Below are 115,343 nucleotides of genomic sequence, written 5' to 3' on the forward strand. Positions count from 1 at the left end.
GAGCGTAGGAGTGAGAAGGAAACAAAAACACATTTTTCGCAGCTTGTTGGGTAATGGTGCTCGCGCCTCTCGACGGACCATTATCACCGGCCTCGGAAATCACGTCGAATAGCGATTCGAAGTCCAATCCATAGTGATGAGGGAATTTTTGGTCTTCGGTCGCAATCACCGCTAACTGCATATTTTTTGAAATACGCGACAAGGGTACCCATTCGTGTTGGCTGCTGTTTGGATAGTTCTTTGGTGGCACAACAATGCGGCTTAACTTCCATCCCCATATTGGCGGATCGACATATTTCACCACACCAACCAAAACGACTGGGGCGATCAGCAATATCAACACCATTTTAAATAGAAATGACTTAAGCCTTTTCAACATGTCTGGTTCCCCAATGCATTAGCGATTGATGATAAACAAACCAGCGAGCTTGCCTGATTCAATCAGGAACAACAAGTTTTTGAGGTAAAAAATAGGTCAAAAAAAACCCGATTTACATTGTAAAACGGGCTTAGGATTTGATTAGACTGAATTATTTATTCAGCTTGTAGAAAACAGTTGAAAGTGGTGGTAAACGAAGCTCAAGTGATTGAGGCAGTGATTCACTTTCGACTTTTTCCGTTTTCACACTGGTCAGCACTTTAAAATCGCTACCGCAGTATTTGCTGTCGTCCGTGTTCAGCAGTAGTTCGTATTGACCTCCATTTGGAACACCCAAACGGAAACGCTCGTGTGGTACGGGCGTAAAGTTGGTGATGATTAGAATACGCTCACCTTCTTTACTGATACGCTCATGCGCTAGAATACTCGCATCCGCTTCGTCTTGTAGACGCCACTCAAAACCAGCAGGAACACAATCTTGATCGTGCATCGCCGCTTCATTTCGGTACAAGTGGTTCAAATCTCGCATCAGCTTTTGAACGCCTTGATGACGCTCATATTCCAGCAAGAACCATTGCAACTGATCATCGTGGTTCCACTCCGCCGTTTGGCCGATTTCCGCGCCCATGAAGTTCAGCTTTTTGCCCGGTTGACCATACATGTAACCGTAGTATGCACGTAGGTTTGCGGTTTGCTGCCATTCATCACCTGGCATCTTGTTATGGATAGAACCTTTGCCGTACACCACCTCGTCGTGAGAAAGAGACAAGACGTAGTTTTCGCTGTGCGCATAAACCAGCGGGAAGGTGATGGTATTGTGGTGGTATTTGCGGTGAACAGGATCTTCTTTGATGTATGAAAGACTGTCGTGCATCCACCCCATATTCCACTTGAAACCAAAACCTAAACCACCCATAAAGGTTGGCGCAGACACTCCCGGGAACGCCGTTGACTCTTCCGCAATCGTCATCGCATTCGGGAAGTGCTTGTACACTTCTTCGTTCATCCATTTTAAGGTTGCGATTGCGTCGTAGTTTTCGTTGCCACCGTCGACGTTCGGTACCCACTGATCGTGGCTACGTGAATAATCGAGATAGAGCATCGACGCGACTGCGTCCACGCGAATGCCATCAATATGGAATTGTTCAAACCAGTACAGCGCATTCGATACAAGGAAGCGACGCACATGTTCACGGCCTAAATCGTAGATGTATGAGTTCCAATCTTGGTGCCAACCGCGACGTGGGTCCGGGTCGTGGAACAGCGGTGTACCGTCAAAGTTTGCTAAACCGTGGTCATCCGATGGGAAATGCGCAGGAACCCAATCCAACACCACACCGATACCAGCTTGGTGACACGCATCCACGAAGAATTTGAAATCATCAGGTGAGCCAAAACGGCTGGTTGGCGCAAACAAGCCAACGGGTTGATAGCCCCATGAACCGTAGAATGGATGCTCAGACACAGGCATCAGCTCAACGTGAGTGTAGCCCATATCCACAAGGTATGGCACCAACTGCTCCGCGAGTTCGCGGTAGTTGAGGAAATCGCCTTTCTCGTTGCGCTTCCATGATCCAGCATGTAGCTCATAAAATGATAACGCTTCATCACGCTTTTGCGTCACTGCACGGTTTTGCCATTTCGCATCTTGCCATTGGTAACGCTTGTGATCATAAGTAATGGACGCGAACGATGGGTACTGCTCAGAGTAAAAACCCCAAGGGTCTTGTTTATGTGGCAGCCCTTCCCCATTTGGCCCTTTGAGCTCAAATTTGTACTGAACGCCTTCTTCTAAGCCAGGAATGAACAAACCCCAAATGCCATAATCTAAACGTTGCATTGGGTGACGACGACCGTCCCATTGGTTGAAGCACCCCACAAGGCTAACAGCCGATGCATGCGGTGCGTAGACAAGGAAGCGAACACCGGAGATGTTTTCACCGCCACGTTCTAGCGTGACAAAGTGTGCGCCCATATAGTGATACATGTCTTTGGGCGTATGCAGATGCTCGTACTCTTGGTAAATATTGTGGTACTGGTACGGGTCATCAATAATTTGTTCAACACCATTCCAATCGACCGCCAAACGGTAGTGGGTCAGGTGTAAATCGCGTTGCTCTTTTAAGATGAAACCGCTGTCACCATCACGCTCAAGCGCCACGCGAGGTTCGCCATTAACAAGCAGTTCAACCTTGTTTGCGCCCGGCATCCACACTCGCAGCGATCCTTCGCCATCATCAATGAATGGCCCCAACGCCGAAAATGGGTCTGAGTAAGCCGCCTCAGCAAGCAGTTCATATGCGCGTTCGTGTTGTTTCTTTATTTTCTTGGTTTTGGTGGTTTTCAAATCTTTCTCCCTAGAGCCAATATCCTTTTCAAGACCAGAAATCTGAATCAAACATCGGTTTCTCCACAGCCAACGTTGTGAACTCACAAAAGACTTCGCTTAAAACATGTATGCATCAAGCGATGTCAAAAACAAAAAATGCCCGCTATTGTCGCGGGCATAATAACGGTACTTCATCCTAACGGATTGTGTTTTCGGAATGAGTGACCTAGACGGAACTTTCGTACCTCTGAGCTAACAAAATTGGTAATCCGCTCATTCATCTACGTCACTCTACGCATCTTATTTGCTCGCCTGTGCGCGAACTTCAGTGAGGCGTTTAGAAATGCGATTCACATCTTCACGGCTGAAGATTTCATCTAGGTTCATCGACAGCTTACGACGCCAGTTTGGATACTCATCCACCGTGCCAGGAATGTTGACCGGTTGATCCATTTCTAGCCAGTCTTCAAGCTGAACGCTAAGCAGTGCAGAGTCACCCGCTGCTACGTGCAGTTGCAGCGCTTCGCTTAGGTACGAGTCCATCGGTACGTACTGAGCATCATGACCAATGCCTTCTGGTAAATAGCCGTGCCAGCGAACGCTGTCTAAGATACCTTGCTTGCACTTCAAGCGATCAGCAAATAAGCCTTCCAACTGTTTTTCATCTGGGTAAAGGCCAATCTCACGACCCATTTTCAAATCATCGCAGTGCCAGAAACCACGCAGGGTTGGCATGTCATGCGTACACAGTGCCGCCATCGATTGCTCTGCGTAGTGCTTCGGAGAAATGAACCCACCGTCTTCTTTCGATGTTTCGAAGAAGAACACTTTGTATGAGTGCACACCTGCATCGCGTAGGATATCGACGATTTCATCTGGCACAGTACCTAAGTCTTCACCAATCACAGAGCACTGATGACGGTGAGATTCCAACGCTAGGATTGCTAGCATGTCTTCCACTGGGTAGTACAAGTACGCGCCTTCTGTCGCCTTCTCGCCTTTTGGAATCCACCAAAGGCGAAGCAGGCCAAGCACGTGGTCGATACGCAATGCACCACAATGCTTCACGTTGGCACGTAACAACTTGATGTACGCGTCGTAGCCAGTCGCTTCTAAAACTTGAGGGTTAAGCGGAGGCAGACCCCAGTTTTGACCCAGAGGACCAAGTACATCCGGCGGCGCACCGATGCTGGCGTCTAGCACTAAGTTACCGTCGTCGGCCCATGTTTCGCTACCTGAGTCGGCGACACCGACAGCAAGGTCGCGGTACAAGCCCACAGCCATGCCTTTTTCTTCTGCCAGTGACTGCGCTTCTTTGATTTGATCGTCTGCGATCCACTGTAAGTACATGTACAAGTGAACGCGGTCTTGATTGTCTTTGATGTATTTCTGAGTGCCGGCTGCGTCGAATGTGCGGTATTTCTCAGGGAATACAGGCCAACCCCACATGTTTGAATCTTCTGCGTGTAAATCCGCATGAAGCGCATCGAATGCAGCTTGGTGTAACAAGCTGTCGCCGCCTTTTTCGACAAAATCCAAGAATGCACGAGCGCGGTCGGTGTTTTTGTCTAAATGGCGAGCTTTAAACTCACTAAACAGCAGCGGAAGAACGCTCATTTTCAGTTGCGAAACTTCTGTGTAGTTCACCCAATGAGAGTCACGTGCTTTTTGTAGACGCTGTTGAAACTCTGCACTGCCAACACGTTGCTGAGCTTCAGCACTCAGTGCGAATTCAGGTACAGAACTTACGTCGATGTACATGATATTCAACCAACGACGAGAAGACGGGCTGTATGGGCTCGCGCCTTCTGGGTTCGCTGGGAACAGTGAGTGAATCGGGTTCAAACCAATGAAGTCACCGCCACGAGAAGCGATATCGCTCACCAACTGTTTTAGGTCACCAAAATCACCGATACCCCAGTTGTGCTGAGTACGCAGTGTGTAAAGCTGGATACTAGGACCCCATAGCTTTTTATGTTGGTTTAGATCGTCTTGTTTGAAACACGCTTTCGGCGTGATGATCAATGACATCTCGTAAGGCGTTTTACGACGCTTACGGCTGACAATCAATTTGTGATAACCCCAAGCCAAGTTCTTTGGCAATGCAAACACTAGAGGGCCACCCTCAGCACGCTCATCACGAACAATTTGGGACTGAAGATAGCCTTCAAGTACCTCTCCTTGTTCTGTTTCTAAACGCCAGCTGAATTCACTCTCACGAGCACTCGTACCTAGGTTTAGTTCCACTTCGACTGGTTCGCCGTCGCGTAAAACAAGAACAGGGGCTAGTACGTCTTTTTTATGTTTCTTTTCAGCAGAAGCCAATAGTTTTTCATCGCTGCTAGTATCGTAGCCAAGCGAAGCGAGCAAGCGGCGTAGCGTCTCCTCAGACACTTTTGCCTCATCTCCCCAAGCACTGACATAGCTATCAGCCAATCTCGCCATTTCCGCGACTTTCTTTAATGCTGTTTGTTCTTTCATCGCTTTCTCCGAAGGTAATACCAACACCTTCCATGTAGGGTTTTATTGTTATCAATAACTTCTTTTGGAAAATGACCAAAGGTAGCGCTTGGCTACCTTGGTCTTAACTCTGTTCTATTAACGGTGAACCGCTTTTAGTTTCCAGATGTTGTTCACATAGTCGCGAATTGAGCGATCTGAGGTGAACTTGCCGACAAGGGCGGTATTAAGAATGGCTTTCTTCGCCCAGCCAGCTTGATCTTTGTATTGTTCGCTCATGTCTTCGTGCGCTTTCACGTAAGATGCGAAGTCCGCAAGACATAAGTACGGGTCACCACCATCTAGTAGGCTGTCGTACGTTGCACGCAGTAAGCCTGGTTGACCTGGAGTGAATTCTTCACCCAGTAGTAGGTCCATAGACGCTTTGAGTAGGTGATCCGCATTGTAGTAATCAAATGGGTTGTAACCTTGAGCTTTCAGCGCTTTCACACCTTCAACGTCTAGACCGAAGATGTAGATGTTCTCATCGCCTACTTCTTCACGAATCTCAACGTTAGCACCATCCATCGTACCGATCGTTAGAGCACCGTTAAGCGCCATCTTCATGTTACCAGTACCTGATGCTTCTTTACCCGCAAGTGAAATTTGTTGTGATACGTCCGCCGCAGGAATAATAATTTCAGCCATGCTCACACGGTAATCAGGAATGAAGACCACTTTCAGCTTGTTGCCGATGCGAGGGTCGTTGTTCACTTTCTCAGCAATCTTGTTAATAGCGAAAATGATTTCTTTCGCTAGGTGGTAACCCGGTGCCGCTTTCGCTGCGAAGAACACAACGCGAGGCACACATTCGAAGCCTGGTTCGTTAATAATGCGATGGTACAGAGACAGTACGTGTAGAAGGTCTAAGTGCTGGCGCTTGTACTCGTGCAGACGCTTGATTTGAACATCGAAGATCGCATTAGTATCGAGTTCGATACCCATGTTCTCTTTCACCCAGTTAGCTAGGCGTTCTTTGTTCTCTTTCTTCACTGCCATGAATTCTTTCTGGAATTTCTCGTCAGTGGCGTACTTAGCGATGCCTTCTAGTTGCTCTAGTTTCGCAGGCCATTCTGGACCGACTTTCTCTGTGATTAGCTTAGAAAGACCTGGGTTACAGAACTTCAACCAACGACGTGGCGTAATACCGTTCGTTACGTTGTGTAGACGTGTTGGGTACATTTCGTGGAACTCTGGGAACAGATCTTTCTTAACCAATTCAGAGTGAAGTGCCGCTACACCGTTTACTGCGTAAGAGCCAATTACACATAGGTTTGCCATGCGAACCATGCGGTGGAAACCTTCTTCGATGATAGAAAGCTTCTGTTGTTTCGCGACATCACCCGGCCACATTGCACGTACGTCTTGTAGGAAGCGGTGGTTGATCTCGTAAATGATCTCCATGTGACGTGGTAGTAGGTGCTGAATTAGCGACTCTGGCCATGTCTCTAGTGCTTCTGGAAGTAGCGTGTGGTTTGTGTACGCGAATGTTTGAGAGCTGATTTCCCAAGCCGCTTCCCAAGTTAGACCTTTTTCGTCCATCAGGATGCGCATTAGCTCAGGAATCGCAATCGTTGGGTGCGTATCGTTAAGCTGAATAGTCTCTTGCTTCGGTAGATCCGCTAGCGAGTAGCCAGCTGCTTCGTGGCGACGTAGGATGTCACGTACAGACGCAGCAGAGTGGAAGTACTGTTGCATTAGACGCAGTGTTTTACCTTTCTCGTGGTTGTCATTCGGGTAAAGCACTTTAGTGATGTTGCCTGCGTCGATCAGTGCGTGCTGCGCTTCGAAGTAGTCACCGTTGTTAAAACTTGCTAGCGAGAATGGTGCAATTGCCTGACATTCCCAAAGACGTAGCGGGTAAACCGTGTCTGATTCGTAACCCACAATTGGTAGATCCCAAGGCATTGCTCTTACAGACATGCCAGGAACCCATTTGCGAACTTCTTTACCGTTCTCGTTAACCACTTCAACGTGACCGTAGAAACCGATCTCTTGTGCAAGTTCTGGACGAGCAATTTCCCAAGGGTAGCCTTCTACACCACGCCATGCGTCAGGTGCTTCTTGCTGGCGACCATCTTTGAAAGACTGTTTGAACAAACCGTATTCGTAGTGCAAGCCGTAACCGACGGTTGGGAATTCTTGTGCCGCACATGAATCCATGAAACATGCCGCTAGACGACCAAGACCACCGTTACCCAATGATGGGTCACGTTCTTCTTCTAGCAGGTCAGTTAGGTTGTAACCCAGTTCAGCCATTGCTTCTGTTACTTGTTCGTACAGACCCATGCTGATTAGGTTGTTGCCCGTCAAACGACCGATAAGGAATTCTAGCGAAAGGTAGTTAACGCTCTTCGCACTTTTAATGCGTGGATCTTCTTCAGTAGCAAGCAAATCTAAAGTAGTGAACTCAGCCAGTGCATGACCCATTGCTAGGTACCAAGCTCGGCTGTCTGCGTTTTCAATCGTGTGAGCGTAAGTTACAGATAGGTGTTTCTTTACGCTTTCTTGGAACGACTTCTTGTCAAATTGTTTTTGTTGAGTAGGTTTCATTACGAAATTCTCACGTCTTTTGGTAATTCATCTGCCATACATCGTGCATTTACCTCTGTGAATAAACATCCTCCTAATTCTCCTCCTTTGAAGGAGGAGGGCTGAGGGCGTAGAGGGGGTACCATTGCTAGGTTAGTGATCCAAATCTCAACAAAGTGAGCTTTGCTCCAGTTCTTAGTGACTTTGATCACAATGGAATATGAGAAAGGTTAAAACCCGTTCATGACGCTTTTTATAGCCCACTCATCTGATGATGTGAAAATTGTAATATTGGTCACATTAACTTGGTTAACATGGAAAGATTTTTCACAATCGATGTGCAACGAGATCTTAATACACTCGACACAAAAGATATTTAAGTGACAAGAATCACAAATAAAGGGCGTAGTTGATGGTAAATCCATCAACCCTTGAGAATTAGGAAGTGGATCAAAGTAACGGACATTTCTGATGTCGTAACATCCCACACGGCTCACAGGATTGTACGCTTTTTATACAAACTAGAATTAGGCGGTGTGAGTTATTTCTAGTTTTCGCTAGCTTTTATATCTAAGTGACCGTATGGAATGGTTTTTCAGACGGATGCAAGCCCCAACAAGAGGCGACATTAACCGGCATTCAAGCAGTTTTTGATGCTGATGACATCATTCAGTAAGACGAAGCTTTCGAGGGGGCCTTACTGAAATGATCACGTCGCAATCACTTGGGTATACATAAATAAGGACATAATTACTAATGTGGATTCCATCTAAGCTTACTCGACCAGGACGCCTGCACAATGCCATCGTGCGCCCACGAGTGTTGGACTTACTACAGCAAGCGCCTTACTACAAATTGGTTTTATTCCGCTCCCCAGCAGGTTACGGAAAAACCACCATGGCAGCGCAGTGGTTATCCGATAAACCAAACGTCGGTTGGTACAGCATTGATGACAGCGATAACGACGGCTTTCGTTTTGTGAACTACCTACTTCAAGCATTAAACAAAGCCACCAACTTCAGTTGCTCTAACGCACAAAAACTGGCGGAAAAACGCCAAATCTCTTCTCTACGTTCTTTATTCAGCGAAGTGTTCGCGGAAATGGCTGATTTTCATCAAGAGTGCTACGTGGTGCTGGATGACTATCACTTGATCACCAACGATGAAATCCATGAATCCATGCGTTTCTTCTTAAAACACATGCCAGACAACCTCACCGTTGTGGTAACAAGTCGTGCAGCGCCGCCTCTGGGTACTGCAAACTTACGTGTTCGTGATTTAATGATCGAAATCGGTAACGAGATGTTGGCGTTCGATACCGAAGAAACAACTCGCTTCTTTAATCAACGTATTGCCGATGGCATCGACGAAGACATGGCAAACAGCCTCAGAACCTATGTGGAAGGTTGGCCATCGGCGATGCAGTTGATCGCGTTGCAAGCGCAACATCAAAACCGTACATTGGCACAAACCGTAGAGTCGGTATCTCAGTTCAATCACGCGCATTTGTGGGATTACCTGGTCGAAGAAGTATTTGACCTACTCGATCACGAAACTCGTCATTTCTTGATGCAAGTTTCCGTGCTTGACCACTTCAATGATGAGTTGGTGTTTGCCCTCACCCAACGCGAAGATGCGCTTGGTTTGATCGAATCATTAAACCGCTACGGCTTATTCATTTACCCGCTCGAAGGGGAGCAAAACTGGTTCCGATTCCATAACTTATTTGGTGAGTTTTTGTCTCATGAGCGCCAAGCGCGTATTCCTCAGCAAGAAAAAGATCTCCACCGCAATGCAGCTGTTGCCTGGTTACAACAAAAAGCACCGCACCAAGCGATTCACCATGCACAAAAGTCGAACGATAAAGACTTGGTGGTAGAAATTCTAAACGAATTCGGCTGGAAGATGTTTAACCAAGGCGAGCTCAGCACACTGGAAAGCTCAATTAATAAGTTGGATGCTGAGCTTCTGTTCAGCCACCCAAAACTTACGATGCTCCGAGCTTGGTTGGCTCAAAGTCAGCATCGTTATAACCAAGTAGGCCACCTGCTTGAAGAAGCGGAAGAGGAGCATAAAAAGCGTAACATTGAGTTAGATATTCATTATCAAGGTCAAGCAAACGCGCTACTTGCTCAAGTGGCTATCAACAGCAACCAGCCAGAGAAAGCACTCGAATTAGCGGAGCTAGCACTTAGCCAACTTGATAACACGATTTACCGTAGCCGCATTGTGGCGACTTCGGTTGTTGGCGAAGTTAACCACGTGCTAGGTAAACTCGACCGCGCGTTACCGATGATGCAACAAACCGAAAAATTGGCGCGTCAGTACCAAGTTTACCACCAAGCGTTATGGGCAATTTTACAACAAAGCGAGATTTTGATTGCGCAAGGTTACGTACAAGCCGCCTTTGAGCTGCAAGATTCCGCATTCCGCCTGATTGAAGATCAGCAACTTCAACATGTTCCTCTGCACGAGTTTTTGCTGCGTATTCGAGCGCAAGTGCTTTGGTGCTGGAACCGACTTGATGAAGCAGAAGAATGTGCCTACCGAGGTCTACAAATTCTCGAAAACCATTCGCCAAGTAAGCACTTACACAGCTACTCGATGCTGGCGCGTATTGCGGTTGGCCGTGGCGAGCTAGACAAAGCCGGTAAATTCATTGAGCACATTCAACATTTGATGAAGCAGTCGACTTACCACGTAGATTGGACAGCAAACGCCTCACTATCGTTGATCCTGTTTTGGCAAGCGCGCGGGAATACCGATGCAATGCAAGAATGGCTCAACACTGCAGTTCGTCCTGAATCGGCATGCAACCACTTTTCACAATTGCAATGGCGCAACATTGCACGAGCGCACATCAACTTAGGTCAATATACCGAAGCGCGCGCAGCATTGGATTTCCTCCAAAGTGAAGCTCGTCGAACCAACCTGATCACAGATACTAATCGCAACTTAGTGGTCGAAGCGGTGTTTGCTGCTCGTCAAAAAGACGAAGAGCAAGCAAAAGCTTTGCTAAAAGAAGCGTTAGTGATGACAAACCAGACGGGGATGGTAGGTAATTTCCTCATTGATGGCGCCACCATTGGCGGGCTACTGGAGAAGTTAAGCCTCCGCCATGAGTTAGGCGATCTAGAACGTCACCGCGCTCAACAATTGATGAAGGATATTTCCTCCAATCAGCGCAGCCGCTCTATTCACTTTGATGAAGACTTCATTGAGAAGTTGGTAAACCACCCTAACGTACCGGAACTGGTTCGCACAAGCCCACTGACTCAACGTGAGTGGCAGGTGCTTGGTTTGATTTATTCTGGTTTCAGTAATGAGCAAATCGCGCAAGAGCTTGATGTGGCAGGCACCACGATTAAAACCCACATTCGCAACTTGTACCAAAAGCTCAATATCGCCAATCGTAAAGAGGCCATTGTGACAGCTGAAAATTTACTCCAGTTGATGGGGTACTGATCAGCTCAAGAAAACAGATTAAAACCTAAAGTGAAATACAAGGGGTTGGCGTGATGCGTCAGCCCTTTTTTATGAGTCTAGAACGAGGGAAGTGCAATTTGCAAAGCACGTAAGTAACGTTGTTCATATAAAAAAATAGCCAACCGCAATAATCGCGATTGGCTTATATTTAGTGTGAACAAATTGTATTCACTAACAACGTCAGTTGGCTAGGTGACCCTCGGCTTAAGAAGGGTCGAGCAGTATTATGCATTAATCATGCCAAGATGCAAAGACTTATTTTTGGGCACAGGATCTCATATAAAGTGAATTTGTCTATATAAAATATAGCAAAACGCAAATTCAATTATCAAATTGCATTTGCATAATGCAACAGGCGTGGCCATTGATAGTACAGTTAATCATCTCAATAATGTAAACCAAATATTAAGATATCGTTGTATTTGAATCACCTCATAACCTGTAACAAAAATAAGCAATTGCTTGGATATAAAACCCAGTAGCTACAGCACTATTTCATACTTTTTTCGTCGCAATGTTTGTATACTCTGTGCCATCGAAACGACTTAGCATTAGAGCAATGAACTACTTAATTACTTTCTTCAAAGGAATCGCCATGGGCGCAGCAGATGTTGTTCCTGGCGTATCAGGCGGCACCATCGCGTTTATCACCGGCATTTACGATACGCTGCTTGAGAGCATTCGACGCATTAACCCATCACTTTTCTCTATTTGGCGAAAAAAAGGGGTTAAAGCCGCCTTTAATCACATCAACGGTTTCTTCCTTATCGCTCTGTTTGCCGGTATTTTCACCAGCATTGCTACGCTAGCAAAGTTGATCACTTGGCTTCTTGACACACACCCCATCCCACTTTGGTCATTTTTCTTTGGTCTGATTTTGGTATCGGTCTATCACATTATTCGTCAGGTTGAACAACGTGATCTTATCCGCTTTGTGACTCTACTTGTTGGTGTCGGGTTTGCTTACAGCATCACCGTGCTTAAACCTCTGCACATGGAACCAACGGCCATTAACACATTGTTCGCTGGTGCTATCGCGATTTGCGCGATGATCTTACCGGGCATCTCTGGCAGTTTTATCTTGTTATTGATTGGGATGTATGCGCCAGTATTAGCCGCCGTGAAAGGCTTCCAAGTCGATACATTAGCGCTGTTTTTGTCAGGTTGTGTGATTGGTTTGCTGTCCTTTTCGCATCTATTGTCGTGGTTACTACGCAAGTTCCGCGATTTCACTCTGATGTTTTTGACAGGCTTAATGATTGGTACGTTACCAAAGATTTGGCCTTGGAAAGAAACCATCACTTGGCGCACCAATTCAAAGGGTGAGCAAGTGCCCTTGCTACAGCACAACCTATCACCATTTGAATTTGAACACGTAACATCACAACCTTCTCAGTTAGTGCTTGCCGTTGTGATGATGCTTGCTGCCATTGCGCTGGTTTTGAGTCTCGAAAAATTTGCAGATTCAGACAAGTAACTGCGGTATCAAATCAATACGGAATCAACAAACAAGAACGGAGCCAATTGGCTTCGTTCTTGTTTGTTGGCAAAGAGAAAATCATCGCAATTGAAAATCTTTATGGGCTTGATTCAACAGCCCCTAAGCCGCGCGGTTATTTTGCTCTCTGTCATCGAGGCACAACGCACAATTTATCTAGGCCACGAGTTGGCTAATGACGCTTCTGTGCTACGATGCAGGTAATGTTAAGTGATAAATGCTGAACCTTAATGAAAGTGTTACAAATCGCCGCTGTTTCAGCCGCACTGGTTGCGGGATTTTATGCCCCGACTTTACTAAAAAGCTTTTCTTCATCCACTCCGATCAAACCGATAGATGAATATTGCTTTCTCTCTACTGCCTCGTGCGTTCAAGAGAATGTTACGATGACGCTCAACGCAGATACTGCTCAACCCTTGGTACCCACTACTCTGAATGTTGAGTGGCACACAAGCGATGCTGAGCAACTCGTCCTAAGCCTTTCAGGAAGAGAAATGGAGATGGGAGAACCCAAGTTTTTACTGAAGCAAGTCGCTTCCGGTCGATATCAAGGTGACATCATTCTGCCGGTTTGCACTCAAGACGCCATGACCTGGGTTGGTGAACTCAGTGATGGAGAGAATACCGTTTACCCTGCTATAAAAATGCAAAGATAAGGAATCGTTATGAGCCGCAATTGGTCCCTATTTCTCGTAGTTGCTTTCGCCCTCGGGTTTGGCGTAAAAAGCTATTTAGATAATCAGAAAACGAAGCCAGATCAAGTGGATAGTTCCACCTCTCAACAAACGGTATTGTTTGGGGAAAATAACCAAGCCGTCAATATCTTCGATGTGAATGACCCTCGCATTCGAGTCGTCTATTTTGGCTTTACTCGCTGCCCAGATGTTTGCCCAACTTCGCTTGCTATGCTAGCAGGAGCCCTAAATCAGATCGATGAAGCGCAAAAAGCGCAACTGCGCCCAATGTTCATTTCTTTAGATCCAGAGCGTGATGAGGCCGATGCCTCGGCGAAATATGCCCATTACTTCCATCCAATGATTGAAGGCCTATCGGCACCTCTTGATGTAACCACACCTTTGGCACACAACTATGGTGTTATTTTCCGAAAAACCGAATTGGAAGGCTCGGAGCTCAAATACACGCTGGATCACAGCTCTTACTTTTACTTCTTGAAGCCGGATGGCACGTTAATCACCAAGGTACCTCATACACTCTCGCCGGCACCGATTGTTGAAGCCATTTCAAAACTGACGACTGAAGGCTCCTCAAATGACAGTTAAGTCAGTGCTGAAACAGTTTTTCAGTTTCCTAACTCAAACCAACCCCAATGTCGAACAAGACGTCGATACGATCATTGACGCCATTGGGGGGATAGAAAACCTGCTAGAAACTGGGGCATGCGCGACTCGGCTGCGTCTTACCCTTAGAACGACGTCCATCATCGATAAAAATGCACTCAAAAATCATGGCGCGCATGGCGTCGTGATACTGGATGAGCGTCATGTCCAAATCATATACGGCTTAAAAGCCAACACGTATTCGCAGATAATGGAAGAGCGCATCAACAAACAAAGCTAATATTTTCGCAGTATAGCTACCCTCTAAGAAAAAGGGCGGCTATACTCTCTTGGCTTAATTAATTCACTTATTTATTAACCAACGAAGAGGACACATGATGATTGTATTGAATAACACTAACTGGGCATCGCAAGGGTAACCCTAACCGCACCAATTGCGTGGCATAGCCACAACTCCCCTTCTCTGCCCGGTCTTCACCGGGGTCAACTCTATCCGAATTAGACCCTAATGCGATTTGTATTAAGGCGCTTTTTTGCGTCTGGGATAATTCAACAATGAATCAAACACATACTTTTTGTGACACATTAATTTCAACTTCAAACCCACTAAAACGATTGGGTTGGAAACCATTTTTTCAGCAACAACTGACACTAGACGATTACGACGACACTATCTTTGCACGTGTGATTGCACATCACCGAAGTGGTTACCTATTGGCGACAGAAACGGGGCAAGTCCACCTCAATGCCCACCACTCTCTACCCAATATGACCGTCGGAGACTGGGTTATCTTAAATGACGATCAGCAATTTGTTCGCTTACTGGATCGCTTGAGCCTCTTTAGCCGCAAAGCAGCAGGTAGCAAAGTGGCAGAGCAACTCATCGCCGCAAATGTGGATACCGTTTTTATCGTCTGTTCCCTTAACGACGACTTCAATTTAAGTCGTATTGAACGCTATCTCGCCTTGGCTCATGAAGCCGAAGTCGAACCCGTCATCGTGCTTTCCAAAGCCGATTTGTGTGGCAACATTGATGAACTAAAAAGCCAAGTACAGAAACTCGATCCTCTATTAGTCATAGAGACAGTCAACGGCTTAGAAGCAGAGAGTGCTTCCAAACTCATGAGCTGGTGCGAAGAAGGACAAACCGTCGCTTTTATCGGTTCTTCAGGCGTTGGCAAATCAACTCTTGTGAATGCATTACTCGGGCAGCAAGAACAGGCGACCGGGCATATTCGTGAAGACGATAGCAAAGGGCGACATACAACCACATCGCGCTCTATCCATCTATTACCTGATGGCGGCATCTTGATTGATACTCCGGGAATGCGCGAGCTTCAACTAGCAGACTGCGAAGTGGGCGTCAGTGAGGCATTTTCTGACATTGAGGCTCTCGCTCAGCGTTGTCGCTTTGGTGATTGCCAGCATCAAACTGAGCCGGGTTGCGCAGTTCAAGCTGCGATTGAAAATGGCAAACTGGAGGTTCGTCGTTTCAATAACTATCAAAAACTATTGCGAGAACAAGCCTTTAACGGCGCGACTTTGGCAGAACAACGAGCTCAAAGTCGACAGTTCGGGAAACTCACTCGAAATGCCATGAGTGATAAGCGCAGGCGCCAACAAAGTTATTGATTTGTTACGTTTGAGTTGTCAATAAAATCAAAGGAGACGAAAGTCTCCTTTTTAACAACTTTATTAAAAACCATTACTCATAACTAATGATAATTTTCAACATAAAAATCTTATTTAAATAACATTGAGCAAACATTTAATCCAAAAACAAACTAAAACTAGACACAAAATATTACCAAGCTAAGATATGTGATATTCAGCAAGAAAATGGCTGAATTTATAAAAACAGGATAATTGATAATCATGTGTCTTAGTGACCAGAAGCAATGCTCACCCCTTGCAATACAAGGGCATTATCGCCGTGTAATGATGGACTATTGCCCTGCTCGCTCTGGCATAAAATTGCAGGAATGATGTATGCAACACAACAGCCTCGTTGCCCGATTTGCTCGTGGTAACCTCGTCGTCCAGATCCTTGTCGGTATTGTCTTTGGTATTTTGCTCGCCACAATTTCCCCAAGCCATGCCGAAAGTGCAGGATTAATTGGTAGCCTTTTTGTTGGTGCTCTTAAAGCGATCGCGCCAATCCTTGTGTTTATTTTGGTTGCCGCTTCAATTGCGAACCAAAAGAAAAACCAGCACACGTACATGCGTCCAATCGTTGTACTGTACCTGATGGGTACGTTCTTCGCGGCTCTATCAGCAGTGGTTCTAAGCTTCCTTTTCCCGACCAATTTAACGCTTGTCACCGGCGCTGAAGGTGCAACGCCGCCTCAAGGTATTGCTGAAATTCTACGCACACTGTTGTTTAAACTGGTCGACAACCCAGTAAATGCACTAGTAGAAGCAAACTACATTGGCATTCTTGCTTGGGGTGTGGGTCTGGGTCTTGCGCTACACCACGCATCTGCAACAACGAAAGCCGTGTTTGAAGATCTCAGCCACAGCGTGTCTCACATTGTTCGCTTTATCATTCGTCTTGCACCATTTGGTATCTTTGGTCTGGTTGCTTCAACGTTCGCAACAACAGGCTTTAGCGCACTAGCAAGCTACGCACACCTTCTGGCGGTTCTTCTTGGCGCTATGATGATCATCGCACTCGTTGTAAACCCGGCGATCGTGTTCGTTAAAACTAAGCAAAACCCTTACCCACTTGTATTCCGTTGCCTACGTGAAAGTGGTGTAACCGCGTTCTTCACTCGTTCAAGTGCGGCGAATATCCCAGTAAACATGGCACTATGTGAGAAGCTAAAACTGGACGAAGATACATACTCAGTATCTATCCCACTAGGTGCGACCATTAACATGGCTGGTGCTGCAATCACTATCACAACGCTAACGCTTGCAGCTGTGCACACTATGGGTATTGAAGTTGATCTACTGACTGCGCTACTGCTAAGTATTGTGGCTGCGGTTTCTGCATGTGGCGCATCAGGTGTTGCAGGTGGCTCGCTACTACTTATCCCACTTGCGTGTGGTCTGTTTGGTATCTCAAACGACGTAGCAATGCAGGTTGTAGCGGTTGGCTTCATCATCGGCGTGATTCAAGATTCTGCTGAAACTGCACTAAACAGTTCAACAGACGTTGTCTTCACAGCAGCAGTTTGTAAATCAGAACAGCAAAAAGCTCAGTAAGACTGACAGAACAAATAGAAAGGGGAGCCGATGATGGCTCCCCTTTTTTATATACTAATTATTTGCGCTCAATTACGCGGTGGCCAGAACCACCTCTTCAATTGAGAAATGCTTACTTGGCTCAACAAATTCTTGCTGTGCCGCGATAGTTTGCAGCTCCCACTCCCCTGCATGGTAAGTGGCGCTTAATACCCCGTAACACGCGTCATGGCAGTGTTGGAAAGCTTGTTTAGGAGACCAGCCCTTCAATAATCCAGCGGTGAAGATAGCCGAAATAAGATCGCCTACCCCCACAGGTTGTTTGGCAAACTCAAACTGAGGGCGCTTCGCTAAGTAAATGCCTTCTTGCGTTGCCAGTAACATGTTGAAGCTGCCATTCTCTAGGCAGTAAAGGTGCTTCACTAGCACTATTTTTGGACCTTTCGCTAGTGCACGTTGGCATGCCGTGATCGCATCGTCTAACGAGTGGATTTCCATCTCTGCAAATTGGCTTAGCTCGAACTGGTTAGGCACGATCACATCTGCCATTGGCATCAGACGGTTTAACAAGTTTTCTGCAATACCCGGCGCCACAATACAGCCTTTGTCTGGCGCGCCCATCACAGGGTCGCAAACATAAAGTGCGTTCGGGTTCGCTTGCTTCACCTTCGTCACGGTTTCTTCAACAGCAAGGCACTGCTCTGCGCTGCCTTGGTAGCCCGTCAACACCGCTTGGCACTTTTCCAATGCACCGATGTTACTAAGACCACGCACTAACTCGCTAATGTCTTCAGCCGCAAACGCTCGCCCAGTCCAACCTTCTTGATACTGCGTGTGGTTAGAAAATTGAACGGTATGAATCGGCCATACTTCGAAGCCCATGCGTTGCATTGGGAAAACGGCACTGCTGTTACCAGCATGACCAAAAGAAACATGAGATTGTATAGAGAGGATACCTTGCATAGTACCTTACCTCTTATTGTTGTTATCGATAGTTCAAAGACAGCGGCAAGCGCCAGTTTTGCGAAACCAGTAGTGTATCCGACAAACCAAGATTCTCTAACTCAATTCTCGTTAACTTCTTCAGAGTAAGTTGGAGCGCTGGTTTTCAACACCATCTTCTTGATTTCCATTTTGTCTTTATTCAGTGCGATTTCTAGGGTATCTCCTTCCCTTATCCCGAGTTGAGTCAGGATTACGCTTGGAATGACTACGGCGGTATCGTCACCGATTTTAACAGGTTGACTTATCATCTTTCGTCCTCCAAATGTCGAAAATGAGTTTTCACATCATTGGATATTTATTCCCAAGAGCCTTGTTCTGACTTGGGCTTGGCATAAGCGCCTAAAAACAAAGAGCCTTCCACACCGTGTTTGGGAAGGCTCTTTCATTATTATTTTTTAATTTGCTAAAGGCTCATGCTTGGCAGCAATCAGACCGTAAGCACTCCAGCCTAGGAAGGTGACGATTGAGCCCCACATCATCGCTTCGTAGCCAGAACCATATAGCGCGTAGAAGCTGTATAGGGAACCAATCAGAGCGATAATGTTGGTGGTTTTCATCTCGCGCTCTGGCACGTGCGCCACTTGCTGCATGATGAAAATTGCGCCCATACATAGGATGTAAGGAATAACGTTCGTTACTACCGCTAGGTTAACCAGCGCTTCGAACTGCTCGTTCAGCGTTGGAGAAATAGTCATTAAAGACAGCACCGATTGGATAACCGTGATGGCCACCATACCTTTGATTGGCGTACCACGTTTGTCCACTTGAGAGAACAATTTAGGGAAGAAGCCCGCATCAGAAGATGATTTGAACACTGACGCGATAGTGAACTGCCAACCTAATAGAGAACCCGCACAAGCCAATACCGCCATACCAGCAACCGCTTTACCTGCTGCTGAGCCAAGCATCACAGACCATACGGTTGAGAATGGTGCGGTAGAAGCGGCAAGCTCAGAGTTTGCAACGATACCAGAACAGATGTTTGTCGATACAATGTAAACCACCGCAGCAATCAACGTACCGCCCAATACTGCGATTGGTACATTCTTCTCTGGGTTTTCTACCGCTTCTGAGTTCGCACATGCCGATTCAAGACCAAGAAACGCCCATAGTGTCATGGCAATAGAAGCACTCACAGCTTCACCAAATGGTAGGTGGTGTGGGTTCCAAGCTTCTATGTACATGGTTGGGTTAAACCAGAACCAACCAACAATACCTAGCGAACATACCGGTAGGATCACACCCCATACCGTGAAGGTACCGATTTGACCTGTGATTTTCGCACCACCGAAGTTAGCGAAAGTACAAATCCAAAGAATGGCGATGGTATACAAACAGGTTTCGACCGGAGATAGGGTCACTTCAAAAAATGCGGAGCCGTAACCCACACAGGTAATCGCGATCGCAATATTCGCAATAAGGAGCGACAAACCGTAAGTCCAGCCCGCCATAAACGCACCCGATTTACCGAATGCGTAAGACGCGTAACCGTTCATACCGCCGTCACGTTTACTAAAGCGACCACATTTTGCAAACACATAAGCCAACGCCAAAGAGCCCGCTGCCGTGATCAGCCAAGACAACACAGAAATGGTGCCCACTTGCGCCAGTTTACTTGGCAGCATGATAATACCGGAGCCAGCCATATTGATGAACGTCAGAATGGTTAACTGCACCACCGACATTTTTTTAGTTTCAGTACTCATAAATTATTCTCCACGAATAAGCGGTTCGCACCGACGCCGGAGCGTGGTGCGAACGGGTAGATTAATCTTTTAGGACATAGCAATGTGCGGTAGTGCGACCGTCGACATCTTCAAGGTACACACCTTGAATTTCTGGCGCGAAGCCTGGGAATCGGTTGATGCCTTCTTCTAGAGATAAGAAGTAATCCACCACCTGTTGAGTCCAGATTTCACCAGTGATCACACAGATAATGCCTGGAGGGTAAGGTAGTGCACCTTCGGCGGCTACGCGGCCGACGGCCTCTTTAAGTGGTAGGTAATCGCATTCACCGCGGAAGTATTTACGTGTTGCCACGTCGGGTTTGTGAACCATTTGTGGGAAGTATTCACTGCGGAACATCGCTTTTTGTAGCTGTTTCACGTTCAGCTCTTTGTACATGTCATGCATTTCCTGACATAGCTGACGGATGGTGTAACCACGGTAGCGCTCTTTGTTCGCTTCGTAGACGCCTGGTAGCACGATACTGAGAGGTGCATCATCACGAATGAATTTTTCAAATCGGTTGATTTGCGCGACAAGGTGACGGATCTTACCCATATCTTCCGCTGGAGTGAGTAGGAACAAGATGGAGTTCAAGTCACACTTCTCAGGGATGATGCCGTTTTCGCGAAGGAAGTTCGCCAATAGCGTTGCCGGAATACCGAAATCTGCGTAGCTGCCGTCTTCGGCAATGCCTGCCGTGGTTAGCAACAATTTACATGGGTCAACAAAGTATTGACCTTCGCCATAACCTTCAAACTTGTGCCAGTTTGCATCTGGCTCGAACATAAAGAACTTCTTGTTGGTCGCGATCACATCAGTGTCGTAACTGCCCCAAGGTTGACCTTCAATTTCATTTGGAATGAACGGACGAATTAACTCACAACTTTTGAGAATTTCTTTACGCGCTTCGATACCTGTCTTAACTGCGTCGCTCCATAAACGTAAGCCTGCTTCACCATCGTGGATCTTCGCGTTCACATCCAATGCAGCAAACAACGCATAGAAAGGAGATGTCGATGCGTGCATCATAAACGCGTTGTTAAAGCGTTTGTGATTGCAGTAACGAGCTTGGCCTTTGATATGGCGGTCTTTTTTGTGGATTTGCGACGTTTGAGAGAAACCAGCTTGTTGTTTGTGAACAGACTGAGTCACGATCACACCCGCATCTTCTGGTTTCAGATCCAGTAGCAGTGGCGAACAGTCTTTCATCATAGGGATGAACTGTTCATAGCCTACCCATGCCGAGTCAAACAAGATGTAGTCACAAAGGTGGCCAATCTTATCCATGACGTAACGAGCGTTATAAATTGTACCGTCGTAAGTACCCAACTGGATGATGGCCAGGCGGAACGGACGTTCATCTCGTGCACGCTCTGGAGATACTTTCGCGATTTGAGCACGAATATACTCTTCATCGAAACAGTGCTCATCCATACCACCAATGAAGCCCCAAGGGTTACGCGCTGTTTCTAGATAAACTGGCATACCACCCGCTTGGATTAACGCGCCGTGGTGATTCGACTTGTGGTTATTGCGGTCGAACAATACCAAATCGCCTTCAGTTACTAGCGCGTTACACACCACTTTGTTTGAAGCAGAAGTACCGTTGAGTACGAAGTAAGTTTTGTCAGCGTTAAATACTTTTGCAGCGTGTGCTTGCGCTTGGTGTGCAGAACCTTCGTGGATCAGTAAGTCACCTAAGTCCACGTCCGCGTTACACAAGTCGCTACGGAATAGGTTTTCGCCAAAGAAATCGTAGAATTGTTTACCAGCAGGGTGTTTTTTGAAGAACTGACCACCTTGGTGCCCTGGACAGTCAAACGCCGAGTTACCCATCTCAACGTAGTGCGTTAATTGCTTGAAGAAAGGAGGGAGCAGACGACACTCATATTTAGTCACAGCTTCATTAATTTGACGGCAGTAGTAATCGATAGATTGTCTTTCTAAATCAATAACCCCCGTTAACCAAACGTAATCTTCTGCCGAAACTGGAGTTTCATCGGTCACTAAGAAAACAGGAATTCCGTACCCTGTTTCCGAAATCATTCTGTGCAGACCCGCTTTAATGTCTGCTGACGTAATAATAGCCGCACCAACGTCGGTTAATTCAACTTGTTCTAAAGGCAGTAAGTGACGATTAAATTGTTCATCTAAAGATTCAGCTAATAAGCTAAAGTCTTCAGGCATGTAATTACTAACACCTATAATTAAACGTTTCATTTGAAATATCTCTTTTTGTTCTTTAAAAATGACAAGGACAGATATTACAAACGAAATATTTATTTAAAATTCAAATTACAAATTTCGTGATTAAATTTTCATATTTAAAAGACTTATTTTATCGAATTAAAATTTAGAGACTTTCATCACTTTCCAGCTTCTATCTCAATGATATTGAAACGCACCTAAAAGGAAAGAACCTTCAATAATTATGTGACAACGCCCATTATTAAAAAGAAGGTTATTATAAGAAAATAAAGTTTTGAGATTTCCATCACTATATAATAAGTTAAATTATATTATTGCAGTTTAAAACACTCCACTTTTAACCAAATTTAAACACATAATAAAAGAGCCATCAACACATGTATTGATGGCTCTTTACTTTGGATATAAAGAAAAAACAACTTAATTGAATAAATGACTATCTAGCTTGACTCCACCATTCGACCATTGCTGATAACGCTTTACAGACATGCCTGACGAGTACATGGTATGTTTACAATCCATACACTCAACAAAATACAACCCACTCATTCCTGCCATAACGTGCAGCCTTCGGCTATCGCAGCGCTTGCAGGACAGGCGCTTTACTTTGGTGTTGACGTCAATACGCCGAGCAAAGTTTAACGTTTCGTGAGAGCATAAAGCGTCAACAGCACTATCTTTAAAAGGATGCTCACTAAGTAAATAATTAATGGCGTAATCGTACACCGGGGGGATTGAAGATTTTCCACTTTCAATATTACTTATCTTAGCAACGGAAACGCCTAATAAAGAAGCGAACTCAGCCTTACTGTACTCTAAGATAAATCTTGAAGAGATGAATTTATCTGCACTAATGATTCTCAACATACACAAATCTCTAATAGAAATAAAAACAGAGCAAACTAATTCGCTCCATTCCTGCTGAAACATGTAATGAAAAAGTTACTTCCTAGTGTAATTCTGCATATTATCTATGCTATTTTATTTGTACGTCATCTTGCGCCTAATTAATTATAAAATCAATAATCCATGCCTAAATATAAAAACACAATTTAAGATTTATAATAAAATTTTTAATTTACATTATTAGATAAAGTAATAAATACTATTCACCTATTACTCTGGGCATCAAGTATTGCTCTTCAATCATTATTACTATCAATTGAAGAGACTTGATTTGAGCCCAACAGGAGAAGTAGATAAAGAGGGAAATCCCTCTATTTGAAGATAAACATATCCCACCTTAGCGAAGTGCTAAAAATGTGTTGAAAAATCGAATAAATAGTATGCAATCCAGTAAATAAATCGCTTAGATAAGTTTACAGTCTGTAATTGTGATCGACAGAGATACTGAGACAGAAAGGCAAAAGAAAAGCCTCAATTATGAGGCTTATGGATAAGATAAATTATGGTTGAAGGAAATTCTGCGTGAAATCGAGCGCCTCTTTAGAGAGCTTTTTTTCGGTAGACGATGTGGTTGTCTGCCCTTCCGTCGTTGCTGTGGTCATGTCTGGCTGGAAGTTCGGCGCCGATGCTTCATCCCATGCGTTAGCATCGTCTTTATTTTCGTCACTCAGCACCGCGTTAAGCTCCTCCTCTGCAGGAAAATACGCTTCGCGTTTGTACACCTTGTTCAGCGCCCGAATAATGGAATGCTTTCTTACCATCCCTGACGCCAGCTTTCTTTGCAACGGTTTCGCTATAGATTGCAATCCAACGACGACGTCAACACCAATATTGGTCGCCACTTCGTCACGCAACGTGCGCGCTGGCTGATACCCCATATTGGCAGCAAGAAACAGCCAAACATAAGCAATCGCATTGCCTGTTTTACCTTTGTCCTTCCACGCTTCGCCAGCATGATACATCGCCTCGGCGCTGCCACCTTCTGCGGCCCTTTCAAGCCAATAGCAGCCTTTGACCATGCTTTTTTCTGTACCAACACCATTTAGGTAACATAAGCCAACTTGGATCTTTCCGTCCGCACTGTCTTTTTCAGCCGCTTTCATAAACCAATAAAGCGCATCTGCACTGCGTCCTGCACTATTGTCTGGTGAAAGTTGCCATTCACCCATGTAAAGCATGGCATCAATACAGCCTTCTTCGGCTGCAGTTTCAATCAGTTGGTTACCTTTGGGAATATTTTTTTCCGTTCCGCGACCAAAAACCAACGCTTTGCCTGTCGCAAATTTCGCTTCGGTATCACCTTCCATTCCGGCAATGGCGGTACGCCAAAAGTTTGCCTGCTCTTTTAAAATCACATCTTCACGCATGCGCTCACTCAAGCGAACAATACCGTACATTCCCGTCACGTTGTCCAACTTAGCGGCTTTATCATACCAATACAGCGCTTGACGAATGTTGTCCTTCTCGGCTTCTTTCGCTAGAAATAAAATGGTGGGGATATGCCCGGTTTCTGCTTTGAACTCACGCTCTTTACGCTCTTGCTCTCGCGCTTTTTGCATCGCCTTTCGATAAGCGGCTTCGCGAGCTTTCCTCTCTGCCTCGAGTCTCTGTTTCCGCATCGACAACGAGATCATCCACACAAATATCAGGACGAGTGAAAGGCCAGTTGCCGCAATGGCAATGCCCATACTACTCATAAATAGCCTCTTTTGGTTTCAGGGCCCAATTCATCTCCCTCTCAGGGAAATATTAAGATTACGCGCCGACATAACGCCGACTACCTTCATTATATAACGACCACTTAGCGAAAATCTGAAGCTTGCCAAGACTTAATGGCGGTATTTTATTCAATATCACTGCAACTTATTTTTAATTAAAAAATATCACTGCGATTTTTATAGAACTTAATCACGGTTTTGGGGCTGAGATATTCTCCTCCCCTATCATCCCCCCTTGCTCCTCCTATAAAAATTTACATTTTAATGATGTGCAGAAGCTCTCACTATGCGTCTGTTTTATTATTTAATTTGTGAGCAAAATCGACTGTGACAGAAAATTTTCACTTGTAAAAAACTTAACTGCCTGCTCTCACATTTTGCTGATGATTCAGTGTATTAGCATCTAGTTGAACATTTCCTTTTTCGGCATCTGCCTTTCTAGCGTGTGCGAAACCTTCTTGATGACTGAGTCAGCGAAGGCAGCGCGCAGCTCAATATCAATTCAATAACAATGGATTTGTAAACGTGGACAATAAGACATTTAAATTATCAACAATTGCCAAAACCGTACTGCCTTTGATTTCCGTCGCAGTCATCAGCGGTTGTGGTAGTGATAGCACGAACGAAGATACGACGAACCCAGGCTCAGGCTTGTACCCTGCGGGAGAGAACGAGGTCGTCATTTATTACAAACGCGACACGGCGTCTGCTTCAACGGCCAGCGACTACGAAGGTTGGGGCTTGCACCTGTGGAACGGTGAAGGCTGTACCAGCACAGATTTAGACGCAATGGGCATTCCTGGCACAGGAACGGATTGGTCGGCACCGCATCCATTCGATGGCATCAACGACACCTACGGTGCTTATTACGTACTGAAAGTGAACCCAGATGCCTCTGACCCACACGAATGCATGAACTTCATTCTGCACAAAGGTAATGAGAAAGCATTCGGCAGTGCAAACTCAAAAGTAGAGCTGACGAAAATCGGCGAATCTAAAGGGTTGTTTGGCTTCCACGGCAGCAGTGAGCTTTACTACGAGCCAATCGAAGAACGCCCTGTTGATATTGATGGTCAAAAAGCGCATTGGCTAGATGCCAACACCATCGCGTGGGAAGCGGCGGCCAATGCGGATTCCATGAAGCTGTTCTACAGCCTCAGCAACGACATTAAAATGGATGAAGACAAGCAAATATCCGGTGGCACGGCGGTTGAGTTGACGAAAGCAGGTGATTTATCTGATGGTCTGAAATCACGCTTCCGTCACCTTGCTAGCCTCCAAGCTGCAGGCATTGATGTCGATGACGCGACTCTACGCACGATCCTGAAATCACAAATCGTTATGGTAGCTTACAACGCAAATGGTGACGTCATTTCTGCAACTGAAGTGCAAAAGCCGGGCGTTCTCGATGCAGTATTTGCCGATTCCAAGGCAGGTAACGCGATTGGTCAAGAACTCGGCGCAATTGTTGAAGGCGGTGCCGCAACCTTCAAACTATGGGCACCAACTGCCCAAGATGTTGATCTGATAATCTACGATGAAAACTTAGCAGAAGAAGCGACCGTTGCCATGACGGAAGACCCAGCAACAGGTATCTGGGTTTCTGAGGCACAAAGCAACGTTGTCAACAAATACTATCGCTACCAAGTTAAGGTATACCACCCAACAACTGGCGTCGTTGAAACGCGTTTGGTAACAGACCCATATTCAATGAGCTTGTCTAAAAACTCGCGATACTCGCAAGTGGTTGATTTAGATGATCCAAGCTTAATGCCTCAAGATTGGAAAAACTACGCACGCCCAACGGTTAAAAAAGACGAAGACCACGTCCTTTACGAGTCACACATTCGTGATTTCAGCTTTAACGACAGCAAAGGCACACCAAGTCTTGATGGCAAATATCTGGCGCTTACAGAACCTGAGCGTGAGTCTGTATCTCACTTACAAGCTTTAAAAGATGCTGGCCTAACAACGCTACATATCCTACCAGCATTTGATATTGCAACCGTGGATGAAGACGCTGACCAGCGAGTCGATATCACCGACACCGTGGGTAAGCTTTGTGGCATCAAGCCAGAAGCCTCCATTTGTGAGACTGAAGATGACGGCAAAGTAATTGAAGAGGTATTAAATAGCTACGACCCAACAACGGGCAAAGCACAAGCGTTGATGAACGATCTTCGCATGCTAGACAGCTTCAACTGGGGTTACGACCCATACCACTACACCGTGCCAGAAGGCAGTTATGCGACCGATCCTAACGGGTCTAAGCGTATTCTTGAGTTCCGCGAAATGGTTCAAGCGACGCATAAAATGGATCTGAAACTGGTCATGGACGTGGTGTACAACCACACAAATGCATCTGGTGTGAACGAAAAATCAGTACTGGATAAGATTGTCCCTGGGTACTACCACCGCCTAAACGTCAACACTGGCGGCGTAGAAAACTCAACCTGTTGTGATAACACCGCCACCGAGAACTTGATGATGGGTAAACTAATGGTTGACTCATTGATGGTATGGGCGGATGACTATAAAGTCGATGGTTTCCGTTTTGACCTTATGGGCCACCAGCCGAAAGATGTCATGGTCTACGCACTTGAAAAAGTCCGTGAAATTGATCCGAATACTTTGTTCTACGGCGAAGGCTGGGACTTCGGTGAAGTTGCGCAAAACGCTCGCTTCGATCAAGCAACACAAGTCAACATGGCGGGGACAGAAATCGGTACTTTCTCTGATCGTCTGCGTGACGCAGTTCGTGGCGGAAGCCCGTTTGATGGCGGTGTAGATTCTGAAGGTAAGCACCCACTTCGATTCAACCAAGGCTTTGGTAACGCTGCTTACCCGAACGAAGAAACCAAAACTGACGCAGAATCTGTGAATGGCCGTCTACACAACCAAGATCTGGTTCGTCTAGGTATGGCTGGTAACTTAGCTGACTACGTCCTTCTGGATTACAAAGGCGAAACCAAACTTGGTAAGAATGTTGATTACAATGGTGCTCCAGCAGGCTACACAAAAGTGCCATCAGAGAACATTTCCTACGTGTCTAAGCACGATAACCAAACGCTGTGGGACAACAACGCTTACAAGATTGCGACAGGTACTTCATCTGCTGAGCGAGCACGAATGCAGTCTGTATCACTATCAACGGTGATGCTAGGTCAAGGTATTCCGTTCATTCACATGGGTTCTGAGCTATTGCGCTCTAAGTCAATGCAGCGTGACTCGTACGATTCTGGTGACTGGTTCAACCGTGTATTCTTCGATGGAAGCGACAATAACTGGAACGTTGGTCTACCACGTGAAGACAAAGACGGTGCAAACTGGGAGTTGATCAAAACCATCGTCGGTGACAGCACGGCGAAACCAGACTCAACGGACATCGAGCTGACGAAGCAACAATTCCTAGAGCTACTAAAAATCCGCAGTACAAGCGAACTGTTCCGCTTAGACACCGCGCAAGAAGTGATGAATCGCGTTGATTTCCGCAACGTGGGCCAAGACCAAGTAGAAGGCTTGATTGTGATGTCTATCGACGATGGCACATCAGCAGGTGCCGATTTGGATTCGAACTACGATGCGATCGTGGCCGTTGTGAACTCAACATCAACTGAGAAATCTTTCAAAGTTGCTGGCGCAACTGGTTTCGAGCTGCATGAAGTTCAACAAAACTCTGCAGATGACATCGTGAAAGGTGCAAGCTTCGCCAATGAAACGTTCACAGTACCAGCACTGACAACAGCGGTATTCGTACAGCCACAAGACGGCGCGCAAGGTGCAGGCCTACCAGTAAACACGGACAATAAAGACGTATCGAGCATTCCTCCTTATGGCGAAACTGTGGTTTACGTCAAAGGCACCATGAACGAGTGGTCAGATAGCAGTGACTGGGCGATGACCTTTATTGGCAACGGCATGTACTCTGTAACTGGCGTTCTTGAAGCAGGTGAACACGAGTTCAAATTTGCGGACGCAGGATGGGCAAATCCAAACATCGGTTGTGATGCTGCGGATTTGGCTTCTGGCTCACTAGACTTAGGCTCTGCGGGGAACTGTACGTTGTCTGTTGCTGAAACTGGTAAGTACAACTTCACTCTGAACGCGTTACATGTTCAAGATGAAAGCGTAGAAAAACCGGTCGTTTCAGTGACGAAGTCAGCAGATGCACCAACGTTCGGTGAAACAGCACTTTACCTACGTGGCACTATCACCACATGGGATACTCCAGCGCAAGACTCAACTGCGAAGTTCAGCTATGTAGCAAATGACGTTTACTCGCTAGACATTGACCTAGCGGCGGGCAACTACGAGATGAAAGTGGCGAGCGCAGACTGGGCAGCAGACACCAACTTCGGTGGCGAAGGCAGTGTTGAGCTTGGTAAAGCGCTAACGATGGAAGTCGGTGGCGGTAGTGCAAACCTGAAAATTGCGATTGCAGAAGCAGGAAATTACAACTTCCACTTCAACGCGGCTGACAAGTCGGCGCCAATCGTGACGGTAACGAAAAACTAGTTTCATTTAAAAACATCCGTAATGAAAAAGGGGAAGCATCACGCTTCCCCTTTGTTTTGTTGGCATCACTAAATGGTGGATACCAAAATCAAGAAGGTGTTAGTTTCCCCAAATCTGTTCAACAAACTCTGGGTGATCAATGAATGGATTACGATTGCCCTGAAAATCAAACACTTGTTGATTGCGGTTTTGTTCTTTTTCACTAACAGGATCATTTTTGTGCCAACGTTTCAGCATGTTTAACATCCAAGGTTCAAAAACCGTTGAACTTGAACCATCAAGGACAGCATCCGCATTGCTTGAATTGCCTTCCCAGTTACCTACAAAATTTTCATAGCGGGTTGCCATGTAGAAATAGGCACGAGCAAAATCGCCTTTAAACTCATCGTTCGGCTCAAACACCGTACCGGAATAACCTAGGCTTGTGCTTGCTTGACCAAGTTTAGAACCATTACTAGACACGTACGTCGCGGTGCCCACTTCACCAAATGGCCAGTTACTGCGCTTCGCATTCACATAGCCATCGGTCGCAAACAAATGGTGACCATCTGAGTTCATCGGCTCAACTTTGCCGCCAAACCAGCTTTTCGGGAACGAGTGTTCACGGTTGTAGCAATCCCCTTCTTGGCTGTATTGACCACATTGGTCTGTCACTTTCGTGAAGCTGATAGCATCAGTGCCCGCAGGTTTCTCTGAATACATATCGAGAATAGAGCCATCATTTTCGTAATAACGATCAATATCGGCATCTTTTACCAAGGTCCACACCGCAGAATAACCTCGGCTAGTGTGGTTGTTGATGATGTTAAACAGCGCCGTTTTTAGAGCGTAGCCCGTCTTGCCAGACGCCGCTTGGTAGTAACCATCAACCACTGGTGGGGTCGTGGTTGAGTCACCTAACGTAAAGTCGGTGGTTTCGCTTTTCGCAAATTCATCGCCAGAGGCAAGCGTATTATCACCCACCTTCAACGCGTAAGACCCCGACCCATTGCCACAGCAAATGCCGTCGCCATAGCTGTCTTGAATCGTAAATTGGTAGTTACCATCGGCTAAACACATGGTCTTTTCAACAGTGGTTGACGACTCATACCCCTGACCAGAGAAAAGCACTTGCGCTTGGCTATTTTTCAACTCCCAGCTAGTTTCTGAGCCATAGTTGTCCGTCGTGAGTGTAAGAAGCACTTCATGATCACTACAACTTTCTACAGGAGGTTGTGTACTTGTCTCGGTCGGTTGAAAATTATCGATGTAGAGAACTTCTGAGCCGTCAAAACCGGCCTCATCATAAAAACGCAACCCGACATTGATGGTCTTGTTCGAACTCGCAGTATAGTTATGCGCCAGCTCTTGCCACTGGTTTACCTGCTGCGGATCTGAGTAATTGTGATAACCATCAACCACCAGACGTGCTTTTACATTTCCTTCGGTGTGATAAACCGAGACAGAAAACGGATAGGTTTTCCCTTGCTCCACATTAATGGTTTGCAAAAGGTCAGTGTTGCTTTGGGTACCTGTATTCACGACGACTTGAGCAGCCAGGCCGCCCGATTTGATTTGTTCGCTGCTTGGCGACACCGCGATGCCAGCGTCAATCACTGACCACTGCGTAGGCGCAGTGCCATTCCACTGTTCAAAGTCACCATTGAGAATTTGGCTATATGCAAGCGGAGAGCTAATAACAGCAAGAAGACAGAGGGGTTTCGTTATGGATTTCATTATACTTTTCCATTAGTTATGTAAATCCCAAACACGATAAACATATTAGTAAGGCATAAGTAATCCTTCGGTCACACTTTTACGTTGCACAAGTGTTAATTTACTTTTTAATGTGCAGCTTATCTCACAAATATCTACCGACTGAAAACAAACGCCAATGCAAAAAGCGAAGCGACCTGTTGACCACATCGTTGGAAAACCATTAAGGGAAAAGTAAAACGGACGGAAAAAAGCCAAGTGTGTGCCTATGGGGGTCAGCAACAACACTTGGCTTGTGTATGAGAAAGCTTGTGGTCAGCTCAACCGATGAGCGGTGATTCTGAATAATTCCTTAAGGTGTTACCGCAAAGAATCGTCCTTGTAGTGGCGACATCAGAATCTGATATTGACCATTGCTCGGCGTAATTTTTTCATTCGTGAGCAAATCCACCAACTCACCAGTTCCAACACTCTCCTGAGTAAGAGTGACGCTTCTAGCGCTCTCTAAGGTATTTAGCGCAAACAAGACTTTGTCCGAACCAGCTTGTTTCAAGTCCACATAACTGCCGTTACTCGCAACTAAATTCGTGCGTGACCCCTGATAAAGTGCAGGATGCGCACTGCGCATCGTCATCAGCGATTTCACGTAAGCTTTGAGATCGGCTTGGTTTGCGTCAAGTGTCGCCGTCACACCTTCAATTTTTGCACTGCTGCGCGCAACGTGATCATCGCACAAACCTTGAATGGCGCAGGTGTTGTTGTCTTCTTTTACGGCAAAACCATCCACTTGATCCCCGATTTCATCACCGTAGAACAACGTGATTGGCCCGGTGTACGCCGCTTGGAAAGCAAACGCGGCTTTATGGCGTAACCAATATTCTGCATCATTCACATCCGCCAAGTTTCCGCGCTGTAACAAGTCACCAAAGCGCACTAAATCATGGTTGCCGATCATCAAATTCGGCTGCGCATGTGTTGGATATTGGTTGTGTGTGCTGTAACCGTTGTCTAGCCAATCCACACCGCGACCACCCACGCCACTCTCATTCACGGCCAAAGTTTCAACGATGCGATAGCGCATCGGGAAGTCAAATGCAGAGCACAATGCTGGATCGCTGTTCGATCCATACGCCTCATTCGCGATCTCAGACTCCCCTTTCCAAATCTCTGCCACCATGTAACCCAACGGATTCACTTGTTCACCTTTGCTATTGGTGTACGTGACACCTTGCGAGGCTTCATCGACAGCTTTACGAAGTTGTGTCCAAGCGTCTGTCGGAACTTGATAGGCTTGATCTAAACGCCAACCGTCAATTTTGAGTTCTTTGATCCAATACGTCGCCACCTCTTTGTAGAAATCGAGACTGGCCGGATAATCAACGGGGTTACTCGATCCCGTTGGCAACAAGCCGGAGGTAGATGGTTTGCTCAAACCATCTTTGTGATGACCAAATACGCCATCAAAAAACACGTATAAACCGCGCTTGTGTGCTTCTTCGACTAGAGTTTTCGCGGTCGCTAAATCACCAAATTTTGGGTCGATCTTAAAGTAATCTGTCGCAAAATAGCCCGTGGCGTCCAAACGATCGGCCCAGTGATCTTGTCCTGCTATCGCTTCAGACTCAAAAATCGGCGTCAACCAAATCGCGTTCATCCCTAAATCTTGGATGTAATCAAGTGAATCAATCACCCCTTGCAAATCGCCATTATGGTGACTGGTGCCATAGCCCGTACCGTGACCAATGCTTGCATCACCATCCACAAAACTCTCGACCATGATTTGATAAGTACGAAGTTGGTTACTTTGCGCCATGACATTGGCTTGGCAAGCATAACTGGTATCCGGTAGCGGAGTGCTGCTATTAGTATCGCCACCACCAGAAGAATTACACGCAGATAAAGCACCAATCACACTTAACGCAAGCAGCGATCGATACAGGCGATGGTTACGTCGGACGTTACGCATTTTACTCTCCCTAACTTACTCAAATTAAGTAAAAACATTTGAGTAATAAAATTAACCCCAACATGCTTCCCATGTAGGGGTTAATAAATAAAAACAGATTTTAAATAACTGAATGGAATATTATTGACACTTATTTACCATAACATGAAGCGGTTTGCCTTTTCCTTCAAACTGAAGGCTCCAGACATATTTCCCGTCTTCTTTAATATCAACTGAAGTATCTGTACCGTAACCACCAAATGTTAGTGTTGTTAATTCACCAACGTTCATTCGATTCCCTTTAGCGGTAAATTGTGGGAACCACAACTCGGTCGCATACTGCATTTTGTAGGAGCCTACTTTTTCTTGAACCACAGCTTGGTAGAAGTTATTCCCTTTGTAGGTGTATTGACGTTGAGGCACGTGTTTCCAGTCGGAATCCGCAAACGTACCCACCACAAACAGTGGTTTAGAAATTGGTCCTTTCGCCGTGCTATCTGGGTTGTCACACGCTTTCATGAAAGCAACCACTTCGTCTTGAGACATATTCACAACAGGCTCTGCGGCCGCTTCTGGTTCTGCAGTCGATTGACAACCCACTAAGGCAACAAGTAGGGCAGCGGCAAGAGAGGTCTTCATCATGTTCATTTCACGTAATTCCTTTTTAGTATATCCAAAGCAAAATAAACTCAACGTTTAAAAGAAATATTAATCGTTATTAAAATGGAAATATCAAATACTAAATAAATATCGCCGGCTTGCGAATTTAAATTACTTCGAGAAGTTTATCTATTTCCTAAGTACAAAAATAAGTTAGGAACTGTCAATAATTATTGATCTAACCAATATAAAAAACAAAACAATAAAAATAATAATGTGAATAAGATAACTCTATGTAGGGGTATTTTTATTGGTTTATTTTCTATGAAAAAAGGCCAGCATTTTGCTGGCCTTTTATATTCGATTATTTTTTATTTACGGCTTTCACAAACACTTGTTGCGCACCTTCAATACCCAGCTCTTTTGCTTCATCGAGCAAGGTGAGTGCTTTCGGAATATCGTTCGCTGCCACTGCCGCTTCAATTGAGCTGTGGTAGTAGCTAGTGAGATCCGTACCTTGCGGAATGTTGTCGTTTTTCGCAACAATCTTGGTATTCACGATATCATTTGCGGATACCGACAAACGGAACTGACCCAGTGGGCTGTGTTTCGCTAAAGGGTCTGCAATATCTGGCGGCTGAGTGTGGCGCGCCATGGCGAAGGCTTTTGCAGGATGCAGAACTTGCGTACTGCCTTTTAGATCAGCGGAAGTCGTGTACACCAATACATGCAGATCGTTACCTGTCATGTCTGGAATCACATTGAGATCAAGTACGAATTTATCGTTGTCCAACAGTTTTGCTGGTTCGTACTTAAACTTTGAGAAATCTGCTTGGTAAATGGTTTCTCCTGCCGAGTTCATCACTGCGACATTAGGAGCATAAAATTGAAGTTCTTTACTTACGAATGTCTCTAATTTGATATCGAGACTGCCACGGTTGCCCGGAAGAGCAAACGCTGCAATAGCGCCAGCACTGTTACCATCCAACAGCATTTGGCTTTTATCAGTCAAAGCGAATTCAGTAACCACAGGTACATCAACCGTTACCCATTGAATATCACCTGATTGAGTGATCACTTGTTGCTGACCTTTTGGACTCATCTCTACTTGTTCTACGGACGCACAACCAGTAGCCAACATGCCCAGCAGTACGGGAGCAAGCCATTTTTTCATTACTGTCTACCTCGACTCTTTATTGTTTTTTAAATAAATACAGCCAGATAAGTTCTGGCTGTATCATTCTAGGACAATTTAGGACTTAGTGGTTAGATGATTACCACCAAGCTTCAGCTTGTACACCGAATTGGAACGTATCGTCTGAACGACCGTTGTCAAATGTGTTAGAGTTGTCTTCTTTGTCAGCCGTTAGGTAAGAAGCGTAAACACGGATTTCAGGACGAGCCCAGAAGCTAGAACCAGCAGACCATGCTTGAGCAACAGTTAGCTTACCGTATTTGTTTTCGTCGCCGTCGTTATCATCGATAGCGTAACCAGCTTCGAAGATAGTTTTGTGGTTGTCATCCCATTTGTACATTGGACGAACTACAACAGACATTGTTTCCCACTTGTCTTGGCCAGCCCACATGTCTTCACCAACACCGTAAACTAACTGGTGACCCATTTCCCAGCTGTCACCCATGCCGATTACACCCCAGTTGATTAGGCGGTAACCAGATGCACCGTTATCAGCTTCTGCGCCGTACCAGCTACCGTCGCCGTAGAATGCCATTGTTTTTGAGTAGCCTTCAGTACCGTACTGAAGCACTGTTTTGTTGAAACCAGCGTCTAGACCTTGAGTCAATTCTGCTGTGAACATTACGCCATTTTTCGCATCTTTAGTGCCGTTTGGCGCAGCGTCAGTTTCGTTAAGGATTGCGTAGTTCAAGCCCATTTCTAGAGAACCGTTGTCCCATAGAGGAAGACCTGCATAACGTACGTCTAGAGTGTTAACGTTTGTATCGCCGCCATCGTTACCTGGATCTGCGATATCGCCACGGTCGTTACGAACCCAAGCGAAAGAAACTTTACCTGGACCAGCTTCGATACCTTCAACACCAGCGCCCGCGCCAGAGATGTTCCAGTAGTAGAAGTCAGAGATATGAATGTCGTGACGTTGGTAGTAGCGCTTACCAGCCCAAAGTGTTGCTTCTGGAGCAAAGTTTAGTAGGCCTTTAGCTTGAACGTTGAATTGACGTAGTGCGAATTGTGCATCGTCAACACATTTCACTTCGCCGTTATCCAAACCACAGTTAGCAGAAGTGCTTTCCCAGTCGTTTGAACCATTAGAAGTCATTGCAACCATAGAGTCTACGTAGAACGTTTTGCCGTTGTTGTTGTAAACTTCTTTACCTAGTTGAATCTCGCCGTAGATATCGCTTTCATTACCTAGACGACCGATCTTGTTCTTTTCGAATGTTAATTGTTGACCACCGTCAGCGTTCACGCCAACGCCAGCACGCATGTAACCGTGGAAATCCACTGCGAACGCAGAACCAGCAGCTAAAGTTGCAGCCACAGCAGCAGCAATTGCACTTACTTTTTTCATTATTAACTCCATTAAGGGTATTTATAATTCTGTCTTCCCTGCTCACTCTTTTAGGTGAATATAGGCAGTAAAAACACACCTAAAGAAAGAGAGGTAAGATGGGAACGAATCCCCGTTTGTTTCAACAGTTATGAGATTACCCGAGGCGTACAAGGATGACTTCCTCCGCCCCAAACTAATTTAGGGGGGATGAGAAGGGAGTAGAAAATTTACCGAATGGTGTTTTTTCGAGTCAGATCACCAATCTAGGGAGGAATTAGTAAGTTTATTCGGTTTTGAGCCGCTACAAAGTGATAGCCATTTCATATTTTTGACTCTAAGCCGTCACATAAAGTAATTAAATTACATGAATATTTTTATATTTAGGGTGGTTGACCTTAGTAAGACAAAGTTTTTAACTTATAGTTTCCTAAAGGTAGCAATAAATATTAAATAAAGTATCTCCGATGACACGACTTCTCTCTCGCCCATACCCCTTGGGTGCAACTGTAAATAAAGAAGGTTGTAACTTCTCTATTCACGCACCAGGGAATAAAGACATAAAACTCGCCCTGTTTGCAGACGACGGCAGTTACGCGCTTCATGATTTACCGAATGAATACGCTGGCATACGTCATACTTTTATTCCGGATATTAAGCCGGGGCAAAAATACGGTTACCTTGTCTCCCACAAGGAAGAGCCACTATTAATTTCTGACCCTTACGCAAAGTCAATTGATAAAGCCCTCCACTACCACCCTCCCTACTCTCCAGCCAAAAGTTTCGATATGCCGAAGTGCATCGTTATCGAAGATAATTTTGACTGGCAAGATACGGATCATCCGCGTATACCAAGAGAAGAGATGGTGTTGTTTGAGACACACGTCAAAGGGCTTACCCAACTTCACCCAGAAGTTGAGGACAAGCTGAAGGGGCGCTATTTAGGTCTTGCATCACCTGAAATGCTGGCCTTTTATGAACAGCAAAACATCAACACGCTGCAATTGCTACCTGTCGCAGCGTGTATGCATGAGCCTCACCTACTAGAGATGGAAAAGGTCAATTATTGGGGATACAACCCTTATCTCTTTATGGTGCCTGATCCGCGCTACGCAGAAAAAGACGCCGTCACAGAGCTCAAAACAACGATTCGAGAACTGCACAAAAACGGCATCGAAGTGATTCTCGACGTAGTTTACAACCACACCGCAGAGGGTGGTGAAGGGCCTACAATTTTCAACCTGAAAGCGCTCGATTCCTGTTTTTACATCAAACATGGCAACCACTTCGCAAATTATACTGGTTGTGGCAACACGGTCGATCTCACCTATCAACCCGCTTTAAACCTTGTAATGGATACATTGCGCTACTGGGTTAGCGAATTTAAAGTCGATGGCTTCCGTTTTGACTTGGCTGCAACGTTAGGTCGACAGGGCGATGATTACAACCCAGAAGCAGCGTTCTTTAAAGCCGTAGCGCAAGACCCTATTTTGCGTGAAACCAAATTGATTGCCGAACCTTGGGATATTGGTCCAAATGGCTACCAAGTGGGTAACTTTCCATTTGGTTGGAACGAGTGTAATGACAAACTGCGTGATATTTCCCGCAGTTTTTGGCGCGGTGATCAAGGCTATTTAAAAGAGTTTGCCACTCGATTAATGGGCTCTCGTGATATTTATAGTGCAGCGAATTGGCCATACAAACTCACGGTGAATTACATCACGTATCACGATGGCTTCACACTGCAAGATTTAGTGTCTTACAAGCACAAACACAATGAAGCTAATGGCGAAGAAAATCGCGACGGCCACGGTGACAATCGCTCAGAAAACTACGGTGTCGAAGGCGAGACGGAAAACCTGATGATCATCGCCACGCGTGAGAAGCAAAAACGCAACCTTATTGCCAGCTTGCTGTTTGCTTTTGGAATCCCACACATCCTCACTGCTGACGTGCTGTCTCACACCCAAGGCGGTAACAATAATGCCTATTGCCAAGATAACGAAACCAGTTGGCTTAACTGGGGAGAAACGGAGCGTAAGCAACATTTCAAAACGTGGATGTCACAAATGGTCGCCAACCGAAATCAATACATGGTGCCATTTATCCGAGCTTTCAGTGGCGAAAACCGCAATAACAACCGCATTTTCTGGCGCCGAACAGACGGTCGCTTAATGGAGCATGATGATTGGAACCGTTTAAGCTCTGTCGCACTTCACCTTGGCATCGGTAAAGAAGGACAAGAGCTGGTCTATCTCATCAACCAAACTAACGCTACAGCGCGCTTTAAGCTCCCCAATGAGCGAAAGCAAGAATGGGTAACGATCTGCGACACAAACGTACGTAACCTTAACCCAGGGCATGCTGAAGGCGAGGTTTTGCTATCACCTACTTCGATGGTGATTTTGCATTACCAACCAAACCAAAGCACACAAAAAGGTGAGCAAACGCATAGCTAAATTATAAACGCTCCAAAAAAGCAAAGCCGATGCATCTCTGTGCTTCGGCTTTTTTATTGGTTAGATTTACTTAACTCATTATTCGCAAGGTGGCGCTAGGTGAATCAGAGCCAATCCACCCAGTGACGTTTCGCGGTATTTCTTGTTCATGTCTTTGCCCGTTTGGTACATGGTTTCAATCACCTTATCCAACGAGATCAAACATTTACTATTACGCTTTAATGCCATGCGAGAAGCATTGATCGCTTTCATTGCACCCATTGCATTACGCTCAATACACGGTACTTGCACTAAGCCACCAATTGGGTCACAAGTCATGCCTAGTGAGTGCTCCATGGCAATCTCGGCCGCAATACAAATTTGCTCATTGCTGCCACCACGTAGCGCGGTTAAGCCAGCTGCCGCCATCGAAGAAGACACGCCGACTTCGCCCTGACAACCCACTTCTGCCCCCGAGATAGACGCATTAGTTTTGTACAAGATGCCAATCGCACCGGACACAGCAAGAAAGTCTTTAAGCTGTTTAGTATCGAGCTCTTTGATGAAGCGATGGTAGTACATCAATACCGCTGGAATCACACCCGCCGCACCATTGGTTGGTGATGTCACCACTTGTCCACCAGCCGCGTTTTCTTCACTCACAGCAAAAGCAAACAGGTTAATCCAATCCATGATTTCCATTGGATCGTTTTCGATTGCTGCATTTGCTTCAAGCTTTTTCAGCAAGTTAGGCGCACGGCGGGTCACGTTCAAGCCACCATCCAAGATACCTTCTGTCTCGAAACCGCGCTCCATGCAACGCGTCATCACACGCCAGATCTGTTCTGCGCGTTGATTGATGGCTTCCATATCCTGAAACGCTTGTTCGTTTTTCAGAATCATACCGCCGAGGCTCATGCCATTCTTCTCTGCCTGTGCCAACATTTCGTCTGCACTGGAGAATGGAAACTCAACTTCTACGGGTGCAGTCGCACTGCCATTTTGCAGTTCATCCGCCGTTGCGATGAAACCACCACCGATAGAATAGTAAGTTTCAAAACCAACCTGATTGCCGTGCGCATCTAACGCAGTAATCGTCATGCCATTCTCATGCAGAGGAAGATTCTCTTCATGGAACAACATATCCGTTTTGTAGTTGAATTCGATTTTATGACGGCCATCGACAGACATCATGCCCTCTTCAATCGCCTTGCGCATCGCTTTGTTCGCAGAAGCGATTTTGATGGTATCTGGTTTGTTACCCAACAGACCCAAAATCGTTGCACGGTCAGTATGGTGACCAATCCCCGTTAACGAGAGTGAACCGTATAAATCGACTTGAATACGAACCACTTTTGCCAAGTTCGATTCAATCAAACGAGTGAAATGGTAACCCGCGATCATTGGACCATTGGTGTGAGAGCTAGAAGGGCCCACACCAATCTTGTAAATATCAAAGATGGACAGCATAAACTTACCTATTACGACAATGTAGCATAAAGCCAATCAGGGAGAACCATACAAGCAGAAATGGTCGCCACAGCGAACACCAACAGCCCGTAATGGCTTGCGGTTGGCTTTGCAAAAAGATGTTTTTGATTATTGATAAAGATTTGTTGCTCGGCAGTCACAGCGCCCCAACGACGGCTCACTAACACACCAAACAAAAGGAAGACGAACGTACCAATTGGCGCGAACCACGGCCAAGCCACGTCGAGATACATCGCAGTAAACACCGCAATCACACTCATGATACTGCCAACGATCACGCCTTTCTCATTGGCTTTTGCCCAGAATAAACCAAGCACGAATGAACCTAAACGGATACCAACGAAGATAGAAGTCAGACTAGCGATGGTTTTGAGTACCGATTCATTCGATACCGCCAGAAGAGCTGGCACCACCACCATGGCCGCAGCAAGTAAACTCATCTTTCTTGCGACTTTTTCGTAGTGCTCATCATCGGCACTTTTGCGAACGAAACGCTTGTAGATATCGAACGTTGCGACGGTCGCCATTGAGTTGTAGGTCGAATCCAAGGTCGACATTGCGGCCGCCGCCAATGCGGAAATGATCAAACCAACGACGATTGGGTTAGTGTGGTTGAAAACGAAATCCAAAATCACTTCGTTGCTGTTTTCAAACGATTGATCTTGATAGAAAACACTTAGAAGCACACCGAGTACCGCGAAGAATAAGTACACGAAAAACGCACCGTAACCACACAACAACATTGACTTCTGCGCCGTTTTTTCACATCTCGTCGCTAACGTGCGTTGGATGATCAATTGGTTGGTACCGTACACACTCAAATGTAAAAAGCTCACGGCAACCACGCCAGCCCAGAGTGTGGTATCCACGCCCAAATCAAAATCTAAGTTGATGATATTCAAGTGATCACGAGAAAGATAATCTGCCGCATTAATCTCTGTCATTAGAATGGCAAAGATAGCGATACTGCCCGCAACCAATACTGCAGATTGCAACATATCGGTCCAGATAACCGTGGAAATCCCGCCCGCATAGGTATAGCAAGCGGTGAAAATACTTATGTAGATAATGGCTTCAGAAATACTGATAGGCAGAACTTGCACTAAGATCAGCGCAACGGCATACAAAATCACCCCCGCAGAGATACATTGAACCACGATGAACACAATCGAGTTGATGGTTCTTGCATACACCCCAAAGCGGTGCTCAAGGTATTCATAAATCGAAGTCAGACCCAGCTTATAGAAGACAGGCACAAAGAAAATGACAGTAAAAAAGATAACGATGGGATAGTTAAGGTGAATACTCATCGCTTCCATGCCAGAGCTATAAACCCAACCAGGCATCCCTACAAACGTCATCGCACTAATGTAAGTCGCAAGTATCGAAACACCCGCCGTAAACCAGCCAAATTGCTTTCCACCCGTGGAAAAGTCGCCACCATTGCTGTAGCGCTTATTCACTAAATAGCTGATTAGTATGGTGATTAACACGTATAACGCAATCACCACAAAACTTGAGTACGTAACCATTTCAGGGTTTCCATAATTCTGGGTGCTAATTATTTGTGCTTGGATATTACTTTAAAAAAGCATATCTAAACGATAATCCCGCCATAACTGTGACTATAATCACCAATATAGACGGTTATATATTCAAAAATGCCAAAAAGACCGATTTAATGAGACTCCCATCACTAAAAACCACTAATTGGGTACGCATTCATTTTAAAATTGATATTGATCACGGATCTAATGACCTTAAAAAAACTATGATTCACCACGACACGAAATCGAAGATGATCCCAATAAGATCGTGTTCTTTAAGTTTGAATAGCAACAAATCCTAAGTGAAATAGAGGTTTATCGGTCATGAATGCCAAAAGACACATGAGCGAAGTTCCTATGATTCAAAGGGTAGCTGCCTATCTAGCGTTACTGGTTGGTTACTTTTTCTATTGTTATAACTTTGTAATTATTGACTACGTACGCCCATACATCGTTGAAGCGTATGATGGTATTAGCCTGTCAGACACTGCCCAGTTCTATACATGGCAGTCGGTTGGTGCACTCATCGGTGCATTGAGCTGTGCTTGGTTCGCAACAAAATTTGGTAAGAAATCCACTCTTATTACCATCACAGCCCTAAACGGTGGTGCAACGATCATCAATATGATGTTCACCGACTACACAACATGGGCAGCAATGCGTTTCATCATTGGTTTGTCACTGGGTGGTTACTTCACCGTAGCAGTAAGCCTGATGATCGGCCTATTTACGCCAACGGTACGTGGTAAGTTGACGGCATTCGCGTCTTCTATGTTCTCTGTAGCACTGATGGTAATGGGTGCGTATGCAGCGTTTATTGCAAGCATCGATGCACCATGGGAAAGCCTAATGCTTGTTGGTGGTATCCCACCATTGGCAGCCGCTGTGGTCATGATCTTCGTACTACCTAGCGACAGCAAAGTGATCGCTTACGGTGAAGAAGAGCAAGCAAAAGCGGAAGAATCAGATGCACCAGCGAAAAAAGGCTCTTGGGGAGAAATGCTAAGCAAGCCTTACCGTAAGATCACACTAACGTGTCTATTACTGGCTGGCCTTAACTTCTACGGTTTCCAATTCTTTGGTGGCTTCGTAACCACTTACCTACGTGATGTACGTATGTTCGACGGTGCAACCATCGGTCTCATCTTCTCTATCTCAGCATTTGGCTCACTGTTTGGTGCGTGGTTCTGGGGTTGGGTAGCTGACAAATTCGGTCGTAAGGTGAACGCATTTGGCTTCATCCTAGCGGGCATCATGGTTTCAATCTTCTTTGTTGCACCTGGCGACATGGCGATTGGCGGCCTAAACATGCTGGCTCTACTTGGTCTGATTTACAACTTCGGTCTGTCTTCTTCAGCGGTATGGGGTGGTTACTTCTCAGAACTGTTCCCAGCACACCTACGTAGCTACGGCGCGGCGCTATTCCACGGTGGTCGTATCCTCGGTATGTGGGCACCAATGGTACTTATCTTCATCCAAGAACGTACCGACCTACAAACCGCAATGTGGGGTTCACCAATCGTATGGATCCTTGCTGGTCTTCTATGGCTATCACTGCCAGAGACACTAAAAGGCGGCGTGCTCGATAAGAGCAAAAAAGCCGAAGCAGCAAAAGCGTAACTGAATTTCAAAAACTCCGGCTGGCTCCCCGGCCGGATGAAAAAACTTAATTTCGAGTCCTGTTCCCAAAGCCGACTCGACAGCAAATAAGAGAGTTTATTATGTCTAAATATCAAGAAGCGAAACGCGTTGTACGTGAATACTTCAGCGCAATGGAAAACGCAACTCACGAAAACGTGGCAGAAGTACTAAAAGCACACACTTCAGAAGATTACCTATGGCGTGGTGTTTACCCATTCCGTGAGCAACAAGGCGCTCAAGCAGCGGCTGACGTTTTCTGGGCTCCTTTGATGAAATCAATGACTCGCATGCAGCGTCGTCAAGACATCTTCATCGGTGGTGAGAACGAAGTAACATCAGGTGAAATCTGGGTAATGAGCATGGGTCACTTCATGGGTCTATTCGACGCTGAATACCTAGGCATGCGCCCAACTGGCAAAATCATGAACATCCGTTACGCAGAATTTAACTGTGTTGAAAACGGCAAGATCACTAAGACTGGCCTATTCCTAGACCTTCTAGGCGCGATGGACCAAGCGGGTTGTTACCCACTACCACCATCAACAGGTAAGCACTTCGTATACCCTGGCCCTCGTAACCACGACGGTCTACTGTTCGAAGACGCAGCACCAGAAGAAGGCGTAGCAACACTAGCACTAGTGAACAAGATGGTTGATGACCTATCTGCACTAAACGACAGCGGCGCTATGGGTTGCCCACCAGAAGTTCTTGAGAAGAGCTGGTCTAAAGACATGATCTGGTACGGTCCATGTGGTATCGGTGCGTCTTACACAATCCCTCGTTACCAACAGCAGCACCAATTGCCGTTCCGTAACAACCTGAAAGACAAGAAGTTTAACGGCCACATATGTCGTTTCGCAGAAGGTAACTTCTCTTGTTTCTTCGGCTGGCCAAACCTATCTAACACGCCTATCGGTGGTTTCCTAGGTATGACAGGTGGTGAAGTACGTGCAGACATGCAAGTGGTTGACGTTTACTACCGTGACGGCGACAAGCTATCTGAGAACTGGGTACTGATCGACCTTCCTTACTGGCTAAAACAGCAAGGTCTAGACGTGTTCGAGCGTACTCAGCAGATCCTAAACCCTTCTCTATAAGAAGTCCTAGGGGCGGATTGTCAACCCGCCTTTATGTTGCCTGAATCCCCTCTCGGTTCAGGTGACATGCTCCCAACTCGTGCCTCAAGGATGGGGCACAACCTCAAGATAGAACCCTTATTCAAAACGGGCATGAACGCACGGTGGCTTTCTGCGCCCTGAATAACGAGATTGATGATGAAAAAGTCGACCCTTTCTGCAGTGATTTTAGCAGCGCTTACTTCTAGCTCAGCCTTTGCTGCACACACTTTTGTTAATGACGCTGGCGACAGCCTAACCATCGATGGCCGTTTCGATCTTCGCTACCAAGACCGTGGCGGTGATGACAACGGCGAATGGAACAGCGGCAGCTCACGTTTCGGTTTGAAAGGCCAAATGGGCCTAGATAACGGCTGGACTGGTTTCGGTCACGCGGAATGGGGCTACAACTCTGGCGCGAACGGCGACAACATTTACGACCGCTTGCTATACGCAGGTGTTGATCACGAAAAATACGGCAAGATTGCTGCGGGTACTAAGCAGTGGTCTACCTTCTACGACGTAGCATGGTACACCGATTTAGGTCGTGTATTCGGTACTCGTGGCTCAGGTGTTTACAACCTAGCTGACTGGGGTATCGCATCCGGCGCGGGTCGTGCAGAAAACTCAATTACGTACCGTAATTCAATCAATGAAAAAGTGAGCTACGGCTTTACTTACCAAACCACGCGTGAAGATGTTGCTCTAGCAAGCAATGCGACAGCCTCATTGAAAAACGGCATGGGTGCGTCGATCACTTACAAACCGGTTGACGGCGTAACACTTGGTGCAGCTTACCATCAAAATGAAGTTGCGGATCTAGACGCAAGCGTGGTTGGCGTAGAAAACAGCGACAACATGCGCATCATGCTATTGGGCGCAAACTACAGCAACGGTGGCTTCTACGCAGGTGCGACTTTCCACGTTGGCGAAAACTGGGAAGCAGTTAGCCAAGGTGGTACGGACGTGATGTTCGATACCCTAGGTGGCGAAATCTACACTTACTACCACTTCGACAACGGCCTACGCCCAACGTTGAACTACAACTACATGGAAGATCGCAGTGACGAGACACAAGGTTACGAGCGTAACTTGCTGATTCCTGGTCTTGAATACCACTTCCAGAAGAACAAATTCCTAGTTTGGACTGAATACCAGTTCGACCTAGGTAAAGATCAGTACGATGGTAACAAATTCGAAAACCGTGATGATCAATTCGCGGCAGGTATTCGCTACTACTTCTGATAACCACGAGATAAGTTATTCCGGTTACGTAACTTATTCGATTTAGTGGAAATGGGAAATAAGAACAAGCCTTACCTTTTTTGGGTAAGGCTTTTTTCGTATGCAAAACATGAAATGTGACTTGGGTACTACCCAAATTGCGCCACCAAAGACAATCTAACCCTTTATTTACTTAAATCTTGCTTATTTCTCTTTATGAGTACGTACCTATTTGTGTTAACCTAGTCACAGTTAAACTGACTTATGAATCAACTCACATGAATCCTGCAAAACAAACCGTAACATCGAAGGACGTTGCCAAACTGGCTGGCGTTTCTCAATCTACTGTATCGCGTGTGTTTGTTCCGGGCAGCTCAGTGTCAGAGAAGACCAAGCAAAAGGTCTTTGAAGCTGCGAAAGCCCTAAACTACCGTCCAAATGCTTTTGCACGTAGCTTGACCACCAACGAATCTAAGTTGATCGGTTTGGTATTCCCCGATGCGGATTACCCTATCCACATGAAAACACTTCAATTGATTTCAAGTGAATTGCAGAAGCAAGGCTACTCAGCGGTGTTGATTCCATGGCAAGTGGATGATGAAGACAACCACTCAATCCCGAACATCTTCCAATACCGTGTAGATGGTGTCATTGCCGCTTCCGCTACTTTCAACAAATCACTGTATGAAGAGTGTGAAGAGTTCAATATCCCTATCGTTCAGTACGCGCGCGTCGTAGAAGGCACTAAGAGCAGTTACGTTATCAGTGACAACTACGAAGCTGGCCAACAAGCCGCGCAACTTCTGCACGAAAGTGGCGTGAAGAACGCGGTTTACCTGACAGGTGAAGTGCCAACCTTTACCAACGACGAGCGCCAAAGCGGCTTCTGCTCTGAATTTGAAGACCTAACTAGTAATACGCCACGCATCGTTGAAGCCACTTATGATTACGCTAGCTCACTCGACAAAATCCGCGAAATACTCGCTGATAAAAACCGACCAGAAGCCGTGTTCTGTGCGACCGACAACCTTGCAATGGCTGTTATGGATATTGCGCGTATCGAATGCGGATTGAGTATCCCGCAAGACTTACAAGTCATTGGTTTCGATAATATTCCGCAGACAGAGTGGTTGAGTTATCAGTTAACCACATTCCGCCAAGATTTTCGTCGTCTCGCTCGCGAATGCGTGAAGATCATTGTTGATCAAATCAATACGAAAAACGGTAGCTTGGTCAAAATGATGGTACCAGTGAAACTAATCGAGCGGCAGACAACGAAAGCTTGAATGACTAAAGCCAACTATTCAGTTGGCTTTTTTATTTGCTTTTGCTCAACCTCAATGGTTCATTTAGTGTTGTAAGCATTAATGAACCTCTGTATATTTATGAGCCATTACAGTATATGAACCAAACTTAAAAGGCGTATAGTCCATATGGCTACTTATCTTTACACACGTTACTCGCCAAAGAATCGAGCTTATCAAGAGCACCTCGGTGTCCTAAAAGCGTTCGTGCCTGACGCCCAACATTTTGAGGATAAGGTTCGCGGTTGCATGCCTCCAGCAGAACGAGAAGCTTTCCAACAGCTACTCAATATCGTCAAAGCAGGTGATACGATTGTGCTCTGGTGGCTAACGGCATTTGGTCGAGATTTTAGTCAGGCGTTAAATACAATCAATGTATTACTAGCAAAAGGGGTCACACTGAAAACCGTTTGTGAACCACTCACATTTGAACCGGATTCTGTTCAAACTCAAACGCTACTCACCGTGTTATCTGGATATGGAAAAGTGCAGACTGAACATCGCCTGTTTGCCGCAGAGCAAGGACGGCAAGCCATTAAAGATCAACCAGATTTGTGGAAACAGAAATTTCGCGGGCGCCCAGCAGACAAAACTAAACACCAACAGATCGCAACGCTGCTGTTAGAAGGCTATACGTTGAAGAGTGTTTCGGAGCAGTGTGATGTCAGCCTATCTACCGTAAAACGCGTCAAATCTAAGTTAAATGAAGTGGATGATGAAGGCTGCCTCAGAACACGAAAGCAAAGAGGTTATTCTGATGGTGATCCATCATGAGTCGCCCAATCAACTTTCGCACTATCTTACTCGCCTGTCTTATTATCAGTGTTGGCCAATTGAGCATGGGGCTTGTTATGCCCTCTTTGCCATGGATCGCAAAAGACTTTTCTATCTCCCTTGATCAAGCCCAACTGCTCGTGAGTATTTACTTACTCGGTTTTGGTCCCTCTCAGTTCATTTACGGTCCGGTATCGGATGCTTTGGGTCGAAAAACAGTACTACTGACGGGTTTGCTCATCGCGATGTCTGGTCTATTAATGATCATTTTCCTCAGTGACACCTTCACAGGCATGGTGATGGGGCGTTTTCTACAAGGCTTAGGAACTGGGTGCTGCGCGGTACTCGCAAGAGCATCGACTCGAGATAGATTTAGCGGTGATGAGCTCCCTGTCGCCATGTCTTATATCGCTATGGCAGCTTCGATCACGCCACTCATTGCGCCTGTGATTGGCGGCTTTATCAACTTCCACTTTGGTTGGAGTATGGTGTTCATTTCACTGCTAGGTTATGTCTCACTCGCTTGGGTAGTCATCGCCTTTAAGTTTACAGAAACCATTGCAAAACGATCTGTTATTCCGTCACCACGCAACATGCTTTTCCAGTATCGAGACTTGGTGACGTCACGTTACTTTATGAGTTTTGCCAGCATCAGTTGGTTAAACTTCAGCCTGATGATAACGACCGTTTCCGTGATGCCATTTATCATGCAAGACCAAATTGGCATGACATCCGATCAATACGCAATGTGGGCACTCATTCCCGCTTTAGGTATGTTAGGCGGTACCACGATTTGTAACCGAGTAAGGCCAATTATCGGCAACAAAAGAATGCTACTTTGTAGTCCATTCTTGCATCTCAGTGCTGCAATATGGTTGTTCTTCTGCCCGGTAGAACCGCTATATTTAATGTTGGGGCAACTATTAATGATCTTAGGTAACGGCATTGCCCTACCTTGCGCGCAAGCCATGGTAATGCAACCCTACAAAAAGCAGGCTGGTGCTGCAGCAGCCATGTCTGGAGGTGGACAAATGATCGTATCCTCATTGGTCAGCTTAACATTGGTACAGCTTGGTTTAAGCCAAGCCTGGCATCTATCAATCGTTATTGTGGTGTTTGCAGCAATAACGCTCACCAATATTCAACGAGGTTTTGGAGCAGAGCAACCTTCAGAACAGTAACGAAAAGACTGACTATTGTTCTTACAATTAAGAACACATCGTATAAGCTTTAACTATGGATAAGTTGGCGGGTACTAACATGATGTTGCATTTACGAATTGGCGCACTACTAGTCGCCACTTTTATATCCGCTGGCACCACCGCGAAAGCCAACGAGTACTGGCAATTTGATAGTGACGATAACGGAATCACTATCTACTCTCGAGAGCATACCGACGGTTTAGTTGAGATTCGTGCTCGGATGTTCACACCCACCAGCTATGGCGCATTTTTAACGCTATTGGAAGATAGTGACAATATCCCGAACTGGATTGACAATGCCAGTCATAGCCGGGTTTTAAATCAAATATCAGCCACCGAAAACATCGTTTATACCCAATTTACGGCGCCATGGCCTGCAAAAAATCGTGATATGCTCACCTACTCTAAATATTGGGTCGATGAGCTTGGGTTCACGATAAAAATCAAAAGCGCACCAGACTCATATCTTGCTGAACAAAAGGGCTATGTTCGCATTCGTTCGGTTGATGCAACTTGGGAATTACAAAAGCTCACTAATGGCACGACACTCATTGACTACAAAGCGTTTGCTGACCCCGGAGGCCTTTTGCCAATCTGGCTAATCAACAAACTATCAAAACAAAGTGCACGAGCAACATTTAGTAATCTAAGGAAAGAATTACCAAAATATCAGCAATACTCCCATCCTCAGATAAAGGAGTAAACTTCACGTTTGCTCTTTAATTACGATTACGGTGTTTGAAAAAAGTGCCCACAAAAGAGGCGAAGGCTAACCCCAAAAAGAGCCAAAACAAAGGGATAAACCCAAATGACTCTACTAATAAGCCATTTTCATCTACGTAAGAGCCCTGAGCGTGGTACGCAATTAAACATGCCACACCACTCAAAAACAAAACTATGCTCAGTTTATATTTACGAATAAACCCCATCTAAACCTCAAGCAATCAATTGATATATCTTCGACATATTGCCACCGTATATAGTGCACTCAAAAAACATATTGTCTCTATGTTTGCTCCAATCTTTATTAGAGGTCTTTTAGCCAGAGATAAGATAAAAACCCAAACAAAAAGAATAAAAAGTCAAATTGAACTCAAAATATTATATGCATTCTCAGAACTATCTTGACCTTTTTTCTCACATATACAGTGTAATTGTTATCATTTTGTTTGCTCAATGCTGCCAAAAATCGTTCACACCTCTCCCAAAATAATTAGTGTTCTAAATATTTTTATCACTCTACGCAAAAACAAACCAAACAACAAAAAACCTTTAAAATCAAAAGTTAATGATTAAAAGCCAATTGTAAAACAATAATAGAAACGAGTTAACCTCTTCATCTCTTTCGCTTTTTTAATTGAACGTCTAATCAAGTTAACGCACAATGCCATCGACAACTCACATAATAAATCATGAAAAAAAGGAAGTGTCTTCATGCATAATTTTTCAAAAAGTGCAGTGGCAACTTTAATCTCTGGCCTTTTGCTTGGAACTTCAGCGCATGCGGGAGTGAGTATCACACAAGGAAAGACCACGATCCCCGATGGCGAAGCAACACACGCTCAAGACATTACCGTTCAAAACGAACATGTCGCCTTCGCTCTCGCTGTTGAATCAGCACCACCATGGGGCGTACCGCGAGGAACATTGGTCGATTTGGCAGCAGTAAAGAATGGCAAAGTAGACCTTGACCGTGTTGCCTTTGCTGACTTCATTCCTAACAGCTGGTCCGCATGGCCGAATGATCGCAAGTCCATTGAAATTATCGAAGACAACGACAATAAAGCGGTCATTAAAGTGAGCCGCAACTTCGATAACGTTGATATCACAACGTGGTATACACTCGCTTCTGGATCTGACTCAATTGCGCTTAAAACGGTCATGACCAACCAAGGTAAAAAAGATCTCGCGTTAGAATCAGGGCACACCATTTGGCCAGACACTGGCTACCAATTTGCCTTGCCGGGGTTGGAAGGGAAAGAAGAATCCATGGCCGACAATGCCCTCGCCGATCGCATGGTCGCTTATGATCGAGACTGGGCCTTTGCACTTCATGCTCCTTATTTTGATCGCGTCAAATACAATGGTCGTGACATGTACCTAGGGCATACCTTGAAAGCAGGTGAAAGCCGCACTTTCCAATCCCGATTACAAGTGGTTCCAAATGGAGACATGGCCCCCATTGTCAAGGCAGAAGCTGACCGATTAGGACAAGCCACAGGCACCATCAACGGCCAATTACGCGCAGATAATGGTCGTGTTCCTGAAGATGCTATCGTGATGATCGAAAAAGAAGGACAACCCTATGCCTGGACATTGGCCAAAGATGGCCAGTACAGCATGGCGCTGCCTGAGGGTGAGTACCAAATCTACGGCACAGCGACTGGTCACGCAAACAGCAAGCTGCAATCGATTCAAGTGGCGAGAAATAGCGAGCAAACACTCGATTTTACGTCGCTAAAACGCCCTGCAACTCTCTCACTTCAAGTTGAAGAGGCAACATCAGGTCTGGCCAAAGATGCGAGAATCACCATTCTTGAAGGTCAAGCGCCACCGGTTGAATTTTTAGGTAAACGCACCTTCTTTACCGATCTGCTGCCTGCAGGTCATGCGGAGCTAAAACTGGCACCCGGTCAATACAAATTAGGTATCAACTCTGGTGGAGGCTTTACAGCTAAAACCCAAACATTAGACGTAACCCTAACGTCCGGTAAAACGACGAAGCAACGAGTAGAAGTGCCTCAAGTGACGTTTCCTAACCGTCAGCATTGGTATGGCGCAGATTTACACCATCATGGCAACGTGTTGGAAGGCGTTACTCCGCCAGAAATTGTTGTGCGTGCTCAATTGGCAACGGATCTTGATCTGACTTTCATTAGCGATCATGACTCAACCATTAACCACCAGAAGTTTGCAGAACTATCTGCGAAACGTGGCGTGCCTTTCATCCCGTCGATCGAAGTTTCGCCATCATGGGGACATATGAACCCATTTCCTATCGATAATGGCGCCGAGCTAACGGTCGATCCTGGCACTGCTGACGTTCACACGTTACTTAACGCCGTACATGAGATGGGGGCTGAAGTCGTACCGATGAACCATCCATACAACGATTATGGCTACTTTACGAATATCGCTAAAAATGCAGTCCTTGGTGGTAAAACGGATCGCTTCGACCTTATGGAGCTTAATGCGCGCGTAGACAATGAACCAACATTGAAGAAAGCGCATAAACTCTGGGACCTGGGTGAAGCAATGTACTTTACGGCGGGAACCGACACCCACGATGCGTGGAACCAACTCACGGGGCAGATTCGAATGATGGCAAGAGTCGATGGAGAGCTAACGCCGTCGAAGTTTGCGCAAGCACTTAAAGCCGGCCATGGCTACGCAACACAAGGCCCTATTCTTTATCCGCAAAACATTATGTTTGGTGAAACAGCAACAGCTGGCGATACGTGGGACATCCACGTCGTTGCAGCCGATGGTCTAAAAGAAATTCGATTGATCGGTAAAGGCGGCAACGTGCTGAATACCCTGACGATTAACCCGAAAGTTGATACTCAACGCATAGAGTTGTCGCTACCTATACCTAGCGGCGCAGAGGGATGGATAAGTTTAGAAGTCGAAGATAAAGACGGCAGCACAGCCTGGAGTAACCCTGTTTGGTTGCAGTCATAATCTTGATGAATGTCCGACTCGATGGTAAACAAATCTGAGTTCGACGATGAAATAAAGGCGGCACTAGCCGCCTTTTTCTACTCGATGTTTTACTGCTGTGCAACCGTCACGGGTTTGGTCGCACCACGGTAATCAAACTCAAAACCAATACCTTGGTCTGTCACGTCCATCGTCATACCACCAACAAGCTCGCCTTGTAAGCTTTTCATAACATCATCAGGTAGCGGTTCACCAGTCACGGCTGACGCACTTTCCAACACTTCCAAAATGCGTTCTGAATCGAAGTCAAAACTGAACAAGCCATTTGGAGAAAGTGGTTGTGCCATCACTTCTTTGCTCGCGTCTTCGGCATTCTCACCACTGTAGAGCGTAAAATGGTTTTCGTTTAAGCGAGCAAACACATCCATCTTCAAGCCTGTGTGCATTTCGAGCAGGTCACTGACATTAACAGGCTGGTTATCCGGCTGAATTTGTAATTGAGCAAGTTCAGGGACAAACATTTGCGCGGTTTGAATCAGCATCATTGGATCATTGGCAGATAGAGACAACATACCATCTAGCTGGCTAAATACTTCACCGTGCTGAGCATTAGTGTCAACGTGGATATCAAACATCTGCAGGCTTAATCCTTTCAGGCCGTTAACCATGCCGGAGCCCATGCTCACAGCTGCGGCTGGGTTTTGGCCACCCATCTCTTGCTGCATTTGAGTCAATAAAGAGCATTGGTACTGAGGCTGAGTCAAGTCGCTCCAAATCTGACCAATCGATGGCGCTAGCGTATTAATGTCTAAACCAAGCGCCATGCTAAAGAAGCTCTTATCATTGTTCGATTCTGCCAAAACGCCACGAATCGACTTAAGCGCATCTAGAATCACTTTATTTTTCGATTCAACAACAAAAGCACCTTTAATGAATGCCTGCTCGCCTTTCAACTTGTATTCCGCAAATGCGACGGATTGAGGCCAGTTTTCTGCAACTTGAGTAAGTTCAGTATGACAGGCTGGTGAACGCATCTCCTGAATAGTCGGCTCAGGATCAATGGCATCCAGCATGCTGACTTGACGCGCAAAGATATTGCCATCTTTCGTCGTCAAACCTTTAACCAATTCACGGTGCTCAAAGTAACCGAAAGAGTTATTGTTTTCGCCGTATTTAGCCTGCAACGCCGCTAGGCGTCCACTCTCCGCAATGTTTTGACTTGGTGACTCAAGTCCCAATGCCATTTTAAGCGGGTTTTGAACACCCAGTTGCGGAATATCAACCGTTAACGTAAGTACGTTGTCAACCACGGCAACAACCAAGCCAATGCCATCTTGCGGGTCAACCGAATCTGTCATCTCGTAACGACGAAACTCCACTTCACCAAGTTTAACCAGCTCGTGCTTAGCACCGCTCATCTGCTCTTCGTGATCCAATGTTTTCCATAACGCGGCAGGGTCTTCAATCTTCAATTTGTACACTGGTACCATACCGATTGTGTACAACACAGGGTTAATATTTTCTCCGGTACCTAAGTAGGCTTTTAACGTTTCTGGCGATGCTGCGCTCTCCAGATATCCATCAAACAAGTTAACGGCAAACTGTTGCTGTGGAGAAAGTGGTTCATCGGCAAAAAGTTCAGCAATCGAGCCTTGGTTAGCCGTGCCAAATGCATTCATGTATTTATAATGATTAAAAGGTTCCGTCTGATACGTCACCATGAGCGAATCCGCAGGAACTTGCGAAAGTAGTGATACTGAATCACTCGGGGTAGTATTGTTTTGGTACAGGTAGCCAGCGCCCCCTGCAGCTGCGACCACTGCTGTAGCCAATAGTAGTTTTTTCACGACCAACTCCGTTGTCATAGTTATGTGTTCCTAAGCGAAATATCACGCTTAGGTTTAAAGCCTTTGAATAGCACTTTTATATCGACCGCTATCATAAACAAGTTATCGATATAATGAATGTCGGTTTGATAAATTATCCAACATTTATAAGGTAAACCGTGAAGTAAGTTGAATTGCGTGAGGATGCTATTGGCAATATTCACAATCTAATTTCTCGGATAACCACCTTACAAATCAAAATCTTCAGTTCAATAAAGCGATTTGGAGTAACTACGACCAAAAGCGCTAGGATATTAAATCTTTATTGAGTCTTTTATCTAATATCTGAAAACGCCTCACGACCTGACACTTCTTTCCAATTTGCCTCTAGCGGTCCCCGTTCGTTTTCCTTACATTCCCATTAACTCAGTGACGAGACGTATACCAGATACGAGCAGTAGAAGACGATGAAAGACCAGTTGACGATCTCTATATCAACCATCAATGGCTCCAGACATTGGTACTTCAGTAAAAGGATGCAACGCAATCTAAAAACGTTTTTATGCTTTTTTGTCATTGCTCTGGCCGCAACCGCGATCTTAATTCATCACTTGTACACTCGCGTCGATAATGCCGCGTTAAAACAAGCTGAATTGACAGAACATTCGCGCACTATGGGTGAAGAGCTCAGCACACTGAAAGCATTAAAATCCGAGCTGGAAAGTGATCTCTCAGAGCGAGAAGAGCGAGTACAACTTGTTTCGGAGCGTTTGGGAGAGTTAGAGAAAGTCCTTGGAGTTGGAGAACATACTACCACGGATAATTTGGATGCCCGACTTGATGCGGCGGCGATTACGTCGAACGTTCGCATGGTGTTGTTAAACCAAATACCAAGCGGGTCTCCGGTCGGTAAAGCGCGGCTCTCTTCTCGCTTCGGTAAGCGCATTCATCCGGTGACAAAAGTCGCTAAGATGCATCGCGGGCTCGATTTTGCCGTGAATACCGGTACTAAGGTTTATGCCCCAGCAGATGGGGTTGTGGAAGTCACCCGCCGCAGCAATAAAGGCTCTGGTAACTTCCTCAGGCTGCAACATTCTTTCGGTTTTTCGAGTTCTTATTCGCACTTGAAAAAGTTCAAAGTAAAAAGCGGTCAGTTCGTCAAAAAAGGGCAACTGATTGCAATTTCCGGCAACAGTGGGCTCTCTTCTGGCCCTCACCTTCACTACGAGGTGCGTTTTGTTGGGCGAGCACTGAATCCGAAGCCATTTGTCGATTGGAGCCTCAATGATTTCGAAGACATTTTTACTAAGGAGCGAAGAATACGATGGGAATCTTTAATCAAAACCGTGGAACAACGAGTAGCTCAGCAGCTTCAACTCTCATCGCCAAAGGCTGTGCTGTTAGCGGAGAACTCAAAGTAGAAAACGATGTCCAGATTGATGGCATCGTCGATGGTCAAATTAATGTAGAAGGCACTCTCGTCGTTGCAGAAAGCGGCCGAGTAAACGGTGAGATCTACGCTAAGCAACTGATCATCAATGGCATGATGGATGGTAACTGTCACGCAGAACACATTCAAGTACTTGCCAAGGGACGTGTAAGTGGGAGGATCTGGAGTAATAACCTCAGCATCGAACCTGGTGGTAAATTCTTTGGTGAGGCGGCCGAATTACCTGAAAAAGAAGTGGTGACACTGAAAGGGAAGGCTCAAGAAAACGCCAGCACGAAAGAAAACAATACCAACAATGAAAAGCGACCTGCGCGTAAATCAGCGTAAACTCTTTGGTTAAAGTGCATAAAAAAGACGGCTTTCACGCCGTCTTTTTTATTACTAGAGACACGAGCGTCGTCAGAAGCTACAGTGATTATTCGGCCGGGTTTAAAATCATCACCGAGCGCTTTGCTTGTGGACCAAAAGCCGCTTTCGCATGCGCTTTCACTTCTTCTAATGTCACACTCTTAGCCGCTTTCTCAACGTCAAGTAACACATCGACGCCGTAATCATGCACTAAGTAGCGAGTATACGACCATGCGCGCTGAGCAGGGTTATCATCTAATCCTTGCATCGCTACCGCCAATTGCTTCGCTGCCGTATCCACCTCTTTTTGCGTGATGTTCGAAGCCAAGTCATCAAACATTTTGCCTAACTTGCTATCTAAAACTGCCACGTCTTCGGGCTCAACTTGAGATTCCAAGAGCCAATCAGAGATTGGTTCGCGATCTTGCGTCACGGTGTAAATATTTGGGCTGTAATCGAGACTAGACTCTTCTCGCACAATATCCAAGACACGCGCATTACTGATACGTTGCAAAATATCTTCGATAACCGTATCCCTTGCCGTACGTTGGTAATCGTTCGTGTTAGTCAAACGCATTACATACAAGGATGAAGGTTCATGACCATCCGCAACGACTGTTCGCGCCGGCACGTCGGTGTTGAACGCAACATGGTAATCAATCGAACGACCCGGTTTCATCTCGATGGAGGCCACATACTTACGCAAGAGTGGCGTAATTTCTTCCGGCTCGACATTTGCCACAATGACCATCTTAAAACCATCATTGGTTTTGAAAAGTTGCTCATGCACCGCCAGTATTTGCTCGGAAGTCACTTGTTCAACATCATCACTGGACACTATACGATGACGACTACCCGGCAAATAAGAATTACCGTTTGCTTTCTGAATCAGTTTTCCCATCGGCGATTCAAAAAAAGCGCCACTCTGCTGTTTAAACTCTTGCTTTGCTGCCGCCATCTGGCGCTCGTCGACTTTAATCTCCGTCGCTAGGTTGTATAGTCCATTCAACGCGTAAGTTAAATGCGTTGTTGGCGCGGTAATTTGTGAACCGTGACTGGTCGCATCAAGAATCGCGCTAAGCGCAATGTTATTTTTGCGTAAGTAACTGTCTAACTCTGAACCAGAAAATGCCCCTAACCCACTGCGTATCGCCGTCGTTGCGGCGATTTCATACGCAGCATATAACGCTGGATCAACGGCGGCTTTACCGCCTTGGCTCGCATAGTAAATATAAGCTCGACCACCCGCTTTGGCATCTTTTTGGAACCACACTTCGACACCGTTTGATAGCGTATAAACTTGAAAGCCACCCGCTTCCTGACGCATGCTGGTGATGGTACCTTCTTGAGTAGGCTGTAAGAATCCATCCACTTTGTCATACATCTCTAACGGTTTTTCGCCCGTTTGGAGGTAGGCACTGTATAGATCGGTAAATACATCATTGAACTGAGCTGACGTTTCACTTTTCCCTAACCCAATCACAAAGATTGGTTGCTCAGACAACAAGGCATTCAATTGCGTGTTAATGCTCTCTAGGTTCTCGTTGTTGATGAATTCAGACAAACTCTGGGCGTAACTCTCTTTTGATTGACTCACACTGCCTTGGTCAATTTGGAAAACACGCGCTTCTGCGTAACTGTTTGGCTTACGCTGACTCCAATCTGAATCAATATTTGCAAGTTCACCTTGCCAATTTGACATGATGCTCTCTAACTCAGATTGAGTCGCACCATAATCTCTCAGTGACGCCAACGTGCTGATGAAAGTTTGATGCATTTGTTCACGACGCTCAGGCGCAAACGAAATACCTGCCGACATCATGCGCTGGTAGTTGGAGTAGTAAGGCTGGGCATAAGCATACTGAAAAGGTTCAGCGGCATCATTAAGTACACGAATCAGACGTTGTTGAATTAGCTGTGTTGCGACTTCATCACGCCACACTTGATGCTGTTGTTCAATCGTAGTGCTGCCACTTAGACCACGCTCAATCACTAAATGAAGGCTTGGTGATTCCATCGTGTTACTTGGCAAGATTCGGTTTTGGTTGTTCACTCGAATATCGCGGCGCTTCTCTATTACGGTATCCGAGGTGCTTTCCCAGTTCGAGAATTTGTTTTCGATAATATTGGACAGTGAATCCACGTCGATATTACCGGTCACAACCAACTCGGCATTTTGTGGTTGGTACCACTTGTCGTAAAACGCTTTTAGCTTGCTTGATGAGGCATTTTGAATCGCTTCGCGAGTACCAATTGGGTCGTGTTCACCATACATAGTGCCTTCAATCGACGCTTGATAAGCATGCATAGAAAAGGACTTATCATCCGGGTTAGCACGTCGCCATTCACCAAGGATCACCCCTTTTTCTTTCTCTACTTGTTCAGGAGCAAACTGAAGTCCGTTTCCGATATCTCTCATCCACTTCAGGGCATCTTCCAGCTTTGTATTATTGGCAAGATCAAGTTGGTAAGAAGTTTGCTGATAAGTGGTAAAGGCGTTGATATCGGCACCAAAGCTACCACCAGATTGCTCGAAAAGTTTAACAACGTCGTTGCCGGTAAAATGCGTGCTGCCATTAAACGCCATATGCTCAACAAAGTGAGCGTAACCTTTTTGATTGGCTTCTTCTTGGAATGAGCCGACATTCAGAACCAAACGGACCGATACTTCTTGGTCTTTTGTTGGATAAAGATGGTATTTCATACCGTTCGATAACTGGTCGACATGCCAATTGGCGTCAGGCTGAATCGGCGTGGATTGTTGTGTCAGAGCACACCCTGACACTAATAACGCGGGGACTAACAATATACTGCGCATAACTATTGCCCATAACAATGATTAAGCCGATCAATATAATCCTCGTTCGATGACCTTCACATTTTTAATGGATTATTTACCACTCAAACGTGATGTAAATCACCTTTTAATGAAATCAATTATCATTTACAAAAATAGACAAATCCTTACTTTACAAATAGATAAATAATAAAGCTTAAAAGCCTTTTTCTTATTTGATGTAAAACTCAAATTCGCGACATGGAGTCAGTATTTATTTTGAGCAATAAAATATAATTATTGAACAGATTCGAATCTGACTTTCTGCTGCATATTCAACGGCTCGGTGAGTCCTGATGAGAATAAAAACACAACAACTATTATTCAAAGATCTATTATTCGCTTTATGTTCAAAAATCTATCATTAAAAAACAAACTGGCGATCTCTGCCAGTGCTGCCATCATTCTCGGGGGAGTGCTGGTAGAAGGGCTGTCTTTTCGAGATTCATTAAACAGACTGGATGTCGAAGTCGCGCAACGACTAGAAAGCACCAGCGCATCTTACAATCAATACGTAAAGGACTGGTTACTCTCAAAAGAGCGTGCACTGACGTCACTCTCTTCCGATTCAGAAAAGCGTTCTCTGGTTACGCACTTGAAACAAGTCCGAGACTCTGGCGCGTTTGATAACGTCTTTCTCGCTTACCCAGACGGCTCACAAGACAACGCCAATGGGGTGGTTTTGCCACCAGGTAATAACGACCCACGCAAATGGGGTTGGTACACCAACGCCATTGCCAATCCATCGAAAGTCTTTATGGATAACCCAACCGTCGCAGCGGCCACGGGGGCCAACGTCGTGTCGCTTGGTAAAGCCCTGCAACTACATGGTCAAACCGTCGTTCTGGGTGCTGACGTCGAGATCGGTGATATTCTGAACAGCCTCAACCAAGTGATCCTACCGGGTGAAGGCTATATGTTTATTGCCAATGAACAGGGCAATATTTTCACCCATAACGACGGTAAACTGCTGAATCAACCTGTTAGCAAGCTGGGCCTAAACAACAGCGATATTACCTCTGCCGCACGTTCCGGTACAGAGCGTCGCGTCTCGATTAACAACACCGAATATGTGGTTTACGCGCGCCAAATTGAGGGCACCAAACTCACAACGGTCACAGTGTTAGATCAAAACTCGTTAGTTGCCCCTCTCTACGAAGCCGTTTGGGATCAAATCATCGCAACCACTATCGTCGTCGTCATCTGTGTGGCTTTGTTTAACCTGCTATGTAACATCTTGTTCCGTCCGCTCTACAATGTTTCGAATGCGCTCGCGCAAATCGCCAACGGTAGCGGCGACCTGACTCAACGCATCAAAGTAGAAAACCGTGACGAAGTTGGTGAACTGGCTGAAAACTTCAACCAGTTCGTTGAAAGTTTGCAGCAACTTATTGGTCACATTCGTCACCAAGCGGAAGAACTGGGCCAACAATCGGAGCTGAGCACGACTCGCGCGAATCAATCGGTTTCTGATCTGAACCATCAGCAACAAGAAATCACTATGGTGGCGACCGCTGTGACCGAAATGGCATCGGCAACGCAAGAGATTGCAGCACATGCAGAGCAGACGGCTAAAGCCGCTCAAGACTCTTCAGCGAGCACACAAAATGGTCATGAATTGGTGATCAACTCCAAGTCGTCCATCAACAATTTGTCTTCTGAAGTCAACCAAGCGAGCGTTGTCATCGGCGAGCTCAACCAGCACGCGCAAGACATCTCAACCGTACTATCAACGATTCGAGACATCGCAGAACAAACCAACTTACTGGCTCTGAATGCGGCGATTGAAGCGGCGCGTGCAGGTGAACAAGGTCGCGGTTTTGCCGTTGTTGCAGACGAGGTTCGCGTACTATCACAACGCACACACACCTCAACCGAAGAGATTCGCTCGACGATCGAGACTTTGCAGCAAACCACACAACGCGCTGTGACCATCATGGATACAAGCTCTCAACTTGCCCAAGGATCAGTGGAAGATGCCGATCGCGCAGCACTGGCTCTGGATGAAATCAACGCGGCCGTTGCGTTGATCAGCGATATGGCAACGCAAATCGCGACCGCAGCCGAAGAGCAAACGCACGTAACCAATGAAATCACACAAAACGTCACGTCAATTAAAGATGTGACTGATCACTTGGTGGTTGGTGCCGAAGAATCGATGAATCAATCTGCTGAGCTGAAATCACAAGCCGAGGATCTCAACTCGAAAGTAGCGACGTTTAAACTGGCTTAAACGCCACGTTAGGAACGCACTTAAAAACAACAAACCCCGCTAGCAAATGTATAACTAGCGGGGTTTATTTTTATGGCTCGACGTTTTTATTGCAGATAGCTTTCGAAAGACGTAAACCTACACCGCCACACACATCGGCGTACCTGAGATTGGGTCGTTAAATACTCTCGCTTGTAAATCAAACACCGATGCCAACATGCCCTCTGTTAGTACCTCTTGCGGCGTTCCCTGAGTGACTAACTGACCTTTTTCCAACACCACCAAATGATCACAGTAACGGCAAGCTTGGTTTAGATCGTGCAGCACTACCACTACAGTTTTGCCTTTGTCGTTCATCTGCCTCATGAGTTTCATCAGCTCAACTTGGTGAGAGAGATCCAAGTAAGTGGTTGGTTCATCAAGCATCACTACGTCAGTATCTTGCGCCATTACCATCGCAATCCACGCCCTTTGTCTTTGACCACCAGACAACGATTCAACTGGCTTGTCAGCAAACTCTATCACGCCAGTATCTTGCATTGCTTGCTCGACTAAGGCTTTGTCTTGTTGACTTAACCTGCCCCAATGAGAGAGGTAAGGCGAGCGGCCATATTCGACCAGTTTTCTGACGGTAATACCTTCAGGGCTGACAAGAATTTGCGGCAGCAAAGACAACGAACGCGCCAAGCGTTTATCGCCATAGTTGCTTAGTGGTTTTTCGTCATACAACACTTGGCCGGAAGCTGGCTTGTTAATGCGTACCAAGGTTTTTAATAATGTCGATTTACCGCAACCATTTGGGCCAACTAGTGCGGTAATTTTACCTTGAGGAATCGACAAAGAGAGATCTGGAATGATGGTCTGTTTGCCGTACGCGACGGATAAGTTCTGCGTTCGTAACATGCTTACCAACCTCTATAACGATACAAAAGAAAAATGAAATATGGTGCGCCAATAACAGATGTCAGCACTCCCGCTGGTAGCTCAATTGGCGGCTGTAAGCCTCTCGCTAAACCATCTGCGCAAATCACCAACAAAGCGCCAAGGGTTGCAGCGGCTGGAATCAACAACTTGTGGTTGTGGCCAAACAGCAAACGCGCAAGATGCGGCGCAAGAAGACCAACAAAGCTTATTGTACCTGCCACAGACACGCTGATGCTCGCCAGCAGTACCGCAGCAATCAGCGCAAGAATTTGGATCTGTCTTGGTTTCGTGCCAAGCGTAGTGGCGCTTTCTTCTCCCAGCCCCATCACATCTAGCCGCCAAGCCAGCCAAAACGCCAATGGCAGTAGCAGCATTAGAGCACTCCAAATAAACGGCACTTGTTGCCAGTTTCGTCCCCACAAACTGCCCGTTAGCCAGACCATCGCCGTGTTGATTTCAATAGGGTGCACAATCAGAAGAAAGTCGATACCGCTGGCTAAAAATGCGCTGACAGCAACACCAATCAGCGCCAAACGTGCTGGTGTTGGTTTCGACCAGTAAGCCAGCACAGCAATAAAGCCAGCAGCAAGCAAGCCTCCCGCCATGGCGACCATCGGCAACATTGCCACTGGCGCATTTGGATACAGCACCAAACAAGCGGTAGCCGCCAGTCCTGCTCCGGCGCTTATCCCCATTAAATCTGGTGAGGCAAGTGGATTACGGATGACGCCTTGCACTAAAACGCCTGACAGCCCCAACCCAGCGCCCACGCCAATGGCGAGCAACATTCTCGGCAATCGATATTGGTGAATCACAAAGTCCGAATCAGAGAAAGAAAACAGCAATGCAAAAACCTGTTGAGCCGACAGATTCGCCGCACCAACAAACAGCGTGAGAGACGACGCAATCAGCAAAAGCCCAAGCAGTGCCATCAGTTTGGTTTGATTCATCATGATGATTTCCTCATTGCAATCGCGATAAAGCAAGGTGTGCCCAACATTGCGGTAATCACACCCACCGGCGTTTCGGCCGGAAAGGCAATCGCGCGTGACAAAGTATCTGACCACGTAACCAATGCCGCGCCACACAAAGCGGAAACCGGAATGAGGATGTGATAATTGTGACCAACAATCGGGCGTACCAAGTGCGGCACTAACAACCCGACAAAGCCAATTGGCCCTGCAATAGCTACGCTAGTACCTGCCAACAGCACAACCGCTAAACCACTGATTAATCGCGTAAGACGAATGTTACCACCCAACCCGACAGCAACTTCGTCCCCTAGCGCGAGTAAATTTAAGTTCCGCGCTAATCCCATAGCGAGCACCAAACCTAAAGTCGCAAAAGGCCACAGTTGCTGCCACTGCTGAGAATCTACCGCAGAGAGTGAACCCGTTAACCAATGCAACACGCTGTAAGCCATGTCATCTGCCAAAATTACCGACGCACGAGTTAACCCTATCAGTAGCGCACTGATGGCAATGCCCGCCAACACCAAACGCAACGGGTGAGAACGCGCAGAGAAAAAACCGCCCAACAACATGACCACACCACCACTTAGTAGCGCACCGCATACTGCGTTGATGATGGGGTTCAATTGACTAAAGAATGGTACGCCGATGGAAGCCAAGGCCATAAAACACGCCGCACCAGCATTAATGCCGAGAATGGATGGCGACGCCAAAGGGTTGCGAGTTAATCCTTGCATCAGCACTCCGGATACCGCAAGCGAAGCGCCAATTAATAACCCAGCATAGGCACGAGGCGCACGCAGCGTCGCGAGGATTTGATGCAGCATATTGCCCTCATCAAACGCAAACCAATAGCTTGTCAGATCATTAACGCTCAAAGAAAAGTTGGACCAGCCAATCATTGAGGCTGCATAGCCTGAGAGCGTACACAACGCCATAGCACAGACAAACAAGCTCGCTTTCCAATGCGATTTGCTAACCGAAGACGCGCTTTCTGAGCTTATCGCCGCACTCATGAGCGCTCCAATAACGCTTCAAGGTTGCGAGCAATTTCTTCCGCAGCCAACATGCCGCGATTTAATGACCACAGTTCCGGAGAGACTTCTACCAGTTGCTGCTTTTTCGCCGCAGTTAACAGCTTAAATAATGGATTTTTGCGCCATTCATCCACGATATTTGGTTGAGAGTAAAGTCCAACTAGTAACCAATCAGGGTTGGTTTTTAGTAAAAGTTCGAAGCTGGTTGGGATATACGCATTGCGCTCAGATGGAGCCAGCGGGCTTTGGATGCCTAGAGTGCTCAAAACGCCACCAGCGTAAGAAACCGGGCTATGCAGCCACATCCCTTTGTCGGAAACCACACCAAACTGAATGGTTTCTTGTGTCGAAAAATGCTGTTTGAACTCTACCATGGTCTGTTTGTGCTGCTCAATGCGTTGCGTCATTTGCGCTTGTTTGCCAATTGCCACGCCGATTTTGTGTGCGGATTCGAGGTTTTCTTTATACGTCTCTCCACGGCTTTTTAACAGCAAGGTTGGCGCAATTCGCTGCAAATCTTGATAAATCGCGCGATGACGTTCGGCATCGGCAATGATCAAATCAGGCTTGAGCACCGCAATCGCCTCTAAACTCGGTTGTGAACGCATGCCGACCGATTGCCAAGGTTCAATCTTGGCGCGAACAGCAGGGATGACTCGTGTGGCATCGTTGTCATCGGCAACGCCTACCGGTGAAACATCGACTGCCGCTAATGCATCGACAAACGAAAATTCTAAAACCACAATACGTTGAGGTATCGCTTCTAGCTCAAAAGTACCTTGCTCATCTTGCACGCTACGCACCTGAGACAATGCGCTAAATGACATCAAAGCTGAGCTCAGTAGCATCAGCAAAACGGTTGAAAAGTGTTTGATCGTAAATTGTTTTTTATTTTTCATCTTGCTTTTTCCAGTGCTAAGATCGGCAAAGTCGCCAAGGTAAATTGGCGACTTTTCTTTTCAGACTCGGTGAACGAAACGCTTAAAACTGATAGTTCAGATCCAGCGTGTAAGAGCGTCCCGGAGCTGGGTATCGACCAACTGGGCTGGTATCAATCCCACGGAAGTAATACTCCTCGTCAAACAAGTTGTTTACAGCAACATTCATGCGCAACTTGCCTTTGTCGTCTTTGTATAAATCCGTGCCTAAGTTGAAGTTCCACACCATGTAAGACGGCACTTTGCCCGTTGCACCTGTTGCGTCTTCGGCACTGGTGTTGGCGTTATCGGTATACGAATCACTGAAGTAGAAGCCCGATAGCGTGGTGTCCATGCCGTAAAATGCGTAGGTTGCATCCCAACCAAGCTGATGCTTAGAGGTGTAAGGCAGTTGATTACCTTTATTCTCACCTTCTTCTTCAAGCGTAGCGTCTAGATAGTTATAGCTTGCGCCTAAACTCAGTGCAGGTAGTGCTTCAGGCACGTAACGAGCAGAAAGCTCTAAACCTTGGTGAAGGGTTCTACCTATATTTTCAGACGTATTTGTCGCACTCCGCCACTGCAACTGATCCTTAAAGTCAATGCGATACAAAGCTGCATTGAAGCTTGTTGAATCTTGAACATACCGAACGCCAAGTTCGTAGTTCCAAGCCAACTCACTGCTTTCCTCACCGACCCCTCGAACATTAACAAGCTGAGGAACGCGAAGAGATTTCTGCGCATTGGCATAGCTCAGCCATTGTTCATTCCAGTTATATGCGATCGTCACACCAGGCAATAATTCAGTCACCTTGTTTCCAGATTCTTGCCCGCTGCCCAAATCTTTATAGGACATATCAACAAATTCATAACGAAGTCCGGGCGTGACTTTTAACGCACCATTAAACAACCCGACTTCGTTGCTCACATATCCTGCGTACGCATCGGTATCAAGGTGCCAGTTTCGCGGTACATTTGTGGCTCCGCCTGACACTGGTGTTTGTGTCACTTTATATTGAATGTCTTCATTAATGTAACGAGTCCCTATAATCCAGTTTTGCGTAATGGCACCTCCATCAACAAAAACAGCAAGCTTAGGTTCGATACCATAAACACGGAACTCTCGTGGTGAAGTGCTTACTTTCGTAGAAGGCAAAGCCGGATCCGCCCAATGGCCACCCGCGCTGTTAAAGCCCCACTTGAAAAGACGCTCTGACTTATGACCAAACGTTAGCACTTCTAGCTCGGCACTGTCGGCAAATGGCAAATCGTGGATGTACTTAACGCTCCATCGCGTCGACTTACCTTCATAATCATCGTAAGGACGTTTCGATTGATGACGATCTTGCTCGTAATCTTGTGGCGAAAGTGCGCCCGGCATTTGCGTTTCAGCATCGTAACGTTGCAGGAATGCTTGAATCTCTTGAGTATCACTCAGTAGCCATTGTACTTTAGCTTGAAAGTTCTTCACGTCCGTATCGGAATGTTCACGGAAGCTTTCGCCTTTTAGAAAGTTACCTTCCAACTGCAGCGCGAATGTGTCGCTTAACCAGCCACCCGTGCGTAGGTAAAAATCATTCAGCGGCGCATCACCACCGTCAAACACGGTAAGGCGGTTGCTAATTTCAGTTTGCCAAGTGTGTGGAATCGGTTTGGTCACTAGGTTGATCACACCACCGACGTTGTTTGGACCGTACTGCACTGCGGCACCACCGCGTACAATGTCAATACGATCAAGCATCGACAGCGTTGCTGGGAAGATAGACTGACCAGTATGGCCGTATGGCGCGAGCGTTAGCGGCACACCATCCATCAAGAACTGCGCATGACCACTGCGGCTTGCTTTCAAACCGCGTACGGAAATGTTAGGCAATACGCCCGTTCCGCTTTCATCCTGAACTTTAATACCCGGAACACGCTGTAGCGCATTATCGATCGAACCAGCTGCGGTTTTCTCAATTTGATCACGGGTAATGACGGTACGAGCACCAGGGTACTCTTTGACGTCTTCAATGTCAGAGTTGCCAATCACGCTGCCAGTGACAACAACCGTTTCCATCACGGTGGTTTCGTTTTTTGCGGCAGGAGCGGCAACTGCGCTCATGGAGGTGGCAGAAGCGATAGCAATCGCGAGCACACTGTAAGTGGTAGACAAACCAGCACGTACACGCACTTTACCATCCAAATTCTGGTAAGACATTAAGGTCTCCTTTGCGAGAAATTGAGCCTCGGGTAAAACATTTCCGTAGACTCTCGGGGCTAAACATCCTCAATAAGAGGCAAAAATCGGCTAACAGGCGCTAACTACGCACAAAAAGCCTAGAACTGATATCCGTAGCTGAGCATGAACTCAGCTGGTGCGCCGTAGCCAATCTGGTTTAAGCCAGACGTGCCGTTTGTTGCGCCAAGAATGTATTTCTCATCCAAAATGTTGTAAGCGTTCGCTTGGATCTTGTGACGACCAGTGGTGTACGCCGCCATCAAATCCACCGTGGTGTAATCGCCAAGTGCGACGGCTTCGTCGTTACCTGCATAACGGTCGCCCACGTATTTCACACCACCGCCTAAACGCCAGTTGTCATCCAATTGGTAAGTGCTCCAAAGGGAGAACAAGTGATCTGACACATCGTTCGGCTTTTTGCCTGTGGCTTTGTCTTCTGCGTCCAAGTAGCTGTAACCAACAGAGATGTCCCACTGTTTGGTGATTTGGCCGCGAGCCTCTAATTCAATGCCTTGGTGACGCACTTCAATTTTGTCGATCACATCGCCGTCCACGTTAGTTTGTGGTTGCTCTTGATCAATCTGGAACAGTGCCGCATTCAACATTAATGCGTTATCCAAAAGGTACGCTTTCGCCCCCACCTCTTTTAAGTCGGTATGGAAGAATTCCGCCAACTTTGGATTGATGTAGATGCCTGCGTACGGTAACTGCCAAGAACGCGCTAAACTGGCGTAAACGGATGTGTCGTAATTGATGCGGTATACCAAACCAGCACGGTAGCTGACTTTGTCATCATCCAACTTTTCTTTATCTGAACCCGCTTTTTGTTGTTCGAGTTCCATCGAGTCGTAACGCACGTTACCGATCAAAGAAAGGTCGCCCCACGTATAGACGTCTTGCACATACAAACCTGTCGTGGTGGTGGTATTGTCACGAAATGGCTTAAAGCCCGGATCGGGCGTTGGGCCAATGACTGGGTTGTAGATATTTTGCGGAGGAAGCGTTTTGTCACTTGCCAACGTTAGGTCGATATCGATCTGGTTGAAATCTGCACCCACCATCAATTGATTGTCACTGGTTTCCCAAACCAACTCAGATTGCAAAGTGGTCGTAGTACGAGGGTCGTAGCCAAAGTTATTCACGGTTTGAGACACTTCATTGCCCGTCACTTTGCCCTGACGCGTGCCTTTTTGCTCAAGTTCGATATGGTTGAACGCCGCTCGGTTGTTCCATACCCATTGTTCATTCAGACGCCATTCGTAATCCACCGCAATACGGAGACTGTCTGACTCTTGATAGTCGTTTGTGCCGCCAAAGTAAGTGCTTACTGGCAAATCAACTGGCTTGCCATTTTTTGATGGCACACCACGATATGGCACTAGTTCTTGATGGGCGTATTCCACGTCAATATCAATGGTGTGACCATCCGCAGGTAACACACGAATGGTCGGTGCAATGAAGAAATCGTTTGAATCAACATGATCAACGTACGAGTCGGCTTGACGGTATTCCAAGTTAATACGCCCGTTGACCTTATCTGTAAACGCCATTGAACTGTCGACCTGACCAACATACTGGTTGTTGCTGCCTACACTGCCGTTTACGTGAGTAAAATTCTCACCGTTAGCGCGTTTCGTCACCAAGTTGATGATGCCCCCAGCCGAGCCACGGCCATACAATGCGCCCGCAGGGCCTTTCACAATTTCAACGCGTTCAACGTTCGCTAAGCTGCGGTAAGACTGCAACGTACCGTCATCTCGCAAGCCATCACGGTACATATCGTTGAGTGAATCAAAACCACGGATCATAAACTGATCGCGGCTGCCTTCGCCCAAGGTGTTATTGACCCCGGCTACCCCATCTAGCGCATCCACTAAGCGCACCACGCCTCGGTCTTGCATTTCTGTTTTCGTTACTACGGATACCGCTTGTGGCACATCAAGCCATTCCACATCGGTTTTGGTGCCTGATTGAGGCATGTATTCAGCATAACCTTCGTACTGATGCCCGAAGACTTGAATCGTTTCAGTTGCTGATGAGGTTGAGTTCGTCTCTTCTGAAGCCACTGCGCTTGGTGCTACTAGTGAAGAACCAATCGCGACCGCCAAGGGGGTCAGGGTCAATAATTTATTCATTCCATAATTCCGTTTAGTTGTTATAAAGCCAACGGATGGAAATAAGAACAAATATTATTTCTATTTGCAATATTAATTTTATGCTCTATATTTATTTACCCTAAAAACACAACTAACAACAAAAAACCAAATATAATAACAATAAACACTAAAACTTCTGCCCTCCGTCTCGAGAGAGGCACATTGGAAGACGACCGTGAGCGACTTTATCAACGTTAGAAGAAAATGTTAGAAAATTAGGAAAGCTCATGAAATCTACGATGATTATCGTAAGTCATGTCGTTAACGATGCAGTCACTCACGGCTTCGTGCCTGCAGCTAAAGCGATGGACCTTCACGTCGTTCTTATCACCGACCATAAGCTCAGCCATTTAGAGTTGGCGAGTCGTGATAGTCACTTTAATCCGGATACCATTCTAGAATGTGATATCTTCAACCCATTAGAACTCATCGAAACCATCACGGAGCATGAATTAAAGCCAGACGCTATTTTCAGCAATAGTGATCACTTACAAACTTCCACCGCCATCTGCGCGCAATTTTTTGGCCTCCCATCCAAAGATTGGTCTGTCACGTTAAAGGCCAAAAACAAACACTTAACTCGACAAGTGTTAAATGAAAAAGCCCTACCCAACATACAAAGCTGTTTGCTGCACCGCCATTCGAATGTGGCATTAGGCATGGCCTTCCCTGTCGTAGCAAAACCCAAAGAAGGCGTGGCGAGTTTGGATGTGCAGCGCTGTGACTCCCAAAGCGAGCTGGACGCATACTGCGATGCGTTTTGGCAAAAACACCCAAACGCCGCCATTCTGGTGGAGCAATTCCTTCAAGGGCCTTTGGTTACGCTCGAAACTCTGGGAGATGGTGAACGCCTTATCGCCGTGGGCGGTTTTGATGTGTCGCTCTCTGAGCCGCCTTACTTTATCGAAACCGCCGCAGACTGGAACGGACCAAACGGCATTGTTCACCGAGAAGCTTGCTTGGCTCAACTGAAAGCGTTCGGCGTTGGATTTGGAGTTTGCCACAGCGAATTTATCATTACGGAAAATGGCCCGGTTCTGGTGGAAATTAACTACCGCAGTATTGGAGATGGCCGCGAATTCTTGCTCAACAATCTCGCTCACTTCGGCTGGTTTAGCACGATTTTGGGTCTGCATCTGGGTCGAAGATTGGACGGCGATTACCAAATTCACGGGTCAGCGCACGTGCACTACGTAGTTGCGGAACACAGTGGTGTGATTGACGGAGGTTCGACGTCGTTCATCCAACACGATGACGATATCATCACCCAGCAACAGGTACTAAAAACCGCTGGAGAACACTTCCAACAGAGTTATTCCAATAAGGATTATCTCGCCCGAATTTCGATTGTCTCACCATCAGGACGAAACCTCGACCAAGCGCTGCAGAACGCGCTTGGCAATTTCGATCTAGCTCCAACTCGTGAGGTGGCAGCATGAATGACAACGCTTTGTATCTAACGCAACGATTGATCGACACTTGCTTGCGCGAAGACATGTTTGGCATTTTGTCGAAAGCCAAGTTCAGTAGCGACGCGCCAAAAGGGGGAATTGTTCCTCAAGGCGAGCAAGTCTGGCTGATATTTGCCAACTCTGATTTCACGTTGTATTTACCCGTTGCGCCAACGTATTACATGCAGCACTGGCGCTACGGTCACGCCAATGACGAAACACCACAAGGTTGGTGGGTGGAGAAAAATGGCCAAGTCGAGCATCAACAACATTACAAAGAGTGGATTGCGCTACTAACGACATTGGCGCATGAGAGCTCTCACGAATTGTTGGCGGGGTACCTTCAAGAACTGGAATGCGCAGAGAAACACAAAGCACTGTGTGACCAAGCGTTTCGTCACCACGCCGACCACATTTCTCAACCAATATCCGAGCTTGGTTCTTGGCATCAAAAACTGCTGCTTGCCGACCAGATCGCTTCTTACCTTGACCACCCGTACTACCCAACTGCGCGGGCGAAGTTTGGTCTGAGCGATGAAGACCTTGCTAAGTACGCGCCCGAGTTTGCACCAAGCTTTGCTCTGCATTGGATTGCGATTGAAAAATCACTGGTGACATTAACCAGCGAACAACCTGATTGCTGGCCGACCATGGAGCAAGTTGGGCTTCCTGCTGATTTTGCACTGAGCCACGTTCTGTTCCCTGCACATCCGCTCACCCTGCGATCTTTAGAAGCCTTACCCGAAGGTGTGATAGAAGCGCCTTTAACGTATCTAGACGTGACGCCAACGCTTTCCGTTCGTACTGTGGTCGTCAACGAGGCACCGCACATTCACATCAAGGTTCCGCTGATCATGCGATCGCTAGGCACGAAAAATATTCGCTTAATCAAGCCTTCAACACTGTATGACGGCCACTGGTTTGAACGCCTACTCAGCCACCTTGAACAAACGGACGCCGATTTAAACAGTCGCTTGTTCCATTGCAACGAAAAACACGGTGGACACGTCGGCGATGATAAAACCTTCGCGTACATCGTACGTGAGTACCCACTTACTCATTGCGAAGACAAGGCGTTAGTTCCGGTTGCAGCACTAGCAAGCCCAATGCCTGACGACCGCTTGTTCTTAGAACATTTGGCAGAACATTACTATCAACAAGATACGCTGGCGTGGTTCCAAGATTACGTCGATCTATTATGCCAAGTGCACCTCACCTTGTGGCTTCGTTATGGCATCGCATTGGAGTCCAACCAGCAAAACGCCATCGTTGCATTTGATCAACAGGGCAAAATGACGCTCGCGATGAAAGACAACGACGCGGCGCGAATTTGGCCAGAGCGCTTCCACTTTGCAACAGAGCATGCTGCTCAAAACCACGGCGCAGAAACACTTCCAGTGGATTGCGATGAACTGCTCGACCAACGCATCAAAGTCGACAATGAATTGGCGCTCGGTCAGATGTTTACCACCATCACATTACAATTGGATATCGCAGCGATTGTAGAAGCTATGGCAGCGAAGGGCATTGCCTCTTCAGCATCGCTTTACGCCATCGTGGCCAAAAGCATTGCTGAGCAACTCAACCGATTGGAAGGCGAAGGGTTAGAAACAAAACTGGCACGCGAGTTACTGCAAGATGCGCCTGATTTGTACGCCAAGTACTTGTTGAGCTCTGGCAGTTTGCTCTCGAAAGAAGCCTCCGGCGCGAGTGACATCAATAAATTCTATGGTTTGTCGGCTCCGAACTTCTTACTGCTTTCTAGCGAAGAAGCGCAGCGCGCCTACTTAGAAGCCATCAAAAAAAGCGTACGTTAAACGATTATGACCAAACTCATCTACAGTGTGTTGTTGTGCCACTTTATCGCTGCGTTTGCCGCGTTAGGTATGCCGCTATTTCTACCCGTCGTATTGCCAACGTTAGGCGCAAGCATTGATGCGGACTGGGCAGGGGTATTGTTTATCCTACCTACGTTTTGTACTGCGTTGGCGGCGCGATTTTGGGGCAACTTTGCCGATCGCTACGGTCGCCGCCGCTCACTCTTGCGTGCGCAACTTGGCCTTGCAGCAGGGTTTGCGCTGTGCGGCTTGGCAGACAACCTCGCCATGTTTGTGTTTGGTCTTATTGTTCAAGGAACCTTTGGTGGCACCATGGCCGCCTCGAACAGCTACTTATCTAGTCAAATTAAAGAAGCCAAAACACTCGGCAAGTCACTCAATAAAACCCAACTATCTGCTCGCTTGGCGCTGATCGTTGCGCCCATAGGGCTCGGCTGGAGCTTGTCAGAGACCAACCCGCTCAACGCGTACCTTTGGTTATGCGTTTTGCCTTTAATTGCTATGGGCATCACGCTAACACTGCCTGCGGATAAACCCGCCGAACAAAACCTCGAAAAACCAAACTCAGAATCTCAGCAAGAACAACCTGTTGCGCAGAAAAACGCAATGCATGCCATTCGTTGGATCTTCTTTGCTCAGTTCGGGTTTGCGTTTTCTATGGTGGTGACCTTTCCTTATTTCTCGCCGTTTGTGCAGCAATATGGCATCACTAACCACGCATGGATCGGTTTTTTGTACGCACTGCCGCATGGCGTCTATCTGTTGCTGGCAGGCAAAATCCACGTGTTGTCAGATGGGCTGAATCGCCATCAACCGCTGCGCACGTTGTGGCTCGGGTTTGCATTGCTTGCCGTGAGCTCTGCCTTGCATTTGATTGCGTCCGAAACCGCACTCATTGCTGCGAGAATTGTCTTCGGCATCGCGATGGTGTGTTGTTATCACGGATTGCATCAGCATCTTGCGAGCAATCTGGATCGCAAACTCAGTGGCAAAGTATTTTCTCGCTTTGATGCCATGTCCAAATGGGGTGGCGTGGCGGCGGGATTTTGCGCTTCTTTCATTTCTAGCTTGGGGCTACTTGAGGTTCCTTTCCTACTTTCTGCGATAGTCAGCGTAATCACCTTGATCGCGCTGGTTCTCCATTCAAAATTTGGAAATCAACATGTTACAAACTCAATCCTCTCAGACTAGCGAGTTGCGCGCGCATGATGTGCAGCTCAATCGGGAGAAGGCCCAACTCAACACGATAATGGGTGTTCTTAATTGTTACTTACGTGAATTTGCGCTACCGAATCAACAAGTGGAATGGCACTACCAATCGACATCGCTACCCCAAACGTTAAAACGCAACTATTCCGCCAAGCAGCGGGTAGCCGTTCATCTTTCTCAACAAAATGGCGTGCTGGTTTTGCCGATTCACTACGCGAGCAAACTGGGCAAAATCAAATTGGCAGAACTGCCTTGGGCGAAAATGCCGGGATCTGGTTGGGCAAAATTGGATGCCACGCAAACTCTTACGCTTTTGCTTAACTATCTCAAGCAGGTATTGGCGATCCCGTTTAACCATGAGCTGATCGAACAACTGGAAAATAGCGTGCTGGTTACCGAGCAGTTTCTCAACGTCGCGCCCAAATCGCATCACAACGAATTTATCGCTTCGGAACAGTCTCTGATTTGGGGTCATACTTTCCATCCGACCCCAAAAAGTCGTTCGGGCGTCACCATGGATGATCTCTTGGCGTTTTCTCCAGAAGTCGGCGCGCAAGTCCCGCTGTACTGGTTTGAAGTGGATACGTCCTTACTTGATGTGCTGAGTTCCGACGGAGAAGCTAACCCTGCGCAGCGCATGCTACAACAGCTCGCGCCACAACACACCACCAGCAATGGGAAGACACTCTACCCTTGCCATCCTTGGGAAAGCTACACCATTTTGAGCAACCCAAGCGTGAAGCGTGCCATTGAACACGGCAAGATCACGCCACTGGGTTTAGGTGGTGAAAAGATGCAGCCGACCTCTTCAGTTCGTACCCTCTACCACCCAGATATGGATTGGTTTGCGAAATTCTCCATCAACGTACGATTAACCAATTGCGTGCGAAAAAACGCGTGGTACGAACTCGACAGCGCCGTGCAGCTCACGTCGATTCTTAAACCAATTAGAGAAAACGAACAGCTGCACAACCCCGTATTTAAAGTGATGACAGAGCCTTACGCCACCACGTTGAATCTAGAAAGCGTCGCTGAGCGTAATTGGGACGACAACACCAAAGCGCGCGAATCGTTTGGGATTTTGTATCGCGAAAATTTCTCGCTGAGCGAAGTCGATATCTTAAAACCAACCCTCGCCGGCGCTCTATTTGCTTACGACAAAAACGGCAACAGTTGCATTGCTCAACGCCTTAAAAACAAAGCGCGTACAACGCAAGGCCGCTATTCCGACATCGCGACACTGTGGTTTGAACGCTATTTGCATTGCCTGATCCCGGGCGTGTTTAATTACTACTTCAAACACGGGGTCGCGTTTGAGCCGCATTTGCAAAACACCTTGATTGGCTTTGAGCAAGAGATGCCGTGTTGTGTTTGGATTCGTGATTTGGAAGGCACCAAGTTACTGCCGGAGTTTTGGCCAGCAGAAACATTAACTGACTTGTCTGAACGCGCGCGACAATCGGTTTACTACAGTCGCGAACAAGGCTGGAATCGCATCGGATACTGCACCTTTATCAACAACATCAGCGAAGCGATTTTCTTCATCGCAGAAGGTGATGAGCCACTAGAGCAAACGCTGTGGAATGCGGTGCAAAGTGCCATTGTGCGTTGGCAATCCGTGAATGGAAAACAGCCGGAACTAGAAGCGTTGCTGAATGGCGGTCACTTCCCAAGCAAAAATAATTTCACCACACGTTTGATGCAAAAAGCCGATAAAGAGTCGGGCTATACCCAAGTCGCCACACCTTGGCAGCAATACGAAAAAGGAGCGCAACATGTCTAATTCACTCTCCCTACCGACACGCGTTAGCCAACAAGTTCACACGCTCGCACAGCAGCAAAATCAACCCTTGTGCGCGTACTTGTATGACCTAAAAGCCTTAGAAGAACACATCAAACAACTGCGTCACGTTTTGCCGAAAAATGTCGAGCTATTTTACGCAGCCAAAGCCAATCCATCTGGCCCAATTCTCAAAACGCTCGCGCCGTATGTCGATGGTTTTGAAGCGGCATCTGGCGGGGAGTTGGCACACCTCCACCAGCAACAACTCGATAAGCCATTGATCTTCGGCGGCCCAGGAAAAATGCCAAATGAATTGCAACAAGCGATTGAACTTGATGTCGATGCGATTCACGTCGAAAGCCTCACTGAGCTACAACGCATTGGAGCACTAACCGAGCGCCTCAACCGCCCGACTTCGATCTTTTTGCGTATGAACATTGATATCGGCGACATCACGCTCAGCAAGTTGGCGATGGGCGGCAAGCCGACTCCTTTTGGTTTGGACGAGTCCGAACTGAGTAATGCTTTGATGTTGCTGCGCGATTTCCCGCAAGTGTCACTCAAAGGCTTCCATTTTCACTTGATGTCGCATCAGCTCGATGTTGAACGTCACTTAGCGTTGATGCAGCGCTATTTCCAAGTCGTGAAAGCGTGGCAACAAGAGTTTGAACTCGGTGAGCTGATGATCAACTTGGGCGGCGGCATGGGCATCAACTACCAAAACCCTGAGCAACACTTTCCGTGGATGGAGTTTTGCGACAAGTTGGAATTCCTGATCGCCAAAGAGCAAGTGCAAGATTGGACACTGCGTTTTGAATGCGGACGGTTCATCACGGCGGCATGTGGTTATTACGTGATGGAAGTGCTGGATATTAAGCAAAATCTTGGCGAAAACTTTGTCATCGCGCGAGGAGGAACCCACCATTTCCGCACGCCAGCAGCACAGAGCCATGATCATCCATTTGTCATCCTGAAAAGCGAGCAACACCATGAGATTTCTCATCCAATTCAGCATGCACAAGCGACCTTTGTCGGCCAACTTTGTACGCCCAAAGATGTGCTGGCACGCAATCAACACGTCGCCCACGCCGATATTGGTGATTATGTTGTGTTTACCTTAGCAGGCGCCTATGCGTGGAACATCTCCCATCAAAACTTCTTGATGCATGAACCGCCGATCTTCCACTATTTCTAAACGGCATACTTCGCTTCACTCAAGCCCCAATCATTGGGGCTTTTTTATTCCACTCGGCACAAATTAATTGCCATTAACCGCTTTGCGAAATAGCAATAATGCGTTTTATCAGCTCGTCGGGTTCCATCTTAGGATTGCGGTAAAAACGGAATATTTCCGAGTTTATCGCTTGCTGAGCAACCGGATTGACCGCCATCGAATCAATCATACTCGGCACGGCGAGGTTGTGTTTTACGCCGTAGTGAAAGTCTTGATATGACTGGACCTGACACGGATTAAAATCGCTGATGTCGATATCGGTGCGTACCGGAATCGAGCCTTTTACCTTATTGAACTTAGCTTGAAACTCGACGTCTGCCAGCGCGCTTGCGGTTTGCTGAGCCGCCTCCGCAGAAAACGACTTGCTCGACATAAACACCAAACTGTCCATGTTGTAGAGGAATACACCATCGCTGTCAGGCGTTGGGTAACAGCCGACCTCTTGCGGAACTGAGACTTGATTGGCGAGCAGCTCACCCAAAATCCAATCACCGCCGATTTGAAACAGCGCCTGACCGTCGGCTAGCGCTTGGGTCGCCGTATCCCACTTACTGTCGGGTAATTGGTTGTCAATCAACAAACTCAGGCGGCGAAATTGCGTCAGCGCTTGGCGCAGTGTATCGCTGTCGATGCTGTTTCGTTCAAGTTTAACCATCGCATTGGTGTAGAACTCAACACCGCCAGTGGAGATCACTAAGTTCTCGAAAAGTTGGGCGACTTGCCACGGCTGCTCACCGACCGCGATGGGTACGATACCATTTTGCTTGGCAAGCTCCATTGCGTCGAACATCTCTTGCCAATTTTTCGGCGCGGAAAGATTCAGTTGTTTAAGCAGCTTGTGGTTGACCCACAGCCAGTTCAAACGGTGCAGCGTAAGTGGCAGGGCGATATAGCCGCTTTGTGTTTTATTGATTTCGATAGATAGCGGGTAGAGCACCTCGTCCCAGCGCTGCTCATCCGCTACTGCGTTGACGTTGTGCAAAATACCGATGGCATCCCACGCTTTAATACTTGGCCCTTCGATTTGCGCGAAGCTCGGTGGATTGCCCGCCAGCGCGCGAGCTTGCAGTACCGTCATCGCGCTGTCACCACCACCGCCTAACACCGGGCTTTGCAGCAGCTCAATATCGTGCCGTTGTAGCTGAGCTTTAAGTGTTTGCAGCGCTTGCTGTTCGCCGTCAGAAGTCCACCAATGTAAAAACTCTACCCCTTGTGGCGACTCAGCGTGAGCGACGCAAGGGGCGAGCAACAGTGGGAACAAGAATGCCAGTTTGTTCATAGTCAGTCTCTCGGGAAAGTCAGCGTGGCGCAGAGGCCGCCAAACTGAGAATGGCTCAGCGACAAACTGCCGCCGTGAGCCTTTGCAATGCTCTGTGAAATGGTTAACCCCAGACCACTGCCTTCTTTATCGTTGCTAGCGCGGAAGTATGGCTGGCAGAGCTTTTCAAGTAATAAATCGTCAACACCGTCACCGTGATCTTCAATTTTAATTTGGATCGACTCTGGGCTTTCACTCAGTGTAATGTCCGCTTGATGGCCGTATTTGAGCGCGTTATCGACCAGATTCTGAATGCAGCGCTTAATTGCTAACGGTTTACCAGCAAAGTGGGTGCGGATTTCGCCGTGGATGCGAATTGTGTCCGGCGCATCGGCGATATTGGCGGAAATGTGCTGAATCAGTTGGGTGAAATTGATCGGCTCGATTTCCTCGTGGATATCGGTCTCTTTAATGCATTGCAATGCGCCTTTGACCATCAAATCTAGGTCGTTACTCAGGCGGATAAAGCGTTCTCGGTCGGCGTCGTCATCCAGCATTTCCGCTCGTAGTTTTAGGCAGGCTATTGGCGTTTTCAGATCGTGGGAGATGGCGCTGAACAGCATTTCGCGGTCTTTAATGTGGCTATCGATGCGTCGATTCATCTTGTTAAACGCACGTACCGCCGCTTTCAGTTCGTTACTGCCGCGCTCAGAGACTTCGGGCACGTCTAATCGGCTCGACATCAGGGTTGCGGCTTTTGCCAGCTCTCGAATGGGTTGAATTTCTTTGCGAACGATAAACCAGGTACACAGCAACAGCATTAGCGCGGACAACAATAACGTCAGCCATTGGCGCAGCTCAAAATAGTTAGTCTCTAGGTTGATGTAAGGCGCGGGTAGCACCGCCGCGAGGTAAAACCATTCGTTCTGCGCGACTTCGACCTGCATCACCAGAATGGGTGGATTGAGGTCACCAAACGAAAGCGAATAATGCGCCCACAATAGTGGCAGTTCATCGATAGGTAGCTCGTTGTTGAACACTTTGAGTTTGTCGCGCTGGGTGAACTCCACCTCGATATTAGGAATGCCGCTCAGCTCGCTTTCTAATACCTCGCGAACTTGGTTGATGACCAACGTTTTGCGCTCGCTCTCTGGCAGTGGGTCGACGTCAATCTGGTGATTGTTGAGTGAGACGAAAAAGCGCGTACCACCCATGTTGCGTAGTTGATTGAGCACCAAGTGGCGATATTCCGAAGGGAGGGTTTGAAAGAAGGCGATGGTAGAAGAAGCACTCAGTGCTAAGCTTTTGACTGTGGTGGTCAGGCCTTCTTTATCGCGTTCGCTGGCGTGTTGATACCAGATAATTCCGGATAATACCTGCGCCAAAATGATCACCAGCAACAGGAACACACTGGTGCGAACGACCAGTGATCCCGTCCAGCGTTTAATTCTCATAATGCACGTCCGTGGTTAGCATGTAGCCTTTGTTGCGCACCGTTAGGATCAGCGAGCGGTCTTTATCTTCAAGGTGATGACGCAAGCGGCTGATCTGCACGTCAATGCCGCGTTCAAACGGGTCGGCATCGCGTCCCCAGATCTCGCGCGCAATATCATCGCGCGACAAGATCGATTGTGCGTGGTTGACGAATAAACCAAGTAGCGACAAATCCGCGCCACTCAGTTGTTTGACCTCGCGGCTAGCAACGTGGGTCAGTTGCCGGGTTACGGTATCTAACAACCAGTCGTCAAAACGCACTTTACGCGTCAGTTTGCTATTGGCGGTCGTTTGGCTGCGTCTCAGAATCGTTTTGATGCGCGCGAGCAGTTCACGCGGGCTGAATGATTTGGTGATGTAGTCGTCAGCGCCCATTTCTAGCCCTGCGACTCGGTCGGCTTCCTCGGTGACGGCGGTCAGCATGATGATCGGAACATCGGAGTTTTTGCGCAGTTTCTGGCACAGGGTAAAACCGTCTTCACCGGGCATCATAATATCGAGGATGATCAAATCAGGATGGTGATCGTTGAGCAGTTGCCACATCACGCCGCCGTTTTCTGCGCAAAGCACTTCAAACCCTGCGCGACCAAGGTAATCTGACAATGCTTCGCGAAGGTCGAGGTTGTCATCGACGACCAGTATCTGCTTGTTTTCCATCCTACTTTCCCTGTGTCCGTCCCTGTGCCTGCCCCTGAGTTTGGCGCTGGCCAATATGATGCATTCTTAAACGCCCATGCACAATCGAGCCGATTGCAATTTTCACTTCTCGGTGTAAGAGATTTGTAAGCGGCCACTTACAAACTGATTGCCTTTTGTAACCTTAGGCGCCGCCTTGCTCGCTATGATCATCCTGACCTTACGTGAAACAACATGACCTGAAGGAATCAGGTCCTACAACACTGGCATTCGTCAGGAGGAAACCATGTTTGCAAGTATATTTGGACAACTACAAAAAATAGGGCGGTCGTTGATGCTGCCTGTGGCGGTGTTACCGGTGGCTGGCTTGATGCTGGGTATTGGTAACGCGGGGTTTGCGTTTATTCCAGACGCGGTCAACAAAGTGATGCTCGCCGCCGGTGAAGGCGTGTTCGGCAACATGCAGTTGATGTTTGCGGTCGGTGTGGCGCTCGGGTTATCAAAAGGTAATGACGGTGCAGCTGCGCTCGCAGGCTTAGTTGGCCTAATTATTATGAACGCATCGCTCGGTATTGTGACTGGCCTGCGCGGCTTAGAAACTGACGCCACCATCATGGGCGTTGAGACGCTGCAAACCGGGGTGTTTGGCGGCATCTTTATCGGTGCGGTCGCGGCAATCATGTACAACCGCTTCTACAACATCAAACTGCCGGAATATTTGGGCTTCTTCGCGGGTAAGCGATTTGTGCCCATTGTCACCGGTTTATCGGCGATCGTCGTTGGTGCGATTCTCGCGTTTGCATGGCCACCTGTCGGACAACTTCTTGATGCATTCTCTCATTGGGCAGCGTACCAAAACCCTGTACTCGCGTGGGCGGTTTACGGCGCGGGCGAACGTTCATTACTCCCGGTTGGTTTGCACCACATCTGGAATGCGCCGTTCTTCTTCGAAGTCGGCAGCTATGTAGACCCAGAAACCGGCAAAGAGTTTACCGGTGAGCTCACTCGCTTCTTCGCAGGCGATAAAACCGCAGGTTATCTGTCTGGTGGCTTTATGTACTCAATGTGGGCGCTACCAGCAGCGGCACTGGCGATTTACCACTGCGCGTCTCCAGAGCGTAAGAAAATCGTCGGCGGTTTGATGATGTCTGCGGCGTTGACCTCTTGGTTAACCGGTATCACAGAGCCAATCGAATTTACCTTCTTATTCGTCGCGCCGGTGCTGTACGTAATCCATATTTTCCTAACTGGTATTGCGTTTGCGATCACCGCATTTTTGGAAATCAAACACAGTACTGACTTTGCGCACGGCGCGATCCAGTTCTTCCTTTACTACCCAATGTCGAGCAACGCGTGGATGTTCATCATCATCGGTCCAATCTGGGCGATGCTGTACTATGGCTTGTTCCGCTTCCTAATTGTGAAGTTGGATCTGAAAACGCCGGGTCGTGAAACCGACATTGCAGAAGTGAAGATTGCCGGACAGCCTGATGAAATTGCGGTGGATGTAGTCGCTGCATTGGGCGGCAAAGCCAATATCAAGTCAGTCGATGCGTGTATTACTCGTCTGCGTGTCTCGGTGAAAGACATTGCCAACGTTGATGTTGCTAAGCTAAAAGCGCTCGGCGCGCGAGATGTGTTAGTGATTGGCGACAGTTTACAAGCGATTTTCGGCACGCAGTCTGACTCAATTAAGTCAGAAGTGCACAGCGTACTCGCCACCTCCTGATCTTACCTCCCCCAATATAGGTAAGATTTGCCAACCTCCTTGTGAGGTTGGCTTTTTCGTTTTCGGAGTTAAAAAAGCGAAGCCAATAACCAGCCCTACTTCGCCGCCGCGTTGGTTAAATTGCCCAGCACGCCGCTGATTTTGTTCAATACCTCGTCGCAGCCTTCAATATGATGGCGCTGTTTTAAATACATCGGATCGTTGTAAGCTAACCACGTTTTGCCTTCAGCATCTTCATACACCAACACTTTTTGGGGTAAATCGAGCGCCACTTCCTGCGCACAGATCATCAGTGGCGTGCCCACTTTAGGGTTCCCAAACACGATAACTTCGGTTGGTCGCAACGTCATATCGACTTTCGTGGCGTTCTCTTGATGGTTAATGCGCGCAAAGACGTTCAACCCTTTTTCTTGCGCGATAGCGACAAATTTATCCGCCGTATCTTTTGCTGAATGCGTGCTCGCAACGGTTACCACACCCTCCCCAGCCAACGCACTCAATGACGTCAACGCCACGACCAACCCGATGATTACTTTTTTCATTTGTCGTCCCTTCCTCTCTCTGAGTCGAAAACTGTAAATATAGAAAAACCAAGTGTAGGAAAACTATAGAAGTCAGATTCCGCTATCGCGAATTGCACTCTACCTACTCAAGAGTCGACCGTGTAACACGGATTAATTGATTCAGATTAATAAAGCGTTAACTAGCTGAGCATCAAAAGCGTGAAATACGTAACATTTGCCGCCTATTTTAGTAAGAAAGAGAAAAGTAGTGACACGCGATCAATTTGAGTTATTAGCACCCGGTGGTGATTTAGATTCCATCAAAGCCGCCATTGCCGCTGGCGCCGATGCAATTTACTGTGGGCTCGACCGCTTTAATGCTCGTAACCGAGCGACCAACCTCACCTTGGATAACTTAAATGGCGTGTTAACGTTAGCCCACCAGCACAGCTGTAAGATTTTCCTAACGTTGAATGTGCTGATTTTAGAAAGTGAAATTCCGGCGATTGTTCGCTTACTCAGCCAACTGAACACCACCAAAATCGATGGCGTGATCGTGCAAGATCTCGGTCTGGCCTACATTCTCAAACATCACTTTCCCGATTTGGATGTGCACGCTTCAACGCAATTAAACACGCATAACGAAGGCCAGATCCTCTTTCTCAACCAGCTCACCGCAAGCCGAGTAAACTTATCTCGCGAACTTAACATCGATGAAATAAAACATCTGGCGCAATTTGGTCGCGAGCACAACGTAATGATGGAAGTGTTTGTCCACGGCTCATACTGCATCGGATTCTCCGGAATTTGCTACATCAGTTCCGCTCGCAATGGCGCATCAGGTAACCGTGGACGCTGTAGCCAACCTTGTCGCGAACAGTACGAAACGACCAAAACAGGCAACAACTACCCACTCAATATGAAAGACAACTCCGCCTTTGGGGACTTGAAAGCGCTTGCCGATGCTGGCGTGTATTCATTAAAAGTGGAAGGACGAATCAAGAAATCGCACTACGTCTATACCGTGGTCGACAATTGGCGTCAGCAAATCGATCGCTTGTGCGAAGGTTTGGAGCTCTCTGAAGACACTACCGAGTTATACACGGTGTTCAACCGTGATTTCTCCAACGCATTTTTGCAAGGTGATTTCGGCAAGGCGATGTACATCGACAACCCGCGCGACTACGCTGTAAAGCATTTTTCGAAGGTTTATCAATGCCAATCTGCTGATGATGTGCAAGCGGTGAAAAAGAAACTCTACGACGACAAAACCGCGATCATTGAGAAAGTGGCAGAGCAAACCAAGTCGTTCGATGTCGCTTCGACACAAGTATCCGGCTGCAGCTTGAAAGGGTCGATTGATGTACCAACTCTGCCAGCGTTACCTCAACCAGAACCTCGCCAAGGTGCGCCAAAATTATCGGTTCTGATCTCGTCAGCACAAGAAGCCATGCTGTGCGAATACCAAGACATTGATGTTTACTATCAATTGCCAATGGGATTGTCTGGTGAACTGAGCGCGATGATGGAGTTGTTCCAAGCCAACCCAATGCTCAAACCTTGGTTTCCTGCCATTTTGATTGACGAAGACTACCACGCCGCGCGCGTATTTTTGGAAACCATCCAACCTGAGTTGTTGCTCACCAACAACTCAGGCGTCGGCATGATCGCCAAAGAGCTCGGCTTAGGCTGGGTGGCAGGCCCACAAATAAACACGGTGAACTCATACGCGTTTAAATGCCTTCAAGACGAGTTCGCGGCAAGTGGCGCGTTTGTTTCTAACGAGCTGAATATGAAGCAGATACGCCATATCAAGCGTCCGAAAAACATGCTCAGCTTCTACAGCATTTATCATCCAAATACCCTACTCACGAGCCGCCAATGTTTGTTCCAACAAACCGAAGGATGCCGTAAGGTGAAGGTCAACAAAGGTTGTTTGAAACGCTGTGATAAACGTACGTCTATCATCAACTTAAAAGACAATCCTTACGTGGTGCAAAAACAAAAAGGCAGCCACAATTCAATCTACAACGAGCACAACGTCTTAAACCTGCAAGTACTGCACGATCTGCCGCAATTGTTTACCGATGTGTTGATCGATCTGCGTGATATCCAGACCGAAACGACAGTCTCAGCAAGCAAACCTGAGTTGATTGACGCGTTCTTAGCTCTACTTGAAGAACACAGCGAACAAACCGTCCAAACGCTGAATGCCATGATTCAACCAACAGCCAACGCGCAGTATTTAAAGGGGTTGTAGAATTTTTCTAACGAGGCAAACAAAACAATAAATTATCCTACACTCTACTAGAGGGAAGCGTAACGCTTTGTAAGTCAGATGGTTGGCTGAAGAACATAGTTCATCAATAGAAGAACTTCCTGGCCATTTGAGATAATTTATTTGAGTACGCCATGAAAATATCTAAAGGTATCGAAGAGCAGGGGATCCCTGTCGGAAACTATTACGACAAATACAATACTCAGAACCCCATCGCCAGAAAAATGATGAGCAATTTCGATCATCATTTATCGCAACTGGTCGATATGGTCACACCAAAGTCGATACACGAGATCGGCTGCGGAGAAGGAGTCTGGGCACTTAAATGGCATCAACAAGGGATCCGTGTGAAAGGGAGTGACTTCTCCCAACAAGTGATTCAACTCGCAAGAGACAATGCCCAAGCACACAACTTGGAAGACATTTTGTTTGAACAAAAAAGTGTGTATGACGTTGCTAGAAAGACTGATTCTGCTGACCTTGTTGTTTGTTGTGAGGTCTTGGAACACCTAGAGCATCCCGAGCAAGCACTAGCAACATTGCAAGAGCTCGATACTGACTATTACATTTTTAGTGTGCCAAGAGAGCCGTTGTGGTGTGCGTTAAACATGGCAAGAGGTAAATATTTAAACAGTTGGGGCAATACTCCCGGACATATCCAACACTGGTCCAAGAATGCCTTTCTGACTTTGCTCAAGCAGCACTTTGAGATTCTCGAAGTACGCTCTCCCATTCCTTGGACCATGGTTTTATGCCAGCGTGTGAATCATGAAACATAATAAGAGTAAATTCATATTACGCTGGGTTGGGCGAATCATTACTATTTTTTCCATCGCCTTTGTATTAATCAAGCTCTCTACATACTCGCAGCAACTGAATATTAAGGATATTCCCTCTTACTCCTATCTGGTATTTATTTTTTGCATAGGCCTCTACGCCTTTGGCAATTATGTTCTTTCTATGGCGTGGCGACTTTTAGTCGCGAACAGTGAATATACTCTGTCTGCATCAACTGCCATTTGGGTGTTTGGCGGATCTCAAATTGCTAAGTATCTGCCTGGAAACATTTTCCAATTCGCTAGCCGACAAGTAATTGGCGTACAACACGGAATTAAAAATAATGTATTACTGAAATCGACCTTATGGGAAATAGGGTTGATGGGTATTGCGGCTGGTTCGTTTGGCGTCTTTCTGCTAAATGAGTACTTCCCTAATTTAATGGGGTACGAGATGACTTTATTCGCTGGACTTATCGTGAGCACCGGATCAATATTAAGCTTGATAGCCAGTCGCAATTACCTAAAAGCTTGTGGGCTTTATCTCTGCTTTTTTTTGGTATCGGGCGGCATTTTCTCACTCATATTTTTTACGCTAAACGACAATCTAACTCCAACTTTAGAGACATTTTTACAAACATCTTGTTACTTCATCATCGCATGGTTAATAGGGTTTGCCACCCCAGGTTCTCCTGCAGGGTTGGGTGTCCGAGAGGCTGTTTTAATCACACTTCTAGATTCGCCGAGTATTGAAGATACACTCTTAGTTGCCGTCCTTGTTTCCAGAATCGTCACGGTTCTAGGGGATATGTTGTTCTTCGCTATCTCGAGTTTATTTAGGCCTAAGCAAGCCGTATCAAATAACTCACTTCTTTAAAGTATCGAGGTAACTCGCTATTACTCTCCAGATCGTTTTCGCTTGGTTTCAAACTGATAAGTGGGCAACTTTTCCTGATGCTCCAGCTTTTCTTCCAATACCTCAATTCGGTGCAATACTTTTTCGGTCAGCTTTCGATTGAACCCTATTAGATCGGCCACCAACCCCATCAATAAAGTGATGAAACCCAAGATAAGTAGCGTTGACCCCAAGACCAATGACTGAATATGGCCATCTCCCGCTCCATTTAAAAAGAAATACAGGAATCGCATAATGGGAATCACACCACAAATCATCGCCACCGAGCCAATAAACAAAAACACTTGCAGAGGTCGATACATGGTATAAACCCTGACCAAGGTAGAGAGCGACATTTTTAGAAACTGCGGAATGCTCTTAAACAGACGGGACTCTCGCGTTTTTTCATTAGTTCGGATTGGCACCGAAACCACACCAATCCTTTTTGCACTTGCTTGAATCAACATTTCTATTGTGTAGCTAAAATCCGATACGATATTAAGTTGTTGTGCCGCACTTCTCGATATTGCGCGAAAACCACTCACAGCATCTTTAACATCCAATCCCGTCGCTTTGGCAATAATAAAGCTCCCCGACACTTGTAAACATCGTTTAAATACAGAGAAATGTGTATTGCTATACCCTCCTCGGTCACCAACAACAATTTCTGCTTTGTGCTCGATAATAGGCTTAACCAAGTGCGGAATATCGGCCCCATTATATTGATTATCGCCATCGGTGTTCACAATGATATCAGCATGAAGACGAAGGCACTCCTCAATCCCTCTTCGAAATGAGTAAGCAAGCCCCTTATTGCCCTGGTTAGTAATAATGTGCTCAACACCACACTTGCGTGCGACTTCTGAAGTACCATCCGTAGAACCATCATCGATGATTAGAATCTCTATCTTAGCGATACCATCAACGCGCTTTGGTATTGAGCGAATAACATCAGCAATATTGTCCGCTTCGTTAAAGCACGGAATTTGAACAATTAACTTCATGCTTGCTCCTCATGTTCTGAATCAACATTACTGTGCGTATTAGAAGCCGGTAAATAACCTCTGCTTCTCTTCAAGATTGCGAGGTCGGTACAGGTTATCTCCCCAACGCAGAACGACTTTACCTGGCTCTTTCGACGCTAATTCATAGACACCCCGCGCCAAGTATCGAGCTTGACCAGCCAACCAAACCTTGCCATTAATCAGAAGACTATTGCTAGCTTCAAGCGTATATACGCCCTCGATGTTGACCATAAACTCCCGATTAAGAGAGTTGGGCGTCAATTCAAACGTCTTTCCTGCAACATACAGGTGCGACCAATGATGAATGTAGTTCTGCCTTAACGCTTGAATATCTTGCCTTAATAGCCCTTTATCGATTTTGTCAGGGCCAAACACATCTAAATAGTGCGAATTAACCAGTACAAAAGCCGGATTGTCTTGCTCTATAGCATTGCGAATAACGGGGATGTTTCTCGCAATATAATCTTCGTAGCCCCACGTACTCATGAAAAAACCTTGTTTTGAAAAAGTCGGAACCATGGAGCATCGATCAATATAAGCAACAGGCTGAGGAAAGATTTTATGTATTTCATCAAGAAACTGACGCTGGTAGGCCAAGTTGCTTTTTATCGGTAAAACAAAACCATTCACCACAATGGATACCACAAACAAGCAGGGAACAATAAAATTAAAAAATTGTGCAACTCTTGCGTTAGTGAAATTCTGGATACCAACCCAAGCCACAGCAAACAAAGCACTCACTGGAGCAAGCATAAAAGCGTAATAGTATGGGAAAGCGTTGCGATAAAAGAGCAAAGTGAAGAGTAATAAACTTAGGCACAAAAACTTAATCGATGACTCACGGCTTAATAGCTTTTGCGAAAAACACGCATAAACAGCAGTACCAATACCAATGAAAAGAGCTAACCAATACCATGAGTTCGTCGAAACTGAATGAACAAAGTAAAACAATCGAGGAAAAAGCTCGCGCTGGTTTAGTGTCTTATCCGCAGCACCGAACATCGTTCCTGCATCACCAACCGAACTCGCTCCATGTATAGAGAAGTAATGCCAACTGTATAGCATCGCAAAGGCAACCAGTATTGCGACTCCATACATGAGAACTTGCCTAAAATAACGCTTACGATTTCGCGACCAATAAAGCGAGGTTAAAACTATGCCTATAAAAGTCGGGATATACAGAGCGGTCTTTAAAGTGACGAGCAAGGCGACAGCCGTAAGGACACCAGCAAGAATGGATACACGCCAAGAAAATGTTGTACTAAACACATAATACAGCGCCGCCATGATCATACATGTCGCGATAGGATCAGTACGAAAACTGGCCCCCATACGAACATTATAAACAAAAGAAAAATAGGCAAGCACCGCAAAAAGTGCCGCCGATTTGCTGCAGTACAATCGACATAACTTGTATAGATAAAATCCCGTGAGTAATTGAAAGAAGACCATAACGACTCTCGCCACAATGATCTGGTCAACATCGTTATCTGATACACCACTCAGCCAAGTAAAGAAGTGAATGTGAAAGGTTTGGAAACTATTAATCACCTCGCCGTTAATAAACCGATGCACAAAAGATAGGTAATAAAACTCGTCCCAATTTACTTCGTAATTAAACGCAACAAAAAACCGAGCGATTACAGCCACTACGATTAGAATACAAAGAAAAATAGAAGTGCTAGAGGTAGTATCTCTATCTGATAAATGACGTTTGTTAACCTGTTCAACAGTCTCCATTCACCCTTCCTTGTTAATCGTTTCTCGACTAGTGGCATGCTCTGAGACATTAAGTTGTATGAATAAGGTTAGAACTGCCAGTAATGAGTATAGTCATGATTCAAAACCAAATAAGGGGTGGCAGGAGAAGTTTCGAGAGCAAAACACCTTTGAGCAACGAGACCGTGTTTTTATTCCACACTTTGAAAGCGGGAAACTTTGCATTATTTCAAAAGGCTTTAGTATTAAGTCTCTCAACATATCTTGAACACTCACTGTGCACTGACTACAATGGCGCACTTTTTACGGAATTTAGGTCACAAACATGACAGATACAGCTAAACCAGCTCTACCAGATCGCCTAGCGGGTAACCCACGTAGCCCATTCTTCATCAAAGAATGCTTCGAGCACCAAATCGGTATTCGTATCAACGGCCAAGAGCGTACTGACGTAGAAGAATACTGCATCAGCGAAGGTTGGGTAAAAATTGCTTCTCCTAAAGCAAAAGACCGTTTCGGTAACCCAATGCTAATCAAACTTAAAGGCGAAGTTGAAGCGTACTACGTGTAAGCTGACCACGCTGAATGTATTTGAAAGCTCGAGTTTGACTCGGGCTTTTTTAATGCCTGTCATATCCCTTCCTCGTTTAATCTCTTCCCTTTTCTTTTCAGTACAAGTTATTAAGAAATCGATGTAAATCGCTGTTTTTATCTGATTGTTGTCTAAAGTTTCTAAAGAACGAACTGCAATAGCGATTACCAAAAGAAACGACACCTTTTTAATATAGGGAGAGGAAATGGAAAGCCCACTTGTCACACTCAAACACGCCAGCAAAAGCTTTGTTGATGGCAAAGAGACACATCGCGTGTTGGAAGGCGTCGACTTTACGTTGAACACAGGAGCGAGTGTTGCGCTGACGGGCGCAAGTGGCAGCGGCAAAAGTACCTTACTCAATATCATCGCTGGCTTTGAGCCGCTTTCCGAAGGTGAGTTGTGGTTAGATGGCGATAACACATCGGCTTGGAAAGACCCACAATGGAGCCGATTTCGCCATCAAAAACTCGGGGTTATTTTTCAGCAATTCAACCTCTTAACACCGCTCAACGTGCAGCAGAACATCGCCTTCCCTCTGCATTTGAATCAACAAAAATGGAACGACTGGTGCGATTATTTGGTCGAGACTCTAGGCATCAGCCAACTTCTCGACAGGCATGTTTCTGCCCTTTCCGGCGGCCAACAACAACGCGTCGCGATTGCCCGTGCACTTGCCCACAAACCCAAACTTCTGCTTGCCGATGAACCCACAGGCAACCTTGACCAAAAAGCCGGCTTGGAAGTGATGAAACTACTGAGTGAAATCACCACCCAAGGCAATACGGCGGTGCTGTTAGTCACCCACAGCCCTGAGTGTGCCGAGTTCATGCAAACCCAATTACGTTTAAAAGATGGTCGTTTGCAAAGCGGACTGACGCAAAATCAGCGCGATGTAAATGAGCAACATCATGAAGCAAGCTAAGCAACCAAACACCAGATTCACTCATACGCGACTCGCCCTGAATCTGTTTGCGGCACATTATCGACAATCGCCGCTGCAAGCCGCTGCGATTCTGATCGGTATCGTACTGGCTGTGACCTTGTTTGTTGCGGTGCAAGCCATCAACCTCAATGCCAAGCGCAGTTATGCGGAGTCTACCGAGCAGCTTAGCGCACAAGCTCAGAACTTAATTATTCCACCAGCAGGGCAAAACTATCTGCCCGAATCGCTCTACTTCACCCTTAGACAAAACGGACTCAGTGCAGCGCTACCTATAATCGAAGGGCGAGTGAGAGACGAACAAGGGCGTCGCTGGTCAGTACAAGGTAGCGAGTTGATTGCTGCCATCTCTTCGCGTTCTCGGTATTCTGCAAACGGAAAGTCATCAGAAAACCAACAAAACGTGTCTTTGTTCGACAGTGCTTTACCTTTACCTGAGCTTTTAGCTGGCGAGCCAATCGTGATGATGAGCCAATCTCAACATCAAAACTTAGGAGAGGTAGAAACCCTAACTCTGGACGACATTCCAACCCAAGTGGTGGTGCTACCTGACGAATGGCAGTTAGGTAGCCGAATGTTGATGGACATTGGCTTTGCCCAGCAACTGCTCAATAAACAAGGGCAGCTCAGTTACATTGCGGTTTTCCATTCGGGTGATAAAGAGAATAAAGACCCGCAAGCAAATTGGCAAAGCATCATTGGCGAGCAAGGACAATGGATTTCCAATAACCAAAGCACAGACCTTGGCTCACTGACCGACAGCTTTCATCTCAATCTCACCGCAATGAGCTTACTCGCCTTTTTAGTCGGGCTGTTCATTGCCTACAACGGCGTAAAATACAGCTTGCTGAAACGCAATCGGCTGTTGGTGCAGATTCAACAGGCGGGTGTTGCGCCGAGCATTGTGTTCTCTGCGCTGTTAGTTGAACTCACTCTTCTCGTTACCATCGGCGCTTCCCTCGGTTTTGTATTGGGCATGCAGCTCAGCCATTGGTTGCATCCGACCGTGGCACTGACTTTAGAACAACTTTATGGCGCGACACTGCTGCCCGGCAATTGGCAGTGGCAATGGTGGGCGCAAGCCCTGCTGCTCACGTTAGCCGCCACCCTATTGGCATGTTGGCAGCACTTTAAACAGCGAGTGCGCCAGCCGCTCTCCTCTCATGGCGGTTATTATCAAGCACCTGAAGCCTCTAACGAAAACCAATTGTTTGTGATAGGTGCTGCGTTGACGGCTTTCGCACTTGCAGGGTTATGGCTGAGTGAGCACCACCGATTTACCATGGCGTGGCTTGGCGTGCTTGTGGTATCGATTCCTTTGTATCTACCCAAAACACTCAGCGTCTTAGCCAATTGGTGTGAAAAGCGCACCACTTCCGGTTTGATGCAGTATCTGTTTGCTGAGCTGCGCGAGCTGATTTCTCCGCTTTCTCTCGCCATGATGGCACTGCTACTCGCCGTTACTGCCAATATGGGCATGAACACGCTAGTTGGCAGCTTTGAGTCCACCCTAAAGCAGTGGTTAGAACAAAGGTTACACGCTGATATTTACGTCAGCCCTGCCCAAGGGGAAATCGCTGATGTGGAGCGCGAGTTAGGGCAGTTCGATAACGTTGAGACCGTCTACAAGCAATACTACGTCGATGATAACCTGCAAGGTTTACCGATTTTGCTTGGCACTAAAGACAAAGACACCTTAGAGCAAACCATGGTGTTCAAATCGCATTTGGAGAACTTCTGGCCGCGCTTTTACCAAGGTGAGTTAGTCGCTATTAGTGAGCCAACCGCGGTCAAACTGGGTTTATCACTGGGTAGCGAACCCACACTTGATGCCATTCCAAATAAGAACCTGCTTGTGGGCGCGATATTCCACGATTACGGCTCACCCAATGGTGAAGTGTTATTAGCACCAAAGTTATGGAAAGAGAGCGGATTTACCGACCTGCCGACAAGCCTTGGCATTAAAGTCTCGGGGGACCCACAAATCGTCTACGAGCAACTGCGCGAGCAATTGAATCTGCATCCAAGTCAGCTCTACGATCAGGCGCAAATCAAATCCATCGCGTTGGATATATTTTCGCAGACCTTCGCCATTACGCGCGCGCTCAACGGCGTGACCTTGATGGTCGCCGTGATTGGTTTGTTCAGTGCTTGTTTTATGTTGCTCGACGCGCGCAAAGCCGCCATTGCAAGGCTGTATGCACTTGGCGTCAGCCGTCGTAAATTAATGACCATGGTAGTCGGACAGATCGTCGCTTTGGTCAGTTTTACTCTGGTTATCGCTCTGCCCCTCGGAGCCATGGTGGGTTATGTGCTAACCGACATCGTTACCTTACGCGCTTTTGGTTGGAGCTTAAATTATCTGTGGAATTGGAGTGACGCCCTCAGCATTGCGGCAATCACCATCTTGGTGGCAGTGATCGCAACCTTGATTCCGCTGTGGCGATTGGTCAGCAAGCCTGTCGTCTCCAGTTTGCAAAGCGAGGTGTTGTGATGGTTCGGTTGGCAAGCAAACTTACTCTACTCATAAGCAGTCTGTTCCTATTTGGATGTGAAGATCCCCAACAAAAAAATATGGGCACACAAAATATGGGAGCATTGTTGGGCAATGGAGATACGCAAAGCGAGAGCAACCTATTCACTCCCGTAGAAAAAGGGATTGAACTCACCTTTCCTGCCGATCATCAAGCGCACCCAAACTTTCGTCATGAATGGTGGTACTTAACCGCTAACTTAATTGATGAAGACGGCAACCCACTTGGCGTTCAATGGACACAATTTCGCTTTGCTGCTGCGCCACCAAAAGGCGAAGATGACGTGAAGAAAACCGAGTGGCAAACTCAGCAAATCTACATGGCGCACAGCGCGGTCACAACAACGGACAAACACTACGCCGATGAAAAATGGTCGCGCGATCAAGCGTCCTTAGCCGGTGTTGATACCTCACCATTTCGAGTTTATCTCGATGATTGGCAGTGGACCTCTTCAACCAACGACCTCTTCCCTGCCACATTGAAGGCGAACTCCGAACAGTTTGGCTATTCGCTGACGCTTACCAGCAGCGCACCTTATCAAAAGCAAGGCGAGCAAGGGTACAGCACCAAAAGCGCCGATGGTCAGGTGGCTTCGTATTACTACAGCCAACCGTTTATTGATGTGTCCGGTGAGGTCACGATCGACGGCGAAACCCATCAAGTATCCGGCAAAGGTTGGATAGACCGAGAGTGGAGCTCGCAATTCCTACTCGACTCACAACAAGGCTGGGACTGGTTTGCCCTAAGGTTGAGTGACGACACCAGCTTGGTGGTGTTCCAATTGCGGGATTCCAAAACCGGAGCAGCCAGTTACTCAAACGCAAGGCTGATGCAGCAAGATGGTTCTGGCATCACTATCCCACAAAAAGACATTCAGTTAGAGGCAACCAATCAAACAGAAATCCAAGGGCGAAAGTATCCAACCCAGTGGCAAGTGTCGATTCCTAACCAGCAAATCGAGCTTACCGTTTCTGCACTCAACCCGAACGCGAAAATGCCGCTTTCGGTGCCTTATTGGGAAGGTCCAGTGCGTATTGATGGCTCTCATTCTGGGACTGGTTATATGGAGCTGACGGGATATTAAGCGCTCTGAACGGATTTCAATTACCGTTGAGAAGCCATCTTAAGAACCATCTCCTACCCGCAACAGAATGCATCACAATCAGAAATAAATGACTACGACGCATTTATTCGATACTAGCCTTGAATCCTTGCTTCATTGCGGTACGCTTTGAGCAAATCAAACAAGGGTGGCCCCTCTCATGCGTGTCGATTATCACCAACGACTCGTTCCTGTTATTCGCTATCTGGAACAGCACTTTAACGCTCCTCTCAATTTGCTCGAAGTGGCAGCGCTAGCCAACCTCTCTCCCTATCACTTTCACCGTACCTTCAAGGCGGTACAAGGCGAAACATTAGCCGACTTCATTCGACGTTTACGGCTAGAGGCGGCAGCAGACGATCTTTTCAAATCAAAGCAACCAGTGCTGAACATCGCGTTAGAGTACGGTTTTTCTAGTTCGCAAAGCCTAGCTAAAGCGTTTAAGCAGCATTATGGCGTAACACCAACCGCCTTTCGCGACTGTAAAAACTACCAGCAATTTTCTGAACTCGCGCGAAACAGCAAGATTGGACACGCACTGCGCAAGAATGGAAACGAACGAACCCTAAGCGATTCATATACTGACTCTGAACTCACAACATGGAGCAACAATATGGAAACGCAAAACTTTGATAAAGCAAAATTGGCTTACATTCGCGTTAACGGCCCTTATGGCCAAGGTTATGAAGAACCATCAGGTCGCTTGTATCAATGGGCAGGAATGAAAGGTTTGGCGGGCAATACCTGTATCTTCATTTATCACGATAACCCAGAAATCACGCCAGACGAGAAGTGTCGTACTGACATCTGTCTAATGGTGCCAGAAGATACCGAAGTACCAAAAGGCATTGAGCTGCAAGACTTCCCCGGCGGTCAATATGCGGTGATGCGCCAGCAAATTACCGAATTCAGCCAATACCCTAAAGCATGGGATGATTTGATGAGCAAAGTGGTTGAATCTGGTATTGAGAACGACTGTCGACCTTGCTTCGAACTTTATCATAGCTACGATCCACAAACGCACCATGCAGACGTCAGCTTCTGCACTGCCATCAAATAATCGAAAAAAGCCTGCACGTTCGCAGGCTTTCCTTCTATTAGAAATAATGTCTAAATCGATTAGATCGCTTCGCCGTTTACTGTAACAGCAACATCAATATTGCCACGAACGGCGTTTGAGTATGGGCAAACTTGGTGTGCAATGCGCGTTAGCTCTAATGCTTGTTCTTGTGGTAGATCTAACTCTGCCGCGAGGCTAACGGTCAACGCAAAGCCACCGTTTTCATTCGGACCAATGCCCACTTCCGCTGTTACGGGTGCACTTTTCAGGTTTACTTTACCTTCACGTGCTACGTGCAGAATAGCGTTAGAAAAACATGCTGAATAGCCCGCTGCGAAAAGCTGCTCAGGGTTAGTTGCTGCACCTGTGCCGCCCATTTCCTTCGGGTATGACAGCTCTAGATCGAGAAGACCGTCATCTGTTTTTACTTGACCATTACGACCAGCCAAAGCAGTAGCTTGAGTTTTGTATAGAGTAGTCATGCGATTGTCCTTCTTAATTTAAGTTGTGCACAATTTAATTGCTTGCAATCTTATATCGAAGTAAAGATCGTTTGCAACTATATTGTGCACAATTTATTTTGTTACTCTCTTTCTCTGTGAGCAGGTAGGCAACGCCAATGAGCCAGTGTTACACCGACAACACCATGACCAACGACGATAAACTCTTACTCGAAAACCAAGTTTGCTTCCCGCTCTATAGTGCAGCAAATGCGGTGATCCGAGCTTACCGCCCTTTGCTGGACGAACTTGATCTGACTTATTCGCAATACTTAGTGATGATGGTGTTGTGGGAGAAAGACGGTGCCAGTGTTAAAGAACTGGGCTCGCAACTGCATTTGGATTCAGGCACGCTCACGCCGCTGCTTAAACGATTAGAAACAAAAGGCTATGTAGAACGTGGTCGCAGTGACACCGATGAGCGCGTACGCGTACTCAACCTTACAGAGCAAGGTCGTGATCTCAAAGAGCAAGCCAAGTCAGTGCCAAACGCCATGATGTGTAAAATCACGTTGGAGCTGGATGAAATGATCATGCTGAAGAAGTTGTGCGGCAAAGTGCTCGACAATCTGAACTAAAAAATAAAAGCATCCGCTTCCTCACTTCCTATTAGAAAGAGCCTGCCGAGATGCAGGTTCTTTCGATCTTAGCCGGACGATCTCTTAAAGGTCATCATCGGTATTCTCTATTACCACTCGGCCTTCATCTTCAATAAAACCTATCAAAGCAAACTCACTTACATCGGGCTTCCCTATTAATAAAGATAGGAAATGACTATCAATAGGATAGTTACAAGCGATTTTCCTTAAACACAATCCAATGCGAATATACTTTCCGAAAGCAAGAACTGCTCACCCTAAAACATTCTGAGGAAAGTAAAAATGATTAATACAAAGATCAAACCATTTGCAGCTACAGCATACAAAAACGGCGAATTCGTTGAAGTAACAGAACAAGACGTTCTAGGCAAATGGGCTGTATTCTTCTTCTACCCAGCAGACTTCACATTCGTATGTCCGACAGAACTAGGTGACCTAGCAGACCACTACGAAGAGCTACAAAAACGCGGCGTTGAAGTGTACTCAGTATCAACAGACACACACTTCACTCACAAAGCTTGGCACGATAGCTCAGAAACAATCGGCAAGATCCAGTACTACATGCTTGGCGACCAAACAGGCAACATCACAAACAACTTCGGTGTGATGCGTGAAGGCCAAGGTCTTGCAGACCGTGCAACGTTCCTAATCGACCCAGAAGGTACTATCCAAGCAATGGAAATCACTGCTGAAGGTATCGGTCGTGACGCAGAAGACCTACTACGCAAAGTGAAAGCAGCTCAGTACGTAGCAGCACACCCAGGTGAAGTTTGCCCAGCGAAATGGAAAGAAGGCGAAGAGACGCTAGCTCCTTCTCTAGACCTAGTAGGCAAAATCTAAGCCACTGAATTTAAGCTCAATTTGACATGCTAATTGACGCTTAACTTAGAGAGCATTCCAGGTTAGATACCTTGACGACCTTCTACCTGGTTTGCTCTCTCCCTACTGATTTTGTCCAGAGTAACCACTCTTTTGTTTATTTAAGGTAACAACAACTATGTTAGACCAAGCGATCCAACAACAACTCAAACAATATCTGGCTAATGTAAAAGAAGACGTTCGTCTAGTGGTTAGTCTAGATGAAAGCAAAGCATCGAATGACATTCTGTCTCTGGCGAACCAAATCGCAGAGATGAGCGACTTTATCACCGTTGAACGTGACGACAACGCAAGCGCACGTAAACCAGTGATGACGGTGACGAACCCAGTAAAAGGCACAGCACTTCGCTTTGCTGGCCTACCAATGGGTCACGAATTTACCTCTCTGGTATTGGCATTGCTGCACTCTGGTGGTCACCCAATCAAACTAGAGGCGGAAGTGATTGAACAAATCGCAGCGCTAGATAAAGAATTGGATGTTGAAGTGTTCATTTCACTGTCGTGCCAAAACTGTCCAGACGTTGTTCAAGCGTTCAACATGATGGCGGCAATCAACCCGAAAGTGAAAGCAACCATGATCGACGGTGCACTCTTCCAAGATGAAGTGAAACAACGCGACATCATGGCCGTACCAAGCGTATTCGTGAACGGTGAGCTATTCGGTCAAGGCCGTATGTCTCTAACTGAAATCCTAAACAAAGTGGATGACGAAGCGAGCGAGAAAGCCGCAAAAGCACTGAGCGAAAAAGACCCATACGACGTGCTAGTTGTCGGCGGTGGCCCTGGTGGTAGTGCAGCAGCACTATACGCAGCGCGTAAAGGTATTCGCACTGGCGTTGTCGCTAAACGCTTCGGTGGTCAGGTGATGGACACTATGGCAATCGAGAACTTTATCTCGGTAAAACGTACTGAAGGTCCAAAACTGGCGACTGACCTAGCCGAGCACCTAAAAGAATACGACGTAGACGTTGTGACTGAGCAACAAGCGCAAAAACTGATGGGCGCAGCGCACACTGATGATGGCTTGATTTATATCCAACTTGAAAGCGGCGCAACGCTGAAAAGTAAGAGTGTCATCCTAAGCCCTGGTGCACGCTGGCGTGAAATGAACGTTCCGGGCGAGCAAGAGTACCGCAACAAAGGCGTCGCGTACTGCCCACACTGTGACGGCCCGCTATTCAAAGGCAAGAAAACCGCGGTTATCGGTGGTGGTAACTCAGGCATCGAAGCGGCTATCGACCTAGCAGGTATTGTTGAGCACGTAACCGTTCTTGAATTTGCAGACGTACTTCGCGCAGACCAAGTGCTTATCGACAAAGCGAACTCACTACCAAACGTAGACATCATCACGATGGCGCAAACTACTGAAGTTGTGGGTGACGGTACTCGCGTAACAAGCTTGAAGTACAAAGACCGCAACACAGATGAAATCAAAGAGATTGAACTGTCAGGTATCTTTGTTCAAATCGGTCTAGTACCAAACACAGAATGGCTGAAAGATTCAGAAGTAGCGCTTTCTGAGCGCGGCGAAATTGAAGTTGGTAGCCGTGGTGAAACCAGCCTAGAAGGTGTCTTCGCAGCGGGTGACGCTACGACGGTTCCTTACAAACAGATCATCATTGCGATGGGTGAAGGTGCAAAAGCAAGCTTAGGCGCGTTTGACTACCTAATCCGTAAGCAAGGCTAATCTCCAATTTCTTGAGCACAAAGCGCACCGTGCTGTGTTTTCTTCCCCTGAAAACCAATCGGGGCACCGTGACAGCGATGAGTAACAAGAAATAAAAGCAAAAAACCTAGAAGCCCAAAGACTTTGCCAGCAGGTATTAACTGCTGGCTTTTTTGGTTTTTGGGGAGGGGTGTAAGTACATCCCCCAGCACTCCGTGCTTAAGGTGGCAAGTTCTACAGTCACGGATAATTCAGTTCACTCCACTAGCATCACAACGCGCTGCAAATAGATTCTGAATACTCGCTTAGGCTCCTTCAGAATGACGCTGTTCGTTTAGCGCTCTCTTCACCTCATTCCCGCGAACCTAGGTGAGACTGGGAATCTACTCACCACAAGCTTGAACGAAAGAAATTCACACACATACACGTGAAGCATCAACGGTTAGAGAGTTCATGAACATGATCCTCCTCCCAACCTCAAACCACCAACCCCACCTAACCTTCGCTTGTATCAAACTCTAAAGATCTCAACACTCCGGACTCAAAGGGGAGGGACTGGTTCTGCAATCGTGGACAGTTAACTTCACACCGCTAGTAGCATCACAACACGCTGCAAATAGATTCTGAATACTCGCTTAGGCTCCTTCAGAATGACGCTGTTCGTTTAGCGCTCTCTTCACGTCATTCCCGCGAACCTAGGTGAGACTGGGAATCTACCCACCGCAAGCTTGAACGAAAGAAATTCATACACATACACGTGACGCATCAACGGTTAGAGGGTTCTGAACATGATCCTCCTCTCAACGTCAAACCACCAACCCCACCTAACCTGCGCTTGTATCAAACTCTAAAGATCTCAGCACTCCGAGCTCAAGGTGGCAAGTTCTACAATCGCGGATAATTCAATTCACACCGCCAGCATCACAAAGCGCTGAGAATAGATTCTGAATACTCGCTTAGGCTCATTCAGAATGACGCTGTTCGTTAAGCGCTCTCTTCGCGTCATTCCCGCGAACCTAGGTGAGACAGGGAATCTACTCACCACAAACTCGCTCGAAAATGATTAGCACGAACAAACAAAAGATGAATGAGGGTTGCAAGCACATAACCCAACTCGCAGATTCAAAGTACCACCCCACCGAATCTCTCCATGTATCAAGCTCCAAAGACACCAACTCTAAAAAAATTTAAAAAAGCCCTTTACCTCGACTTAACTTGAGGTTTTAGCATGTTCATCGTTGGCTAGGAAATGACAAAAAGGAGCACATCATGATCCAACTAGAACATATTAATTTAGTCGTGAAAAACATCCCTGAAATGCTGAAGTTTTATCAAACTGCATTTCCACATTGGTACGTGCGTGATGAGGGGAAAGGCGAATGGAGTGGTAAGCCAAGAAACTGGCTACATTTTGGCGACGAGTATCAATACATTGCTATGAGTGACCACGGTGAAGGTGAGAACCGCGAGTTGGGCGGCCACCAAGTAGGGCTAGCGCATTTTGCTTATGTGACCAACAACGTCGATGCAATCATCAAAAGACTAACCGATGCAGGTTATCCGATTGCCCAACCTGGCGCTGATGAACCATACCGCAAGAATGTGTATTTTGTTGACCCTGCAGGTTTTGAGATCGAATTCGTTGAATACCTGACGGATGACCCAAAACTTCGTAACCTGACAAGCTAAAAGAGACGTAAATAATAAAACGCCAGCAGATGGTGACTACTGGCGTTTTGGTTTATCTATCAGGTTTCTTTATCGCATTAGCGCTGTTTGGCAAAAACCTGAGTCCAGTAATACCCGTAGCTTGCCGAGTGATTTTCGACAAGCGACGCGCCCATCTGATCAAAATCCGCACTCATGATATTGAGGCAGTGACCTTCGCTCGATAACCAAGCATTAACGACGGCGTTAATGGAACTTTGCCCTACGGCGACATTCTCACCAATAGCGCTCCAAGCATAGCCCGTTGCGTTGACTCGATCTGACATATTGCTGCCATCGGAGCCTGTGTGACTCATGAAATCGCTGTTCGCCATGTCGCTTGAGTGTCGATAAGCGGCGCTTTCCAAAGCGTAGCTCCAAGTCAGGGCCCCAACAGGTGGCATGGTGGTTGCGCCACACTGTTGTGTAGTAGAGCGAGCGCTGTTGACCGCTTCGAGCATCTGCTCGGCAAATGTGCCTTGTGACGATGTGGAACCTGTGTTTTGAGAGCCGTTTTCTACAGGTGCTGACGACTCCCCATCGCCGCCACATGCGCTGAGAAGTAGGGCCAAAGCAGGCACTAAGATCTTAGTTGGCATTGTCTTTCCTTTATGAGTGACGAAGAGCAAACTGCGCTTGTCGATAATAACGCCCAATAACCTAACAAAAACCCATAAAAGCACCATATGGCTTGGAGTGTTTTAACCAAAGACTCACATGAAGTTTTCAATCTCCTTGGTTCGGTTGGTAAATCGGCAACGTTTCAGCCCACGTATGGAATGGCGTTTCATCCATATCCTGTATTGCTTGAGTGATAAAATCGATGAACACCCTCACTCGAGCAGGCACATATTCCCGGTTGGCATAGAGAAGATACACGCCATTTCCTGCTTGACGCATGCTCGGAAATATCGGCACTAAACGCCCGGCTTTGAGCCAATCCCTCGCGATAAAGTGAGGAATCTGAGTTAATCCCAAGCCTTCTGCGCAAAGCTCTGCCATCGATTCGCCGTCGTTTACAATAAAATTTCTCTCGGGGTTATACTCACTTGCACCGTCTGGTTCTGGCATCCGAATCGGCAACAGTTTTCCCGTTTGTTTAAAACGAAAACGAACCCAAGAATGGTCATTGAATACATCCGGGCCACTCGGAACACCATGCCGCGCTAAGTAATCCTGACTGCCACAAATAATAAAATCGATAGGACTCAGCTGGCGCACAATCAACTGGCTGTCCTGAACGATACCAGATCTAATCGACACATCAATCCCTTGTTCAATAATATCAACGTAGGCGTCATCGTAATGAATATCGATAGTGATGCTGGGGTAGCGGCGACAAAACTCTTTTAATAAAGGGCGAATGTAAAGGCGACCGTAAGAGACCGGCACATTAATCTTAAGCAGTCCTGAAAGCGCATCATTGTGGCTTTTCAATGAATCCTCACACGCCGTCAGTTCGTCCAGTACAAACCTAGCGGTATTTGCGTATCGACGACCGGCTTCTGTCAGACGGTTCTGTCGCGTAGAACGTTGGAAAAGCTGTATTCCCAAGTCGCTTTCAAGACGATGGATGGCCTTACTCACCGTAGAAGGGTCTGTGCCATACGCTTTGGCGGCCGCAGCAAAACTGCCACCTTCTAAAGTGGCAATAAAAAATCGTAGGGACCGTATCTTATCCATAAAACTCGTGCACTCCATTCGTGAACTTTATTCACTTTAGTAAAGACAAAGTGGCTCTTCAATCACCAATCAGCCCAAATATAATGAATCTCAATAACTTGGATGCTCTGTTAGCGAGGAAAAAACAATGGGTAAAAATGGATTAAAGAATGCACTACAACTATTGATAGCGACCTTAGTCCTATTCTTTGGGATGCTTCAAACGGCACATGCGGCGGATAAACGCATTGGCATTCTGGTTTACGACGGCGTACTGACCTCTGATGTTACTGCGCCTTTAGAGGTCTTTGGCGTCGCAAGTCGTCTGACTTGGTTTAGCGATTATGAAGTGCTCACTATTTCCGTCTCTGAGCAGAAAACCATCACCACTGAAGAGGGATTAAAAATTGGTGTGGATGCTTGGATTGGCGATCAGCCGGAGCTCGACGTGCTGGTTTTAACATCCAGCTACGACATGGATGCGCTAATCGAAAACAAGGATCTCATTCACTTTATTCAAACCACATCAAAGGCGGCAGATTGGATGGCAAGTAATTGCTCTGGTGCGTATCTATTGGCCGAGGCTGGCCTTTTAAACGGTAAGAAAGCGACGACATGGGCAGGAGGTGAAAACGGATTACAAAAAGACTATCCAGCAGTTGATGTACAGGTCGACCAGAATTTTGTTGTTGATGAGGGTGTCATCACCTCAAACGGCAGCCTAGTTAGCTATCAAGCCGCCCTTAAATTGCTGCATCTCATGACTTCAGAATCTAAAGCTCAAGAAGTCGCAGACGCCCTTCAATACTCACGTTTTTCTACCCAGCCATTTTAAGCGGGCAAGAATGAAACCGCAGGTAACCTTTGAGCTTCAGAGGTTACCTTGCTACTCAGCTCTACACTTCTGATCTTAATGCTATGGAAAAACACAAACGATACGAAGCAATGACGAAGGAGCGATACCAAGATATCTATCGTCTCGCGTATTGGCTATGCAAAGATCATCACCTTGCTCAAGATTTGGCGCAAGAAACCTTTCTGAAAGCGTGGCGATTCTTTGATAACTTAAATGATCCCAATGCCGCGAAGCCTTGGCTCATCACCATTTTGCGTCGTGAGAATGCTCGGCGCTTTGATAAAAAGCAGTACAATTTTGTCGATATTGATGAGTGTGTAATACAGGCAAAAACCTACCCTGGCAGTGACCACGACATGGCACAAGATTGGCTTCAAAAACAAATGATGATTCTCGAACCCAAATACCGAGAGCCATTGGTCTTAAAACTCGTAGTCGGGTTTAATCATAATGAAATTGCTCAAGTCTTAGAGCTTAATCACAACACCGTGGCGACTCGATTATTCAGAGCACGCAATCAGATCATTGCGCAGAGGGAGCGCGATTAAGACACAAAAAAAGTAGTCAATCATGTCAACTAACTGGCTATGCTCCGGTCTATTTCATAAGTCGTTACACAACTCGGCGCTTTAACGCTTTACATCAAGCGCGACTAGATGAACACTTCTCGTCAAAGTACAATAACAGCCGACATAGAGTAGAGTCAGTAAAACATTATGAGTAACACAACGGCGAAAAAGCCGAATCCCCTATTCGAGATTCTTTTTAACGTATTCATCCCTTCCTTTATCTTGATGAAGTTTAGCGGTGATGAACACCTAGGAACAGCAATGGCGCTGGTTGTCGCTTTGCTATTTCCTATCATTTACGGCGGTATGGACCTTGTCCGGAACAAGAAATTTAACTTTATTTCTGCACTTGGCTTTATCAGTGTTTTATTAACTGGCGGCATTGGCTTGTTAGAGCTTGATACACGTTGGCTAGCCTTGAAAGAAGCCCTGATCCCTGGCCTGATCGGTTTAGCGGTTTTGGGCTCAACGTTTACCCGCTACCCACTGATGCAGAAGTTAGTACTGAATGACACGGTATTAAATTTATCGCTGATTAACGAACGCTTGAAAGAGAACGGTCAATCAGAGGCATTTGAACGTTGTCTAATGTCATCAAACTATCTGTTTGCGAGTACTTTTGCGTTCTCATCCGCGATGAACTACTTCCTTGCGACTTGGATCGTGACCAGTCCTTCGGGCACGGCTGCCTTTAATGAAGAGTTGGGTAAGATGACGCTTTACAGCTACCCGATGATTGCAATTCCAAGCATGTTAATGATGTTCGGTATTTTTTATTACATTTGGCGTCAAGTACGTACGATGACATCGCTCGAAACAGAACAAATTTTCCATCTAAAATAGTCCCATCATTACAAATAACCCATCAAAAAAGGGAGGATTTTATCCTCCCTTTTCTCAACAGACTCACTGTAATTCATAGCGTCAAAATAATTTTTCCTGACACCACCGATGAGCGTTGCTCAACCATTTCAATCGCAGTTTGAAAATCCTCTAGCGGCAGCTCAGACGCTACACTTAACTTTATATCGTTGGCAATAAAGTGGTCTAACATTTCAGCGAATACCGCCTTTCTCCCGCCTTTACCTACCGATTTTTCCCAATACCGCAAAAAGAAGGTGCTAAAGTCGATGTTGTTGGTCTTCATCAATTTAAAAAACGCAGGCGTATAAGGCGCTAACGACAACGTTCCGTAGTTGATGTATTGACCGTTTTCTTTCAAGGTACGAATGAGATACGTGCCAGCCTCACCGCCTATCGCATCCAAAGCGGCCGTTGGTTGTGGCAGTTTGCACGTTTGCAGTTGCGCATGTAAGTCTTGCTTCGCGTCCAACACTGGAATCGTATCGTACGGATACTCGTCTGGCTTTGAAGTGACAGCAATCAGTGTAAAACCCAGGGAATGGGCGAGCTGGGCAAATATCTTACCGATCGCCGAACCCGCCGCATTGATGATCACCACATCCTCTTTGTTCAACTTAGCCACTTTAATGGTGATCACCCACGCGGTTAACGCGTTGATGTACAACTGGCAGGCATAGCCGTTATCCAAACTCTCAGGTAGCGGAAAAAGATTCTCAGGCGAAGCATCTATGTAGTATTGCCAAGTACCACTCATCGCCACCAACACTTTTTGCCCAACTTGAAGGTCAGTGTGATCGACTGCACTGACTTCCACCACACGCCCAACCGCTTCAAATCCCGGCACGCGAGGTGGTACGTGAACGCGGCGGTATTGCCCAACACCATAAATGGAAAGCAAGTCACTTGGGTTAATGTTTGTAGCTTCGAGCCTCACCCGAATCTTGCCCTGAACAAGCGGTTTGAGGGGCTCTTTTTCCAACGACAGCGACGTTTTGGGCTGACCAAAACAGAATTGATTCACTCGAGTATTTATCGTTGGTGCCATTGTTATTCATACCATGTAATTGAAATTCAAAAAGGAAGTTTCGCGACTTCTACTCAAAAGCATTAAGTGAAGTCGAAGCTCTGTATTTCTACCTGCGCGATGCGCCGTTCACTCTAAACTGTTGTGGCGTCATATCAAAATAGGCTTTAAATGCTTTGATGTAGGATGAGTCGTTTTGATAACCCACTAGGTCTGCAATGGCTTGGATTGGCAACGATTCATCTAACAAAGAAAGCGAGTAAATCAGCCGAATTTGTTTCCGCCAAAGCAGAAATGAAGTGTTGAATTCCTTGGCGAACAACCGTGATAAAGTGCGCTCAGACGCCCCAATTTTCTCCCCCCACTCTTTTAGCGAACAGCTCAACGCGGGCTCGTCAGTCAGTTGCTCGAAAATCAGTTTTAGTCGGCGATCTTGTGGCAGTAATAACTGAAATGTCTGCACGTTGCTTTTCAAAATTTGATCATGCAACACCGCCAGCAAATGCAGCACTTCTTCATGGCTTGTCTCATTTTCACACTGTCTGCGGATCTCTTGTAAAAGCTCATTTAAAAACGGCGTTAGAGCAATGGTTCTCACTTGTGGCTCGTACATTGCGCCAAACGCAGGGTTAAGGTAAATGCCAACAAAGATCGTGTTACTCAGAGCAATCGACTCGTGTTGAACACCCGCAGGAACAAATAACGCAGAAGTGTGCGGAACCAAATGCTGATAATGCTCCGTTTGTGTTTGCAATAACCCTTTGATAGGAAAGATGATTTGATGCCAAGTGTGTTGGTGCAGCGCATCAATGTAACCTTTTGGCATGTCGATGGTTTTCACCAAAACAGGAGAATGGGGATTAGCGACCATCATCTCATTGGAGGTCATGACGCCTGACTTCGAATCAATTTGGCGAGTTAGCATTGTTGATTGTCTTTTCATCCCTATTCCGACACAAGTTCACTAGGCTATCATGCTCCGCATCGCGAATGAAGGTAAACACTTTATCTCTCATTCAAATAATAAGGAGGTTACATGAAGAAAATCGGCGTCGTAAAAGCTGTGCTAGCAGGGAAAACTGTCCCTTATGCTCATGGAGCGCAAAGCGCAATCAACAAACAAGTGTTGCCCGAGCGCCAGCACGCAACAGAGCTTGGTTTTATCAGTGATGAGCAAGGCGATCCACGCTTTCATGGTGGAATTCAAAAAGCGCTTCATATTTACCCAAGCGAGCACTACCCAATCTGGCAACAACAATTAGGCGAAAGAACTATTTTCCAATCCGCTGGCGGCTTTGGCGAAAACATCAGCTCCGAGGGCGTCACCGAATCCACGATTTGCTTGAAAGATAAAATTCGCATCGGCTCAACACTACTGGAAGTATCGCAAGGTCGCATGCCTTGTTGGAAACTTAACGTACGCTTTGACCAACACGACATGGCGAGAAGACTGCAAGATACGCTTCGAACAGGCTGGTATTTCCGAGTGTTGGAGGAAGGCGATATCGGTGCAGGTGACAAGATTATTCTGTGTGAAAGACCTTATCCAGAATGGCCACTGGCTCGCATCATGGGCGCGGTTTTCACTGGCTGTTTAGATAGAGAAGAACTCACTAAGCTGTCTGAACTGCCGTTAGTCGAGTCTTGGGGCAAGTTGGTCGAGCGCCGCCTAGAAACTGGCGAAGTCGAGGATTGGGAAATGCGCTTGGTTGGCCCAACAAGACAATAAAAAACGCAGAGTAAAAGCTCTGCGCTCGCTATAAAAACGTGGCCTTTGTTATTGCTGTCCTGCTGCATACTGACCATCGGTAACTTGCTCTTTCCAGATAACGTTTTCACCGTCTTTTGACGCCGTAACCACTAGGTGAGTCATTGGCGCATTTGGTGTTGCACCGTGCCAATGGTCGATACCAGGCGGACACCAAACACTATCACCAGCAGCAAATCGAATTACATGCCCATCACGCGTTCCTGTAAGTGCGGTACCGGAAGTGACGATCATGTGTTGTCCTGCTGGGTGAGTATGCCAAGCGGTTCGAGCTCCTGCATCAAAAGTGACATAGGCGGCGCTGTAGTTTGCAACTTCGTTTTCAGGAAACAACATCTCGACGTTAACTTTCCCGGTAAATAGGTTTTCAGGTCCTTGAAACGATTTCTGATCAGCAGAGCGATAAACTTGCTGCGAAGATGAGTTACCATCGGCTGCTTGAGCGATTGGAAGCATAAATCCCGTCGACAACAGCACAGACCAAATAAACAATGATGATTTATTTTTCATAAAACGAATTCCTTTCTAATTGATATGATTGGCCAAATAATATTTATTTTTCCAAAACTGTTTTTAGGATCGATTGAGCATTGTTAGACACACTTTCACCACAGCACTCACTTAATACAACAATAAATTCCTCTAACTCTTTAAGAGAAACATTGTTATTCATACTGATATTATAGTGAGCTGCTAATTGGCTATTAACACCGTTCATATTTGCTAATGCTGCAATCGTAGCAATTTCACGCTCTTTCCAAGTGAGCATATCGCGTTCAAAAATATCACCAAACAAATGTGCTTTTAGGTATTCATCAATTTGCGGAGAAAAATCGAATAGCGCGCCTTTTACTTCTGCACCAACAAGTTGTGTTTGGTTTTCAGCGCCAAATTCTAAGCTGGTTTTATCGTTAGGTAACGCGCTTGATTCTCGCCCTAAGGTATCGGTAATACCTTGGCTTTTACGTTCCTCCAACACCGTCATAAATGTTGCTAGTCCATTCAAACTGCGCGGAAATCCAGCATGCGCGTACAACTGAGCCAGCACTTCTTTTATCTCGTTGACCGTTAGGCCTGCGTCTAACCCATCATTAAGGCTTTGTGTTAGTTTTTCTATTTCACCACTCGCAGTAAAAGCAGAAATAGGAATAATAGCTCGCTCTTTGTCACTGAATATTTCTGATGCTGAAGCGATATTCGTTGTGCATAGCGTTGTCATAGTGAGCACCAATATTAATATTGATTTAACAGATTTGTTTAATGCTTTCATATCAAAATTCCATTATGTAACGGTGTTCTAATCCATAGAAGTTCTAGAAATATATTTATTAGCGTTCTGATTTCTACATTAATAATTTACATCGTCAACTGGGTCATTAATTTAATTTTTCGATCGTGACACGGTTTGTTTCTTTCGAAATAAAGCAATGAATCCCATCATCGATTTGACCTAATTTAATTAACCCAGACGCGTAACCAAAGTCTTTATAAAAGATAACTAAATTTCCCCAAGGGGCGTAATAAGAGATGTCACCCGTTTTTGATTGAGTTCCAGAAGGTGCGCCTTCGCGAGTTAACTTATTCGGTAAGTAAGCAATTTTCTCTGTATTTGCGTAGTCTTGTAGATCTAATGTTAGAGGCAATTGACGAACAAAATCGTCTGTACTCGCACTGCTCTTCAATGTGCCTAAAACACTGCAATCATCGAAAATAAAACGAATTTTCACTATATTTTCCTCCAATCCAGCGCTATTAACTTCTGCGTTTACAATGCAGAGGAACATCCAGGCACTACTCACCAAAACGCATCTCACCCACTGATTGAAACGGTACGCTTGTCTCATCGAGATTCCCTTTTCTCACTGAAAACTTAGCTCGGGCTACTTTAGTTGCATGTACTCTTGATCAGAGACTGGTTCGCACCATTCATTACTTGCGCCTTCAGCCGGTATTTCTATTGCTACATGTGAGAACCAACTGTCTTTAGCTGCGCCATGCCAATGCTTAGTACCTGGCGCGATATGCACGACATCGCCAACATTCAACTCTTGTGCTGGTTGGCCAAATTCTTGATACCAACCTCGCCCTCCTGTCGCTAACAGAATCTGCCCACCTTCATGATGAATATGCCAAAAATTGCGACACCCTGGTTCAAACGTTACGTTCGCCACGATAAGACCAGGCTGATTGAGCAACGCCAGATAACTCGTACCAGTAAAGTAATCCGCATACGCTTCATTCTTTTCACCAAACTCGAAAATGCCTCGACCTTGAAATACACCGGCTTGCAGTACGTCAGGGATTTGAGTATTGCTTTTGTTATTCATCATGACTCCAAATAGTGTTCTTGAGTGCTTTCATCACCCTACAAACGTAAGGCATGGTCATTCACTCACCAAACCATAGGTTCACTGTATTGCGCTTTGATAGATGACCGTTAGCCTATTCTTTGCTAATACTTGCCCAATATTCCAAACCAATACAAAAGACAACCATACTTGAGGCCGGTTAGAAAAAACGGAATAAAAACTCAGAAATACATAATGATTTAATTTTTAAAGAATAAACTCATGGAAGACAATTAGCCCGCTCGACAATCAAGCAGAAAGATCAATCTCCGATCGCTTAACCTCGAAATAGACACTTGCCCAATATTCTTTACTTAAAGAAATGAACTGTTATAACTATGCTTAATGAAGTCGCTTAATTGACACCGAAGAGGCGTTAACTACAAAGGCAGAAATCGCATGCCGTTAACCCCGAACCTGAGGCCAACCAGAGGAGAGCACTGACTTATGCAAGAGGTACCGTCAAACACTTCGTCAACCCTGGCCGGTGCAATAGAAAAGCTTGCCAAGCACATTGAGAAATGGGCAAATGGCGCGAACCAATATGACACAGAAATTCCAGGATTAAGGTTCAGTCGCTGGGCAACCCCAACACCACCGACAAGCTACACCCACAACCCAAGTATTTGCTTAATTGCTCAAGGGAGAAAGCGCGTGTTGTTGGGTGAAGATAGCTTTGTTTACGATGCGAACCACTTTTTGATCTCCTCTGTCGACTTGCCGATTATCGCCAATATCATTGAAGCCAGTGAAGATAAACCTTATTTAGGGGTGATTATGGAGCTGGATCTGACTGAAATATCTCAACTTATTGTCGATAGTGAACTGACGTTTAATCAAAGCAAAGAAGCGCAAAAAGGCATAGCGGTTGGAGAATTGTCGGAGCCATTACTTGACGCCTTTCTGCGTTTAATAGAGCTGCTGGATGAAGGACAAAGCATCAAAATTTTAGCGCCGATCATTAAACGAGAGATTTTTTATCGACTGTTAATCACCGAACAGGGCGCTCGTCTTAATCAAATCGTGACTGCAGGAAGTCACAGCCATCAAATCGCGAAGGCCATTGATTGGTTGAAGAATAATTTCGTAAAGCCGTTAAGTGTCAGTGAGTTAGCCGCCTACAGTGGCATGAGTAAATCGGCGTTTTATACTCACTTTCGTTCTATGACATCCATGACTCCACTGCAATTTCAAAAGAAATTAAGACTCAGCGAAGCTCGGCGTTTAATGCTTACAGAAAACCTCGATGCCATGGCGACTACGTTTAAAGTGGGTTACGAAAGCCCTTCTCAATTTAGCCGTGAATACAGCCGTTTATTTGGTGCGCCACCATCCAAAGACATCAAGTCTTTGCGCGAGAGTATGGGTTAAGCTCGGAATATCCTAGGAAGAAGCTAGAAAGTGAAACCGTCAGCCTCGTACTGCCTCGAGGCTAACGGTTTTATTATTTGGGATAGAATGAACGTCACCTGCATTTGCAAGCAAAACTGCGCAATATTGTTTATAACACCGCTTGTCGACTAGGCAAAAATACCTCACCCAACATACAGCGAACCGAGCCACCACCAATAGATTCTATGGTAGAAACATCGAATGGCAGCAATTTACCGTGCGTCGCAAGTTGATTTCTTTGTGCAGGAGAGAAAGCATCGTATGCCGATTGCGACATCGCAATGACTTTGTCTCCATTGATGGTTTCCAACTGAAGAATGTTGCCGCAGAACTGGTTCATTTGCTCAATCGAAATAGAGATCACTTGCTTATCTTTGGCGAGTGATTTCAGAACAAAACGACGCTCAAATTCTGGGATCACTTCGTCACAAATCACGCAGAACTGCTCACCCACAGCCATCATCACGTTGGTATGGTAAATAGGCGCACCAGACGGCAAACGGGTTTGGAAAGAGATCACTCGTTCATAGCCAATGCGATCGGTGTAATCTTCTAAAACCAGACGATCACAACGTTGTGAAAGTGCGGCGTAGACCGTTTTATTTAAGTGGTCAAAGACCATCACACCCGTGCTTTCTAAATACGCTTGCTCATCAAGATATTCAGTTAGGCTGCTACGTCGATGAACTTCTCGCCCAGCTTGCGCTAGTGCCGCCACAAGCGCATCAGGACGCACTTCTTTTTGACGGTTTTCACAGGCCATTGGAAAGGTGTACAACGTGCCATCTGGCGTAGTGCTAAACCAGTTGTTTGGAAATACCGCGTCTGGCGTCGAAACATCTGAAGCTGGATAATCAAACTCAACAACTTGAACGCCCTCTTGACGCAGCGTTGCTACCATACTCGCGAACTCGGCCATCACTCTACGCGAGACTTCTTCTTGGCTGAGTGACACTTTATGTTGGAACTCATTATCTTGTGCGGTTTCTTCATTAAAACGAAACTCTTTCGGTGGCACCATCACTACGCAGTTTGCGGTTTGGCGCTGAGCACTTTGCGTGCTTTCTTCTTTCCCATTAGCAAATTGGGTCACTGATTCGTGTAATAGCATCCAATACATTCCTTATCACTAGAATGAGGAGATTGTAAATTTATTGTTAACTTCAGTTTTGCTGTTTTCACAATTAATTTAATTACCTAGAAGTAATTTTCACTGCACTTAGCTTATTTCTCCCGAAATTTTATTGTCACTATGCAGATTTAAGGTTTTATGGCATCGCGATGAACATGCGAAGAATTCATCATAAGAATCAGAACCATAGACAACCACACCCATAACCAACTAGTTACATTTAAAACACAATCGGTTAGACTATTTTTTCGCCCCTCTCGTCAATCCGTCTGCTTTCTCGAGGAGCAGCCAAAAACCCTTATACACGCGACTTCGTCCAAAGCTGCGTGAATCGATGGATTTAGCCACCCCAAATGGCACTGTTTTAACTTTAGGATGAGTTATGTTTAAACGATTTGAAGGCTTTACAGAGCCGTTCCCCAAATCCACACCGGATCAGCCTCCTTCAGGGATGCTCGCTTTTTTACGTTATTACACCCGCGGCTACGAAAAGCCTTTGATCATCATGTCTTTGATGGCCACGATTGTTGCTGTCGTTGAAGTTATGTTGTTTGGCGCGATGGGACAATTGGTTGATTGGTTGTCTACCAGCAATCCAGAAACGTTCTTGCAAGACAATAAAGCAGATTTAATTTTCTACGGAACCTTATTGTTGGTTGTCATGCCCATTTTGGTAATCGTGTATTCGTTGCTCGTTCACCAAACATTATTGGGCAACTATCCAATGTCTATCCGCTGGCTTGCACACCGGTATTTGCTCAATCAAAGCTTAAACTTCTATCAAGATGATTTTGCAGGCCGAGTTGCAACTAAAGTCATGCAAACCTCATTAGCTGTGCGCGAAACCGTCATGAAAGCTATGGATGTATTTGTTTATGTTACGGTTTACTTCACCAGCATGATCATTATGTTAGCGACGGCAGACTGGCGTTTGATGATCCCAATGATCGTCTGGCTGCTCGCTTACATCGCTATCCAAATCTATTTCGTTCCTAAGCTCAAAGACGTCGCTTCAGCGCAGGCCGATGCACGTTCGACAATGACAGGACGCATCGTCGACAGCTATACCAATATTCAAACCGTCAAACTGTTTTCTCATAGCCAGCGCGAAACCCAATATGCCGAGCAAGGGATGAAGGGATTTTTGAATACGGTCTATCGTCAAATGCGCCTAGTGACCGGCTTCGACGTTGCTGTAGAGATCTCAAACTATATTTTGGTGTTTTCCGTTGCTGCTTTATCGATTTACCTGTGGTTGGATAGTGCCATCAGCGTTGGCGCGATTGCGATTGCTGTTAGCCTTGCATTACGCGTAAATGGTATGTCGATGTGGATCATGTGGGAAGTTGGCGCCCTCTTTGAAAATATGGGAACCGTAGTCGATGGAATGAAAACGCTCTCTAAGCCTATTGATATTAAAGATAAACCAGGCGCAAAAGACTTAGTAGTCACTGAAGGTGGCATTCACTTTGATAACGTCAGCTTCCATTACGGTGAGAACAAAGGCGTGATTAGCCACCTCGATCTCAACATCAAACCAGGAGAGAAAGTCGGCTTGGTTGGGCGCTCCGGCGCCGGAAAATCAACTCTGGTGAACTTGTTACTTCGTTTCCACGATGTCGAAGACGGCAGCATTAAGATCGATGGACAGAACATCTCAGAAGTCACACAAGACTCTCTGCGTTCAAAGATCGGTATGGTGACCCAAGATACTTCTCTGCTGCACCGCTCGATTCGCGACAATATTTTGTATGGCAACCCAGATGCGACAGAAGAAGATTTGTTGAAAGCCACTAAGCAAGCGCATGCCCATGAGTTTATTGAAACTCTGACCGACCCATTTGGCAACGTCGGATACGATGCGCAAGTTGGTGAACGTGGTGTGAAACTGTCTGGCGGCCAACGTCAGCGTATCGCAATATCTCGTGTGCTACTAAAAGATGCACCATTGCTGGTACTGGATGAAGCTACATCGGCTCTGGATTCAGAAGTCGAAGCAGCGATTCAGGAAAGCTTGAATGAATTAATGCAAGGAAAAACCGTTATTGCGATTGCGCACCGATTGTCGACCATCGCACAAATGGATCGCCTCATCGTGCTAGATAAAGGCAGTATTGTTGAACAAGGTTCTCACCAAGAGCTCATCGCGAACAACGGTATTTATGCCCAGCTTTGGGCCCATCAAACTGGCGGATTTATCGCTGAAGAGTTAGAAAATCAACACGTTTCTTAATTAGCGAGAAACCCAATAAAAACGGCGCATGAAGCGCCGTTTTTCATTTTTATTGATAACCCTATACTCATATAGCCATTATAGTTTCTCATATATGAAACATCCTCCATGATAAAGCTCACATTTTTTCTGCTAATATACCGCCTCGTTGCGTATCCATTGCAATGAACACAATACAGAGTTTTGAGCCGTCTTCATTTGTCATTTCACTTTTTGAGAAACAGCTATACTCAATAGATGGCTTAGTTATTAGATTAACAATAAGGTAATTAGCTTATGTGTAAATGTGGTTCAATGCAGATCGTACAACTCAAACCAAGTTGGGCTGACAAGCTATTCGGCTACTCAGAAAGATGGAAATGCCAACTTTGTTGTAAGATCTACCGCATCTAAAATTAAAAATAGAATCTTAGTTTTTCTAAGAAAAAGCAGTGGCCCGACAGTAACTGTCGGGTTTTGTTTTTCTGCACATCCATTTTTATCCCTTCGCAACACGGTCACTCATCACGGCAAAACCTAGCATCTCAATGTGACTTAGGTATAGAATCAGGCCCACTTATTTATTCCGATATTCACATATAACTGGTCACTATGAACAAAAGTTTGCTAACGAATGTCCTCGCTATCGCTTTGATGGCTGGAGGTCATCAATTACAAAACGACTACCTTTGGTATGCGGGGCTGTTTGCGTTCTCAGGCGCCATCACTAACTGGCTTGCCATCCACATGCTGTTTGAAA

The 115,343-nt window shown here is 46.3% G+C and carries 87 protein-coding genes (2 of these 87 only partly in view); 45 read left to right on the forward strand and 42 right to left on the reverse strand.

Going from position 1 to position 115,343, the window contains the following annotated elements; translation table 11 throughout:
• The 4 genes from mtgA to FKN16_RS11830 form a co-directional block, all read right to left on the reverse strand.
• Nucleotides 1-379, reverse strand: partial view of a monofunctional biosynthetic peptidoglycan transglycosylase gene (gene mtgA / locus FKN16_RS11815; protein WP_170902757.1) — the 5' portion only. The gene continues 299 nt to the left of window position 1, outside the view; the window shows 379 of its 678 coding nt (coding positions 1-379); its start codon is at nucleotides 377-379; its stop codon lies beyond the left edge, outside the window.
• 151 nt (nucleotides 380-530) lie between these two features.
• Nucleotides 531-2,726, reverse strand: a complete 2,196-nt coding sequence (glgB, locus tag FKN16_RS11820) for a 1,4-alpha-glucan branching protein GlgB (protein ID WP_249370544.1) — start codon at nucleotides 2,724-2,726, stop codon at nucleotides 531-533.
• Nucleotides 2,727-3,008: 282 nt separating this feature from the next.
• Nucleotides 3,009-5,189, reverse strand: a complete 2,181-nt coding sequence (gene malQ / locus FKN16_RS11825) for a 4-alpha-glucanotransferase (protein ID WP_170902759.1) — start codon at nucleotides 5,187-5,189, stop codon at nucleotides 3,009-3,011.
• A gap of 117 nt (nucleotides 5,190-5,306) precedes the next feature.
• Complete coding sequence (locus FKN16_RS11830; protein ID WP_005396762.1) at nucleotides 5,307-7,760, reverse strand: glycogen/starch/alpha-glucan phosphorylase; 2,454 nt, start codon at nucleotides 7,758-7,760, stop codon at nucleotides 5,307-5,309.
• A gap of 735 nt (nucleotides 7,761-8,495) precedes the next feature.
• On the opposite strand from FKN16_RS11830, the gene malT reads away from it, so the two are divergent.
• The 7 genes from malT (at nucleotide 8,496) to sstT (ending at nucleotide 17,228) form a co-directional block, all read left to right on the forward strand.
• Nucleotides 8,496-11,204 (forward strand): HTH-type transcriptional regulator MalT, encoded by a 2,709-nt coding sequence (malT, locus tag FKN16_RS11835; RefSeq protein WP_005396763.1) that lies wholly within the window; start codon nucleotides 8,496-8,498, stop codon nucleotides 11,202-11,204.
• A gap of 580 nt (nucleotides 11,205-11,784) precedes the next feature.
• On the forward strand, nucleotides 11,785-12,702 hold the full coding sequence (locus FKN16_RS11840; protein ID WP_041853110.1) for a DUF368 domain-containing protein: 918 nt from the start codon (nucleotides 11,785-11,787) through the stop codon (nucleotides 12,700-12,702).
• 251 nt (nucleotides 12,703-12,953) lie between these two features.
• Nucleotides 12,954-13,379, forward strand: a complete 426-nt coding sequence (locus FKN16_RS11845; protein WP_065646150.1) for a hypothetical protein — start codon at nucleotides 12,954-12,956, stop codon at nucleotides 13,377-13,379.
• 9 nt (nucleotides 13,380-13,388) lie between these two features.
• Nucleotides 13,389-14,003 (forward strand): SCO family protein, encoded by a 615-nt coding sequence (locus FKN16_RS11850; RefSeq protein ID WP_170902760.1) that lies wholly within the window; start codon nucleotides 13,389-13,391, stop codon nucleotides 14,001-14,003.
• Nucleotides 13,993-14,301: a PTS transporter subunit EIIB gene (locus FKN16_RS11855; protein ID WP_046875700.1), complete on the forward strand. Its 309-nt coding sequence runs from the start codon at nucleotides 13,993-13,995 to the stop codon at nucleotides 14,299-14,301. Before FKN16_RS11850 ends, FKN16_RS11855 begins: the two co-directional genes overlap by 11 nt.
• 275 nt (nucleotides 14,302-14,576) lie before the next feature.
• A complete protein-coding gene (gene rsgA / locus FKN16_RS11860) occupies nucleotides 14,577-15,653 on the forward strand; it encodes a ribosome small subunit-dependent GTPase A (protein ID WP_085342500.1) in 1,077 nt (358 codons plus the stop codon).
• Between the two features lie 357 nt (nucleotides 15,654-16,010).
• A complete protein-coding gene (gene sstT / locus FKN16_RS11865; protein ID WP_005396770.1) occupies nucleotides 16,011-17,228 on the forward strand; it encodes a serine/threonine transporter SstT in 1,218 nt (405 codons plus the stop codon).
• A 72-nt stretch (nucleotides 17,229-17,300) separates the two neighbouring features.
• Here sstT and pdxY read toward each other — a convergent pair whose 3' ends face one another.
• The 6 genes from pdxY to FKN16_RS11895 form a co-directional block, all read right to left on the reverse strand.
• Nucleotides 17,301-18,170 (reverse strand): pyridoxal kinase PdxY, encoded by an 870-nt coding sequence (gene pdxY / locus FKN16_RS11870; protein WP_085342499.1) that lies wholly within the window; start codon nucleotides 18,168-18,170, stop codon nucleotides 17,301-17,303.
• A gap of 101 nt (nucleotides 18,171-18,271) precedes the next feature.
• Nucleotides 18,272-18,460: an AbrB/MazE/SpoVT family DNA-binding domain-containing protein gene (locus tag FKN16_RS11875; RefSeq protein WP_005396772.1), complete on the reverse strand. Its 189-nt coding sequence runs from the start codon at nucleotides 18,458-18,460 to the stop codon at nucleotides 18,272-18,274.
• A gap of 147 nt (nucleotides 18,461-18,607) precedes the next feature.
• On the reverse strand, nucleotides 18,608-19,918 hold the full coding sequence (potE, locus tag FKN16_RS11880) for a putrescine-ornithine antiporter (protein WP_005396773.1): 1,311 nt from the start codon (nucleotides 19,916-19,918) through the stop codon (nucleotides 18,608-18,610).
• Between the two features lie 61 nt (nucleotides 19,919-19,979).
• Nucleotides 19,980-22,160 carry an ornithine decarboxylase SpeF gene (gene speF / locus FKN16_RS11885; protein WP_031780582.1) on the reverse strand — a complete coding sequence of 727 codons (2,181 nt, stop codon included), beginning with the start codon at nucleotides 22,158-22,160 and terminating at the stop codon, nucleotides 19,980-19,982.
• Nucleotides 22,161-22,568: 408 nt separating this feature from the next.
• Nucleotides 22,569-23,015: a helix-turn-helix transcriptional regulator gene (locus FKN16_RS11890; protein ID WP_031780583.1), complete on the reverse strand. Its 447-nt coding sequence runs from the start codon at nucleotides 23,013-23,015 to the stop codon at nucleotides 22,569-22,571.
• 539 nt (nucleotides 23,016-23,554) lie between these two features.
• Nucleotides 23,555-24,751 carry an SEL1-like repeat protein gene (locus FKN16_RS11895; protein ID WP_046875696.1) on the reverse strand — a complete coding sequence of 399 codons (1,197 nt, stop codon included), beginning with the start codon at nucleotides 24,749-24,751 and terminating at the stop codon, nucleotides 23,555-23,557.
• Between the two features lie 546 nt (nucleotides 24,752-25,297).
• On the opposite strand from FKN16_RS11895, the gene pulA reads away from it, so the two are divergent.
• A complete protein-coding gene (gene pulA, locus FKN16_RS11900) occupies nucleotides 25,298-29,287 on the forward strand; it encodes a pullulanase-type alpha-1,6-glucosidase (RefSeq protein WP_170902761.1) in 3,990 nt (1,329 codons plus the stop codon).
• Nucleotides 29,288-29,386: 99 nt separating this feature from the next.
• On the opposite strand, the gene FKN16_RS11905 is transcribed toward pulA, so the two are convergent.
• From FKN16_RS11905 to FKN16_RS11925, 5 genes are all read right to left on the reverse strand, one after another.
• Nucleotides 29,387-31,003 carry an endonuclease gene (locus FKN16_RS11905; protein ID WP_170902762.1) on the reverse strand — a complete coding sequence of 539 codons (1,617 nt, stop codon included), beginning with the start codon at nucleotides 31,001-31,003 and terminating at the stop codon, nucleotides 29,387-29,389.
• A 331-nt stretch (nucleotides 31,004-31,334) separates the two neighbouring features.
• Nucleotides 31,335-32,948, reverse strand: coding sequence for an alpha-amylase family glycosyl hydrolase (locus FKN16_RS11910; RefSeq protein WP_170902763.1), 1,614 nt, complete (start codon nucleotides 32,946-32,948; stop codon nucleotides 31,335-31,337).
• 120 nt (nucleotides 32,949-33,068) lie between these two features.
• Nucleotides 33,069-33,575, reverse strand: coding sequence for a glycosidase (locus FKN16_RS11915; protein ID WP_104973155.1), 507 nt, complete (start codon nucleotides 33,573-33,575; stop codon nucleotides 33,069-33,071).
• 316 nt (nucleotides 33,576-33,891) lie between these two features.
• On the reverse strand, nucleotides 33,892-34,701 hold the full coding sequence (locus FKN16_RS11920) for a MalM family protein (RefSeq protein WP_005398230.1): 810 nt from the start codon (nucleotides 34,699-34,701) through the stop codon (nucleotides 33,892-33,894).
• A gap of 100 nt (nucleotides 34,702-34,801) precedes the next feature.
• Nucleotides 34,802-36,073, reverse strand: coding sequence for a maltoporin (locus FKN16_RS11925; protein ID WP_006740823.1), 1,272 nt, complete (start codon nucleotides 36,071-36,073; stop codon nucleotides 34,802-34,804).
• Nucleotides 36,074-36,519: 446 nt separating this feature from the next.
• On the opposite strand from FKN16_RS11925, the gene glgX reads away from it, so the two are divergent.
• Nucleotides 36,520-38,511: a glycogen debranching protein GlgX gene (glgX, locus tag FKN16_RS11930; protein WP_170902764.1), complete on the forward strand. Its 1,992-nt coding sequence runs from the start codon at nucleotides 36,520-36,522 to the stop codon at nucleotides 38,509-38,511.
• Nucleotides 38,512-38,589: 78 nt separating this feature from the next.
• Here glgX and FKN16_RS11935 read toward each other — a convergent pair whose 3' ends face one another.
• Nucleotides 38,590-39,960 (reverse strand): L-serine ammonia-lyase, encoded by a 1,371-nt coding sequence (locus tag FKN16_RS11935; protein ID WP_170902765.1) that lies wholly within the window; start codon nucleotides 39,958-39,960, stop codon nucleotides 38,590-38,592.
• Nucleotides 39,961-39,971: 11 nt separating this feature from the next.
• Nucleotides 39,972-41,513 carry a sodium:solute symporter gene (locus FKN16_RS11940; RefSeq protein WP_170902766.1) on the reverse strand — a complete coding sequence of 514 codons (1,542 nt, stop codon included), beginning with the start codon at nucleotides 41,511-41,513 and terminating at the stop codon, nucleotides 39,972-39,974.
• Nucleotides 41,514-41,852: 339 nt separating this feature from the next.
• Here FKN16_RS11940 and FKN16_RS11945 point away from each other — a divergent pair, with 339 nt between their 5' ends.
• From FKN16_RS11945 to FKN16_RS11975, 7 genes are all read left to right on the forward strand, one after another.
• On the forward strand, nucleotides 41,853-43,148 hold the full coding sequence (locus tag FKN16_RS11945; protein WP_170902767.1) for an MFS transporter: 1,296 nt from the start codon (nucleotides 41,853-41,855) through the stop codon (nucleotides 43,146-43,148).
• Between the two features lie 101 nt (nucleotides 43,149-43,249).
• Nucleotides 43,250-44,266, forward strand: a complete 1,017-nt coding sequence (locus tag FKN16_RS11950; RefSeq protein ID WP_170902768.1) for a nuclear transport factor 2 family protein — start codon at nucleotides 43,250-43,252, stop codon at nucleotides 44,264-44,266.
• A 177-nt stretch (nucleotides 44,267-44,443) separates the two neighbouring features.
• Entirely contained in the window at nucleotides 44,444-45,529 is a 1,086-nt protein-coding gene (locus FKN16_RS11955) for a porin (protein WP_170902769.1), read from the forward strand.
• 257 nt (nucleotides 45,530-45,786) lie between these two features.
• Nucleotides 45,787-46,794 (forward strand): LacI family DNA-binding transcriptional regulator, encoded by a 1,008-nt coding sequence (locus FKN16_RS11960; protein WP_170902770.1) that lies wholly within the window; start codon nucleotides 45,787-45,789, stop codon nucleotides 46,792-46,794.
• 147 nt (nucleotides 46,795-46,941) lie between these two features.
• Nucleotides 46,942-47,586: a recombinase family protein gene (locus tag FKN16_RS11965; protein ID WP_170902771.1), complete on the forward strand. Its 645-nt coding sequence runs from the start codon at nucleotides 46,942-46,944 to the stop codon at nucleotides 47,584-47,586.
• A complete protein-coding gene (locus tag FKN16_RS11970; RefSeq protein WP_170902772.1) occupies nucleotides 47,583-48,767 on the forward strand; it encodes a multidrug effflux MFS transporter in 1,185 nt (394 codons plus the stop codon). The genes FKN16_RS11965 and FKN16_RS11970 overlap by 4 nt, the downstream gene beginning before the upstream one ends.
• A gap of 79 nt (nucleotides 48,768-48,846) precedes the next feature.
• A complete protein-coding gene (locus tag FKN16_RS11975) occupies nucleotides 48,847-49,491 on the forward strand; it encodes an START domain-containing protein (RefSeq protein ID WP_170902870.1) in 645 nt (214 codons plus the stop codon).
• Between the two features lie 16 nt (nucleotides 49,492-49,507).
• On the opposite strand, the gene FKN16_RS11980 is transcribed toward FKN16_RS11975, so the two are convergent.
• Nucleotides 49,508-49,717 (reverse strand): DUF3955 domain-containing protein, encoded by a 210-nt coding sequence (locus tag FKN16_RS11980; RefSeq protein ID WP_006740828.1) that lies wholly within the window; start codon nucleotides 49,715-49,717, stop codon nucleotides 49,508-49,510.
• Nucleotides 49,718-50,222: 505 nt separating this feature from the next.
• Between FKN16_RS11980 and FKN16_RS11985 the strand changes: the two genes are divergently transcribed.
• Nucleotides 50,223-52,469 (forward strand): CehA/McbA family metallohydrolase, encoded by a 2,247-nt coding sequence (locus FKN16_RS11985; protein ID WP_170902773.1) that lies wholly within the window; start codon nucleotides 50,223-50,225, stop codon nucleotides 52,467-52,469.
• 89 nt (nucleotides 52,470-52,558) lie between these two features.
• Here FKN16_RS11985 and FKN16_RS11990 read toward each other — a convergent pair whose 3' ends face one another.
• Nucleotides 52,559-54,313 carry a hypothetical protein gene (locus FKN16_RS11990; RefSeq protein WP_170902774.1) on the reverse strand — a complete coding sequence of 585 codons (1,755 nt, stop codon included), beginning with the start codon at nucleotides 54,311-54,313 and terminating at the stop codon, nucleotides 52,559-52,561.
• Between the two features lie 428 nt (nucleotides 54,314-54,741).
• Between FKN16_RS11990 and FKN16_RS11995 the strand changes: the two genes are divergently transcribed.
• Both FKN16_RS11995 and FKN16_RS12000 read left to right on the forward strand, forming a co-directional pair.
• Nucleotides 54,742-55,695 (forward strand): M23 family metallopeptidase, encoded by a 954-nt coding sequence (locus FKN16_RS11995; protein WP_005395595.1) that lies wholly within the window; start codon nucleotides 54,742-54,744, stop codon nucleotides 55,693-55,695.
• Nucleotides 55,599-56,051: a polymer-forming cytoskeletal protein gene (locus tag FKN16_RS12000; RefSeq protein WP_080619267.1), complete on the forward strand. Its 453-nt coding sequence runs from the start codon at nucleotides 55,599-55,601 to the stop codon at nucleotides 56,049-56,051. The genes FKN16_RS11995 and FKN16_RS12000 overlap by 97 nt, the downstream gene beginning before the upstream one ends.
• Nucleotides 56,052-56,139: 88 nt before the next feature.
• Here the strand turns inward: FKN16_RS12000 and FKN16_RS12005 are convergent, their stop codons facing one another.
• A complete protein-coding gene (locus tag FKN16_RS12005; RefSeq protein WP_170902775.1) occupies nucleotides 56,140-58,890 on the reverse strand; it encodes a M16 family metallopeptidase in 2,751 nt (916 codons plus the stop codon).
• A gap of 364 nt (nucleotides 58,891-59,254) precedes the next feature.
• Here FKN16_RS12005 and FKN16_RS12010 point away from each other — a divergent pair, with 364 nt between their 5' ends.
• Nucleotides 59,255-61,141, forward strand: a complete 1,887-nt coding sequence (locus tag FKN16_RS12010) for a methyl-accepting chemotaxis protein (protein WP_005395590.1) — start codon at nucleotides 59,255-59,257, stop codon at nucleotides 61,139-61,141.
• Between the two features lie 117 nt (nucleotides 61,142-61,258).
• Here the strand turns inward: FKN16_RS12010 and fecE are convergent, their stop codons facing one another.
• The 6 genes from fecE to FKN16_RS12040 all read right to left on the reverse strand — a co-directional run bounded on the left by fecE (nucleotide 61,259) and on the right by FKN16_RS12040 (nucleotide 69,325).
• Nucleotides 61,259-62,023 carry a Fe(3+) dicitrate ABC transporter ATP-binding protein FecE gene (fecE, locus tag FKN16_RS12015; RefSeq protein ID WP_020841541.1) on the reverse strand — a complete coding sequence of 255 codons (765 nt, stop codon included), beginning with the start codon at nucleotides 62,021-62,023 and terminating at the stop codon, nucleotides 61,259-61,261.
• 2 nt (nucleotides 62,024-62,025) lie between these two features.
• The gene (locus FKN16_RS12020) at nucleotides 62,026-62,997 is read right to left on the reverse strand and encodes an iron chelate uptake ABC transporter family permease subunit (RefSeq protein WP_170902776.1); all 972 of its coding nucleotides are present in this window, start codon (nucleotides 62,995-62,997) and stop codon (nucleotides 62,026-62,028) included.
• Nucleotides 62,994-64,031 carry an iron chelate uptake ABC transporter family permease subunit gene (locus FKN16_RS12025; protein ID WP_170902777.1) on the reverse strand — a complete coding sequence of 346 codons (1,038 nt, stop codon included), beginning with the start codon at nucleotides 64,029-64,031 and terminating at the stop codon, nucleotides 62,994-62,996. Before FKN16_RS12025 ends, FKN16_RS12020 begins: the two co-directional genes overlap by 4 nt.
• Nucleotides 64,028-64,951: a Fe(3+) dicitrate ABC transporter substrate-binding protein FecB gene (locus FKN16_RS12030; protein ID WP_170902778.1), complete on the reverse strand. Its 924-nt coding sequence runs from the start codon at nucleotides 64,949-64,951 to the stop codon at nucleotides 64,028-64,030. Before FKN16_RS12030 ends, FKN16_RS12025 begins: the two co-directional genes overlap by 4 nt.
• Before the next feature lie 82 nt (nucleotides 64,952-65,033).
• Nucleotides 65,034-67,169, reverse strand: coding sequence for a TonB-dependent siderophore receptor (locus tag FKN16_RS12035; RefSeq protein WP_170902779.1), 2,136 nt, complete (start codon nucleotides 67,167-67,169; stop codon nucleotides 65,034-65,036).
• 119 nt (nucleotides 67,170-67,288) lie between these two features.
• On the reverse strand, nucleotides 67,289-69,325 hold the full coding sequence (locus FKN16_RS12040) for a TonB-dependent siderophore receptor (protein ID WP_170902780.1): 2,037 nt from the start codon (nucleotides 69,323-69,325) through the stop codon (nucleotides 67,289-67,291).
• A gap of 248 nt (nucleotides 69,326-69,573) precedes the next feature.
• Here FKN16_RS12040 and FKN16_RS12045 point away from each other — a divergent pair, with 248 nt between their 5' ends.
• From FKN16_RS12045 to FKN16_RS12065, 5 genes are read left to right on the forward strand one after another with little or no spacing between them, the layout of a single operon-like run.
• On the forward strand, nucleotides 69,574-70,785 hold the full coding sequence (locus tag FKN16_RS12045; protein ID WP_170902781.1) for a hypothetical protein: 1,212 nt from the start codon (nucleotides 69,574-69,576) through the stop codon (nucleotides 70,783-70,785).
• Nucleotides 70,782-72,614 carry an IucA/IucC family protein gene (locus FKN16_RS12050; protein WP_170902782.1) on the forward strand — a complete coding sequence of 611 codons (1,833 nt, stop codon included), beginning with the start codon at nucleotides 70,782-70,784 and terminating at the stop codon, nucleotides 72,612-72,614. Before FKN16_RS12045 ends, FKN16_RS12050 begins: the two co-directional genes overlap by 4 nt.
• A gap of 6 nt (nucleotides 72,615-72,620) precedes the next feature.
• Nucleotides 72,621-73,826 (forward strand): MFS transporter, encoded by a 1,206-nt coding sequence (locus FKN16_RS12055; protein WP_170902783.1) that lies wholly within the window; start codon nucleotides 72,621-72,623, stop codon nucleotides 73,824-73,826.
• Complete coding sequence (locus FKN16_RS12060; RefSeq protein WP_170902784.1) at nucleotides 73,798-75,627, forward strand: IucA/IucC family protein; 1,830 nt, start codon at nucleotides 73,798-73,800, stop codon at nucleotides 75,625-75,627. Before FKN16_RS12055 ends, FKN16_RS12060 begins: the two co-directional genes overlap by 29 nt.
• Entirely contained in the window at nucleotides 75,620-76,822 is a 1,203-nt protein-coding gene (locus FKN16_RS12065) for a type III PLP-dependent enzyme (RefSeq protein WP_170902785.1), read from the forward strand. Before FKN16_RS12060 ends, FKN16_RS12065 begins: the two co-directional genes overlap by 8 nt.
• Nucleotides 76,823-76,895: 73 nt before the next feature.
• Here the strand turns inward: FKN16_RS12065 and FKN16_RS12070 are convergent, their stop codons facing one another.
• The 3 genes from FKN16_RS12070 to FKN16_RS12080 are packed head-to-tail and all read right to left on the reverse strand — an operon-like array spanning nucleotide 76,896 to nucleotide 80,270.
• Entirely contained in the window at nucleotides 76,896-78,140 is a 1,245-nt protein-coding gene (locus FKN16_RS12070) for an ABC transporter substrate-binding protein (protein ID WP_170902786.1), read from the reverse strand.
• Between the two features lie 2 nt (nucleotides 78,141-78,142).
• Nucleotides 78,143-79,573: an ATP-binding protein gene (locus FKN16_RS12075; RefSeq protein WP_170902787.1), complete on the reverse strand. Its 1,431-nt coding sequence runs from the start codon at nucleotides 79,571-79,573 to the stop codon at nucleotides 78,143-78,145.
• The gene (locus FKN16_RS12080; protein ID WP_006740848.1) at nucleotides 79,563-80,270 is read right to left on the reverse strand and encodes a response regulator transcription factor; all 708 of its coding nucleotides are present in this window, start codon (nucleotides 80,268-80,270) and stop codon (nucleotides 79,563-79,565) included. Before FKN16_RS12080 ends, FKN16_RS12075 begins: the two co-directional genes overlap by 11 nt.
• 265 nt (nucleotides 80,271-80,535) lie before the next feature.
• Here FKN16_RS12080 and ptsG point away from each other — a divergent pair, with 265 nt between their 5' ends.
• Entirely contained in the window at nucleotides 80,536-81,978 is a 1,443-nt protein-coding gene (gene ptsG, locus FKN16_RS12085; protein WP_170902788.1) for a glucose-specific PTS transporter subunit IIBC, read from the forward strand.
• Nucleotides 81,979-82,073: 95 nt separating this feature from the next.
• Here ptsG and FKN16_RS12090 read toward each other — a convergent pair whose 3' ends face one another.
• Nucleotides 82,074-82,520 (reverse strand): DUF302 domain-containing protein, encoded by a 447-nt coding sequence (locus FKN16_RS12090; RefSeq protein WP_005383492.1) that lies wholly within the window; start codon nucleotides 82,518-82,520, stop codon nucleotides 82,074-82,076.
• Between the two features lie 229 nt (nucleotides 82,521-82,749).
• On the opposite strand from FKN16_RS12090, the gene FKN16_RS12095 reads away from it, so the two are divergent.
• The 3 genes from FKN16_RS12095 (at nucleotide 82,750) to FKN16_RS12105 (ending at nucleotide 86,412) form a co-directional block, all read left to right on the forward strand.
• Nucleotides 82,750-84,741: a U32 family peptidase gene (locus tag FKN16_RS12095; RefSeq protein ID WP_170902789.1), complete on the forward strand. Its 1,992-nt coding sequence runs from the start codon at nucleotides 82,750-82,752 to the stop codon at nucleotides 84,739-84,741.
• A gap of 152 nt (nucleotides 84,742-84,893) precedes the next feature.
• Complete coding sequence (locus FKN16_RS12100; RefSeq protein WP_005395561.1) at nucleotides 84,894-85,538, forward strand: class I SAM-dependent methyltransferase; 645 nt, start codon at nucleotides 84,894-84,896, stop codon at nucleotides 85,536-85,538.
• Nucleotides 85,528-86,412, forward strand: a complete 885-nt coding sequence (locus FKN16_RS12105) for a hypothetical protein (protein WP_170902790.1) — start codon at nucleotides 85,528-85,530, stop codon at nucleotides 86,410-86,412. The genes FKN16_RS12100 and FKN16_RS12105 overlap by 11 nt, the downstream gene beginning before the upstream one ends.
• Nucleotides 86,413-86,432: 20 nt before the next feature.
• Here FKN16_RS12105 and FKN16_RS12110 read toward each other — a convergent pair whose 3' ends face one another.
• Together FKN16_RS12110 and FKN16_RS12115 are read right to left on the reverse strand one after the other, a co-directional pair.
• Nucleotides 86,433-87,434: a glycosyltransferase family 2 protein gene (locus tag FKN16_RS12110; protein ID WP_005395558.1), complete on the reverse strand. Its 1,002-nt coding sequence runs from the start codon at nucleotides 87,432-87,434 to the stop codon at nucleotides 86,433-86,435.
• 39 nt (nucleotides 87,435-87,473) lie between these two features.
• Nucleotides 87,474-89,195 carry a glycosyltransferase family 39 protein gene (locus FKN16_RS12115; RefSeq protein WP_170902791.1) on the reverse strand — a complete coding sequence of 574 codons (1,722 nt, stop codon included), beginning with the start codon at nucleotides 89,193-89,195 and terminating at the stop codon, nucleotides 87,474-87,476.
• 304 nt (nucleotides 89,196-89,499) lie between these two features.
• Between FKN16_RS12115 and FKN16_RS12120 the strand changes: the two genes are divergently transcribed.
• From FKN16_RS12120 to FKN16_RS12140, 5 genes are all read left to right on the forward strand, one after another.
• Entirely contained in the window at nucleotides 89,500-89,745 is a 246-nt protein-coding gene (locus tag FKN16_RS12120) for a DUF3297 family protein (protein WP_005374689.1), read from the forward strand.
• 226 nt (nucleotides 89,746-89,971) lie between these two features.
• Nucleotides 89,972-90,691 (forward strand): ABC transporter ATP-binding protein, encoded by a 720-nt coding sequence (locus FKN16_RS12125; protein ID WP_170902792.1) that lies wholly within the window; start codon nucleotides 89,972-89,974, stop codon nucleotides 90,689-90,691.
• On the forward strand, nucleotides 90,678-93,203 hold the full coding sequence (locus tag FKN16_RS12130; protein WP_170902793.1) for an ABC transporter permease: 2,526 nt from the start codon (nucleotides 90,678-90,680) through the stop codon (nucleotides 93,201-93,203). The genes FKN16_RS12125 and FKN16_RS12130 overlap by 14 nt, the downstream gene beginning before the upstream one ends.
• The gene (locus FKN16_RS12135) at nucleotides 93,203-94,327 is read left to right on the forward strand and encodes a lipocalin-like domain-containing protein (protein WP_170902794.1); all 1,125 of its coding nucleotides are present in this window, start codon (nucleotides 93,203-93,205) and stop codon (nucleotides 94,325-94,327) included. The genes FKN16_RS12130 and FKN16_RS12135 overlap by 1 nt, the downstream gene beginning before the upstream one ends.
• 178 nt (nucleotides 94,328-94,505) lie before the next feature.
• Complete coding sequence (locus tag FKN16_RS12140; RefSeq protein ID WP_005395544.1) at nucleotides 94,506-95,405, forward strand: AraC family transcriptional regulator; 900 nt, start codon at nucleotides 94,506-94,508, stop codon at nucleotides 95,403-95,405.
• 59 nt (nucleotides 95,406-95,464) lie between these two features.
• Here FKN16_RS12140 and FKN16_RS12145 read toward each other — a convergent pair whose 3' ends face one another.
• A complete protein-coding gene (locus FKN16_RS12145) occupies nucleotides 95,465-95,887 on the reverse strand; it encodes an organic hydroperoxide resistance protein (protein WP_006740859.1) in 423 nt (140 codons plus the stop codon).
• A 137-nt stretch (nucleotides 95,888-96,024) separates the two neighbouring features.
• Between FKN16_RS12145 and FKN16_RS12150 the strand changes: the two genes are divergently transcribed.
• The 4 genes from FKN16_RS12150 to FKN16_RS12165 all read left to right on the forward strand — a co-directional run bounded on the left by FKN16_RS12150 (nucleotide 96,025) and on the right by FKN16_RS12165 (nucleotide 100,738).
• Nucleotides 96,025-96,483, forward strand: a complete 459-nt coding sequence (locus FKN16_RS12150; RefSeq protein WP_005395543.1) for a MarR family transcriptional regulator — start codon at nucleotides 96,025-96,027, stop codon at nucleotides 96,481-96,483.
• 303 nt (nucleotides 96,484-96,786) lie between these two features.
• Complete coding sequence (gene ahpC, locus FKN16_RS12155) at nucleotides 96,787-97,344, forward strand: alkyl hydroperoxide reductase subunit C (protein ID WP_005395542.1); 558 nt, start codon at nucleotides 96,787-96,789, stop codon at nucleotides 97,342-97,344.
• 157 nt (nucleotides 97,345-97,501) lie between these two features.
• Nucleotides 97,502-99,070 (forward strand): alkyl hydroperoxide reductase subunit F, encoded by a 1,569-nt coding sequence (gene ahpF / locus FKN16_RS12160; protein WP_170902795.1) that lies wholly within the window; start codon nucleotides 97,502-97,504, stop codon nucleotides 99,068-99,070.
• A 1,248-nt stretch (nucleotides 99,071-100,318) separates the two neighbouring features.
• Nucleotides 100,319-100,738: a VOC family protein gene (locus FKN16_RS12165; RefSeq protein ID WP_025793617.1), complete on the forward strand. Its 420-nt coding sequence runs from the start codon at nucleotides 100,319-100,321 to the stop codon at nucleotides 100,736-100,738.
• A gap of 77 nt (nucleotides 100,739-100,815) precedes the next feature.
• On the opposite strand, the gene FKN16_RS12170 is transcribed toward FKN16_RS12165, so the two are convergent.
• Together FKN16_RS12170 and FKN16_RS12175 are read right to left on the reverse strand one after the other, a co-directional pair.
• The gene (locus FKN16_RS12170) at nucleotides 100,816-101,355 is read right to left on the reverse strand and encodes a CAP domain-containing protein (protein ID WP_164665967.1); all 540 of its coding nucleotides are present in this window, start codon (nucleotides 101,353-101,355) and stop codon (nucleotides 100,816-100,818) included.
• A 127-nt stretch (nucleotides 101,356-101,482) separates the two neighbouring features.
• Nucleotides 101,483-102,439, reverse strand: a complete 957-nt coding sequence (locus FKN16_RS12175) for a LysR family transcriptional regulator (RefSeq protein ID WP_170902796.1) — start codon at nucleotides 102,437-102,439, stop codon at nucleotides 101,483-101,485.
• A gap of 127 nt (nucleotides 102,440-102,566) precedes the next feature.
• Between FKN16_RS12175 and FKN16_RS12180 the strand changes: the two genes are divergently transcribed.
• From FKN16_RS12180 to FKN16_RS12190, 3 genes are all read left to right on the forward strand, one after another.
• Nucleotides 102,567-103,253 carry a DJ-1/PfpI family protein gene (locus FKN16_RS12180; RefSeq protein ID WP_046875663.1) on the forward strand — a complete coding sequence of 229 codons (687 nt, stop codon included), beginning with the start codon at nucleotides 102,567-102,569 and terminating at the stop codon, nucleotides 103,251-103,253.
• A gap of 83 nt (nucleotides 103,254-103,336) precedes the next feature.
• Nucleotides 103,337-103,822: a sigma-70 family RNA polymerase sigma factor gene (locus FKN16_RS12185; RefSeq protein ID WP_104973184.1), complete on the forward strand. Its 486-nt coding sequence runs from the start codon at nucleotides 103,337-103,339 to the stop codon at nucleotides 103,820-103,822.
• A gap of 168 nt (nucleotides 103,823-103,990) precedes the next feature.
• Entirely contained in the window at nucleotides 103,991-104,686 is a 696-nt protein-coding gene (locus FKN16_RS12190) for a VC0807 family protein (protein WP_046875662.1), read from the forward strand.
• A 73-nt stretch (nucleotides 104,687-104,759) separates the two neighbouring features.
• Here FKN16_RS12190 and FKN16_RS12195 read toward each other — a convergent pair whose 3' ends face one another.
• Complete coding sequence (locus tag FKN16_RS12195; RefSeq protein WP_170902797.1) at nucleotides 104,760-105,752, reverse strand: zinc-dependent alcohol dehydrogenase family protein; 993 nt, start codon at nucleotides 105,750-105,752, stop codon at nucleotides 104,760-104,762.
• A gap of 88 nt (nucleotides 105,753-105,840) precedes the next feature.
• A complete protein-coding gene (locus FKN16_RS12200) occupies nucleotides 105,841-106,656 on the reverse strand; it encodes a helix-turn-helix transcriptional regulator (RefSeq protein WP_170902871.1) in 816 nt (271 codons plus the stop codon).
• 111 nt (nucleotides 106,657-106,767) lie between these two features.
• Between FKN16_RS12200 and FKN16_RS12205 the strand changes: the two genes are divergently transcribed.
• The gene (locus tag FKN16_RS12205) at nucleotides 106,768-107,460 is read left to right on the forward strand and encodes an MOSC domain-containing protein (RefSeq protein WP_170902798.1); all 693 of its coding nucleotides are present in this window, start codon (nucleotides 106,768-106,770) and stop codon (nucleotides 107,458-107,460) included.
• 48 nt (nucleotides 107,461-107,508) lie between these two features.
• On the opposite strand, the gene FKN16_RS12210 is transcribed toward FKN16_RS12205, so the two are convergent.
• From FKN16_RS12210 to FKN16_RS12225, 4 genes are all read right to left on the reverse strand, one after another.
• The gene (locus tag FKN16_RS12210; RefSeq protein WP_167427836.1) at nucleotides 107,509-108,009 is read right to left on the reverse strand and encodes a cupin domain-containing protein; all 501 of its coding nucleotides are present in this window, start codon (nucleotides 108,007-108,009) and stop codon (nucleotides 107,509-107,511) included.
• Between the two features lie 43 nt (nucleotides 108,010-108,052).
• Nucleotides 108,053-108,718, reverse strand: coding sequence for a carboxymuconolactone decarboxylase family protein (locus FKN16_RS12215; protein ID WP_249370545.1), 666 nt, complete (start codon nucleotides 108,716-108,718; stop codon nucleotides 108,053-108,055).
• Nucleotides 108,719-108,875: 157 nt separating this feature from the next.
• Nucleotides 108,876-109,226 (reverse strand): cyclophilin-like fold protein, encoded by a 351-nt coding sequence (locus FKN16_RS12220; protein WP_170902800.1) that lies wholly within the window; start codon nucleotides 109,224-109,226, stop codon nucleotides 108,876-108,878.
• Nucleotides 109,227-109,379: 153 nt separating this feature from the next.
• Nucleotides 109,380-109,829: a cupin domain-containing protein gene (locus FKN16_RS12225; protein ID WP_086015559.1), complete on the reverse strand. Its 450-nt coding sequence runs from the start codon at nucleotides 109,827-109,829 to the stop codon at nucleotides 109,380-109,382.
• 465 nt (nucleotides 109,830-110,294) lie between these two features.
• Between FKN16_RS12225 and FKN16_RS12230 the strand changes: the two genes are divergently transcribed.
• Nucleotides 110,295-111,218: an AraC family transcriptional regulator gene (locus tag FKN16_RS12230; protein ID WP_170902801.1), complete on the forward strand. Its 924-nt coding sequence runs from the start codon at nucleotides 110,295-110,297 to the stop codon at nucleotides 111,216-111,218.
• Nucleotides 111,219-111,348: 130 nt separating this feature from the next.
• On the opposite strand, the gene FKN16_RS12235 is transcribed toward FKN16_RS12230, so the two are convergent.
• A complete protein-coding gene (locus FKN16_RS12235) occupies nucleotides 111,349-112,350 on the reverse strand; it encodes an arginine deiminase-related protein (protein ID WP_170902802.1) in 1,002 nt (333 codons plus the stop codon).
• Nucleotides 112,351-112,753: 403 nt separating this feature from the next.
• On the opposite strand from FKN16_RS12235, the gene FKN16_RS12240 reads away from it, so the two are divergent.
• Nucleotides 112,754-114,604, forward strand: a complete 1,851-nt coding sequence (locus tag FKN16_RS12240) for an ABC transporter ATP-binding protein (protein ID WP_005392176.1) — start codon at nucleotides 112,754-112,756, stop codon at nucleotides 114,602-114,604.
• Nucleotides 114,605-115,195: 591 nt separating this feature from the next.
• Nucleotides 115,196-115,343, forward strand: the 5' portion of a protein-coding gene (locus tag FKN16_RS12245; protein ID WP_005392172.1) for a hypothetical protein. The gene runs 560 nt beyond the window's last position; 148 of the gene's 708 nt are visible here — the first part of the coding sequence; the start codon lies at nucleotides 115,196-115,198; its stop codon lies off the right edge, out of view.

The organism is Vibrio sp. 11-4(1) (assembly GCF_013048625.1).
Lineage (GTDB): Bacteria > Pseudomonadota > Gammaproteobacteria > Enterobacterales > Vibrionaceae > Vibrio > Vibrio diabolicus.

Coding starts and splice junctions, on each gene's coding strand:
- FKN16_RS12000 (WP_080619267.1), top strand. CDS start 55,599: ATGGGAATCTTTAATCAAAACCGTGGAACAACGAGTAGCTCAGCAGCT.
- FKN16_RS11840 (WP_041853110.1), top strand. CDS start 11,785: ATGAACTACTTAATTACTTTCTTCAAAGGAATCGCCATGGGCGCAGCA.
- FKN16_RS11890 (WP_031780583.1), bottom strand. CDS start 23,015: ATGTTGAGAATCATTAGTGCAGATAAATTCATCTCTTCAAGATTTATC.
- FKN16_RS11980 (WP_006740828.1), bottom strand. CDS start 49,717: ATGGGGTTTATTCGTAAATATAAACTGAGCATAGTTTTGTTTTTGAGT.
- fecE (WP_020841541.1), bottom strand. CDS start 62,023: ATGTTACGAACGCAGAACTTATCCGTCGCGTACGGCAAACAGACCATC.
- FKN16_RS11905 (WP_170902762.1), bottom strand. CDS start 31,003: ATGAAATCCATAACGAAACCCCTCTGTCTTCTTGCTGTTATTAGCTCT.
- FKN16_RS12130 (WP_170902793.1), top strand. CDS start 90,678: ATGAAGCAAGCTAAGCAACCAAACACCAGATTCACTCATACGCGACTC.
- FKN16_RS12145 (WP_006740859.1), bottom strand. CDS start 95,887: ATGACTACTCTATACAAAACTCAAGCTACTGCTTTGGCTGGTCGTAAT.
- FKN16_RS12200 (WP_170902871.1), bottom strand. CDS start 106,656: ATGCTAACTCGCCAAATTGATTCGAAGTCAGGCGTCATGACCTCCAAT.
- FKN16_RS12035 (WP_170902779.1), bottom strand. CDS start 67,169: ATGTCTTACCAGAATTTGGATGGTAAAGTGCGTGTACGTGCTGGTTTG.
- FKN16_RS12105 (WP_170902790.1), top strand. CDS start 85,528: ATGAAACATAATAAGAGTAAATTCATATTACGCTGGGTTGGGCGAATC.
- FKN16_RS12060 (WP_170902784.1), top strand. CDS start 73,798: ATGTTACAAACTCAATCCTCTCAGACTAGCGAGTTGCGCGCGCATGAT.
- potE (WP_005396773.1), bottom strand. CDS start 19,918: ATGAGTACTGAAACTAAAAAAATGTCGGTGGTGCAGTTAACCATTCTG.
- FKN16_RS11960 (WP_170902770.1), top strand. CDS start 45,787: ATGAATCCTGCAAAACAAACCGTAACATCGAAGGACGTTGCCAAACTG.
- FKN16_RS12125 (WP_170902792.1), top strand. CDS start 89,972: ATGGAAAGCCCACTTGTCACACTCAAACACGCCAGCAAAAGCTTTGTT.
- FKN16_RS12190 (WP_046875662.1), top strand. CDS start 103,991: ATGAGTAACACAACGGCGAAAAAGCCGAATCCCCTATTCGAGATTCTT.
- FKN16_RS11925 (WP_006740823.1), bottom strand. CDS start 36,073: ATGAAAAAAGTAAGTGCAATTGCTGCTGCTGTGGCTGCAACTTTAGCT.
- FKN16_RS12205 (WP_170902798.1), top strand. CDS start 106,768: ATGAAGAAAATCGGCGTCGTAAAAGCTGTGCTAGCAGGGAAAACTGTC.
- FKN16_RS11990 (WP_170902774.1), bottom strand. CDS start 54,313: ATGACAACGGAGTTGGTCGTGAAAAAACTACTATTGGCTACAGCAGTG.
- FKN16_RS12055 (WP_170902783.1), top strand. CDS start 72,621: ATGACCAAACTCATCTACAGTGTGTTGTTGTGCCACTTTATCGCTGCG.
- FKN16_RS11935 (WP_170902765.1), bottom strand. CDS start 39,960: ATGCTGTCCATCTTTGATATTTACAAGATTGGTGTGGGCCCTTCTAGC.
- sstT (WP_005396770.1), top strand. CDS start 16,011: ATGCAACACAACAGCCTCGTTGCCCGATTTGCTCGTGGTAACCTCGTC.
- FKN16_RS11965 (WP_170902771.1), top strand. CDS start 46,942: ATGGCTACTTATCTTTACACACGTTACTCGCCAAAGAATCGAGCTTAT.
- FKN16_RS12040 (WP_170902780.1), bottom strand. CDS start 69,325: ATGAATAAATTATTGACCCTGACCCCCTTGGCGGTCGCGATTGGTTCT.
- malT (WP_005396763.1), top strand. CDS start 8,496: ATGTGGATTCCATCTAAGCTTACTCGACCAGGACGCCTGCACAATGCC.
- FKN16_RS12140 (WP_005395544.1), top strand. CDS start 94,506: ATGCGTGTCGATTATCACCAACGACTCGTTCCTGTTATTCGCTATCTG.
- FKN16_RS11895 (WP_046875696.1), bottom strand. CDS start 24,751: ATGAGTAGTATGGGCATTGCCATTGCGGCAACTGGCCTTTCACTCGTC.
- FKN16_RS12195 (WP_170902797.1), bottom strand. CDS start 105,752: ATGGCACCAACGATAAATACTCGAGTGAATCAATTCTGTTTTGGTCAG.
- FKN16_RS11940 (WP_170902766.1), bottom strand. CDS start 41,513: ATGGTTACGTACTCAAGTTTTGTGGTGATTGCGTTATACGTGTTAATC.
- FKN16_RS12210 (WP_167427836.1), bottom strand. CDS start 108,009: ATGAAAAATAAATCATCATTGTTTATTTGGTCTGTGCTGTTGTCGACG.
- FKN16_RS12025 (WP_170902777.1), bottom strand. CDS start 64,031: ATGAGTGCGGCGATAAGCTCAGAAAGCGCGTCTTCGGTTAGCAAATCG.
- FKN16_RS11830 (WP_005396762.1), bottom strand. CDS start 7,760: ATGAAACCTACTCAACAAAAACAATTTGACAAGAAGTCGTTCCAAGAA.
- FKN16_RS11955 (WP_170902769.1), top strand. CDS start 44,444: ATGAAAAAGTCGACCCTTTCTGCAGTGATTTTAGCAGCGCTTACTTCT.
- malQ (WP_170902759.1), bottom strand. CDS start 5,189: ATGAAAGAACAAACAGCATTAAAGAAAGTCGCGGAAATGGCGAGATTG.
- FKN16_RS12135 (WP_170902794.1), top strand. CDS start 93,203: ATGGTTCGGTTGGCAAGCAAACTTACTCTACTCATAAGCAGTCTGTTC.
- FKN16_RS11985 (WP_170902773.1), top strand. CDS start 50,223: ATGCATAATTTTTCAAAAAGTGCAGTGGCAACTTTAATCTCTGGCCTT.
- FKN16_RS11995 (WP_005395595.1), top strand. CDS start 54,742: ATGAAAGACCAGTTGACGATCTCTATATCAACCATCAATGGCTCCAGA.
- FKN16_RS12065 (WP_170902785.1), top strand. CDS start 75,620: ATGTCTAATTCACTCTCCCTACCGACACGCGTTAGCCAACAAGTTCAC.
- FKN16_RS12075 (WP_170902787.1), bottom strand. CDS start 79,573: ATGAGAATTAAACGCTGGACGGGATCACTGGTCGTTCGCACCAGTGTG.
- FKN16_RS11910 (WP_170902763.1), bottom strand. CDS start 32,948: ATGCGTAACGTCCGACGTAACCATCGCCTGTATCGATCGCTGCTTGCG.
- rsgA (WP_085342500.1), top strand. CDS start 14,577: ATGAATCAAACACATACTTTTTGTGACACATTAATTTCAACTTCAAAC.
- FKN16_RS12185 (WP_104973184.1), top strand. CDS start 103,337: ATGGAAAAACACAAACGATACGAAGCAATGACGAAGGAGCGATACCAA.
- FKN16_RS12150 (WP_005395543.1), top strand. CDS start 96,025: ATGAGCCAGTGTTACACCGACAACACCATGACCAACGACGATAAACTC.
- FKN16_RS12110 (WP_005395558.1), bottom strand. CDS start 87,434: ATGAAGTTAATTGTTCAAATTCCGTGCTTTAACGAAGCGGACAATATT.
- FKN16_RS11975 (WP_170902870.1), top strand. CDS start 48,847: ATGATGTTGCATTTACGAATTGGCGCACTACTAGTCGCCACTTTTATA.
- FKN16_RS11915 (WP_104973155.1), bottom strand. CDS start 33,575: ATGAACATGATGAAGACCTCTCTTGCCGCTGCCCTACTTGTTGCCTTA.
- FKN16_RS12175 (WP_170902796.1), bottom strand. CDS start 102,439: ATGGATAAGATACGGTCCCTACGATTTTTTATTGCCACTTTAGAAGGT.
- FKN16_RS12235 (WP_170902802.1), bottom strand. CDS start 112,350: ATGCTATTACACGAATCAGTGACCCAATTTGCTAATGGGAAAGAAGAA.
- FKN16_RS12030 (WP_170902778.1), bottom strand. CDS start 64,951: ATGAAAAATAAAAAACAATTTACGATCAAACACTTTTCAACCGTTTTG.
- FKN16_RS12215 (WP_249370545.1), bottom strand. CDS start 108,718: ATGACAACGCTATGCACAACGAATATCGCTTCAGCATCAGAAATATTC.
- FKN16_RS12070 (WP_170902786.1), bottom strand. CDS start 78,140: ATGAACAAACTGGCATTCTTGTTCCCACTGTTGCTCGCCCCTTGCGTC.
- ahpC (WP_005395542.1), top strand. CDS start 96,787: ATGATTAATACAAAGATCAAACCATTTGCAGCTACAGCATACAAAAAC.
- FKN16_RS12045 (WP_170902781.1), top strand. CDS start 69,574: ATGAAATCTACGATGATTATCGTAAGTCATGTCGTTAACGATGCAGTC.
- FKN16_RS12005 (WP_170902775.1), bottom strand. CDS start 58,890: ATGCGCAGTATATTGTTAGTCCCCGCGTTATTAGTGTCAGGGTGTGCT.
- FKN16_RS12170 (WP_164665967.1), bottom strand. CDS start 101,355: ATGCCAACTAAGATCTTAGTGCCTGCTTTGGCCCTACTTCTCAGCGCA.
- FKN16_RS12230 (WP_170902801.1), top strand. CDS start 110,295: ATGCAAGAGGTACCGTCAAACACTTCGTCAACCCTGGCCGGTGCAATA.
- FKN16_RS11920 (WP_005398230.1), bottom strand. CDS start 34,701: ATGAAAAAATGGCTTGCTCCCGTACTGCTGGGCATGTTGGCTACTGGT.
- FKN16_RS11850 (WP_170902760.1), top strand. CDS start 13,389: ATGAGCCGCAATTGGTCCCTATTTCTCGTAGTTGCTTTCGCCCTCGGG.
- FKN16_RS12225 (WP_086015559.1), bottom strand. CDS start 109,829: ATGATGAATAACAAAAGCAATACTCAAATCCCTGACGTACTGCAAGCC.
- FKN16_RS11950 (WP_170902768.1), top strand. CDS start 43,250: ATGTCTAAATATCAAGAAGCGAAACGCGTTGTACGTGAATACTTCAGC.
- glgX (WP_170902764.1), top strand. CDS start 36,520: ATGACACGACTTCTCTCTCGCCCATACCCCTTGGGTGCAACTGTAAAT.
- FKN16_RS12240 (WP_005392176.1), top strand. CDS start 112,754: ATGTTTAAACGATTTGAAGGCTTTACAGAGCCGTTCCCCAAATCCACA.
- FKN16_RS12050 (WP_170902782.1), top strand. CDS start 70,782: ATGAATGACAACGCTTTGTATCTAACGCAACGATTGATCGACACTTGC.
- FKN16_RS12115 (WP_170902791.1), bottom strand. CDS start 89,195: ATGGAGACTGTTGAACAGGTTAACAAACGTCATTTATCAGATAGAGAT.
- FKN16_RS12165 (WP_025793617.1), top strand. CDS start 100,319: ATGATCCAACTAGAACATATTAATTTAGTCGTGAAAAACATCCCTGAA.
- FKN16_RS12120 (WP_005374689.1), top strand. CDS start 89,500: ATGACAGATACAGCTAAACCAGCTCTACCAGATCGCCTAGCGGGTAAC.
- FKN16_RS11855 (WP_046875700.1), top strand. CDS start 13,993: ATGACAGTTAAGTCAGTGCTGAAACAGTTTTTCAGTTTCCTAACTCAA.
- ahpF (WP_170902795.1), top strand. CDS start 97,502: ATGTTAGACCAAGCGATCCAACAACAACTCAAACAATATCTGGCTAAT.
- FKN16_RS11945 (WP_170902767.1), top strand. CDS start 41,853: ATGAATGCCAAAAGACACATGAGCGAAGTTCCTATGATTCAAAGGGTA.
- FKN16_RS12020 (WP_170902776.1), bottom strand. CDS start 62,997: ATGATGAATCAAACCAAACTGATGGCACTGCTTGGGCTTTTGCTGATT.
- FKN16_RS11845 (WP_065646150.1), top strand. CDS start 12,954: ATGAAAGTGTTACAAATCGCCGCTGTTTCAGCCGCACTGGTTGCGGGA.
- ptsG (WP_170902788.1), top strand. CDS start 80,536: ATGTTTGCAAGTATATTTGGACAACTACAAAAAATAGGGCGGTCGTTG.
- FKN16_RS12100 (WP_005395561.1), top strand. CDS start 84,894: ATGAAAATATCTAAAGGTATCGAAGAGCAGGGGATCCCTGTCGGAAAC.
- pdxY (WP_085342499.1), bottom strand. CDS start 18,170: ATGCAAGGTATCCTCTCTATACAATCTCATGTTTCTTTTGGTCATGCT.
- FKN16_RS12080 (WP_006740848.1), bottom strand. CDS start 80,270: ATGGAAAACAAGCAGATACTGGTCGTCGATGACAACCTCGACCTTCGC.
- FKN16_RS12090 (WP_005383492.1), bottom strand. CDS start 82,520: ATGAAAAAAGTAATCATCGGGTTGGTCGTGGCGTTGACGTCATTGAGT.
- FKN16_RS12180 (WP_046875663.1), top strand. CDS start 102,567: ATGGGTAAAAATGGATTAAAGAATGCACTACAACTATTGATAGCGACC.
- FKN16_RS11875 (WP_005396772.1), bottom strand. CDS start 18,460: ATGATAAGTCAACCTGTTAAAATCGGTGACGATACCGCCGTAGTCATT.
- speF (WP_031780582.1), bottom strand. CDS start 22,160: ATGAAACGTTTAATTATAGGTGTTAGTAATTACATGCCTGAAGACTTT.
- FKN16_RS12010 (WP_005395590.1), top strand. CDS start 59,255: ATGTTCAAAAATCTATCATTAAAAAACAAACTGGCGATCTCTGCCAGT.
- FKN16_RS11970 (WP_170902772.1), top strand. CDS start 47,583: ATGAGTCGCCCAATCAACTTTCGCACTATCTTACTCGCCTGTCTTATT.